Source organism: Leucobacter tenebrionis (assembly GCF_019884725.1).
Taxonomy (GTDB): Bacteria; Actinomycetota; Actinomycetes; order Actinomycetales; family Microbacteriaceae; genus Leucobacter; species Leucobacter tenebrionis.
This window is the reverse complement of record NZ_CP082322.1, coordinates 2,744,213-2,856,501: the sequence shown is the minus strand read 5'-3', so window position 1 is coordinate 2,856,501 and position 112,289 is coordinate 2,744,213. Positions and strand designations below refer to the sequence as shown.

The 112,289-nt window shown below is 69.2% G+C and carries 113 protein-coding genes and 3 tRNA genes (2 of these 116 running past the window's edge); 48 read left to right on the top strand and 68 right to left on the bottom strand.

Annotated elements, in window-relative coordinates; translation table 11 throughout:
- Window positions 1-1,464: the 5' portion of a urocanate hydratase gene (gene hutU, locus KVY00_RS13155; RefSeq protein WP_223043325.1), read on the bottom strand. Its footprint begins 264 nt before the window's first position; only the first 1,464 of its 1,728 coding nucleotides appear in the window; the start codon lies at window positions 1,462-1,464; its stop codon lies beyond the left edge, outside the window.
- 138 nt (window positions 1,465-1,602) lie between these two features.
- On the opposite strand from hutU, the gene KVY00_RS13150 reads away from it, so the two are divergent.
- Complete coding sequence (locus KVY00_RS13150; protein WP_223043324.1) at window positions 1,603-2,793, top strand: multidrug effflux MFS transporter; 1,191 nt, start codon at window positions 1,603-1,605, stop codon at window positions 2,791-2,793.
- A gap of 125 nt (window positions 2,794-2,918) precedes the next feature.
- Here KVY00_RS13150 and KVY00_RS13145 read toward each other — a convergent pair whose 3' ends face one another.
- From KVY00_RS13145 to KVY00_RS13130, 4 genes are all read right to left on the bottom strand, one after another.
- On the bottom strand, window positions 2,919-4,640 hold the full coding sequence (locus KVY00_RS13145; protein WP_223043323.1) for a dipeptide ABC transporter ATP-binding protein: 1,722 nt from the start codon (window positions 4,638-4,640) through the stop codon (window positions 2,919-2,921).
- Window positions 4,637-5,620 (bottom strand): ABC transporter permease, encoded by a 984-nt coding sequence (locus KVY00_RS13140; protein ID WP_223043322.1) that lies wholly within the window; start codon window positions 5,618-5,620, stop codon window positions 4,637-4,639. Before KVY00_RS13140 ends, KVY00_RS13145 begins: the two co-directional genes overlap by 4 nt.
- Window positions 5,613-6,539, bottom strand: a complete 927-nt coding sequence (locus KVY00_RS13135) for an ABC transporter permease (protein ID WP_223043321.1) — start codon at window positions 6,537-6,539, stop codon at window positions 5,613-5,615. The genes KVY00_RS13140 and KVY00_RS13135 overlap by 8 nt, the downstream gene beginning before the upstream one ends.
- Window positions 6,540-6,741: 202 nt before the next feature.
- On the bottom strand, window positions 6,742-8,361 hold the full coding sequence (locus tag KVY00_RS13130; RefSeq protein ID WP_223043320.1) for a peptide ABC transporter substrate-binding protein: 1,620 nt from the start codon (window positions 8,359-8,361) through the stop codon (window positions 6,742-6,744).
- 242 nt (window positions 8,362-8,603) lie between these two features.
- Here KVY00_RS13130 and KVY00_RS13125 point away from each other — a divergent pair, with 242 nt between their 5' ends.
- Window positions 8,604-9,389 (top strand): CPBP family intramembrane glutamic endopeptidase, encoded by a 786-nt coding sequence (locus KVY00_RS13125; RefSeq protein ID WP_223043319.1) that lies wholly within the window; start codon window positions 8,604-8,606, stop codon window positions 9,387-9,389.
- Here KVY00_RS13125 and KVY00_RS13120 read toward each other — a convergent pair.
- From KVY00_RS13120 to KVY00_RS13105, 4 genes are all read right to left on the bottom strand, one after another.
- Window positions 9,386-10,108 (bottom strand): hypothetical protein, encoded by a 723-nt coding sequence (locus KVY00_RS13120; RefSeq protein WP_255572649.1) that lies wholly within the window; start codon window positions 10,106-10,108, stop codon window positions 9,386-9,388. The genes KVY00_RS13125 and KVY00_RS13120 overlap by 4 nt on opposite strands.
- Window positions 10,109-10,167: 59 nt before the next feature.
- Entirely contained in the window at window positions 10,168-11,091 is a 924-nt protein-coding gene (locus KVY00_RS13115) for a homocysteine S-methyltransferase family protein (protein ID WP_223043318.1), read from the bottom strand.
- 92 nt (window positions 11,092-11,183) lie between these two features.
- Window positions 11,184-11,939, bottom strand: coding sequence for a phosphotransferase (locus tag KVY00_RS13110; RefSeq protein ID WP_223043317.1), 756 nt, complete (start codon window positions 11,937-11,939; stop codon window positions 11,184-11,186).
- A 62-nt stretch (window positions 11,940-12,001) separates the two neighbouring features.
- A complete protein-coding gene (locus KVY00_RS13105) occupies window positions 12,002-12,757 on the bottom strand; it encodes a GTP pyrophosphokinase (RefSeq protein ID WP_223043316.1) in 756 nt (251 codons plus the stop codon).
- Between the two features lie 196 nt (window positions 12,758-12,953).
- Between KVY00_RS13105 and KVY00_RS13100 the strand changes: the two genes are divergently transcribed.
- The gene (locus KVY00_RS13100) at window positions 12,954-13,346 is read left to right on the top strand and encodes a VOC family protein (protein WP_223043315.1); all 393 of its coding nucleotides are present in this window, start codon (window positions 12,954-12,956) and stop codon (window positions 13,344-13,346) included.
- A 49-nt stretch (window positions 13,347-13,395) separates the two neighbouring features.
- On the opposite strand, the gene KVY00_RS13095 is transcribed toward KVY00_RS13100, so the two are convergent.
- The 9 genes from KVY00_RS13095 to KVY00_RS13055 all read right to left on the bottom strand — a co-directional run bounded on the left by KVY00_RS13095 (window position 13,396) and on the right by KVY00_RS13055 (window position 19,080).
- Window positions 13,396-13,878 carry a GNAT family N-acetyltransferase gene (locus tag KVY00_RS13095; RefSeq protein WP_223043314.1) on the bottom strand — a complete coding sequence of 161 codons (483 nt, stop codon included), beginning with the start codon at window positions 13,876-13,878 and terminating at the stop codon, window positions 13,396-13,398.
- A gap of 67 nt (window positions 13,879-13,945) precedes the next feature.
- Entirely contained in the window at window positions 13,946-14,755 is an 810-nt protein-coding gene (locus tag KVY00_RS13090; RefSeq protein WP_255572648.1) for an alpha/beta fold hydrolase, read from the bottom strand.
- Window positions 14,756-14,790: 35 nt separating this feature from the next.
- Entirely contained in the window at window positions 14,791-15,222 is a 432-nt protein-coding gene (locus KVY00_RS13085) for a VOC family protein (RefSeq protein ID WP_223043313.1), read from the bottom strand.
- Window positions 15,223-15,348: 126 nt separating this feature from the next.
- Complete coding sequence (locus KVY00_RS13080; RefSeq protein ID WP_223043312.1) at window positions 15,349-15,705, bottom strand: hypothetical protein; 357 nt, start codon at window positions 15,703-15,705, stop codon at window positions 15,349-15,351.
- 192 nt (window positions 15,706-15,897) lie between these two features.
- Entirely contained in the window at window positions 15,898-16,107 is a 210-nt protein-coding gene (locus KVY00_RS13075) for a DUF4287 domain-containing protein (RefSeq protein ID WP_223043311.1), read from the bottom strand.
- A gap of 87 nt (window positions 16,108-16,194) precedes the next feature.
- A complete protein-coding gene (locus KVY00_RS13070) occupies window positions 16,195-17,130 on the bottom strand; it encodes an NAD-dependent epimerase/dehydratase family protein (protein WP_223043310.1) in 936 nt (311 codons plus the stop codon).
- A 174-nt stretch (window positions 17,131-17,304) separates the two neighbouring features.
- Window positions 17,305-17,526 (bottom strand): hypothetical protein, encoded by a 222-nt coding sequence (locus tag KVY00_RS13065; RefSeq protein ID WP_255572647.1) that lies wholly within the window; start codon window positions 17,524-17,526, stop codon window positions 17,305-17,307.
- An 89-nt stretch (window positions 17,527-17,615) separates the two neighbouring features.
- Window positions 17,616-18,689, bottom strand: a complete 1,074-nt coding sequence (ychF, locus tag KVY00_RS13060) for a redox-regulated ATPase YchF (protein ID WP_223043309.1) — start codon at window positions 18,687-18,689, stop codon at window positions 17,616-17,618.
- A gap of 70 nt (window positions 18,690-18,759) precedes the next feature.
- Window positions 18,760-19,080: an antibiotic biosynthesis monooxygenase family protein gene (locus tag KVY00_RS13055; RefSeq protein ID WP_223043308.1), complete on the bottom strand. Its 321-nt coding sequence runs from the start codon at window positions 19,078-19,080 to the stop codon at window positions 18,760-18,762.
- Window positions 19,081-19,597: 517 nt separating this feature from the next.
- On the opposite strand from KVY00_RS13055, the gene erm reads away from it, so the two are divergent.
- The 5 genes from erm (at window position 19,598) to KVY00_RS13030 (ending at window position 24,196) form a co-directional block, all read left to right on the top strand.
- Entirely contained in the window at window positions 19,598-20,419 is an 822-nt protein-coding gene (gene erm / locus KVY00_RS13050; protein WP_223043307.1) for a 23S ribosomal RNA methyltransferase Erm, read from the top strand.
- A 67-nt stretch (window positions 20,420-20,486) separates the two neighbouring features.
- The gene (locus tag KVY00_RS13045; protein ID WP_223043306.1) at window positions 20,487-21,071 is read left to right on the top strand and encodes a 3'-5' exonuclease; all 585 of its coding nucleotides are present in this window, start codon (window positions 20,487-20,489) and stop codon (window positions 21,069-21,071) included.
- A 66-nt stretch (window positions 21,072-21,137) separates the two neighbouring features.
- Window positions 21,138-22,463 carry a DNA recombination protein RmuC gene (locus KVY00_RS13040; RefSeq protein ID WP_223043305.1) on the top strand — a complete coding sequence of 442 codons (1,326 nt, stop codon included), beginning with the start codon at window positions 21,138-21,140 and terminating at the stop codon, window positions 22,461-22,463.
- An 81-nt stretch (window positions 22,464-22,544) separates the two neighbouring features.
- Window positions 22,545-22,892, top strand: a complete 348-nt coding sequence (locus tag KVY00_RS13035; protein ID WP_223043304.1) for a YciI family protein — start codon at window positions 22,545-22,547, stop codon at window positions 22,890-22,892.
- A 14-nt stretch (window positions 22,893-22,906) separates the two neighbouring features.
- Window positions 22,907-24,196 carry an RNA polymerase sigma factor gene (locus KVY00_RS13030; RefSeq protein ID WP_223043303.1) on the top strand — a complete coding sequence of 430 codons (1,290 nt, stop codon included), beginning with the start codon at window positions 22,907-22,909 and terminating at the stop codon, window positions 24,194-24,196.
- Window positions 24,197-24,245: 49 nt separating this feature from the next.
- On the opposite strand, the gene glpX is transcribed toward KVY00_RS13030, so the two are convergent.
- Window positions 24,246-25,229, bottom strand: a complete 984-nt coding sequence (gene glpX / locus KVY00_RS13025; RefSeq protein ID WP_223043302.1) for a class II fructose-bisphosphatase — start codon at window positions 25,227-25,229, stop codon at window positions 24,246-24,248.
- Window positions 25,230-25,298: 69 nt separating this feature from the next.
- Between glpX and fbaA the strand changes: the two genes are divergently transcribed.
- Both fbaA and KVY00_RS13015 read left to right on the top strand, forming a co-directional pair.
- Window positions 25,299-26,327: a class II fructose-bisphosphate aldolase gene (gene fbaA, locus KVY00_RS13020; RefSeq protein WP_223043301.1), complete on the top strand. Its 1,029-nt coding sequence runs from the start codon at window positions 25,299-25,301 to the stop codon at window positions 26,325-26,327.
- Window positions 26,327-27,043, top strand: a complete 717-nt coding sequence (locus KVY00_RS13015; RefSeq protein ID WP_223043300.1) for a DUF6264 family protein — start codon at window positions 26,327-26,329, stop codon at window positions 27,041-27,043. The genes fbaA and KVY00_RS13015 overlap by 1 nt, the downstream gene beginning before the upstream one ends.
- 268 nt (window positions 27,044-27,311) lie before the next feature.
- On the opposite strand, the gene KVY00_RS13010 is transcribed toward KVY00_RS13015, so the two are convergent.
- Entirely contained in the window at window positions 27,312-28,343 is a 1,032-nt protein-coding gene (locus KVY00_RS13010; RefSeq protein ID WP_223045322.1) for a 4-hydroxy-3-methylbut-2-enyl diphosphate reductase, read from the bottom strand.
- A gap of 234 nt (window positions 28,344-28,577) precedes the next feature.
- Between KVY00_RS13010 and xseA the strand changes: the two genes are divergently transcribed.
- The 13 genes from xseA (at window position 28,578) to KVY00_RS12945 (ending at window position 40,525) form a co-directional block, all read left to right on the top strand.
- Window positions 28,578-29,819 carry an exodeoxyribonuclease VII large subunit gene (gene xseA / locus KVY00_RS13005; RefSeq protein ID WP_223043299.1) on the top strand — a complete coding sequence of 414 codons (1,242 nt, stop codon included), beginning with the start codon at window positions 28,578-28,580 and terminating at the stop codon, window positions 29,817-29,819.
- Between the two features lie 141 nt (window positions 29,820-29,960).
- Window positions 29,961-30,197: a DUF4160 domain-containing protein gene (locus KVY00_RS13000; protein ID WP_255572646.1), complete on the top strand. Its 237-nt coding sequence runs from the start codon at window positions 29,961-29,963 to the stop codon at window positions 30,195-30,197.
- Window positions 30,178-30,414 carry a DUF2442 domain-containing protein gene (locus KVY00_RS12995; RefSeq protein WP_223043298.1) on the top strand — a complete coding sequence of 79 codons (237 nt, stop codon included), beginning with the start codon at window positions 30,178-30,180 and terminating at the stop codon, window positions 30,412-30,414. The genes KVY00_RS13000 and KVY00_RS12995 overlap by 20 nt, the downstream gene beginning before the upstream one ends.
- Before the next feature lie 98 nt (window positions 30,415-30,512).
- Window positions 30,513-30,758, top strand: a complete 246-nt coding sequence (locus tag KVY00_RS12990) for an exodeoxyribonuclease VII small subunit (protein WP_223043297.1) — start codon at window positions 30,513-30,515, stop codon at window positions 30,756-30,758.
- A gap of 2 nt (window positions 30,759-30,760) precedes the next feature.
- Window positions 30,761-31,450, top strand: a complete 690-nt coding sequence (locus KVY00_RS12985) for a DUF4245 family protein (RefSeq protein WP_223043296.1) — start codon at window positions 30,761-30,763, stop codon at window positions 31,448-31,450.
- Window positions 31,450-32,124 carry a carbonic anhydrase gene (locus KVY00_RS12980; RefSeq protein ID WP_223043295.1) on the top strand — a complete coding sequence of 225 codons (675 nt, stop codon included), beginning with the start codon at window positions 31,450-31,452 and terminating at the stop codon, window positions 32,122-32,124. Before KVY00_RS12985 ends, KVY00_RS12980 begins: the two co-directional genes overlap by 1 nt.
- Window positions 32,125-32,247: 123 nt before the next feature.
- Window positions 32,248-33,654: a class II fumarate hydratase gene (locus KVY00_RS12975; protein ID WP_223043294.1), complete on the top strand. Its 1,407-nt coding sequence runs from the start codon at window positions 32,248-32,250 to the stop codon at window positions 33,652-33,654.
- Window positions 33,655-33,830: 176 nt separating this feature from the next.
- Window positions 33,831-35,639, top strand: coding sequence for a glutaminase A (gene glsA / locus KVY00_RS12970; protein ID WP_223043293.1), 1,809 nt, complete (start codon window positions 33,831-33,833; stop codon window positions 35,637-35,639).
- A gap of 147 nt (window positions 35,640-35,786) precedes the next feature.
- Window positions 35,787-36,392, top strand: a complete 606-nt coding sequence (locus KVY00_RS12965) for an ABC transporter permease (protein WP_255572645.1) — start codon at window positions 35,787-35,789, stop codon at window positions 36,390-36,392.
- Window positions 36,389-37,654: a betaine/proline/choline family ABC transporter ATP-binding protein gene (locus KVY00_RS12960; protein ID WP_223043292.1), complete on the top strand. Its 1,266-nt coding sequence runs from the start codon at window positions 36,389-36,391 to the stop codon at window positions 37,652-37,654. The genes KVY00_RS12965 and KVY00_RS12960 overlap by 4 nt, the downstream gene beginning before the upstream one ends.
- A complete protein-coding gene (locus KVY00_RS12955) occupies window positions 37,651-38,436 on the top strand; it encodes an ABC transporter permease (protein WP_223043291.1) in 786 nt (261 codons plus the stop codon). The genes KVY00_RS12960 and KVY00_RS12955 overlap by 4 nt, the downstream gene beginning before the upstream one ends.
- A gap of 97 nt (window positions 38,437-38,533) precedes the next feature.
- On the top strand, window positions 38,534-39,466 hold the full coding sequence (locus tag KVY00_RS12950; protein WP_255572644.1) for a glycine betaine ABC transporter substrate-binding protein: 933 nt from the start codon (window positions 38,534-38,536) through the stop codon (window positions 39,464-39,466).
- A 126-nt stretch (window positions 39,467-39,592) separates the two neighbouring features.
- Window positions 39,593-40,525: an ABC transporter substrate-binding protein gene (locus tag KVY00_RS12945; protein WP_255572643.1), complete on the top strand. Its 933-nt coding sequence runs from the start codon at window positions 39,593-39,595 to the stop codon at window positions 40,523-40,525.
- 44 nt (window positions 40,526-40,569) lie between these two features.
- On the opposite strand, the gene KVY00_RS12940 is transcribed toward KVY00_RS12945, so the two are convergent.
- Entirely contained in the window at window positions 40,570-42,171 is a 1,602-nt protein-coding gene (locus KVY00_RS12940; RefSeq protein ID WP_223043289.1) for an asparagine synthase-related protein, read from the bottom strand.
- A 166-nt stretch (window positions 42,172-42,337) separates the two neighbouring features.
- On the opposite strand from KVY00_RS12940, the gene KVY00_RS12935 reads away from it, so the two are divergent.
- Window positions 42,338-43,105 carry an SGNH/GDSL hydrolase family protein gene (locus KVY00_RS12935; RefSeq protein WP_255572642.1) on the top strand — a complete coding sequence of 256 codons (768 nt, stop codon included), beginning with the start codon at window positions 42,338-42,340 and terminating at the stop codon, window positions 43,103-43,105.
- 1 nt (window position 43,106) lies between these two features.
- On the opposite strand, the gene KVY00_RS12930 is transcribed toward KVY00_RS12935, so the two are convergent.
- Window positions 43,107-44,462, bottom strand: coding sequence for a PhoH family protein (locus KVY00_RS12930; RefSeq protein WP_223045317.1), 1,356 nt, complete (start codon window positions 44,460-44,462; stop codon window positions 43,107-43,109).
- A 278-nt stretch (window positions 44,463-44,740) separates the two neighbouring features.
- On the opposite strand from KVY00_RS12930, the gene mtnA reads away from it, so the two are divergent.
- The 7 genes from mtnA (at window position 44,741) to KVY00_RS12895 (ending at window position 51,931) form a co-directional block, all read left to right on the top strand.
- Entirely contained in the window at window positions 44,741-45,784 is a 1,044-nt protein-coding gene (gene mtnA / locus KVY00_RS12925; RefSeq protein ID WP_223043288.1) for an S-methyl-5-thioribose-1-phosphate isomerase, read from the top strand.
- Between the two features lie 65 nt (window positions 45,785-45,849).
- Window positions 45,850-46,911, top strand: a complete 1,062-nt coding sequence (locus tag KVY00_RS12920) for a BMP family ABC transporter substrate-binding protein (RefSeq protein WP_223043287.1) — start codon at window positions 45,850-45,852, stop codon at window positions 46,909-46,911.
- Between the two features lie 187 nt (window positions 46,912-47,098).
- Window positions 47,099-48,694, top strand: a complete 1,596-nt coding sequence (locus tag KVY00_RS12915) for an ABC transporter ATP-binding protein (protein ID WP_255572640.1) — start codon at window positions 47,099-47,101, stop codon at window positions 48,692-48,694.
- Complete coding sequence (locus tag KVY00_RS12910) at window positions 48,691-49,932, top strand: ABC transporter permease (RefSeq protein ID WP_223043286.1); 1,242 nt, start codon at window positions 48,691-48,693, stop codon at window positions 49,930-49,932. The genes KVY00_RS12915 and KVY00_RS12910 overlap by 4 nt, the downstream gene beginning before the upstream one ends.
- Window positions 49,929-50,843, top strand: coding sequence for an ABC transporter permease (locus tag KVY00_RS12905; RefSeq protein WP_223043285.1), 915 nt, complete (start codon window positions 49,929-49,931; stop codon window positions 50,841-50,843). Before KVY00_RS12910 ends, KVY00_RS12905 begins: the two co-directional genes overlap by 4 nt.
- Window positions 50,840-51,340, top strand: coding sequence for a cupin domain-containing protein (locus tag KVY00_RS12900; RefSeq protein WP_223043284.1), 501 nt, complete (start codon window positions 50,840-50,842; stop codon window positions 51,338-51,340). Before KVY00_RS12905 ends, KVY00_RS12900 begins: the two co-directional genes overlap by 4 nt.
- A gap of 9 nt (window positions 51,341-51,349) precedes the next feature.
- Window positions 51,350-51,931 (top strand): TetR/AcrR family transcriptional regulator, encoded by a 582-nt coding sequence (locus KVY00_RS12895; RefSeq protein ID WP_223043283.1) that lies wholly within the window; start codon window positions 51,350-51,352, stop codon window positions 51,929-51,931.
- A gap of 227 nt (window positions 51,932-52,158) precedes the next feature.
- Here KVY00_RS12895 and KVY00_RS12890 read toward each other — a convergent pair whose 3' ends face one another.
- From KVY00_RS12890 to KVY00_RS12870, 5 genes are all read right to left on the bottom strand, one after another.
- Window positions 52,159-53,292, bottom strand: a complete 1,134-nt coding sequence (locus tag KVY00_RS12890; RefSeq protein WP_223043282.1) for a CPBP family intramembrane glutamic endopeptidase — start codon at window positions 53,290-53,292, stop codon at window positions 52,159-52,161.
- On the bottom strand, window positions 53,289-54,422 hold the full coding sequence (locus tag KVY00_RS12885) for a DUF1648 domain-containing protein (RefSeq protein ID WP_223043281.1): 1,134 nt from the start codon (window positions 54,420-54,422) through the stop codon (window positions 53,289-53,291). The genes KVY00_RS12890 and KVY00_RS12885 overlap by 4 nt, the downstream gene beginning before the upstream one ends.
- Complete coding sequence (locus KVY00_RS12880) at window positions 54,419-54,814, bottom strand: GntR family transcriptional regulator (RefSeq protein WP_223043280.1); 396 nt, start codon at window positions 54,812-54,814, stop codon at window positions 54,419-54,421. Before KVY00_RS12880 ends, KVY00_RS12885 begins: the two co-directional genes overlap by 4 nt.
- Before the next feature lie 150 nt (window positions 54,815-54,964).
- Entirely contained in the window at window positions 54,965-56,128 is a 1,164-nt protein-coding gene (locus tag KVY00_RS12875; RefSeq protein WP_223043279.1) for an acyl-CoA dehydrogenase family protein, read from the bottom strand.
- 110 nt (window positions 56,129-56,238) lie between these two features.
- Window positions 56,239-57,501, bottom strand: coding sequence for a CaiB/BaiF CoA transferase family protein (locus tag KVY00_RS12870; RefSeq protein WP_223043278.1), 1,263 nt, complete (start codon window positions 57,499-57,501; stop codon window positions 56,239-56,241).
- Window positions 57,502-57,584: 83 nt separating this feature from the next.
- Between KVY00_RS12870 and KVY00_RS12865 the strand changes: the two genes are divergently transcribed.
- Window positions 57,585-59,141, top strand: a complete 1,557-nt coding sequence (locus KVY00_RS12865; RefSeq protein ID WP_223043277.1) for a PucR family transcriptional regulator — start codon at window positions 57,585-57,587, stop codon at window positions 59,139-59,141.
- 8 nt (window positions 59,142-59,149) lie between these two features.
- Here the strand turns inward: KVY00_RS12865 and KVY00_RS12860 are convergent, their stop codons facing one another.
- The 4 genes from KVY00_RS12860 to KVY00_RS12845 all read right to left on the bottom strand — a co-directional run bounded on the left by KVY00_RS12860 (window position 59,150) and on the right by KVY00_RS12845 (window position 63,316).
- The gene (locus KVY00_RS12860) at window positions 59,150-59,338 is read right to left on the bottom strand and encodes a hypothetical protein (RefSeq protein ID WP_223043276.1); all 189 of its coding nucleotides are present in this window, start codon (window positions 59,336-59,338) and stop codon (window positions 59,150-59,152) included.
- Between the two features lie 71 nt (window positions 59,339-59,409).
- A complete protein-coding gene (locus tag KVY00_RS12855; protein WP_223043275.1) occupies window positions 59,410-60,030 on the bottom strand; it encodes a hypothetical protein in 621 nt (206 codons plus the stop codon).
- Window positions 60,031-60,057: 27 nt separating this feature from the next.
- On the bottom strand, window positions 60,058-60,570 hold the full coding sequence (locus tag KVY00_RS12850) for an amino-acid N-acetyltransferase (RefSeq protein WP_223043274.1): 513 nt from the start codon (window positions 60,568-60,570) through the stop codon (window positions 60,058-60,060).
- Window positions 60,571-60,790: 220 nt separating this feature from the next.
- Window positions 60,791-63,316, bottom strand: a complete 2,526-nt coding sequence (locus KVY00_RS12845; RefSeq protein ID WP_223043273.1) for an ATP-dependent Clp protease ATP-binding subunit — start codon at window positions 63,314-63,316, stop codon at window positions 60,791-60,793.
- A 180-nt stretch (window positions 63,317-63,496) separates the two neighbouring features.
- On the opposite strand from KVY00_RS12845, the gene KVY00_RS12840 reads away from it, so the two are divergent.
- Both KVY00_RS12840 and KVY00_RS12835 read left to right on the top strand, forming a co-directional pair.
- A complete protein-coding gene (locus KVY00_RS12840) occupies window positions 63,497-64,189 on the top strand; it encodes a hypothetical protein (protein WP_223043272.1) in 693 nt (230 codons plus the stop codon).
- Window positions 64,186-64,428 carry a helix-turn-helix domain-containing protein gene (locus KVY00_RS12835; RefSeq protein ID WP_223043271.1) on the top strand — a complete coding sequence of 81 codons (243 nt, stop codon included), beginning with the start codon at window positions 64,186-64,188 and terminating at the stop codon, window positions 64,426-64,428. The genes KVY00_RS12840 and KVY00_RS12835 overlap by 4 nt, the downstream gene beginning before the upstream one ends.
- A 29-nt stretch (window positions 64,429-64,457) precedes the next feature.
- Here KVY00_RS12835 and KVY00_RS12830 read toward each other — a convergent pair whose 3' ends face one another.
- Window positions 64,458-64,787: a hypothetical protein gene (locus KVY00_RS12830; protein WP_223043270.1), complete on the bottom strand. Its 330-nt coding sequence runs from the start codon at window positions 64,785-64,787 to the stop codon at window positions 64,458-64,460.
- Between the two features lie 162 nt (window positions 64,788-64,949).
- Here KVY00_RS12830 and KVY00_RS12825 point away from each other — a divergent pair, with 162 nt between their 5' ends.
- Entirely contained in the window at window positions 64,950-65,561 is a 612-nt protein-coding gene (locus KVY00_RS12825; protein ID WP_223043269.1) for a histidine phosphatase family protein, read from the top strand.
- Here KVY00_RS12825 and KVY00_RS12820 read toward each other — a convergent pair.
- The 15 genes from KVY00_RS12820 to tilS all read right to left on the bottom strand — a co-directional run bounded on the left by KVY00_RS12820 (window position 65,542) and on the right by tilS (window position 82,414).
- Window positions 65,542-66,762 carry a serine hydrolase domain-containing protein gene (locus tag KVY00_RS12820; RefSeq protein ID WP_223043268.1) on the bottom strand — a complete coding sequence of 407 codons (1,221 nt, stop codon included), beginning with the start codon at window positions 66,760-66,762 and terminating at the stop codon, window positions 65,542-65,544. The two genes, KVY00_RS12825 and KVY00_RS12820, sit on opposite strands and share 20 nt — an antisense overlap.
- Before the next feature lie 21 nt (window positions 66,763-66,783).
- Complete coding sequence (locus KVY00_RS12815) at window positions 66,784-68,592, bottom strand: biotin carboxylase (RefSeq protein ID WP_305069211.1); 1,809 nt, start codon at window positions 68,590-68,592, stop codon at window positions 66,784-66,786.
- 152 nt (window positions 68,593-68,744) lie between these two features.
- Window positions 68,745-70,226: a cardiolipin synthase gene (gene cls / locus KVY00_RS12810; protein WP_223043266.1), complete on the bottom strand. Its 1,482-nt coding sequence runs from the start codon at window positions 70,224-70,226 to the stop codon at window positions 68,745-68,747.
- 122 nt (window positions 70,227-70,348) lie between these two features.
- The gene (locus KVY00_RS12805) at window positions 70,349-70,528 is read right to left on the bottom strand and encodes a hypothetical protein (RefSeq protein WP_223043265.1); all 180 of its coding nucleotides are present in this window, start codon (window positions 70,526-70,528) and stop codon (window positions 70,349-70,351) included.
- 53 nt (window positions 70,529-70,581) lie between these two features.
- The gene (gene lysS, locus KVY00_RS12800; RefSeq protein WP_223043264.1) at window positions 70,582-72,120 is read right to left on the bottom strand and encodes a lysine--tRNA ligase; all 1,539 of its coding nucleotides are present in this window, start codon (window positions 72,118-72,120) and stop codon (window positions 70,582-70,584) included.
- Window positions 72,121-72,203: 83 nt separating this feature from the next.
- The gene (locus KVY00_RS12795) at window positions 72,204-72,920 is read right to left on the bottom strand and encodes a DUF2520 domain-containing protein (protein WP_223043263.1); all 717 of its coding nucleotides are present in this window, start codon (window positions 72,918-72,920) and stop codon (window positions 72,204-72,206) included.
- Window positions 72,917-74,686 (bottom strand): PH domain-containing protein, encoded by a 1,770-nt coding sequence (locus KVY00_RS12790; RefSeq protein ID WP_223043262.1) that lies wholly within the window; start codon window positions 74,684-74,686, stop codon window positions 72,917-72,919. Before KVY00_RS12790 ends, KVY00_RS12795 begins: the two co-directional genes overlap by 4 nt.
- The gene (locus tag KVY00_RS12785; RefSeq protein ID WP_223043261.1) at window positions 74,683-75,201 is read right to left on the bottom strand and encodes a PH domain-containing protein; all 519 of its coding nucleotides are present in this window, start codon (window positions 75,199-75,201) and stop codon (window positions 74,683-74,685) included. The genes KVY00_RS12790 and KVY00_RS12785 overlap by 4 nt, the downstream gene beginning before the upstream one ends.
- A gap of 53 nt (window positions 75,202-75,254) precedes the next feature.
- Window positions 75,255-75,776, bottom strand: coding sequence for a DUF3180 family protein (locus KVY00_RS12780; RefSeq protein ID WP_223043260.1), 522 nt, complete (start codon window positions 75,774-75,776; stop codon window positions 75,255-75,257).
- Window positions 75,763-76,293: a 2-amino-4-hydroxy-6-hydroxymethyldihydropteridine diphosphokinase gene (gene folK, locus KVY00_RS12775; protein WP_223043259.1), complete on the bottom strand. Its 531-nt coding sequence runs from the start codon at window positions 76,291-76,293 to the stop codon at window positions 75,763-75,765. Before folK ends, KVY00_RS12780 begins: the two co-directional genes overlap by 14 nt.
- Complete coding sequence (gene folP / locus KVY00_RS12770) at window positions 76,290-77,585, bottom strand: dihydropteroate synthase (protein ID WP_223043258.1); 1,296 nt, start codon at window positions 77,583-77,585, stop codon at window positions 76,290-76,292. Before folP ends, folK begins: the two co-directional genes overlap by 4 nt.
- Complete coding sequence (gene folE, locus KVY00_RS12765; protein WP_223043257.1) at window positions 77,582-78,184, bottom strand: GTP cyclohydrolase I FolE; 603 nt, start codon at window positions 78,182-78,184, stop codon at window positions 77,582-77,584. The genes folP and folE overlap by 4 nt, the downstream gene beginning before the upstream one ends.
- Before the next feature lie 5 nt (window positions 78,185-78,189).
- Entirely contained in the window at window positions 78,190-80,430 is a 2,241-nt protein-coding gene (gene ftsH / locus KVY00_RS12760) for an ATP-dependent zinc metalloprotease FtsH (protein WP_223043256.1), read from the bottom strand.
- A gap of 148 nt (window positions 80,431-80,578) precedes the next feature.
- Window positions 80,579-81,172 carry a hypoxanthine phosphoribosyltransferase gene (gene hpt, locus KVY00_RS12755; protein ID WP_223043255.1) on the bottom strand — a complete coding sequence of 198 codons (594 nt, stop codon included), beginning with the start codon at window positions 81,170-81,172 and terminating at the stop codon, window positions 80,579-80,581.
- Between the two features lie 195 nt (window positions 81,173-81,367).
- A complete protein-coding gene (gene tilS / locus KVY00_RS12750) occupies window positions 81,368-82,414 on the bottom strand; it encodes a tRNA lysidine(34) synthetase TilS (protein WP_223043254.1) in 1,047 nt (348 codons plus the stop codon).
- A gap of 315 nt (window positions 82,415-82,729) precedes the next feature.
- On the opposite strand from tilS, the gene ppa reads away from it, so the two are divergent.
- Window positions 82,730-83,224, top strand: coding sequence for an inorganic diphosphatase (gene ppa / locus KVY00_RS12745; RefSeq protein WP_223043253.1), 495 nt, complete (start codon window positions 82,730-82,732; stop codon window positions 83,222-83,224).
- Window positions 83,225-83,308: 84 nt separating this feature from the next.
- Here the strand turns inward: ppa and KVY00_RS12740 are convergent, their stop codons facing one another.
- The 4 genes from KVY00_RS12740 to KVY00_RS12725 form a co-directional block, all read right to left on the bottom strand.
- Window positions 83,309-84,643, bottom strand: coding sequence for a M23 family metallopeptidase (locus KVY00_RS12740; RefSeq protein ID WP_223043252.1), 1,335 nt, complete (start codon window positions 84,641-84,643; stop codon window positions 83,309-83,311).
- Window positions 84,644-84,753: 110 nt separating this feature from the next.
- Entirely contained in the window at window positions 84,754-85,968 is a 1,215-nt protein-coding gene (locus KVY00_RS12735) for an acyl-CoA dehydrogenase family protein (protein ID WP_394358249.1), read from the bottom strand.
- A 34-nt stretch (window positions 85,969-86,002) separates the two neighbouring features.
- Window positions 86,003-86,947 carry a DUF808 domain-containing protein gene (locus KVY00_RS12730; RefSeq protein ID WP_223043251.1) on the bottom strand — a complete coding sequence of 315 codons (945 nt, stop codon included), beginning with the start codon at window positions 86,945-86,947 and terminating at the stop codon, window positions 86,003-86,005.
- Window positions 86,948-87,036: 89 nt separating this feature from the next.
- Window positions 87,037-87,279, bottom strand: a complete 243-nt coding sequence (locus KVY00_RS12725) for a hypothetical protein (RefSeq protein WP_223043250.1) — start codon at window positions 87,277-87,279, stop codon at window positions 87,037-87,039.
- Between the two features lie 174 nt (window positions 87,280-87,453).
- Here KVY00_RS12725 and KVY00_RS12720 point away from each other — a divergent pair, with 174 nt between their 5' ends.
- From KVY00_RS12720 to KVY00_RS12680, 9 genes are all read left to right on the top strand, one after another.
- Complete coding sequence (locus KVY00_RS12720; protein ID WP_223043249.1) at window positions 87,454-88,977, top strand: sensor histidine kinase; 1,524 nt, start codon at window positions 87,454-87,456, stop codon at window positions 88,975-88,977.
- Window positions 88,974-89,636, top strand: a complete 663-nt coding sequence (locus tag KVY00_RS12715; RefSeq protein ID WP_223043248.1) for a response regulator transcription factor — start codon at window positions 88,974-88,976, stop codon at window positions 89,634-89,636. Before KVY00_RS12720 ends, KVY00_RS12715 begins: the two co-directional genes overlap by 4 nt.
- A 191-nt stretch (window positions 89,637-89,827) precedes the next feature.
- The gene (locus KVY00_RS12710; RefSeq protein ID WP_223043247.1) at window positions 89,828-91,006 is read left to right on the top strand and encodes a glycosyltransferase family protein; all 1,179 of its coding nucleotides are present in this window, start codon (window positions 89,828-89,830) and stop codon (window positions 91,004-91,006) included.
- Window positions 90,996-92,240 (top strand): glycosyltransferase, encoded by a 1,245-nt coding sequence (locus tag KVY00_RS12705; protein ID WP_223043246.1) that lies wholly within the window; start codon window positions 90,996-90,998, stop codon window positions 92,238-92,240. Before KVY00_RS12710 ends, KVY00_RS12705 begins: the two co-directional genes overlap by 11 nt.
- The gene (locus KVY00_RS12700) at window positions 92,240-93,406 is read left to right on the top strand and encodes a glycosyltransferase family 4 protein (protein WP_223043245.1); all 1,167 of its coding nucleotides are present in this window, start codon (window positions 92,240-92,242) and stop codon (window positions 93,404-93,406) included. Before KVY00_RS12705 ends, KVY00_RS12700 begins: the two co-directional genes overlap by 1 nt.
- Complete coding sequence (locus KVY00_RS12695) at window positions 93,403-95,226, top strand: ABC transporter ATP-binding protein (RefSeq protein WP_223043244.1); 1,824 nt, start codon at window positions 93,403-93,405, stop codon at window positions 95,224-95,226. The genes KVY00_RS12700 and KVY00_RS12695 overlap by 4 nt, the downstream gene beginning before the upstream one ends.
- Entirely contained in the window at window positions 95,223-96,335 is a 1,113-nt protein-coding gene (locus KVY00_RS12690) for a phosphotransferase family protein (protein WP_223043243.1), read from the top strand. Before KVY00_RS12695 ends, KVY00_RS12690 begins: the two co-directional genes overlap by 4 nt.
- A complete protein-coding gene (locus KVY00_RS12685; protein WP_223043242.1) occupies window positions 96,332-97,459 on the top strand; it encodes a phosphotransferase in 1,128 nt (375 codons plus the stop codon). The genes KVY00_RS12690 and KVY00_RS12685 overlap by 4 nt, the downstream gene beginning before the upstream one ends.
- 43 nt (window positions 97,460-97,502) lie before the next feature.
- The gene (locus KVY00_RS12680; RefSeq protein ID WP_223043241.1) at window positions 97,503-97,865 is read left to right on the top strand and encodes a hypothetical protein; all 363 of its coding nucleotides are present in this window, start codon (window positions 97,503-97,505) and stop codon (window positions 97,863-97,865) included.
- Window positions 97,866-97,900: 35 nt separating this feature from the next.
- On the opposite strand, the gene KVY00_RS12675 is transcribed toward KVY00_RS12680, so the two are convergent.
- The 6 genes from KVY00_RS12675 to KVY00_RS12650 form a co-directional block, all read right to left on the bottom strand.
- Entirely contained in the window at window positions 97,901-99,244 is a 1,344-nt protein-coding gene (locus KVY00_RS12675) for a UDP-glucose dehydrogenase family protein (protein ID WP_223043240.1), read from the bottom strand.
- Between the two features lie 132 nt (window positions 99,245-99,376).
- A complete protein-coding gene (locus KVY00_RS12670; protein ID WP_223043239.1) occupies window positions 99,377-100,495 on the bottom strand; it encodes a fatty acid desaturase family protein in 1,119 nt (372 codons plus the stop codon).
- Window positions 100,496-100,692: 197 nt separating this feature from the next.
- Window positions 100,693-101,235, bottom strand: a complete 543-nt coding sequence (locus KVY00_RS12665; protein WP_223043238.1) for a YaeQ family protein — start codon at window positions 101,233-101,235, stop codon at window positions 100,693-100,695.
- A gap of 91 nt (window positions 101,236-101,326) precedes the next feature.
- Window positions 101,327-101,785, bottom strand: coding sequence for a hypothetical protein (locus KVY00_RS12660; protein ID WP_223043237.1), 459 nt, complete (start codon window positions 101,783-101,785; stop codon window positions 101,327-101,329).
- A 196-nt stretch (window positions 101,786-101,981) separates the two neighbouring features.
- Window positions 101,982-102,347 (bottom strand): hypothetical protein, encoded by a 366-nt coding sequence (locus KVY00_RS12655; RefSeq protein ID WP_223043236.1) that lies wholly within the window; start codon window positions 102,345-102,347, stop codon window positions 101,982-101,984.
- Window positions 102,348-102,441: 94 nt separating this feature from the next.
- Window positions 102,442-102,801, bottom strand: coding sequence for a hypothetical protein (locus KVY00_RS12650; RefSeq protein WP_223043235.1), 360 nt, complete (start codon window positions 102,799-102,801; stop codon window positions 102,442-102,444).
- A 226-nt stretch (window positions 102,802-103,027) separates the two neighbouring features.
- On the opposite strand from KVY00_RS12650, the gene KVY00_RS12645 reads away from it, so the two are divergent.
- The 3 genes from KVY00_RS12645 to KVY00_RS12635 all read left to right on the top strand — a co-directional run bounded on the left by KVY00_RS12645 (window position 103,028) and on the right by KVY00_RS12635 (window position 104,602).
- Entirely contained in the window at window positions 103,028-103,168 is a 141-nt protein-coding gene (locus tag KVY00_RS12645) for a hypothetical protein (RefSeq protein ID WP_223043234.1), read from the top strand.
- Window positions 103,165-104,160, top strand: a complete 996-nt coding sequence (locus tag KVY00_RS12640; protein WP_223043233.1) for a pirin family protein — start codon at window positions 103,165-103,167, stop codon at window positions 104,158-104,160. The genes KVY00_RS12645 and KVY00_RS12640 overlap by 4 nt, the downstream gene beginning before the upstream one ends.
- Before the next feature lie 64 nt (window positions 104,161-104,224).
- A complete protein-coding gene (locus KVY00_RS12635) occupies window positions 104,225-104,602 on the top strand; it encodes a GNAT family N-acetyltransferase (protein ID WP_255572639.1) in 378 nt (125 codons plus the stop codon).
- 216 nt (window positions 104,603-104,818) lie between these two features.
- Here KVY00_RS12635 and KVY00_RS12630 read toward each other — a convergent pair whose 3' ends face one another.
- The 11 genes from KVY00_RS12630 to KVY00_RS12580 all read right to left on the bottom strand — a co-directional run.
- Window positions 104,819-105,421 (bottom strand): Fic/DOC family protein, encoded by a 603-nt coding sequence (locus KVY00_RS12630; protein ID WP_223043232.1) that lies wholly within the window; start codon window positions 105,419-105,421, stop codon window positions 104,819-104,821.
- Window positions 105,405-105,587 carry an antitoxin VbhA family protein gene (locus KVY00_RS12625; protein ID WP_223043231.1) on the bottom strand — a complete coding sequence of 61 codons (183 nt, stop codon included), beginning with the start codon at window positions 105,585-105,587 and terminating at the stop codon, window positions 105,405-105,407. The genes KVY00_RS12630 and KVY00_RS12625 overlap by 17 nt, the downstream gene beginning before the upstream one ends.
- Window positions 105,588-105,732: 145 nt before the next feature.
- Window positions 105,733-105,805 (bottom strand) — tRNA-Phe (locus KVY00_RS12620).
- A gap of 65 nt (window positions 105,806-105,870) precedes the next feature.
- Window positions 105,871-105,947 (bottom strand) — tRNA-Asp (locus KVY00_RS12615).
- Window positions 105,948-105,977: 30 nt separating this feature from the next.
- Window positions 105,978-106,050 (bottom strand) — tRNA-Glu (locus KVY00_RS12610).
- Window positions 106,051-106,326: 276 nt separating this feature from the next.
- Window positions 106,327-106,611: a hypothetical protein gene (locus KVY00_RS12605; RefSeq protein ID WP_223043230.1), complete on the bottom strand. Its 285-nt coding sequence runs from the start codon at window positions 106,609-106,611 to the stop codon at window positions 106,327-106,329.
- Window positions 106,612-106,639: 28 nt separating this feature from the next.
- Window positions 106,640-108,010: a M18 family aminopeptidase gene (locus KVY00_RS12600; protein ID WP_223043229.1), complete on the bottom strand. Its 1,371-nt coding sequence runs from the start codon at window positions 108,008-108,010 to the stop codon at window positions 106,640-106,642.
- On the bottom strand, window positions 108,003-109,580 hold the full coding sequence (locus tag KVY00_RS12595; RefSeq protein WP_223043228.1) for a leucyl aminopeptidase family protein: 1,578 nt from the start codon (window positions 109,578-109,580) through the stop codon (window positions 108,003-108,005). The genes KVY00_RS12600 and KVY00_RS12595 overlap by 8 nt, the downstream gene beginning before the upstream one ends.
- Window positions 109,581-109,662: 82 nt before the next feature.
- The gene (locus tag KVY00_RS12590) at window positions 109,663-111,051 is read right to left on the bottom strand and encodes an ABC transporter permease (protein WP_223043227.1); all 1,389 of its coding nucleotides are present in this window, start codon (window positions 111,049-111,051) and stop codon (window positions 109,663-109,665) included.
- A complete protein-coding gene (locus KVY00_RS12585) occupies window positions 111,048-111,824 on the bottom strand; it encodes an ABC transporter ATP-binding protein (RefSeq protein ID WP_223043226.1) in 777 nt (258 codons plus the stop codon). Before KVY00_RS12585 ends, KVY00_RS12590 begins: the two co-directional genes overlap by 4 nt.
- A 165-nt stretch (window positions 111,825-111,989) precedes the next feature.
- On the bottom strand, window positions 111,990-112,289 hold the 3' end of the coding sequence (locus tag KVY00_RS12580) for a CPBP family intramembrane glutamic endopeptidase (protein ID WP_223043225.1). The gene runs 423 nt beyond the window's last position; 300 of the gene's 723 nt are visible here — the last part of the coding sequence; its start codon lies off the right edge, out of view; it ends in the stop codon at window positions 111,990-111,992.

Genomic DNA, 112,289 nt, shown 5'->3' with positions numbered 1-112,289 from the left:
GGCCGTCAGCGCGTTGAGCAGCGGCCAGTCGGCGATCGCGTCGGATCCGTCGGCCATCGCCTCGGTCTCACGGTACGGCGAGGCGACCGATCCCGAATCCAGATGGTCGCGGCCGATGACGATCGGGGCCGAGACCCGGCCCTCGGCGACCAGCCGGTTGAAGAGCAGACCGGCCCTGTGGCGCTCGCCGTAGCCGAGCCAGCAGATGCGGGCGGGCAGTCCCTCGAACTCGACGCGCTCCTCCGCGGCGTCGAGCCAGTGGTGCAGATGCGCGTTATCGGGGAACAGCTCCTTGAGCGCCTGGTCGGTGACCCGGATGTCCTCGGGATCGCCCGAGAGCGCCGCCCAGCGGAACGGTCCGAGGCCCTCGCAGAACAGCGGCCGGATGTAGGCGGGCACGAAGCCGGGGAACTCGAAGGCGCGATCATAGCCGCCCTTGCGCGCCTCGTCGCGGATCGAGTTGCCGTAGTCGAACACCTCGGCGCCCGCGTCCTGGAACTCGACCATCGCCCGGACGTGCGCGGCCATCGACGCCTGCGCGTCGCGGGTGAACTGCTCGGGATCGGCCTCAGCCCGTTCGAGGCGATCCTCGACGCGGTATCCGATCGGCAGATACGAGAGCGGGTCGTGCGCGCTGGTCTGGTCGGTGACGAGGTCGATCGTGATCTCGCCGGCGCGGTGACGGCGCAGGATCTCGGGGAACACCTCCGCCGCGTTGCCGACGAGGCCGACCGACCAGCCGCGCTGCTCGCGCTTCGCCCGCTGCACCGTGGCGAGCGCCTCATCGAGATCACCCGCGATCTCGTCGAGGTAGCGCTTGCCCGCCCGTCGTTCGAGCCGGGTCCTGTCGACGTCGACGATGAGGCAGGCGCCGTCGTTGAGCGTGACCGCGAGCGGCTGGGCGCCGCCCATGCCGCCGCAGCCGGCCGTCAGCGTGATGGTGCCCGCGAGGGAGCCCTTGCCCTCGACCGCCTCGATGCGGTTCTGCCCCTGCAGCTTGCGGCCGGCGGCGGCGAAGGTCTCGTAGGTGCCCTGCAGGATCCCCTGGGTGCCGATGTAGATCCACGATCCCGCAGTCATCTGCCCGTACATCATGAGGCCCTCGGCCTCGAGCTTGCGGAACTCGGGCCACGTCGCCCAGTCGCCCACGAGGTTCGAGTTCGCGATGAGCACGCGCGGCGCCCACCTGCTGGTGCGGAACACGCCGACCGGCTTGCCCGACTGCACGAGCAGGGTCTCGTCCTCCTCGAGGTCGCGGAGGGTGTCGACGATCGCGTCGTAGGCCTCCCAGCTGCGGGCGGCCCTGCCGGTGCCGCCGTAGACGACGAGGTCGTCGGGGCGCTCGGCGACCTCGGGGTCGAGGTTGTTCATGAGCATGCGCAGCGGGGCCTCCGTCTGCCAGCTCTTGGCCGTGATCTCGGTACCGCGCGGGGCGCGGACGGGGCGGGCGCCGGGGAGAGCCATGGGTGATCCTTTCGTCGGGTCCGCGGGAACGCGGGATCATGTCCCCATTCCAGCGCGCCGGACGGCCGACGACAATGCGGTTCACCGGGGAGGCGTCCGGGATCACGGACACTCCGCGGATCGTATACCATCGGAAGGATGATGGCACGCGACCGACTCACGCCCGGATTGCTCGCGGTGCTCTCCTTCCTCGCGGCCGTCGGTCCCTTCGCGACCGACATGTACCTCGCATCGTTCACGTCGATCGCGGTCGACCTGGGGGCGGTGCCCTCCTCGGTGCAGCTCACCCTCACCGCCTTCCTCGTCGGCATGGGCACCGGACAGCTGCTGCTCGGCCCGCTCTCCGATCAGTGCGGCCGGCGCCCAGTACTCGTGATCGCCCTCGGCGTCTTTGCCGCCTCGAGCATCGCGATGGTGTTCTCGCCGAACATCGGCATCTTCATCGCGCTCCGCGCCGTGCAGGGAATGTCGGGGGCGGCGGGCGTCGTCGTCTCCCGGGCCATCGCCGTCGACCTCACGAAGGGCGCCGACTCGATCCGCGCGATCAGCCTCATCGCGATGTTCGTCGGGCTCGGCCCGCTCCTCGCGCCCCCGATCGGCGGCGCGATCCTCACCCTCGGCGACTGGCGCGCGGTGCTCGCAACCCTCGCCGCCATCGCCACGGCGATGTTCGCACTCGCGCTGATCCTCGTCCCCGAATCACTGCCCCGCGACCGCCGCGCGTCGTCCGGCGTGCGCACCGCGGTGCGCAACTTCGGCAGGCTGCTCGGCGACCCCCGTTTCCTGCTGCTCACCTGCGTATTCGGGCTCGGGTTCGGCAGTATGATGGCCTATATCTCGGCTTCGCCCTTCGTCGGGCAGACCATGCTCGGCATGCCGCCGCTGCTCTACTCGCTCGCCTTCGCGGCGGGCGCGTGCGCGATGATCCTCGCGAACATGGTGAACGCCCGTCTGGCCGGCAAGGTGCCCGCCTCCCGCATGCTGCTCATGGGCAGCGTGCTCTCGCTCGCCTCGGGCGCGACTCTCACCGCCTCCTCGCTCAGCGATACCCTCTCGCCGCCGCTCTTCATCGTCTGCGCCTTCGTACTCACCGGAGGCACCGGGCTCATCATGTCGAACGCCAGCGCGCTCGCGCTGAGCCTGGCCGAGGCGTCTCGGGGAGCAGGATCGGCGCTGCTCGGTGCCGCCCAGTTCGCCGTGGGCGGCCTCGCGTCTCCCCTCGTCGGTGCCTGGGGCGAGCACACGGCCCTACCGATGGCGGCGTTCGTGCTCGCGGCCTCGGTACTGGCGTGCGCGGGCGCGGTCGTCTACGTGCGCGGCCGGGCCTGAGCGACCCGTTCCAGCACCGATCGACGTTCGCGCACCTGTTTCCACGAGATCGAGGTGCGTGAACGTCGATCGGTGCATTCGGCTGCGCGCGAGCCCGGACCGGAGTCCCGGCCGGGCCCGCGTGCTCAGCCCACCCCGAGCTCGATCTGGGCGCCGGGGATCGCCGCGAGCAGGTTCTTCGTGTACTCCTGCTGCGGGTTCTCGAACACCTCCTCGGTGGTCGCCTGCTCGACGATGCGCCCCTGCTGCATCACGCACACGCGGTCGGCGATGAGCCGCACCACCGCGAGATCGTGCGTGATGAACAGGTAGGTGAGCCCCAGCTCCTGCTGCAGCTCGGCGAGCAGATCGAGGATCTGCGCCTGTACCAGCACGTCGAGCGCCGACACGGCCTCGTCGAGCACGAGGATGTCGGGCTTGAGCGCGAGCCCGCGCGCCACCGCGACGCGCTGCCGCTGCCCGCCCGAGAGCTCGTTCGGGTAGCGGGTCGCGAGCTCGCGCGGCAGGGCGACCTGGTCGAGCAGCTCGAGCATGCGAGCCCGACGGCTCGCCGCGTCGCCGACACCGTGGATCTTCAGCGGCTCCATGATGGTGTTGCCGATGTTGTGCAGCGGATCGAGCGATCCGTAGGGATCCTGGAAGACGGGCTGCAGCGTCCGCCGCAGATCGAACAGGTTGCGCCCCGAGATGCCCGCGGTGTTCTGGCCCGCGATCCGCACCTCTCCCGAGGTCGGCTTCTCGAGCTGCAGCACCATCTTCGCGATGGTCGACTTGCCCGAGCCCGACTCCCCGACGAGCGCCATGGTCTCGCCGCGGTTCACCGTGAACGACGCATCCGCTACGGCGTGGAAGTCCTCGAAACCGAAGTTGCCCTTGCGGATCTTGTAGACCTTGCCGAGCCCCTTGACCTCGATCATCGGCTCGCCGTGCTTCACGGTCGGCTTCTCCTCATCGGCGAGCGCCGCGAGATCGAACGACTCGGTGGGCGCCGGCGGCAGCTCGGAGTCGGAGCCGATGCGCCGAGAGGCGAGGCTCGGCGCGGCGGATACGAGGCGCTTCGTGTACGGGTGCTGCGGGTGCTGCAGGATCTCGCGGCTCGGCCCCGACTCCACGATGTTGCCCTTGTACATGACGATCAGCTTCTCGGCGCGCTCGGCCGCGAGGCCGAGGTCGTGCGTGATGAACACGACAGCCGTGCCGAGCTCGCTCGTGAGCGACTCGAGGTGGTCGAGCACCACCCGCTGCACCGTCACGTCGAGCGCCGAGGTCGGCTCGTCGGCGATCAGCAGCTGCGGGCTCGCCGCGAGGCCGATACCGATGAGCGCGCGCTGCTTCATACCGCCCGAGAACTGGTGGGGGTACTGCTTCATGCGCTGCTCGGCGTTCTGCAGGCCGGCCTGCTCGAGCACCTCGACGGCGCGCTGCTTGACCTCCTTGCGCCCCTTCGCGAGCCCGTTGGCGCGGATCGCTTCCTCGACCTGGAACCCGACCGACCAGACCGGGTTGAGGTTCGACATGGGATCCTGGGGAACGAGGCCGATCTCGCGGCCGCGGATGCGCTCCATGTCGCGGCGTCCGATGCCGACGAGCTCCCGCCCGTTCCAGGTCACCGAGCCGTCGGTCGTGCGGCCGGTGCCGGGCAGCAGGTTGATCACGGCGTGCATGGTGGTCGACTTGCCGGATCCCGACTCGCCGACGATGGCCACGGTCTCACCGGGGTACACGTCGAACGAGACGCCGTGCAGCACCTCGTTCGGCTCCTTCTTCGAGCCGAAGGCGACCCTCAGGTCGCGCACGCTCAGCAGCGGCTGCGCGCCCTGCTCGTTCTGGTGGGTGCCTGCGTTCATCGACGGGCCCTCGCCTTCGGGTCAAGCGCGTCGCGCACGACCTCGCCGAGCAGGATGAACCCCAGCACGGTGACGGTGAGCGCGAGCGACGGGTAGATGAGGGGCATCGGATCGGTCCGCAGCGAGAGCTGCGCGGCGCTGATGTCGTTGCCCCAGCTGATGAACTCGCCCGGGGGCAGGCCGACGCCGAGGAAGGACAGCGTCGCCTCGGCCACGATCGCCGACGACAGCGAGAGCGTCGTGACGACGATCGCGGGCGCCAGGGCGTTCGGCAGCACGTGCCGCACGAGCGTTGCGAAGCGGGAAAGGCCGAGAGATGCCGCTGCCATCACGAAGTCGGCGTTCTTGACCCGGAGGATCTCGCTTCGCACGATGCGCGCCGTGATGGGCCACTGGAAGCCGCCGATCGCGAAGGCGATCACGAGCGGGTTGCGGTAGTCCTGCATCACGCTCATCACGACGACGGCCGCGAGGATGTAGGGGATCGAGAAGAAGATGTCGCCGAGGCGCGAGAGCACCGTATCGGCCATCCCGCCGAAGAAGCCGGCGAGCGCCCCCGTGATCGTGCCCACCACGAAGGTGATGAGGATCACGATGAGACCGACGGAGACCGACGTCGAGGCGCCGTAGATGATGCGCGCGTAGACGTCGTAGCCCTGCTTGGTGAAGCCGAGCGGGTGGCCCGCGGTGGGTTCGCCGTTGGAGTTCGCGAGCGAACTCGCGCGCGGATCCACCTGCGTGAACATGCCGGGGAACAGCGCGACGAGCGCGACCACCAGGATGATCACGAGCGAGATCCAGAACATGGGGCGGCGGCGCATGTCGCGCCACGCGTCGAGCCACAGGTTCGACTTCTTCTCCTTGATGCGCACGGCATCGACGGGGGCTACCGGCACCTCTTCGACGGGAGCGACGAAGTGCTCGATGGGCGGGCGCTGCGCGCGCCCGCGCTGGGGTGACTGATTCTGCGACTCAGGCATAGCGGATCCTCGGATCGAGCACGGCGTAGAGGAGGTCGACGACCAGGTTCACGCCGAGGTAGATGAGCACCATCACGGTGACGAAGGAGACGACGGTCGAGTTCTCGCCCTTCAGGATGGCCTGGAAGAGCACGTTGCCGACACCGGGCACGTTGAAGATGCCCTCCGTGACGGTCGCGCCGACCATGAGCACGCCGAAGTCCGTGGCGGTGTTGGTGATCGTCGGGATGAGCGAGTTGCGCAGCACGTGGACCGGCACGACCCGGTTGCGGCTGAGCCCCTTCGCGTATGCGGTGCGCACGAAATCCTGGTTGAGCGTATCGATGACCGAGGCGCGGGTGAGGCGCATGCTCGTCGCGTAGAGGCTCACGCCGAGCACGATGGCCGGCAGCAGCAGATCCTGCACCGGAGCGCCCGAGCTCACCGTGGGTTTGAACCAGCCGAGTTTGAGGCCGAGGCCGAACTGGGCGATGAACGCGATCACGAAGATCGGGATGCTCAGGAAGAGCAGGCCGATGATCAGGTTGATGTTGTCGAAGAGCTTGCCCTTGCGCAGTCCCGAGAAGAGGCCGATGATCACGGCGAGCACGAGCGAGATGGCGATCGCCATCGCGGCGAGCTTGATGGTCACCGGGAAGGTGCGGGCGAGGATCTGCGCCACCGGCTCCCCCGAGAAGCTGATGCCGAGATCGCCGACGAAGATGCCCTTGAGGTAGAGCAGGTACTGGATGAAGAAGGGCTGATCGAGATGGTACTGCTCGCGCACCCGCTCGAGCACCGCGGCGCTCGGCTGCTTGTCGCCGAACATCGCGGCGACCGGGTCGCCCGGCATGGCGAAGACCATGAAGTAGATGAGGAAGGTGGTTCCCAGCAGCACCGGGATCACCTGCAGCAGACGGAAGAGGATGTATCTCAGCATGCGCCGATACCTCCCCGTTCAGATTGGCTTGACATGTTGCGTATTCTCTCGCAATTGTTTCGGGATACGAAGTCGGGGACGACGGTGTCTCCGGCTCGAAGTGCTGTGACCGTCTCAAGGCCGAGCGCCCCGCTGAGCGGGGCTCTCGGCCTTGAGACGGGGCGAGGGCCCCGAGCCTGCGGCCCGGGACCCTCGTGAGGGGTCAGTTCTTGGTGATCTCGTTGAAGATCGGCACCGAGTTCCAACCGAATTCCACGTTGTCGACGCTCTCGCTGTAGCCGCCGGTCGTGCCCTGGTACCACAGCGGGATCGAGGGCATGTCCTCGAGCAGGATCTCCTGGGCCTCGTTCAGCTTCTGGTTGCGAGCATCGTGGTCGCTCTCCTGCACGGCCTCGTCGAGCAGGGCGTCGAACTCGGGGTTCGAGTAGAAGCCGTGGTTCGAGCTGGCGCCCGTGTAGTAGAGCGGCTGCATGTAGTTGTACGCACCCGGGTAGTCGCCCTGCCAGCCGGCGCGGAACGGACCGCCCACCTTGTCGGCCTCGCGGTCATCGAGGAATGCCGCGAAGGTCGGGTAGAGCTTCGGCGCCGCGGAGACGCCCAGGTTCGTGGCCCACTGGTTCGCGACGGCCTCGACCCACACCTGGTGCGGGCCGTCGGAGTTCGTCGCGACCTCGATCGTGCCCTCGAAGGGGCTGATCGCGTCGGCCTCGGCCCACAGCTTCTTCGCCTCGTCGAGGTTGAAGTCCAGCTTCTCCGAGCCCTTGAGGTCCTCGGCGTAGCCGTCGACGACGGGCGAGGTGAAGTCCTCGGCCGGCACGTTGGTGCCCTCGAAGATCACGTCGATGATCTCCTCGCGATCCACCGCCATCGAGAGTGCGGCGCGGCGCAGCTTGCCCTCCTCGTCCATGCCGAAGTGCGGCAGGCTGGTCGAGATGGTGAGCGTGGTGGTCAGCGCGCCCGCCTGGTTGATGGCGCGGTCGCCGAGCTCGTCCTGGAACACCGCGAACGAGGTGTCGGGGATCTGGTCGAGCACGTCGAGGTTGCCGGCCTGCAGATCGGTGTAGGCCGCGTCGAGCGAGGCGTAGACCTTGAACTCGATGCCGTCGTTCTTGACCTCGCGCGGGCCGACGTAGGTGTCGTTCTTCACGAGGCTGATCGACTCGTCGTGCTTCCAGGCGCCCTCGCCGTCGAGCTTGTACAGGCCGTTGCCGATCGGGTTCTGGCCGAAGGCCTCCATGTCCTCGAACGCGACATCGGGCAGCGGGTAGTAGGCTGAGTAGCCCAGGCGGTCGGGGAAGTCGGGGCTCGCCTCGATCGTGAAGGTGTGATCGTCGATGATCTTCAGGCCTTCCATGGCCTCGACCGGCTCCGTCTCGCTGAAGCCCTTGATCGCGCTGAAGAAGTACTGGTTGCCGAGAGCGTTGTCGACGTTCGCGGCGTAGTTCCACGCATCGACGAAGTTCTTCGCCAGCACCGGGGTGCCGTCGGAGAAGACCGCATCGTCGCGGAGCTTGACCTCCCACAGCGTGTTGGTGTCGTTCTTGGGCTCGATCGACTCGGCGACGCCCATCTGGGTCGTGCCGTCCGCGTCGTAGTAGACCAGGCCCTCCCAGAGCGCGTCGACGACCTTGCCGCCGCCGACCTCGGTGGTGTCGGCCGGGATCAGGCCCTTCTGCGGCTCGGTGTTGTTGACGGTGATGACGCCGCCGGTGGCCTCGCCGCCCTCGTTCGAACCTCCGCTGTTCGACGCGCAACCCGACAGCGCGAGTGCACCCGCTGCGGCCAGCGCGATGAACCCGAAGCCAATCCTTGATCGCTTCACTAGGTTTCCTCCTTGAAAGTTCCACCCCGGCGCGGGCACGCCTCGGCGAGATCCGCCCCCGGGAGTGAATTCGATTAACTCCCCCAGCCTAACCAGCGCCGAAGGCCCGTCCTGACAAAAACGGGCTCGTAACGGCATCGTGATCGAGGTCTGTAGGTCTCCGAAAAAGTTTGCCCGCCAGTGGCGACCGCGACTGTGCGAAATCACCATGTTTTGCAGCTGAGCGGGGATACGCTGGTGCCGTGGCCGCTCACTCTTCACCCGCGAAACTGCGCTGGGAACTCGTCATCGTGCTCGCGCTCTCCTTCGGCGCATCCGGCGTCTACGCGGTCGTGTCGATCATCGAGCGCCTGACGCGGGAGACGGCACTGGCCTCCCAGACCGCGACGATCAACCGCCCCCTGGCGGAGCGTCCGCTCTTCGACCTGATCTACCAGTTGCTGGGCTTCGCCTTCGGCCTCGCACCCGTGGCGCTCGTCGTCTTCCTGCTGTGGCGGGAGCGCCGCCCGCATCTGGCCGCGCTCGGGCTGGGGCGCGCGGGAGACGGCACTCGCCGTCGCTGGTGGCCGCGCGAGGTCGCGGGCGGATTCGCCCTCGCCGCGCTCATCGGGATCCCCGGGCTCGGGTTCTATCTGTTCGCGAAGTGGATCGGGATCAACACCACCGTCGTGCCGACGGCGCTCGACGCCTTCTGGTGGACCGTTCCCGTGCTCGTGCTGCAGGCGCTCAAGGCTGCGCTGGGGGAAGAGTTGATCGTCGTGGCCTACTTCTTCGACCGCATGCGCCGACTGGGGGTGGGGCCGGTGGCCACCATCGTCTCGAGCGCGCTGCTGCGCGGCAGCTACCACCTCTATCAGGGCTTCGGCGGCTTCATCGGCAACGTGGTGATGGGCCTCGTCTTCGGCTGGGTCTATCAGCGCTGGGGCCGATCCCTCCCGCTCATCGTGGCCCACTGGATACTCGACATCGTCAGCTTCGCGGGGTACCCGCTGGCTCTCGCGCTCTGGCCGGCGCTCTTCGCGGCCTAGCGGATCGTCTTCACCCAGGCGTCGACGAGGCCCCACACCTCGTCATACAGTTCAGGGGCCTCAGCGCACCGCTCGGCGGGCTTGAGCACCTCGTAGCCGCTCTCGGTCTTCGTGGCGCCCCAGCCCTGCCGCATCGCCGCGCAGGAGTCGGGGAAGGAGTTCAGCAGATCCGAGTTGAGCACGAGATTGGTGTTGTCGGGAATGGTGAAACTGATCGAACCGAAGCGTTGCGAGATCTGCGACGTCGCATTCCACGGCCCGATGTTCATGTCGTAGGTCGCTCCGACTTCAACCTGGGGTGGACCGTCGGGCTCCGCATCCTCCCCATCCGCGTCCGCGTCCGCGTCGGCTTCGGTCTCCGCCTCCGATGTCGTCGGCTCAGACGGGGTAGTGGGTGTCTGCGTCGTGGTGGGCTCGGTCACCGGCGGCGGTTCCTCCTGCGCACCGCGTGCGAGATTCACCACCACGATCGAAGCGATGAGCGCGATGAGCGCGATGATGCCCACCACGATCCACGGCTTCGCCTGCGCCGCGCGGTCGCCGGCCTGGGTGCTCGCGCCCGCGGGGGCCGTGCGTTTGCCAGTCGGCAGCTGGGAAGTGCGCACGCGCTCCGCCTGCTCGTGCGCGAGGCGTTCGCGCGCGGGCACGGGGGCCGGTGTCGACTCCGGGGCATCGTCGCTCGACGCCCCGAACAGCTCCTCGAATGGGTCTCTACTCACGACACCAGCCTAACCACAACAGCTGGTCGCTCCGTAAACGCGCGGCATGAAGCCGCGGACTAGGCCAGCCTCGCCGCGAGAGCGGCGACGTGCGGGGTGTCGGTGCCGCAGCACCCTCCGAAGATACTCGCGTTGGGCGCCAGCTCGCGCAGCCCCGCTTCGAGCGCCGCGAAGGCTTCAGGGGCTTCGCCCGGTCCGTCGTCGCCGTCGTGGGCCGCGTTCAGCCGGAAGCCGATCAGCCGGTCCAGCTCCGCACGGCCCGCGCAGGCCGCGAGCCCCTCTGCGACAGCGGAGGGGTGGGCGCAGTTCACCAGGAAACCGAGCGCGGCGTTCTCAGTCTCGGCGTCGACGGCGGCGATGGCCTCCGCGAGGGTGCTGCCGTCAGCCATCAGCCCGTCCTCACCCACGACGAAGGAGACCGCGGCGGGAATCCGGGAGGCCTGCGCGGCTCGCACCACTCCGATCCCCTCGGCCGCATCGAGCGTCGTAACGGCCGTCACACGATCCGCGCCGGCTTCGGCCAGCGCGCGAACCTGGGGCGCGTGATATTCCTCGGCCTCCGCCGGCGTCATGCGGCGCCCCTCGATGTAGTGGTCGTCGAAGCGCGGGCCGACGCAGCCGTTGACCACGGCCTCGATCGAGCCGTCTCCCTCGTTCTCCACGAGCTCTCGCAGCAGGGCCACCGCGTCGGCGTTCAGCCCGTCGAGCGCCTCCTGGTCGTAGCCGAGGCGCTCGCCCCAATCGGTGTTCGCACGCCACGTGGCGGTGTCGAGCACGATGGGCAGCCGGTGCTCGACCGCCAGGCGCAGGAACGGGCGGTAGTATTCGCGAAGCGCCTCGCGCCCCTCGGCGGAGTCGAGCAGTATGAACGCCGCGAACTCGGGCAATCGCTGCCCCAGCCGTTCCGTCAACGCGGTCTCGATCCCGCCGTCGGCGAGACCGACCCCGGTCGCAGTGGCATCCGTCACGCCGGTCGTCGTCATGCTTGCGCTCCTCACGAGGCCGCGCCGCGCGGCACTCCCCGATCCCAGTGTTGCACATGCTCCGAGCCGCGATGCCTCGCAGCGTAACGTCTTTACAACGCGCGCCGGATCGATTCCCTGCGACCGGAGAACCCCCGCACCCGCTCCAGATGACGATCCATCACACCGGCATCGCGCAGCGCGATGGTGCCTGGATCGCCCCGCTCGATCCCCGTTCTCCACCGCTGGGCGATGAGCTCCATGCGCGCATCGACCGCGTCGAGCAGTTGGCCGGGATCGACGTCGCCGTACGAATCCGCGGCGAGTGCGATCCTGCGCGCCGCATCGGCGACGGGGATCTCGCGCAGCAGCGGCACCCCCGACCAGCAGAGGAACGCGAGGTCGTCGATCGGTCGGCCGGGACCCGCCCGGTCCCAGTCGATCATGCCGGCGAAACCGCCATCGACCACGACCCAGTTGTACAGGCCGGGATCGTTGTGGCAGATCAGTTCGTCGTCGCCGAGATCCCGCACCCCCTGCCGCCACTCCACGGCCCCGGGGCGGAAGTCGCGCACCGCCTCGTGGAAGCGCCTCAACCAGGCTGAGGCCTCCCCGAGCGCGCGGTCACTCGCCTGCTCGGATTCGGGATCGAGCGTCTCGCCCGGCAGATAGTCGAGCACCTCGAGGCCGTCGGCGTCGAAACCGTGCACGCGCGGCACCCCGTCGAGCCCTCGCTCGTGCAGATGCGCGAGCAGCGCGTGCACCGCCGGCGTCCAGGGCCCGGTCGGTCGGTGCACGCGGATCTCACCTTCCGGCGCGCGTCTGCGCCACACGCCACCCGATCCGCCCGGCAGATGCTCGTTCTCCACGCATCGACCCTACCGCCGCGCACGGGGATCCACGGCAGCGAGGGCGCCCGGCCGACGGACGCCTACGCGCGGTGCACGCGCTCCGAGACGCTGCGCAGATCGATCGGCGAGGTCGGCGGCAGCTGCTGCTCGCCGTGCACCTGCACGTGCAGCCGCTCCATGCGCGTGTCGAGTTCCGCGGCGGCCTCGGCCGCGCGACGGAGTTCGTCGGTCAGGGCGTCCGGCACCTGACGGGCGTACTTGTAGTAGATCTTGTGCTCGAGGCTCGCCCAGAAGTCCATGGCGATGGTGCGGAACTGCACCTCGACGGGCACGTCCACCCGCCCGCTCGACAGGTAGACGGGCACCGAGATGATCGTGTGCAGGCTCTTGTACCCGTTGGGCTTGGGCTGCTCGATGTAGTCCTCGACCTCGAGCACCGTGATGTCGTCCTGCTGCGTGAGCAGGTCGAAGAGGCGGTACACGTCGCGGATGAAGGCGCAGGTGACCCGCACACCCGCGATGTCGTGGATCTCCCGGCGGATCTCGTCGAAGTCGGTGCCGAGCCCGCGGCGCTGCAGCTTGTCGACGAGGCTGTCGACGGACTTCACCCTGCTCGAGACGTGCTCGATCGGGTTGTACTCGTGCATGTGCAGGAATTCCTCGCGCAGGATCGCGAGTTTCGTCTCGACCTCCTGCATCGCGAAGCGGTACTCGAGCAGAAACCGCTGCATCTGGTCGCCGAGGGTGCGAAGCGCGCTGGCCGAGATGGTGATCTCGTCGTCGTTCTCCTCCTCGTCCGAGCTCGGATCAAAGCTGTCGACTGCGGCATTGCTCATGTGGCACAGGCTAGCGGGCCGACGTCGGAAGGGGCTGAGACTCCCGGGGTCCGGGCTCGGCGTCCCCCTGCGGTTCCTCGGACGCGGGCGGGGACGGGTCCTCAGGCGGGTCCTCAGACGGGTCCGAGGAGCGGGGCCCGAGCACGAAAAGGCAAGGCCCTTCCGCCGTCACGCGATCCGCCTTACACTGCCCGGCATGAGCACATCCATCCGAGCCACCCGCCATGTATACGCCATCGACTGCCCCGATGCCGCGGCTCTCGCGCAGTTCTACGCGCGCCTGCTGGGGTGGCGAGCGGATTCGTCAGAGGAGGATCCCGACTGGGTGGACGTGGTTCCCCCGCAGGGCGAGAGCCCCGGCTTCTCGATCGCGTGCCAGGAAGTGCCCGATTACCGCGCCCCCGACTGGCCGACGGGCCCGATCCCGCAGCAGGCGCACCTCGATCTCTACGTCGATTCGATCGCCGAAGCCGCGCCCCTCGCAGAGGCCGCGGGCGCGGTACGGCACGAGGTCCAGCCGAGCGAGGAGGGCACGTTCATGGTCTTCCTCGATCCCGCCGGCCATCCGTTCTGCCTCTGCGAGAACTGATCCCGCGTCTCCGCTCCGTCGGCGCCCGCGGCGCTCCGTCGGCCGCCCGTCACACCCACGGGTTGGTCCAGAGCAGCACGCCGTAGGTCTCGCCGCCCGGAACCGGCACGAAGCCGAGATCCATGTAGAGCATCTTCGCCCGCACGTTGCGCCAGTCGACCGACAGGCTCACCCGCGGCACCTCGCGCACGCGCGCTGCGGTGAGCAGTCGACCGGTGAGCATGCGCCCGATCCCGCGCCCTCTCCACGCCTCGTGCACCCAGACGCAGAACTCCGGCGTCACCGCGTCGATCCACCCGTACCCGGGCTCCTCCGCCGGCAGGTACAGCGCCCACGCCACACCCACCGGGCCCTCGCGCGCCTGAGCGACCACACCGAAATCACCGCGCTCGGGTACGAACCTCGTGTACCGGTCGAGATCGGGTCGTTCGCGCACCTGCTGGGGCGTGAAGAGCGGCGTCTTCCAGTTGAAATTGCCGAGCGCCGCTTCGAGCAGCAGTTCGCCCTCGTCCTCGCCGAGCGGGCGAGTCATGACCGGAGGAGGGATGCCCATGACCCATTATCACCCCGCCCCTGCCCGGGCCTCGCACCGCCCTCGGTCAGTCGTTCAGCAGGAACGCTCGCAGCGCCGAGATGACCTCGTCGGGTTTCTCCGAGTGCACCCAGTGGCCGGCGCCCTTCACGGTCACCCGACGCGTGCGGGGGAAGAGGGCGCGCATCGCCGGGGCGTCCTCATCGGCGATGTAGTCGGACCGCTCTCCGCCGATCCACAGCACCGGCCCCGTGAACTGCTGGCCCGTCAGATCGGGGAACCCCATCACCTCCGATAGCTGCGCCCGCAGCAGCGCCAGATTCGGCTCCCACTCGAACCCCCGCTCGCCGCGGCGCAGGTTCTGCAGCAGGAACCCCCGCACGCCGTCGTTCGGGATCGCGGCGCGCAGCGCGAGGTCCGCGTCAGAGCGACGCTCGACGGCTCCGAGGTCGAGACCGGCGAGCGAATCGAGCAGGTGGCGGAACTCGCCGCGCGAGGATCCCGAGGCGACCGGGGAGATATCGAGGATCGCGAGCCTGCGCACCAGGTCCGGGTGGCGCAGCGCGAGCACCATGGCCGCCTTGCCGCCCATCGAGTGGCCGACCACATCGACCGGGGCGCCCGGGAAGGCCGCACGGGCGTGCTCCGCGACGAGATCGGCGATCTCGAGATAGTCGAAACCGTCGGTCCAGTCCGACCTGCCGTGATTGGGCAGGTCGACGAGCAGGCTCGCGGCCTCGGGTTCGAGACCCGCGGCGATCCTCGTGAGATTCTTGCCCCGGCCGAAGAGGCCGTGCAGGAACACGACGCGATGCCCGGCATTCGCCGCGTCGCCCACCACGGTCGAGTGGATACGGGGCTGAGAGTGGCCAGTCACGCTTCCACGCTACTCCGCCCCGGCTCCGCCCGGAATCAGGCGCTCGCGCAGGAGAACGCCCACATCACCCCGAAGCGGTCGAAGACCTGGCCGTACCAGTCGCCCCATGGCGCCCTCTCGAACGGCATGCCGATCTCTCCGCCCCCGTCGACGAGCTTCTGGATCAGCCCCTGCGCCTCCTCCGGCGTGTCCGTGGTGTAGAGCAGCGAGTAGGCGGTGCCGCGCACGGGGTAGTCGTTCTCCGAATCCATGGCGTCACCGCCGGCGATGACTCCCGCGCCTCCGGGCAGCACGAGCGTGGAGTGCGCGACGGCCTTCGGATCGGGAGTGAACGGCATCCCCTCCATCGGCGGCGCGTCGCCGTAGCGCATGATGTTCAGCTCACCGCCGAATATCTCGTGCCAGTGCTCCATCGCCTCGCCCGTCGTTCCCGGCAGTGCGATGTAGGTTGCGAGTGACTGAGGCATGACGCGCTCCTTCGGTGTCCAGTGTCGGTACTCCCCAGTATGCTCGCGCGGGGCCGATTGCAGAACCCCCATCGTGCCGAGCGTTTCCGCTGCCGGCCGCAGCTCCGGGAGTCCCGGAGGATCCGCTCACTCGACGGGGAACCCGGCCTCGTCGAATCGCACCCCGTCCCGCTCGAGCCGGGCACGGGCGGCGTGGTAGACGACGCCCCGCGCGCTCGGAGCGCCGGCGACGAGGCGGAGCAGCGTCTTCCGAGCCGTGTTGGGGTGTTCGGCGACGGCGACTCTGACGCTCCAGAAGCGATCGTCGGCGAAACGATCGAGCACCGCGACGCTCGCGTCGGGATTCAGAGCCGCCGCGTTGCGGATCGCTTGGTTCGGATCAGCGAAGAAGGATTCGAACTCCTCATCCGTCGCCGCAGCGGCGGCGAGCATGTAGCGGCGCTCCTCGTCGGCCTTCTCCTCGGGCGTCTTCCGCTTTCCCATGCCGGATTCCTTTCTCTGTTTTGCTTGCTCCGAGAGCCAGAGACTCGCTTCGAGGATGAAGACGGTACCCGCCGGCTCCGAGCAGATCCATCCCGATGCCCCTCGCGCACTGCGCATCGAGCGTTTCGTCATCGAAGCCGAAACCGATGCCGGTCGCCGACGACATCATCGCGTTGCGCCCGACGGCTCCGCTCAGGCGCCGTCGTGCTCGGCGCGGAAGACGTGCACGAGAGCGTTCGCGTGTCCGTGCCCCATCCCCTGTTCCTTCAGGAACGCGACCTGCTCCATGTGCTTCTCGCCCGCATGCGGGCGGAGCAGCTCGATCCACTCGTCGATCGACCTGCCGTACTTCGCCTCGATCGACGGGAAGTACGATTTCGGTCCCTGCAGCGCGTCTGCCATCTGGCACCCCTTCCGTTCCAGGTCCACACTAGGAGGATGCGGATCGACACGCCAGGCGCGCCTCTGCGGAGCAGCCCGTGATCCTCGTCAGCTCCGCGCGCGAGCCTCGTCGGCGATGATGCCGAGACCCTCGCGGTAGGTGGTCACCTCGAACCCCGGGAAGCGCGATTTGAACTTCGACGAGTCGAAGAGGTTGTCGCTTGCGTACCGAGGCAGCAGTTCGCGGATCTCCTTCGCCTGCGCGTTGACCGCTCCAGCCGCGGTCAGAACCCACTTCGGGATGACGCGGTAGCTCGGCTCACGGTCGAACGCCTCCGCCGCCATCTCCACGAACTCGCGGTAGGTCGGCCGCTCGTCGTCGGCAGGCAGATGCCAGGTCTGCCCGTAGGCGTCGGGGGCGTTGCCCAGGGCCGCGAGGCCGCGGCTCGCATCGGGGGTCCAGATGAGCGTGCGCAGCCGATCATCGCGCACCGGCACGAGCGGCTTCTTGCCTGCCTGCAACCGGTCGATGACGAGAGCGTTCGTGAAGCCCTGAGTGCGGCCCGGGCCGTAGAACTCGGGGGCCCGTGCGACCAGCACCGGGATGTCGCCCCGCGCCATCTCCTCGAGCACCATCGTCGCCATCCGCGCACGGACGACGCCCTTGCGTCCGACCGGCTCGAACGGCGTCCGCTCGTCTTGAAGACGGTCATCCTGCGGGTACATGTAGGTGTTGTCGAAGTAAGCGAACTTCGCACCGGCTGCGCGGGCCGCATCGAGCGCGTTGCGGAGCATGCTCGGGAACTGCCGTTCCCACAGCTCGGTGTTCGCGGGCAGGCCGGCGGTGAAATACACGATGTCGCTCCCCTCGACCGCAATTCGGGTCTGCTCTGCGTCGAGCAGGTCGGCGCGGGCGAGCGCGTCCGTCTCGTTGACCTTGCGGGGATTCCGACTCACCAGCCTCAGTTCGGTGTCGGATGTGCGGCGGAGCTCTCGCGCCAGCTCGACGGCGATCTGCCCGTTGGCCCCCAGAATCGTCTGCATTGCGGTCCTCGACTCCCCGTGCGAGCGGGCAGTCGAGAGCGTTCGACACCCGGATCACACCTATGTTTACAGCGAACACATTAAGTGTAGGCCGCGCATGTGAGCGGTGTCAACATTCGAGGGTGATACGTGCCCGACGAAAGAGGGGCCCGGTTTCGCCGGCAGGGCTCGAGCTCAGCGGCGCTCGTTGCCCCGACGGTAATTGCCGGTGGCCCGGGCCAGCGCCTGCTGATCCCGCAGGGCTCCGTACCCGAGTCGAGAGGCGAGCTTCGCGGCCGCCGCTCCCCGCACCACGGTCACCACCCGACCGGCGCGACTGATGCGGACCTCGCCGCTCTTCACGATCTCGTAGGAGAAGGGATCCTCCGCGAGCCCGTCCGGCATCGTTTCAGGCATCGCGGTCCTTTCGCCACCGAACAACCTGATCGCGGAGCCAAGGGACCCTCGGGACCCGAGCGTCGATAACACTCGGCTCGAAGACCTCGCTAGACGTTGAACCGCCACTCGCAGACATCGCCGTCCTGCATGATGTAGTCCTTGCCCTCCATACGGGCCTTGCCCTTGGCGCGCGCCTCGGCGACCGAGCCGCACTCGACGAGGTCGTCGAACGAGATGATCTCGCCCTTGATGAAGCCCTTCTCGAAGTCGGTGTGGATCGCGCCGGCAGCCTGGGGCGCGGTGGCGCCCTTCTTGATGGTCCAGGCCCGGGCCTCCTTCGGCCCCGCGGTGAGGTAGGTCTGCAGGCCGAGAGTGTCGAAGCCGACGCGGGCCAGCTGGTCCAGCCCGCTCTCCTCCTGCCCGATCGAGGCCAGCAGCTCCGCGGCATCCTCGGGGTCGAGCTCGATGAGCTCGCTCTCGATCTTCGCGTCGAGGAAGATCGCCTTCGCGGGAGCGACCAGGGCCGAGAGCTCGTCGAGCTTCGCCTGATCCTGCAGCACCGTCTCGTCCACGTTGAACACGTAGAGGAATGGCTTCGCGGTGAGCAACCCGAGCTCCTTGATCGGCTCGAGGTCGATACCCGCGTGCGAGAGCACCTTGCCCTCGTCGAGCGCAGCGCGGGCCGCCTTCGCGGTCTCGACCACCGAGGCGTCGATCTTGCGGTTCTTCAGTTCCTTCTCGAAGCGCACGAGCGCCTTGTCGAGGGTCTGCATGTCGGCGATGATCAGCTCGGTGTTGATCGTCTCCATGTCGCTCGCGGGATCGACCGCGCCGTCGACGTGCACCACGTCGGGGTCGCTGAAACCGCGCACGACCTGGGCGATCGCGTCGGCCTCGCGGATGTTCGCGAGGAACTGGTTGCCGAGCCCTTCGCCCTCGCTTGCGCCGCGCACGATGCCGGCGATATCCACGAAGCTGACGGGGGCGGGCAGGATCCGCTCGCTGCCGAAGATCTCGGCGAGCTTGTCGAGTCGGGGATCGGGCAGGTTCACCACACCGATGTTCGGCTCGATCGTCGCGAACGGGTAGTTCGCCGCGAGAGCGTCGTTCTGGGTGAGCGCGTTGAAGAGGGTCGACTTGCCCACGTTGGGGAGACCTACGATGCCGATAGTAAGAGCCACGAGGGATCAGTCTACCCGCCGTCGGGGCGCCGCACTCCGAGCGGCGGGATCGGCCCCCTCGGGCCGGGCCTCAGCTCAGGCTGTCGAGGTCGACGACCTCGAACTCGAGCAGCTCGGCCCCGGTCGCGACGGGCTTGCGCGGCTGCTCCCCCTCGGGGCGCGCGTGGGCGTCGGCGTTTCCGCGCGAATCGCGCCACGCCTCGAAGTGCTGCTCGGTCTCCCACTGCGTGACCACGAAGTATCGGTCATCGCCCTGCACCGGGCGCAGCAGCTGGAAGCCCTCGAAGCCGGGCGAGGAGTCCACCGCGTGCTTGCGGGCGGCGAATCGCGCCTCCAGTTCGGGTCCCTTGCCCTCGGGGACGGAGATGGCGTTGATCTTGACGACGGACATGGGCCACCGGCCTTTCATTCTGCGGCTCGAATCGCGTGTTGGATCGAGGGATCGCACCCACGGTATCGCGGATCGGCCCATCCAAGCCCTCACTCTTCTTCGCGAGAGGTCGAAAAGTGCTCTGAACTCCGTGGACCGCAGCCGTTATCGACCTCTCGAGAGGCGGATCTCGCACGCGGATCCGCGATCCTCCATGCGGAATCCGTATCTCGGCGCCGGGAAGCTCCGTGCACCGGCCCCGCCCGGCCCGGGCTGACACCGCGGCCGCTCCCTGCTACGGTGGAGCGCATGGGAACTCTGTGCAGCGCGCTCGGTCAGCGCGCTTTCTTCCGGGATCGCCGCGCCTGACGGCGCGATCCCGAACCTCTGCCCCGCTGTGAGCCGCGGGCGTGCCCACTGAGGGCGCCCCTCGCACGCCGGGCAGTTCGTCGCGCCGACCTCCGAGCCCATCGCGCTCGGAAGGCCGCTGCTCCGACACGCCTCCGGGCGCTTCACCCCCTCTCGGATGGAGCGCATCATGCATGCCCACGCCCACTCAGACCATCGTCCCTCCCACCAGCCCCGTCGCTCCAGCGATGACCGATCCCGCTACGGCGGCCGCCACGAACTCGGTCAGAATTTCCTGCACCACCGACCCACGATCGAGCGGATCGTAGATCTCGCTCGCGACACGGAGGGGCCTCTCCTCGAGATCGGCCCCGGCGACGGCGCGCTCACCGCCGGCCTCGCACGACTCGGACGCCCTCTCACGCTCGTGGAACTCGACGAGCACCGCGTTCGCCGGCTCCGACAGCGCTTCCCGCGCGCGACGGTCGTGCACGCCGACGCCCTGCACACCGCTCTCGACGCGCGGGTCGTCGTCGGCAACCTCCCGTTCCACCTCACGACGCCCCTGCTGCGCAAGCTGCTGCGCTCCCCCGAGTGGGAGCGGGCGATCCTCGTCACTCAGTGGGAGGTGGCGCGGAAGCGCGCCGGCGTGGGCGGCGGGACGCTCCTCACCGGCCAGTCGGCGCCCTGGTTCGACTTCCAGCTGCGATGCCGCGTGCCGGCCCGGGCGTTCCGGCCGGTCCCCGGAGTCGACGGCGGACTGCTCGACGTCTCTCGTCGCCGCGCACCCCTGGTCCCGCTCTCGGAGCGGGCGGCGTACGAGCGGTTCGTGCGGCGGGTCTTCACCGCTCGCGGGCGCGGGATCGGCCAGATCCTGCAGAGGGGTCTCGGGATGAGCCGCTCAGCGGGTGCCGCCGCTCTGAGCCGCGCCTCGGTGTCCCCTGCGGCGCTCCCCCGGGATCTCACTCCGTCCCAGTGGGCGAGCCTCTGGCGGAGTTTCTCGGGGCGCTGAGCCCGGGGTCGGCCGGCTTCGGAGCACCGGCGGCGTGAATGTCAGACGCGTGTGCCACCCTAGATGCGTGTCCGTCGACTTCACCGCCATCGATTTCGAGACCGCCAACAGCCACCCATCTTCGGCCTGCGCGGTCGGCATGGTGCGCGTGCGCGACGGGCGGGTGGTGGATCGCGTCGAGTGGCTGATCCGCCCGCCCCGAGCGCACGCGGCGTTCCTCCCCTTCAACATCAAGATCCACGGCATCACGGCCGAGATGGTGGTGGATGCTCGAGACTGGGCCGAGCAGCTCGAGGATCTACGCGGTTTCATCGGCGACGACGTGACCGTGGCGCACAACGCGAGCTTCGACATGGGGGTGATCCGCGCGGCCTGTGCCGAGACCATCACTCCGACGCCCAGGCTGCGCTACCTCTGCAGCGTTCAGGTCTCGCGCAAGACCTACGAGCTGCCCTCCCACAGGCTCCCGCTCGCGGCCGAGGCGGCCGGGTTCGGAGATTTCGCGCACCACGACGCGCTCGCCGATGCCGAGGCGTGCGCCGCGATCATCTCCGACGCGGCGCGCCGCCACGAGGTCGGCGACCTGGCCGCCCTCGCGAAGAAGACGGGCCTGCGCATCCAGCAGCTCAAGGCGATCCCGCTCAAGCTGTAACCGGCGCGCGGACTGTCATTCGAGTCGTGTCCCAAGAATGTCAGTGGTCCCTGAGACCATAGCCGCATGACAGTTCTCACGCTCCTCCTGGTCGTCATCACGGCCCTGGTCTTCGGCATCGCGGGCGCCGCAGCCGGCCACCGGATCGCCGGCGCTGCGGCAGCGCAGCGCATGGCCGAGGCTGCTTCGCGCGCCGAACACGAGCGCACCCTCGCGGTGCAGCAGGCCCGGCTCGATGCAGAGGACGGGGCACGACTGCTGCGCGAGGAGCTCGCGGCAGCCGAGACGCGGGTGCAGGGGCTCGAGGATCGCCTGCGCGATGCCCAGGTCAATGCGCAGCAGCGCTCGCAGGCCGACCGCGAAGAGCAGCGCGTGCTGCAGCAGCTCGCGCCGCTCCGCGACTCGCTGGGCAAGCTCGAACGGACCGTGGCCACAATCGAGCAGCAGCGGGCTTCGCAGCACGGCGAACTGGCCGAGCAGCTCCGGGAGGCCGCCCGAGCGGAAGAGAAGCTGCGGGGCACTGCCGAGAACCTGGCGGCAGCCCTGCGCTCGAACAACACTCGCGGGCTCTGGGGCGAGACCCAGCTACGCCGCATCATCGAGGCGGCCGGCATGCTCGAGCACGTCGATTTCGAGGTGCAGCAGCAGCTCGCCACCGAGCGCGGTGCTGCCCGTCCTGACATGGTCGTGCACCTGCCGGGCGGCAAGGCGATCGCGATCGACGCGAAGGTGCCGTTCGACGCCTATCTCGAGGCCCAGCACGTCGATGACGGGGAGCGTCGCACGACGCTGCTCAACCGGCACGCGAAAGCGCTGCGCGATCACATCCTCGCGCTGAGCAACCGCGAGTACGCCGCGGCGCTGCCCGACTCCCCCGAGTTCGTCATCGCGTTCGTACCGAGCGAGTCCCTGCTGTCGAGCGCGCTCGACACCGATCCGCTGCTGCTCGAGTACGCGTTCGAACGGCGCGTGGCCCTGGCCTCGCCGGTGAGCCTCTGGGCCATTCTCAAGTCCGTCGCCCACAGCTGGCGTCAGGAGTCCCTCACGGCTGAGGCGCGCACGCTCTTCGATCTCAGCCGACAGCTCCACACGCGCCTCGGGCGCACCGCGGCGCACCTCGACAAGCTCGGCCGCACCCTCTCCCGCGGTGTGCAGGATTACAACGCCTACATCGGATCGCTTGAGCGGCAGGTGCTCCCCACCGCCCGCAAGATCAGCGCCCTCAACGGCGAGAAGATCGGCACCGAGCCCGCGCAGCTCGAGGACGCGGTCCGTCCGCTCGTCGCCCCCGAGCTGCGACCGGACGACGGAGCGGCGAACGAACCGGCAGCGACACCCGCAGAAACTTTTTCCGAAGGAGGTGTCGATCCAGAGCTTCCCCATCCGTCATGATGGTGTCGGGCCACCCGGTTCGGCACTTCGCATCCGCCGACCGCACCGAGCGTTCAGAGCGGAACGAGCTCAGGAGAGATCATGAAATATGCACTACTGCTCATGGGCCACACGGCCGACCCCGCTTGCGGGGAGGACGGCGGCGCGAGCCCCGAGGAGTTCTTCGCCTTCGACCGGGAGATCACCGAAGCCGGCGTGGTCGTCAGCTCGTTCGCCCTCGAGGACCCCGAGCAGGGAGCCATCGTCAGCAGCGATCCGGAGGGTGAGCGAGTCGTGTCGTCGGGCCCCTTCGCCGAGGTGCGGGAGTTCGTCGGCGGCGCCTACATCATCGACGTCGCCGACATCGACGAGGCGATCGAGTGGGCGCGCAGAAGCCCCGCCTCCGCACCGGGCGGCCACGTCGAGATCCGCCCCCTCGCCCCCTATTGAGCCGCGGGCCGACCGTGAACCCTGAGAAGGGCCATCCGCAGGACGAGGTTCGCCGAGCCCTCGCCGCGATCGATCGTGATGCCAGATCCCGCATCACGGCTACGATCGCGCGATGGTTCGGCGACCTCGACCTCGCCGAGGATGTCACACAGGACGCCCTCGCCCAGGCTCTGCGCAGCTGGTCGCATACGGGTGTACCGGCATCGCCGGAGGCGTGGCTCAAGACGACGGCCAAGCGGAAGGCACTCGATACGGTACGGCGCGAATCAGTGCTCGCGCAGAAGCTCGCACGGCTGCGCATCGAGGAGGATCGCTCGCCCGCACGAGAGGGGTTCGCCGACCCCGCTGAGGCGGCTTCCGAACAATCTCCGTCGCCGATACCCGACGATCGCCTCGAGCTCTTCTTCGCGTGCGCCCATCCGGTGCTCGGCCCCGCCGATCGCATCGCCCTCACTCTCCGATTCCTCGCGGGGCTCACCACCGCCGAGGTCGCGCACGCGCTGCTCCTGCCGGTCACCACCGTGCAGCAGCGCATCGTTCGCGCGAAGAAGCGCATCCGCACCCTCGGAGTGCCGTTCAAAGTCCCGGCCAGATCAGAACTCCCCGCACGGCTCGCCGAAGTCGAACGCGTGATCTACCTGCTCTACGCCGAGGGCTTCGCCCGTTCGAACGGTTCGGATCACGTGCGCGACGACCTCACCGCCGAGGCGATCAGGCTCGCGCGCGTGCTGCACGGTCTCATGCCGGGAGAGCCCGAGGTGACGGGGCTCCTCAGCCTGCTGCTCCTCACGGAGGCCAGACGGCCGGCCCGACTCGACGACGGAGGTCGCCCCGTCCCTCTCGCGCAGCAGGACCGCGGCCGGTGGGACCGCTCACGGGTCGAGGAGGGCATCGACCTCGCCGAGACCGCGGCACGCGCGGGACGAGCCGGCCCCTACGCGATCCAAGCGGCCATCGCCGCGGTGCACGCCGAAGCCGCCGACTTCGCAGCCACCGATTGGGCGCAGATCGCGGTGCTCTACGAGATGCTCGAGCGCTGCCAGCCCGGCCCGATCGTGCGACTCGGCCGAGCCGTCGCACTGGGACGGGCGCGCGGGTTCGCCACCGGGCTCGCCGCGTTGGAGTCCCTCGCAGAGGATCCAGTGCTGGCGTCCTTCCGTCCCTTCCACATCGCCCGCGCCGTCACGCTCGAGGAGGCCGGCGACCGCGTCGGCGCTGCGGCTGCCTACCGTCGCGCGCTCGAACTCCCCGGCAACGACGCGGAGCGGGACTACCTCGACTCGGCGCTCGCCGGACTCGAGTGAGTTGCGCGCCGGCGCGTCCGAGCGCGGGGCAACGCCCCGGAGACGGAGGTCAGCTCCAGCGGTCGGGATCCATGTCGCTGATGACGTGGCGGATCGTGCGCGAGTGCGAGCGCATCACGATGCTCTCGGCGCGCACGAACGGGCCGCGGCGTTGCACGCCGTCGACGAAGTCCGCGGAGGTGATGCCGGTCGCGACGAAGTAGCAGTTGTCGCTCGATACGAGATCGTTGGCCTCGAGCACGCGGTCGAGATCGTGACCGGCGTCGATCGCCTTCTGGCGCTCCTCGTCGTCCTTCGGCCACAGGCGGCCCTGGATCACGCCGCCCAGCGCCTTCACGGCGCAGGCGGTGATGATGCCCTCGGGGGTGCCGCCGATGCCGACGCAGAGGTCGATCCGCGAATCCCAGCGAGCGGCGTTCACACCGCCGGCGACATCGCCGTCCATGATCAGACGGGTGCCGGCACCGGCCTCGCGGATGTCGGAGATGAGCTGCTCGTGACGCGGGCGGTCGAGCACTGCCACGCGGATATCGGAGACGTCGACGCCCTTGGCACGGGCGAGCGCGCGGATGTTCTCGCCGATCGGACGGCGGATGTCGACCACGCCGACACCATCGGGGCCGCACACCAGCTTGTCCATGTAGAACACGGCCGAGGGATCGTACATGCTGCCGCGATCTGCCACCGCGATCACCGAGAGCGCGCCGGGGCGCCCCTCGGCGGTGAGCCTGGTGCCGTCGATCGGGTCGACGGCCACGTCGCACTCAGCGCCCTCGCCGTTGCCGACCTGCTCGCCGTTGTAGAGCCAGGGCGCATCGTCCTTCTCGCCCTCGCCGATCACCACGACGCCGTTCATGTTCACCGTCGACAGGAACCGTCGCATCGCATCGACCGCGGCGCCGTCGGCGGCGTTCTTATCGCCGCGCCCGATCCACGGAGTGGCGCGCATCGCAGCGGCCTCGGTAGCGCGCACGAGTTCCATGGCGAGGTTGCGATCGGGCTGCCATTCGCCCAGCGAAACAGGTTCAGTCATGCCCCCAGCCTACCGCGTAGACTGGTACAGCGGCATCGAGCCGACCCGTTACGACGCTAAGGAGCACACATGCCCGTTGCAACTCCGGAACAGTACGCAGCCATGCTCGACGCAGCCAAGACGGGCGGCTTCGCCTTCCCCGCGGTCAACGTATCGAGCTCGCAGACCCTCAACGCGGCTCTGCAGGGCTTCGCCGAAGCCGGGTCCGACGGCATTCTCCAGGTCAGCTTCGGCGGCGCCGACTACTTCGCCGGGCACACCGTCAAGAACCGCGCGGGCGGCGCCATCGCCTTCGCCAAGTACGCGGAAGAGGTCGCCAAGGCCTACGACGTGACCGTGGCGCTGCACACCGACCACTGCCCGCAGCAGCACCTCGAGAGCTTCGTGCTCCCGCTCGTCGCTGCGAGCGAGGAGCGGGTGGCGCAGGGCGGCCTCCCCTACTTCCAGTCGCACATGTGGGACGGATCGGCGATCCCGCTGAACGAGAACCTCGACATCGCCAAGGAGCTGCTGCCCCGGCTCGCGGCGATCGGCGTGATCCTCGAGGTCGAGATCGGCGTCGTCGGGGGCGAAGAAGACGGCATCAGCCACGAGATCAACGACCAGCTCTACACCACCATCGACGACGCGGTGGCGACGGTCGAGGCGCTCGGCCTCGGCGAGCAGGGCCGGTACCTCACCGCGCTCACCTTCGGCAACGTGCACGGCGTCTACAAGCCGGGCGGCGTCAAGCTGCGCCCCGAGCTGCTCGCCGAGATCCAGAGCGGCCTGCAGGCCAAGTACGGCACCGGCGAGAAGCCGCTCGACCTCGTCTTCCACGGCGGCTCGGGATCGTCGGCGGAGGAGATCGCCGAGGCGGTGCGCAACGGTGTCATCAAGATGAACATCGACACCGACACCCAGTACGCGTTCACCCGCCCCGTCGTCGACTACATGCTCAAGAACTACGACGGCGTGCTCAAGATCGACGGCGAGGTCGGCAACAAGAAGCAGTACGACCCGCGCGCCTGGGGCAAGGCGGCCGAGGCCGGCATGGCATCCCGCGTCGTGCTCGCCTCCGAACAGCTCGGCTCGGCCGGCAAGTCGGTGAGCGCGTAGTGGCGGATCCGCGCGACGAACGGCCCGCTCCCGCATTCGGCGAGTACGCCCCCGAGGGGTGGGAGTGGAAGCCCGAGGGATCAGAACCGACGGCCGCGGCTCCCGATGAGGCGGCCCGCCCCGGGGTTCCGCACAACCTCGGCGTCGCCCCCGCACCCGACGCGCAGCAGCAGGCCGCGCCCGCTCGGAAAGCGCCCTCTCGGAACGAGGCCGGCGATCCCGCGCCCTATCGCGCCGACCAACCCGCACCGAGCCGTAACCAGCCCCAGCAGCCTCGCTTCGCGGGCCCGCAGGATGCGCAGCGGCCGCGACGCACGGGCGATCTCGTGATCACCATCGCGCTGCTCGCGATCGGGGCCTTCGGCGCGCTCTACACCGCGCTCGTGCTGTTCTCGCTGCCGTCCACGCTCTCGCTCGTCGGCGACGCCCTCGGCCTCGCCGACTTCAGCGTGCCCGCGTGGATCAACACGTTCAGCACCGTCAGCGCGCTCGCCATGTTCGCGCTCTACGCCGTCGTGCTCATCTTCTCGATCCAGCGCATGCGCGCGGGGAAACTGGCCTTCTGGGTGCCGCTCTCGGCGGGTGCCCTGGCGCTGATCCTCACGTTCGTGCTCACCGCCGTCGCGATGATGAACGTACCCGACCTCACCCAGGCGGCGAACGATCCCGATGCCATGCAGAAACTGCTCGACTACATGAACTCGATGCAGCCGTAAGTTCGTTCCTCGGCGGCCGCGGGCCGAGCGCCCGGACGCGCAACTGAACCCAGTGCGCCCCGCCGCGGGCGCGTCAGCGCACGTGCACCTCGCGAAATGTGCGACGCGCAGCGTTGCACCGCGAGGTGAAAGCGCCGCACACGGCGGCGAATCGGCCCGCCGCGGGCGCGTCAGCGCACGTGCACCTCGCGAAATGTGCGACGCGCAGCGTTGCACCGCGAGGTGAAAGCGCCGCACACGGCGGCGAATCGGCTCCGCCGCGGGCGCGTCAGCGCACGCGGCCTCCCAGGGCCCGTTCGTCGCGGTTGCCCGAGGCGTCCTGCCGCAGCTCCTTGGGCAGCGAGAACACCAGGTCCTCCTCGGCGGTGACCGTCGCCTCGACGTCGGAGTAGCCGGCGTCGGCGAGGTCGTCGAGCAGTTCCTGCACGAGCACCTCGGGGACCGACGCACCGCTCGTCACGCCGATGGTGCGCACGCCGTCGAGCCACTCCTGCTTGACCTCGCTCGCGAAGTCGACGCGGTAGGCCGCCTTGGCGCCGTACTCGAGCGCGACCTCCTTGAGCCGCACGGAGTTCGAGGAGTTCGAGGAGCCGACCACGATCACGAGGTCGGCCTGCGGGGCGATCTGCTTGATGGCGACCTGCCGGTTCTGCGTGGCGTAGCAGATGTCATCGCTCGGCGGATCCTGCAGGTTCGGGAACTTCTCGCGCAGTCGGCGCACGGTCTCCATCGTCTCGTCGACCGAGAGCGTGGTCTGCGAGAGCCAGACGAGCTGATCGGGATCCTTCACCTCGAGGGTGTCGACGTCGTCGGGCGAATTGACGATCGTGATGTGATCGGGGGCCTCGCCGCTCGTGCCCTCGACCTCCTCGTGCCCGGTGTGGCCGATGAGCAGGATCTCCTTGTCCTGCTTCGCGAAGCGCACGGCCTCGCGGTGCACCTTGGTGACGAGCGGGCAGGTGGCGTCGATGGCGTGCAGGCCGCGATCCTCGGCCGCCTGCACGACCGCGGGAGACACACCGTGCGCGGAGAACACCACGTTCGCCCCCTCGGGCACCTCGTCGACCTCCTCCACGAAGATCGCCCCCATCTTCTCGAGCGTCTTCACCACGTGCACGTTGTGCACGATCTGCTTGCGCACGTAGACGGGAGCCCCGTAGCGGTCGAGCGCCTTCTCGACGGCGACGACGGCGCGATCCACGCCGGCGCAGTAACCGCGGGGAGCCGCGAGCAGCACCTTCTTCTCGCCGTCGACCGGCAGGTCTTTGAGGCGGCCGACCTCGCGCCTGAGACGCGGCATCGCGAGGCTCACGACCGGCGCGCCGATGGTGCGCGGATCCCGAGCCTGCGGGGCGGGGGCGGTCTGCTGGGCGGTGTCACTCATGGGGCCGATTCTACCGTTCGTTCCTGGGCCGGTCCCGGGGCGGTCTCGGACCGGTCTCGGACCGGAACCGGCCGGTCTCCGCGGCCGGAGGTCTCGAGGCCGCGACACCGGGCGCGGTCGGCGTCAGGGGCTCCGGCTAGGCTTGACCGCATGGCCGAAGCAGGATCCACCGCCCCCGCCACCCGCGACGCCCCCTGGCCCGTGGGGCTGATGAGCGAGAAGATCGCGGCGTGGATCGACCGTCTCGGGCAGGTCTGGGTCGAGGGCGAGATCACGCAGTGGCAGGTGCGGGGCGGGCACGTCTACGGCAAGCTGCGCGACCTCTCGCAGGATGCCACGGTGAGCTTCACGGTGTGGCGCTCGGTCGCGCAGCGCCTCACGAGCGAATTCGCGCAGGGCGACCGCGTGATCGCGCTCGTCAAGCCCAACTTCTGGGTGAAGGGCGGCTCGCTCACCGTGCAGGTGTTCGAGCTCTCGCACGTGGGGCTCGGCGAACTGCTCGAGCGGCTCGAGCGGCTGAGGCGTCAGCTGCAGCAGGAGGGCCTGTTCGACGTCGGCCGCAAGAGAGCTCTGCCGTTCCTCCCCGGCCTGATCGGGCTGGTCACGGGGCGCGACTCCGATGCCGAGAAAGACGTGATCCGCAACGCGACGCTGCGCTGGCCGGGGGTGCGCTTCAAGATCCATTACGCGGCGGTGCAGGGGGATCGCGCCGCGGCCGAGGTGGCCGCGGGCATCGAAGCGCTGGATCGCGATCCCGAGGTCGAGGTGATCGTCGTCGCGCGCGGCGGAGGCGACTTCCAGAACCTGCTGCCGTTCAGCGATGAGCGTGTGGTGCGTGCTGCGGCGAGCGCGAGCACCCCGCTCGTGAGCGCCATCGGGCACGAGGCGGATCGCCCGCTGCTCGACGAGGTCGCGGATCTGCGCGCCTCGACCCCCACCGATGCGGCGAAGCGGGTGGTGCCCGACGTCGGCGAGGAGCTCGCGGGGCTGGACCAGGCACGGGCCCGCATGAGCTCCCGGCTGGGGCAGATGCTCGCGCACGAGACCGACCGGGTGGCGCAGCTGCGGGATCGCCGGGTGCTCGCCCAGCCCGAGCGCATCGTCGACGAGCGCGCCGAGGAGCTGGTGCGCTGGGTGGCGCGCGGCACAGAGCTCGCGGAGCGGGCGGTGGAGGATCGCGCGCGTTCCCTCGTCGAGACCCGGGCCCGCCTGTCCGCGCTCTCCCCGCAGGCGACGCTGGAGCGGGGCTATGCGATCGCCCAGCTCGTCGGTCCGGACGGTGCCGCCGGTGACGTGCTGCGCGATCCCGCCGATGCGCCCGAGGGCACCGCGATCCGGCTCTCCCTCGCGGGCGGCCGTCTGGCCGCCACCTCGCGGGGTTCCGCCGCCTGACCGGCTGCCATTCGAGAAGAGGCGGAACTCCGCTCACATCCCGCGAATGCCATGCACGGCGTGCACATTGTCCACAGATCCGCTCTTGCCATCTTTTCGCCCGTTTCCTCCTCGTACGGTTCTTCACAGGAGGTGCCGCCGATGCCGACTGTGCTGAGATTCCTGGCTTACCGATTCTTCTTCTACAGCAACGAGGGAAGCGAACCCGTGCACGTGCATGTCGAACGCCAGAACTGCACCGCGAAGTTCTGGCTCCGGCCGGTAGAATTGGCGCACCGGCGCGGATTCAGCGCCGTCGAATTGAACCGCCTGAGCGACATCGTCAAACTGCATGAAGCCCAGATCGAGGAGGCCTGGCATGAGCACTTCAACACTTGACGCCGCCGCGGTCGATGTCGACGTCGATGAGAAGGAGTTGCGGGTGACGCTCCGCGACGGGCGAGCGATCATCGTGCCGATCTCCTGGTTCCCAAGGCTGAAGGCCGCGGATCCTGATGCGAGAGCCAAGTGGCGACTCATCGGAGACGGAGAAGGTATCCACTGGGTCGATCTCGATGAGGATCTCTCCGTGGCCGCGCTGCTGCGCGTCTCCTGACAGGCTCTCCCTCGCGGGCGGCCGTCTGGCCGCCACCTCGCGGGGTTCCTGATATCCCCGGGTTCGGCGTCCCCGCAGCGGAAGGTAAGCTTGGCACCATGGCAGAAACGGCAAGCCAGGATCCCGCTTCGCTCAGCTATGAGCAGGCGCGCGACGAACTCATCCAGGTGGTGTCAAGGCTCGAGCAGGGCGGCATCACCCTCGAAGAATCGCTGCAGCTCTGGGAGCGCGGCGAGGCGCTGGCCGCTCGCTGCGAGGAGTGGCTCCTCGGTGCCAGGCAGCGGCTCGAGGCCGCCCGCCAGGGCGCCGGCGCCGAGCCGACCGAGCCCGGAGCGGGCGAGTAAGCGTGGCGAGGAAGCAGAAGGCCCCGGCCGTCGTCGCCGAACTCGGTCGGCCCGAGACGCCCGCCGAAACCGCAGCCCGCAAGGCCAACGACAGTCGCCTGTACCGGCAGCGCAAGACCGTCAACAACCTCGTCTTCTCGCTCATCGTGAGCCTCGGCCTGATGCTGGTCATCGTGCTCATGGCCCCCGGGCTCATCGGCGGCAAGAGCACCTTCGAGGATCACTCGGTCGACGTCGCCGCGCTCGCAGCGGAGGCGGCTCCCAGCGCGGGCCGCACGCTGGTCGCCCCGGCGGCGCCCGACGCGTGGAAGGCGAAGAGCGCCGGCCTGCGCCAGCGCGACGGCGTCGTCTCCTGGCAGATCGATTACACCACCGTCGACGAGACCACCGGACACGAGGCCTACGCCGCCGTCGTGCAGGCGTTCACTCCCGACGGGGCGCCGGTCGACGAGAAGTGGATCTCGCAGGCTCTCGAGCAGCAGTCGCCCACGGGCGCCGAGCAGATCGGCGGCATCGACTGGGTCGTCTACGATCACCCCGACCGGGACCCCGATTCGAGCAACATGGTGTTCGGGCTGCAGGGCGAGTGGCAGGGCGACACCATCCTCGTCTACGGCACCGATACTCCCGCCACCCTCCGCGTGCTGGCGGCTGACGTCGCCGCATCGCTCACCACCCCGAAGGAGCAATGATGACAGCACCTCGCGTCACCCCGCAGCAGGCCTGGGACGAACTGATCGCGGGCAATGAGAGATTCGTGTCGGGCCGGTCGGCGCACCCCAATCAGGATGTCGAGCGGCGCACCGAGCTCGCCAATTCCCAGACCCCGGACGTCGCCCTCTTCGGCTGCGCCGACTCCCGCATGGCCGCCGAGATCATCTTCGACCGAGGCCTCGGCGATCTCTTCATCGCGCGCAACATGGGCCACGTGGTCGCCGAATCGATCACGGCGTCGATGGAGTACGCGGTCACAGCCCTCGGTTCGGCGCTCATCGTGGTGCTCGCTCACGACTCCTGCGGGGCGGTCGCCGCGGCGATCGATCAGACGAGCCGGCAGCCCTCTCAGGTCACCGAGTCCGTGCGCAACACGCTGGCGCCGATCCAGCCCTCCGTGCAGCAGCTGTGGTTGCGCGAGCAGACCGACACCCCCTATGCCGACGCGAGCAGGCTCGACGCGAACGCCGTGGGCCGTCTCCACCTGACCGCCACCGTCAACGAGCTGCTGCGCTCCTCGCGCGCCATCAGCGACGCGGTCGATGCCGGGCGGCTCGCGATCGTCGGGTGCCAGTACCGCCTCACAGAGGGACGCGCCGTGCCCTACACGGTGGTCGGCCCGGTCGACCTCGAACTCGCCCCGATCAACTGACGCCTTCACCCGTCAGACACTCCCAGTCCGCCATCCTGCGGCCGCGAAGCGGATCGCAGGATCCACCTCCAGCCATCTAGATCCTGCGGCTCCGCGCAGGATGACGAAGAGAAAAGGAATGCAGTGACCGAAGAAATCGAGTACCGCGTCGAGCACGACACCATGGGCGAGGTGCGCGTCCCCAAGAACGCGCTCTATGCAGCGCAGACGCAGCGCGCCGTGGAGAACTTCCCGATCTCGGGCAAGGGCCTCGAGCCGGCCCAGATCGTCGCGCTCGCGCGCATCAAGCGCGCCGCGGCGATCGCGAACAAGGAGCTCGGCATCCTCGAGGCCGGTATCGCAGACGCGATCGTCGCCGCTGCCGACGAGATCATCGGCGGCGCCCACCACGACCAGTTCCCGGTCGACACCTACCAGACCGGTTCGGGCACCTCCTCGAACATGAACATGAACGAGGTGCTCGCGACCCTCGCGACGAAGCACCTGGGCGCTCCCGTGCATCCGAACGATCACGTCAATGCCTCGCAGTCGTCGAACGACGTCTTCCCCACCTCGGTGCACATCGCCGTCACGGGCGCCCTCATCGAGCAGCTGAAGCCCGCCCTCGAGCACCTCGCGGAGGCGTTCGAGGAGAAGGCCGAGCAGTGGAAGACGGCCGTGAAGTCGGGCCGCACCCACCTCATGGACGCCACCCCCGTCACCCTCGGCCAGGAGTTCGGCGGCTTCGCCGCGCAGATCCGCTACGGTATCGAACGCGTCGAGGCGGCCCTCCCCCGCGTCGCCGAGGTGCCCCAGGGCGGCACCGCCGTCGGCACCGGCATCAACACGCCGCTCGGCTTCCCCGAGAAGGTCATCGCCGAGATCGCTGCCTCGAGCGGCCTGCCGATCACCGAGGCCCGCAACCACTTCGAGGCGCAGGCCAACCGCGACGGCCTGGTGGAGGCCTCGGGCGCACTGCGCACCATCGCCGTATCGCTCACGAAGATCAACAACGACATCCGCTGGATGGGTTCGGGCCCCAACACCGGTCTCGCCGAGCTGCACATCCCCGACCTGCAGCCGGGCTCCTCGATCATGCCCGGCAAGGTGAATCCCGTCGTGCCCGAGGCCGTGCTCATGGTGTGCGCGCGCGTGATCGGCAACGACGCGACCATCGCGTGGGCCGGCGCCTCGGGCGCCTTCGAGCTCAACGTGCAGATCCCGGTCATGGGCACCGCGCTGCTCGAGTCGATCCGCCTGCTCTCGAACGCCTCGCGCGTGCTCGCCGATAAGACCGTCAAGGGTCTCGAGGCAAACCTCGACCGCGCAGCCGCGCTCGCCGGCATGAGCCCGTCGACCGTCACCCCGCTCAACCGCCTCATCGGCTACGAGGCCGCCGCGAAGATCGCGAAGCACTCGGTCGCCAAGGGCATCACGGTGCGCGAGGCCGTCATCGACCTCGGTTACGTGGAGCGCGGCGAGGTCTCGGAGGCCGACCTCGACAAGGCCCTCGACCTGCTGTCGATGACCCACCCCGGCGTCGCCAAGTGACGACCGCGGCGTAGCCGCAGCCGTCGCTTTCCGCACCATCGGATCGAGACGGCCCATTCCTACCGAGCCGGCCTGTGATTCGCGCGAATCGCAGGCCGGCTCGGTACTTCGAGGCCGACTCGCGCGCTCGCGCGGGATGACGGAGCAGCTCGCGCACAACCTCTAAACTCGCGCGTATGGAATCACCGATCCTGAGCTACCTTCGCGGCGTGCACACCGACCTGAGCCGGCTGCGCGACGGGATCCCGTACCTCATCGGCCCCTCCGACACCGCGATCGATCCCGACGACTTCGGCATCGCCCTCGCCACGGTCGACGGCTACGTCTACGAGGTCGGCACCACCTCGAAGCAGTTCTCGCTGCAGTCGCTCTCGAAGCCGCTGAGCTACGGTCTCGCCCTCACCGAGCTGGGCAGCGAGGCCGTCGACGCGAAGGTGGACGTCGAGCCGTCGGGCGATCCGTTCCACGAGTTCTCGCTCAGCGAGTCGACGGGTCGGCCCGCCAACGCGATGATCAACGCGGGCGCGCTCGCGGTCTCGTCGCTCATCAAGGGCTCCGGCGGCAGATCCGCCATCAAGCGCATCGAGGATCACTACTCGCTGTACGCGGGGCGCCAGCTGCGCAGCAACGGCCGCGTCTACCGCGCCGAGCGAGCGCACAGCGACCGCAACCACGGCCTCTCTTATCTGCTGAGCTCGGCCGGCGTCATCGACGGCGATCCTACGCGGGCGCTCGAGACCTACCTTCGCCAGTGCTCGGTGCAGGTGACGTGCCGCGATCTCGCAGTCATGGCGGCGACCCTCGCCAACGGCGGCACGAACCCGGTCACGGGCGTGGAGGCGCTGAGCCTCGACGCCGTGGAGCGAGTGCTGTCGGTCATGCTCACCTCGGGGATGTACGACGACGCGGGCGACTGGGTGGTGCGCGTCGGCATGCCAGCGAAGTCTGGTGTGGGCGGCGGGATCATCGCGGTGCTGCCCGGCCAGGCCGGCCTCGCGGTCTTCTCCCCGCCGCTCGACCAGCACGGCAACAGCGTGCGAGGCGTCGCGGCGTGCCGGCGGATCTCGCACGACATGGAGATGCACTTCGTGCGATCGGCCCGCGTGGGCCAGTCGGCGATCCGCTCGAACGAGTCCGTCGACCGCGAGCCTTCGAGCGTCAGGCGCACCGAGGAGGCGGTCGGCACGCTGGCCGAGCACGGGCACCGCGCGCGGGTCGTGAGCCTCGCCGGTGACCTCTACTTCGCCGGCACCGAGTCGGTGATGCGCGAGCTCAGCGGACTCGACGATGAGGTCGAGAGCGTCGTGATCGACGTCAGCGGCGTCGACGAGGCGAGTCACCTTGCGACCGAGATGTTCACCCGCGTGCGCGAGCGCTTCGAGACCGAGGGCAGGCGCATCCTGCTCGTCGACCCCGACCACGTGCTCGAAGCGGTGTTCCCGGCGGACGACGCCGCGCGATTCGAGTCGACGGACGAGGCGATCGCCCGCTGCGAGGAAGCGTTGCTCGATCGTTACGGAGCGCCCGGGTCCTCGCCTGAGGAGGTGCCCGTCATCGCGTCTCCCGCGCTCTCGATGCTCGATCCCGCCGACATCCGCGCCATCGCCTCGCTCATGGATCGCCGCACCTTCACCGACGGTGAGATCGTGCGTCGCGTCGGCCAGCGGTTCGGCGGCGTGTTCTTCATCCTCTCGGGATCCATCGACATCATCGGATCGGACCTCGACGGCAACAGGGTCAAGGTGAGCACGCTGAGCGCGGGCATGACCTTCGGCGATCTCGCGCTCGGCGACGACGATCGCCAGGAGACCACGGCGAAGGCCGACGGGCCGGTCGAGCTCATGGTGCTCGGGGCGGACGCGATCGAGGCTCTCGAGACCTCCGATCCGCGTCTGGCGGTGCAGCTCTGGCGCGCGCTCGCGAGAGATGCGTACTTCAGGATGGACGTCTCGGGAAGCGCGCAAACACCCCGTTCTCGCGACTGACCCGGGTCCCTCGATGTGACTACTCCGGCTGTTTCTCCTATTCTGGGAAGCGGCTGCCGGAACGCAGCCGCATGCGAACCACGTCCGATATAGCCATAGGAGTATGCGATCGATTTCGTCGAATTCCTCGTCAAGCGCAGTGACGACATGCTCGAGATGGGCATCGGGCATGCCGCTGTCGTCGGGGTGTCGGTAATCCTCGCTTCCGTCATCGGGATCGCCCTCGGCTTCGCCACCTACCGCAACGAGCGGGCTCGGAACTTCGTGCTCTCGCTCACCGGTGCCATGCTGACGATCCCGTCGTTCGCGCTGTTCATCCTGCTGCTCGGACCGCTCGGGCTCGGTCCGCGCCCGGTGGTCGTGGCGCTCACGATGTACGGCCTCATGCCGATCATCCGCAACACGGTCGCGGGTCTCCAGAGCGTTCCCGCCGCCGTCATCGAGTCGGCTCGCGGCGTCGGCCTGAACCGCTGGCAGCGCCTGTTCCGCATCGAACTGCCGCTCGCGTGGCCGGTCATCATCACGGGCATCCGCGTGACCACGCTCACGCTGCTGAGCATCGCCGCGATCGGCGCCATCGTCAACGGCCCCGGCTACGGCGAGTTCATCTTCACCGGTCTGGCCCGCGTGGGCACCCCCGTCGCGGTCAACCTCGTACTGGCGGGAACGCTCGGGGTCGTCGTACTCGCGATCCTGTTCGACGTGCTCTTCTACGTCGTGCGCCGCCTCACAACGTCAAAAGGAATCCGATGAGCGAGAACACCGAGAACAACACTCAGAGCGGCGGCGACGATGTGATGATCCGTCTCGAGGGCATCACCAAGCGCTACCCGGGTCAGCAGCGAGACGCCGTCCAGCGACTGGATCTCGACATCCGCCGCGGCGAGATCGTCGTCTTCGTCGGCCCCTCGGGCTGCGGCAAGACGACCACGATGAAGATGATCAACCGCATCATCGAACCGACCGAGGGCAGGATCCTGCTCGACGGCGAGGACGTCACGAAGAGCGATCCGGATCAGCTGCGCCGCCGCATCGGCTATGTGATCCAGCAGATCGGCCTCTTCCCGCACATGACGATCGGCGACAACATCGCGACCGTACCGCGGCTGCTGGGCTGGAAGAAGGATCGGATCCGCGCCCGCGTGGACGAACTACTCACCATGGTGGGCATGCCGCCGGAGGAGTACCGGGATCGCTACCCCAAGCAGCTCTCGGGCGGTCAGCAGCAGCGCATCGGCGTCGCCCGCGCGCTCGGCGCCGATCCCGATGTGCTGCTCATGGACGAGCCCTTCGGCGCGATCGACCCGATCACCCGCGACCGCCTGCAGAACGAGCTGCTGCGGCTCCAGGCCGAGATGCACAAGACGATCGTGTTCGTCACCCACGACATCGACGAGGCGATCAAGCTCGGCGACCGGATCGCGATCCTGCAAGAGGGGTCGCGCATCGCCCAGTACGACACCCCCGAGCAGATCCTCACCTCCCCGGCGAACGACTTCGTGGTCGACTTCGTGGGCCGCGGCGCATCGCTCAAGCGTCTGAACCTCACCAGGGTCTCGGAGATCTCACTGCGCGAGTGGCCCACCATCGGGCAGGACACGCCCGTCGAGCGGGCGCTCGAGACGCTGCGCGCGGTGCCTGAGAGCGCACTGCTCGTGCTCGACGATGCCGGCCACCCGCACCGCTGGGTCACGGGCCGCGATCTGCGGCGCGCGACAGCTGCCTCCGTCGCGGGGCTCGGGGTCTCGGCCGAGCAGACCGTCTCGCCGCGCGCCACGCTCGCCGATGTGCTCAATGAGCTCATCACGGCGCGCTACAGCGCGATCGCGGTGACCGATAACGAGGGACGCTACCAGGGCGTCGCCGACTTCGAGCAGATCCACGATGCGATCCGCGAGATGCGCAACGCCGCGGTCGAGGATCTCCGCTCGGATCTGCAGAGCGGTTCCCTGGAGGCCGTGCGCCCGGGCGAGCCCGCGCAGCCCTCCGATCCCGAACCGCGGAGCGCGCGATGAGCACCGCGATCGCGACACCCGATCTCGCCCCGGCGACGGCCGCGCCGCGCCCGGAGCGCCGCAGCTGGACGCGGTATCTCACGATGCCGCTCGTGCTCGCGGCGGTGTGCCTCGCACTCTTCCTCTACGTGTCGAGTCAGGATCTCGACACGATCGAGGCCCGCGCACTCGCCCCCTCGCGGCTGTCCTCCGCGCTCTGGCAGCACATCCTGCTCGCCGCGGTATCGACGTTCTTCACGCTCCTCATCGCGGTGCCGCTCGGCGTGCTGCTCAGCCGTCGTTTCACGCGTTCGTTCAGGCCCTACCTGATCACGCTGCTCACGCTGGGTCAGGCCGTGCCGACCATCGCGATCCTCGTGCTGCTCGCGGTCGCGTTCCTGTTCATCGGGTTCGAGGCGGCGATCGTCGGCCTCGTGCTGTACGCGATCGTGCCCGTGCTGCTCAACACCATCGTCGGCCTCGAGCAGGTCGACCGCTCGGTGCTCGAGGCGGGTCGCGGCATGGGCATGTCGCGGCTCACGGTACTGCGCCGGATCGAGCTCCCGCTCGCGGTGCCCGTGATCCTCGCCGGTGTGCGCACGGCCCTCGTCATCAACGTCGGCACCGCGACGCTCGCGACCTACATCAACGCGGGCGGTCTCGGCGACATCATCGTCGCGGGGCTCTCGACCAACCGCGTGATCGTGCAGATCACGGGTGCCGTGATCACCGCGGTGCTCGCGCTCGCGGTCGACTACATCTCGGGCATCATCGAAGACCTGCTCACGCCGCGCGGCCTCTGAGTCCGAGCAGACGCGCTCCGGTGCGGCGCGCATCGCCCGATCACCTCGAGCACCACCGAGTCCAAGAAACAACTAAAAGGGGAACACCATGAAGAGAATGCGCAAGGCAACCGCGCTCGCGGCCGCAGGCCTCGGAGTCGCGCTCGCACTCACCGGCTGCTCCGGTGGCAGCGGCGGCTCGGGCGGCGGCTCCGCGAGCGACGAGCTCGACGGCGCCTCGCTCACCGTCGGCTCGAAGGAGTTCACCGAGTCGCACATCCTCGGCCAGATCACCATCCTCGCGCTCGAGAACGCGGGCGCCGATGTGACCGACCAGACCGGCATCTCGGGCAGCGCGACCGTGCGCGAGGCCCTCGAGAGCGGTGAGATCGACCTCTACTGGGATTACACCGGAACCGCGTGGATCAACATCCTCGGCAACACCTCCGAGAATCTTCCGGAGGATCTCTACGCCGCCGTGGCCGAGGCCGACGCGGCGAACGGCATCGCCTGGCTCGAGCCCGCTCCCTTCGAGAACTCCTACCGCATCGCGGTGAAGAGCGACTTCGCGGAGAAGAACGATCTCGCCTCGATGACCGACCTCTCGGAGTACCTCGCGGAGAACCCGAAGGACGCCACGATCTGCGCCGCGAGCGAGTTCATCAACCGCGACGACGGGCTCCCCGGTATCGAGGAGGCGTACGGCATCGACTTCGGATCGCCCGTGGAGCTCGACCTCAACCTCATCTACACGCAGGTCGGCGAGTCGTGCACCGTCGGCGAGGTCTTCTCGACCGACGCCCGCATCATCTCGAACGATCTCACCGTGCTCGAGGACGACCAGAAGTTCTTCGTGGAGTACGCGGGCCTCGTCTCGCTCCGCCAGGAGACGCTCGACGAGTACCCCGCCATCGCCGAGATCATGGCTCCGATCAGCGAGGCGCTCACGAACGAGGTCATGACCGAGCTCAACGGCCAGGTCGACAACGACGGCGAGGATCCTCGCGACGTGGCCGAGGAGTGGCTGCAGGAGCAGGGCTTCATCGGCTGAAAACCATGAGATCGCGCTGAGGGCGTCGATCGGGTGCACCGCACTCGATCGACGCCCTTCTGCATGAAAGGAGGACGTCACGCACCTGTCATCATCCGACCGCAATCACCTGAAGGGGAGAAGAAGATGAACACTCGGAAGACCGCACGAAATCTACTCATCGCGGGCGGCATGACCCTCGCACTCGGCCTCTCGGCCTGCTCCGGCGATACCGGCGGATCCGGGGAGGGCGAGCTGTCGGGCGCATCCATCACGGTCGGTTCGAAGGAGTTCACCGAATCGATCGTCCTCGGCTACATCGCCGCCGAGGTCCTCGAGAACGCCGGTGCCGACGTGACGGACCAGACGGGCATCTCCGGCAGCGCCACCGTGCGCGAGGCCCTGGTGTCGGGCGAGATCGACCTCTACTGGGAGTACACCGGCACCGCCTGGGTGAACTACTTCGGTCACACGGCGGAAGACGTGCCGGACGACCTGTTCGCCGCCGTCGCGGAGGAGGACGCCGCGAACGGCGTCGCCTGGCTCGACCAGGCGAACTTCGAGAACAGCTACGCCATCGCGACAGGTCGAGACTTCGCCGAGGAGAACGGCATCGCGACGCTCTCGGACATGGCCGAATACATGCAGCAGAACCCGGATGATGCGGGCATCTGCGCCGCAAGCGAGTTCATCAACCGCGACGACGGGCTCCCCGGCCTCGAAGAGGCTTACGGCGTGAAGTTCGATCCGCTCGTCGAGGTCGACCTCAACCTCGTCTACACACAGATCAACGAGGGGTGCGCTTTCGGAGAGGTCACGACGACGGATGCGCGCAACATCACCAACGACCTCGTGGTCCTCGAAGACGACCGCGGGTTCTTCGTGGAATACGCCGGAGCCGTGACGCTTCGCCAGGACGTCCTCGACGAGTACCCCGCGATCGCCGAATTGCTCGCCCCGGTGAGCGAGGAACTCACCAACGAGGTGATGGCGACGCTCAACGGGCGAGTCGACAACGACGGCGAGGATCCCCGCGACGTGGCCGAGGAGTGGCTGCAGGAGCAGGGCTTCATCGACTGATCGGCGGTGGGGGCCGGGCGCATCCGCTCCCGGCCCTCGCCCCGTCAGGCCTCTACGAAGCGGCCGACGTTGCGCTCGGCGTCGATCCCTGTGAGCGCCGCCACGAACATCCGGTAGTAGGCGAGTTCCTCCCTGGTGCGCAACGGCGGGTCGACCAGGGATCCCTCGCGCGCCAGATCCTCCTCGGAGCAGCTCGCCCCGTAGTGCTCGCGCAGCACCACGTTCATGCCGGTGCCCTGCCCGAACTGCTCCTTGCGGCGCCACAGCACCTCGTCGGGCAGCCAGCCGTCGAAGGCGCGGCGCAGCAGCCACTTGGCCGGGCGCTCGTCTCGCAGCAGCTTCCACTCCGGCGGCAGCGCCATCGCGAGCTCCACGAAGTCGAGGTCGAGGAAGGGCATGCGCGGTTCGATCCCGTGCGCCGCCGCGACGCGATCGACGCGCTGCAGGCCACCGATGTGCATACCGGCGATGGTCTCGAGCAGTTCCTCGTGCAGTCGGTCGCCGCTCTCGTGCCTCCCGAAGTGGCTGTAACCGGCGAACAGTTCGTCGGCTCCTTCCCCCGCGAGCACCACTTTCACCCGCTCGGCGGCGAGCGCCGCGACGAGGTGGTGGGGCACCGCGCTGTGCACGAGCGTCGGATCGAAGGACTCGAGTTCGGAGACCACCTGCGGCACGAGGGCGATGGCCTCCTCCGCCGTGTAGACGAGCTCGTGGTGCTCGGTGCCGGTGTGCTCGGCGACGAGTCGCGCGGCGGCGAGATCGCGGCTCCCCTCCATGCCCACCGCGAAGCTCGGCAGTGTCTTGCCTCGCTCGCGCATGAGCTTCGCGGCGATCGCCGTGACGATGCTCGAGTCGACGCCGCCTGAGAGCAGCACGCCGACGGGCGCGCTCGCGTCGAGGCTCTGCTCGACGGCGCGCACGAGGGTCTCGCGCAGCGCGGCGAAGACCCACGCGGGCGGCTCCTCGCGAGGATCCCGGCTCTTCAGCAGCACCGGGCCCATGCTGGGCTGCTCGGGCCCCGCGACGAGGCCGGTCTGCGGCGTCCAGACGTGGCCCGGCGGGAACGGCTCGACGAGTCCGCGCCAGTCATCGTCGAAGGCCTTGAGTTCTGAGGCGAAGAGCACGGTGCCGTCGCGCTGCGCCCAGTACAGCGGCGCGATCCCGAAGACATCCCGCGTCACGGCGAAGAAGCCGCCCGTGTCCGCGCTCTCGCCGACGCTCGCCCCGTCCCCTCTGCCCGTGCGCTCGTCGCGCTCGTCGGCGCCGGCGATGCCGTCGCCCGCGACGACGAGCGCGAAGGCGCCCCAGAGCGACTCGAAGGCCGCAGCGCCGCGCCGGCGCACGAGCTGCAGCACCGCCTCGAAGTCGGATCCGCGGGCCGAGGTTCCCAGCCGTTCCCGGATGCGACGGTGGTTGTAGATCTCACCGTCGCCGGCGAGCCAGAGCTCACCGGTGCCGTCGGAGATCCCGGTCAGCGGCTCCGCGTCGGGCCCGGGATCCATGATGGCCAGCCGCTGCGTGCCGAGCCACCAGCCCTCGCCGCTGCGGTGCCCGAGCCCGTCGCTCCCCCGGTGCCGCATGCGCTGCAGCATGCGCAGCCCCAATTGCCCGTCGAATGGTCCATGTGCAGCGACGATCGCCGACATGATCGATCAACCCCTCTCGGTTGCTTCAATCTCTGTGGTGTTCACGGTCTCGCCTCCCACCCTAGGGAGAGATCCTGCGCGTGCTCGGAGGCTCGCTCGATACGGGGGCGTACTATCGCGCGGGCAGGATCCGCGTGCGCACGGGAGCTCCCGCTACTCTGGAGGGATGATGCCAGGCGTTCCCCCGCTGCAGGGCCTGCAGGCGATCTCGTTGTCGACGCAGGCCTGGCTCGCCCGTCGCCTCGGCCGCAAGGCGTGGCTGGAGCGGGCCGAACGGCCCATGTGGGCGCTCTCCGACATGCAGCCCGTCACGGCTGCCTGGTGGCGGGAGCGCCGCAGGGTGCCCGGGCGGTTCTTCTACCTCGCCATCGGCGATTCGACGGCTCAGGGGATCGGCGCGAGCAGTCCGGGCCGCAGCTATGTCGGGCAGATCACCGACCGCATCGAGGCCAGGATCGGCGAACCCGTGCACGTCACCAACCTCGGAGTGTCGGGTGCGACGAGCTTCCTATGCGCCCGGGATCAGCTGCCGCGCACCGTGAACCCCCTGAAAAAGCATCCCGACCTCGTGACGCTGGCCATCGGCGCGAACGACATCGCCGCGTGGGATCCAGTGGCCTTCCACCGCAATCTGAGCCGGATCCTCGACGGGCTGCCGAAGCGCACCATCGTCGGGGAGATCCCCTCGTTCCATCTCCCCTGGAGGGAGGGTGCGGTGCGGGAGGCGAACCTGATCCTGCACGCCGTGGCCGAGCCGCGCGGGCACGAGATCGCCCCCGTCTACCGGGCGACCCGGGAGCGGGGCATCAGGGGGATCCTGACCGAGTTCGCCGAGGACGCATTCCACCCGAACGATCGCGGCTACGAGGTCTGGGCCGACGCGTTCTGGCCGCTCGTCGAGCCGCGCGTCGAGCAGTGGATGCGTCGGCACTGACTCAGGGCGTGTCGAGCAGCTCTGTGACGAGCGCCGCGATCTCGCTCCGCTCGGAGCGGGTGAGCGTCACGTGGCCGAAGAGCGGGTGCCCCTTGAGCTTCTCGATCACCGCGGCGATGCCGTCGTAGCGCCCCACCCTCAGGTTGTCGCGCTGCGCGACATCGTGCGTGAGCACCACCCGCGAGTTCTGGCCGATCCTCGACAGCATCGTGAGCAGCACGCCCCGCTCGAGCGATTGCGCCTCGTCGACGATCACGAAGGCGTCGTGCAGCGAGCGTCCGCGGATGTGGGTGAGGGGCAGCACCTCGATCAGGTCACGGGCGATCACCTCGTCGAGCACGTTCTCGGAGACGATCGATCCGAGCGTGTCGAAGACGGCCTGCGCCCACGGCCCCATCTTCTCCTCGCGGTCCCCCGGCAGATAGCCCAGCTCCTGCCCGCCGACCGCGTACAGGGGCCTGAACACCATGATCTTGCGGTGCTGCCGCCGCTCGAGCACCGCTTCGAGCCCCGCGGCGAGCGCGAGCGCCGACTTGCCCGTACCAGCGTTGCCGCCGAGCGAGACGATGCCGAAGCCGGGGTCGAGCAGCAGGTCGATCGCGAGTCGCTGCTCGGCGCTGCGACCGGTGATCCCGAACACCTCCCGGTCGCCGCGCACGAGCCGCAGCGAGCCCGGCCCGTCGATGCGTCCGAGCGCCGAGCCGCGGGGCGAGGTGAGCACCAGACCGGTACCGCGCGGAATCCCCTCGACCTCGCCGACCCCGTCGAGGCGTCCCTCGTCCCACAGCTCGCGCATCCGCTCCTCGTCGAGGTCGACGGCTGCGGTGCCCGTGTAGGCGTCGTCGTGCGCCTGCTCGGCGCGGTACTCCTCCGAGCCGAGCCCGAGGGCTGCGGCCTTGAGGCGCATCGGCAGATCCTTCGAGACGACCGTGACCTCGAGCCCCTCGCTCGCGAGGTTCTGAGCGACCGCGAGGATGCGGGTGTCGTTGTCGCCCAGGCGCATGCCGCTCGGCAGACCGTCGACGCTGGAGTGGTTGAGCTCGACGCGCAGCGTGCCGCCGGCCTCGCCGACGGGCACCGGGAAGTCGAGGCGCAGGTGCTTCTCCCGCAGTTCATCGAGGATGCGCAGCGCGCGGCGTGCGAAGTAGCCGAGCTCGGGATCGTGGCGCTTCTTCTCGAGTTCGATGACGACCACCACGGGTAGCACGACGGAGTGCTCGGCGAAGCGGAAGAGCGCCGACGGATCGCTCAGCAGCACCGAGGTGTCGAGCACGTAGCTGCGCTGCGCTTGCCTCGCGGCCGCGAGATCGTCGTGCGCGCCGGATGGCTGCGCCTGCTCGTCCCCCGTCTGAGTCAGCCGGGCGGTTGCGGGGTGCTGGAATTCGGCCACGATGGCTCCTCTGCTCCGGGGCGGCTGCCCCGTTTCAGCGAGGTCGACACTCCGAGCGGTGCCGGCGGGCCTCCCTCGGTCGGGCACCCTGCCCGACGCTTCACACGCTACGCCGACCACCCGGGGAACCGCCAGTGACACGCGCGTTCATCCGTGAACACCTCGTGACCGACTCGTGAACCCATCCGCGGAGCTGTGACGGTATCCTGGAGTGCAGCCATTCATACGCACATAGGGGGCACCGCTTGCGAACGATCGACTGGGTCGACGGAGCCATCGAACTGATCGACCAGACCCTGCTGCCGCACCGCATCGAGGTGCTGCGGGTCACCGAGCTCCCCGAGCTCATCGACGATATCCAGCGGCTCGCGGTTCGCGGCGCCCCGGCGCTCGGCGTCGCCGGAGCGATGGGAACCGCGCTCATCGCCGCGAGCGTCGCCGCTGCGTGCGGGGACGCGGAACTGGATCGCGACGAGGTGCGTCGCCAGGCGAAGCTGCTGCGCGAGGCGAGGCCGACCGCGGTGAACCTCTCGTGGGGTGTGGATCGCGCGCTCACTCGTCTCGAAGACGGCGCGGAGGCGATCCTCGAGGAGGCGCTCGCGATTCGCGACGAGGACATCGCCGCCTGCGTCTCGATGGGTCTGCGGGGCGCGGATCTGACCCGCGAACTCACCGGCAAGGATCGCGTGCGGGTGATGACCATCTGCAACACCGGCAGCCTCGCCACGGTCGAGCGCGGCACCGCGCTCGGGGTGATCCAGACCCTCCTCGAGCAGGGTTCGCTCGAAGAGGCGTTCCCGCTCGAGACGCGCCCGCTGCTGCAGGGAGCCCGCCTCACCGCGTGGGAGCTGCAGCGCATGGAGGCGCCGTTCCGCCTGCTCATCGACTCGGCGGGGCCCTTCCTGCTGTCCCGTGGCATCGCCGACGCCGTATTCATCGGGGCGGATCGGATCGCCGCGAACGGCGACACCGCCAACAAGATCGGCTCGTTCTCGCTCGCGCTCGCGGCGCAGCACGCCGGTGTGCCGTTCATCGTCGTCGCGCCCGAATCGACGATCGACATGTCGACTGCGAGCGGCGCCGACATCGAGATCGAGGATCGCGGCGTCGCAGAGGTCGCGGGATTCGGCGGCACCCGCACCGCCCCCGAGGGCATCGGCGCGGTCAATCCCGCCTTCGACGTCACGCCCCGCGAACTCATCACCGCCATCGTGACCGAGCGTCGCGTGATCCTGCCGGGGAGGGGCGACACCCTCACCGGTGTCCCGCTCGAGGATCTGCGCGCCTAAGCTGTATCGCTGTGAGAGGCTCACCCACCGGCGCGGCCTCATCCACCCATTCGAAAGGATCATCAATGTTCTTCACCAAGCGTCGCGCTCGCGCGGCCCTGATCGCGGGAGCCGCATCGGCCGCGCTTCTGCTCACCTCCTGCTCCGGCGGCGGTAACGCCGACGGCGGCAGCGCCGACGCCGGCGCCGAGGGCCCCTCGTTCATCTACATCACGAGCGACCCGATCGGTCAGAATGAGTTCCTCAAGTCGGGCAAGGTCGGCATCGACAACGTGGCCGAGGAGTTCGAGGGCAGCGCCAAGACCTTCGAGTCGAAGGACGACGCGACGCGACGCTCGAACCTCGAGGCCGCGATCGCCGAGGCCCCCGAGGTCATCGTGATGCTCGGGTTCCAGTTCGGCGACGTCGCCGTGGAGCTCGCCGAGCAGAACCCGCAGCAGAAGTTCGTGCTCATCGACACCTTCGTCGAGGGCGCCCCCGAGAACCTCTACCAGGCCACCTTCCGCGAGCAGGAGCCCTCCTACCTGCTCGGCGTCGAGGCCGGTCTCCTGACCCAGGCGAACAAGGTCGGCTCGGTCATCTCCCTCGACATCCCGCTGCTCGCGAAGTACTCCGACGGCTTCGCGGAGGGCGCGAAGAGCGTCAACCCCGATGTCGACACGGTCGCACCGCAGGTCATCGGCGGCGACAACCCGTTCGCCGACACCGCCCGCGCCAAGGAGCAGGCGATCGCCTTCGCCGGCACCGGCGTCGATCAGGTCTTCGCGGTCGGCGCTGCGGCGAACGGCGGCATCATGGAGGCCGCGGCCGAGAAGGGCTTCTCTGCCTACGGCGTCGACGCCAACCAGTGCCCCATGGCGCCGGGCTTCGTGGTCGACGGCACCATCAAGGCGGTCGACAAGGTCGTCGAGACCGTCGTCGGCGAGATCATGGACGGCAAGGGCTCGGCCGAGGCGACCACCTCGTTCGGCCTGAAGGAAGAGGGCATGACCATCGTCAGCCTCACCGAGGATGCCGCCGACTCGCAGTGCACCGTCATGGAGAACCCCGACGTTCTCGAGAAGGTCGAGCAGGCTCGCGATGACATCGTGAGCGGCAAGGTCGAGGTCAAGGACCCGACCGCGTAGTCCCGAAGGATCCGGCGCTCGCGCAGGATGACGGTCTGAGCCGTCATCCTGCGCGACGCGCCCCCTCCGGGGTTCTGCTCGGCCCGCCCCCTGCCGTCCTGGCCGACGCACCCCCCTCCGTGATCCTGCGCGAGCGAAGCGAGTCGCAGGATCCCCACCCCTCACCCAGCAGCAACCCGAAGGAGCGATGATGGTCGCCGAGGTCTCGATGCGCGGCATCACCAAGCGCTTTCCCGGCGTGCTCGCCGATGACAACGTCGACTTCGAGGTCGAGACCGGCGAGATCCATGCGCTGATGGGTGAGAACGGCGCCGGCAAGTCGATCCTGATGTCGATGCTCGCCGGCGTCTACCAGCCCGACGAGGGCGAGATCTTCATCCGCGGCGAGCGCCGCTCCCTCTCCTCCCCGCTCGACGCGATCGACGCGGGGATCGGCATGGTCTTCCAGTCGTTCAAGCTCTTCCCCTCGCTCACCATCGCCGAGAACGTCGTGTTCCGCGCGGAGCCCACGAAGCGCGGCCTCATCGATCGCCAGGAGGCCGGCAGGCAGGTCGCCGAGATCGCCGAGCGCTACGGCCTCTCGATCGATCCGAACGCCCGCGTCGACTCCGTGCCCGTCGGTGTGCTGCAGCGCGTCGAGATCGTGAAGGCGCTGTACCGCGAGGCGCGCGTGCTGATCCTCGATGAGCCCACCGCCGTGCTCACCCCGCAGGAGACCGAGCGCCTCTTCGACGTGCTGCGCGCCCTCAAAGCCGATGGCCGCACGATCATCATCATCACGCACAAGCTGAACGAGGTCATGGCGATCTCCGACCGGGTCACGGTGCTGCGCGACGGCCGAAACGTCGCCCAGCTGGTCACGGCGGAGAGCTCGCCGGCTGAGATCACCCGGCACATGACGGGCCGCGATGTCGATCTCACCACACCGCCTCCCGCGCAGGATCCGGGAGAGGTGGTGCTCGACGTGCGCGGCCTCACCGTTCCCGGCGCCGGCGAACGGGACGCCGTCTCTGAGGCCGAGCTGTTCGTGCGCTCGGGCGAGATCGTCGGCATCGCCGGCGTCGCGGGCAACGGTCAGGTCGAGCTCGCGGAGGCGATCATCGGCATGCGGCAGGCGACCTCGGGCACGGTCTCGGTCGCGGGCGAGGATCTGAGCCGCGCGACGATCGCCCAGCGGCGCGACGGCGGCATCGCCTACATCCCCGAGGATCGTCACGCGGTCGGCAGCGCGGGCACCGCCGACGCCATCGACAATCTCGCCCTGGGCCACCATCGCAAAGCGCCCCTGCTGCAGCGCGGTCTGCTCTCCCGCGGCGCGATGCTCGAGCACGCCAAGCGGCTCATCGCTCGATTCGGCGTGAAGATCGCCGGGCCGTCCACGCCCGTGGGCACGCTCTCCGGCGGCAACCTGCAGAAGGTCGTCGTCGCACGAGAGCTCGACTACGGCTCGCCGCTGCTCATCGCCGAGCAGCCCACACGCGGCGTCGACATCGGCGCCATCGAGGCGATCCACCGCGAGCTCTGCGAGTATCGCGACCGCGGCGGCGCGCTGCTGCTCATCTCCGCCGAGCTCAGCGAGATCATGTCGCTCTCGTCGCGCATCCTGGTGATGTTCGAGGGCAGGATCGTGGCGGAGGTGCCGAAGGCGGAGGCCGACGACGCGCTGCTCGGCCTCTACATGGCGGGCCACGAACCCGAGCAACGGCACCGACCGGGCTCGTTCGCCGCCGCATTCGCCGCCGCGGCCGGTTCCGCGACCGATGGGAAGGGAGCCGCACTGTGAGCGCTCTGCAGAGATTCGGCCGCTGGCTGGCCGGCCCGATCCCGATCTCGATCGTGCTGGCCTTCCTCATCGGAGCCTGCTTCATGCTCATCGCGGGCGTCGATCCGCTCAGCGGCTACACCGCGATGCTGCAGGGGTCGTTCGGCACCGGGGCGGGGCTCGCGAACACGCTGCAGCGCGCCGTCCCCATCGTCGGCATCGGCATCGCCATCGCCATCGCCTTCCGCGCCGGCGTGCTGAACCTCGGCACCGAGGGCCAGGCCGGCCTCGGCGCTCTCGCCGGCGGCATCGTCGCGATCTACGTGCCCGGCCCGGGGCCGCTCGTGCTGCTGCTCGCGGTGGTCGCGGCGGTGGCGGTCGGCGCCGCATGGGGCCTCATCGCGGGAGTGCTGCAGAATCTGCTCGGCGTGCCGATCCTGCTCTCCACGCTGCTGCTCAACTACCCCGCCCGCTACTTCTCGTCGTGGCTCATCCGGTTCCGGCTCGATGAATCGAGCTCCGACCTGGTCGCCAGCGAGCAGGTGCGGCCCGAGGTGCAGCTCTCGATGATCGTGCCGCGCGATTCCGGCTTCGCCGAGACCCTGCGCAACAGCCTCGGCGCGACGAATCCCGTCACCGCCGTGCTGACGGGCGTCAACTGGTCGCTGATCGTGCTGATCCTCGTGGTCATCGCGACGATCTTCATGAACCGCCGCACCCGCTACGGCTTCGAGTCGGGCCTGAGCGGCCAGAACGCCGAGTTCGTGCGCTACGGCGGCGTCAACCCCGGCCCCCTCGTGCTGCGCACCATGACGCTCTCCGGCGGCCTCGCCGGCCTCTTCGGGCTGATGCTCGTGATCGGCGCCCCCAACACCCGCCTCATCGAGGGCTACTTCGTGCAGACCAACTACGCCTGGACTGCCCTGCTCGTCACGCTGCTCGCCCTCTACCGCCCCGTGGGGATCCTGATCGCCGGCACCTTCTTCGCGGCGATCATGGTGGGCAGCGATGCGATGGGCCGAGAACTCGGCCTCTCGCCGCAGATCGCGGCCGTCATCCAGGCGCTCGTCATCATCCTGCTCGCGTTCCGCGTGGCGCTCCCGCGCTTCCGCCGCCGCGGGCGCGCCCCGGAGTCCGAAGCCGCGACCGGCGCTCCCCCGCCCCTCCCGCAACCGGGCGAACCGCAGCCGGCACTCACCGGCACCGCCGACTCGGCAGACGCCGGCACCCCCGCAGACGAGAAGGAGTCGGCGCGATGAATTTCCTCGACCTGTTTGATCAGGATCTCGTCTCCTCGGTGCTCCGATCCCTGATCCCGATCCTGCTCGCGGCCCTCGGCGGGATGCTCGCCGAGCGCGTCGGCATCTTCAACATCGGCCTCGAGGGCATGATCCTCGTCGGCGCGTTCTGCGGCGTCGCGGCCTCGTTCTTCGCCCACAACTGGATCGTGGGCGTGATCGTCGCGATGCTCGCCGGCGCACTGTTCTCGCTCATCCTGGGCTACGGATCGGTCTACCGCAAGGGCGATCCCATCGTGCTGGCGATCGCCATGAACATCCTCGCCGTGGGCATGACGAGCTTCCTGCTCGTCGCCATCTTCGACGTGCAGGGCGTGTTCCAGGATCCCGGGATCGACGGCATCCCGACCTGGCGCATCCCGATCCTGGCCGACATCCCCGTGATCGGCTCGCTGTTCTCCCTCACCCCGCTCGGATATCTGGCTCTGCTGCTCGTACCCGCGCTGTGGGTCATGCTGTTCCGCACGCCCCTCGGGCTGCGACTGCGCGGTGTGGGCGAGCGCCCGCTCGCGGCCGCGACCATGGGCGTCAACCCGCAGCGGTACCAACTGGGAGCGGTGATCGCCTCGGGCGCGCTCGCCGGCCTCGGCGGGGCGCAGCTCGCGCTCGGCAACGTGGTGCAGTTCACCGAGAACATGTCGGCCGGGCGCGGCTGGATCGCCGTCGTCGCGGTGATGCTCGCCCGTGCGCACCCCGTCGGCGTGCTCGGTGCGGCGCTGCTGTTCGGCTTCGCCGACGCGATCGGGTTCCGCCTGCAGTCGTTCGGGCTGCCCCAGCAGCTCACCGACGCCGGGCCCTACGTGGTCACGCTGCTCGTGCTCGTGCTCATGAGCAAGCGGTTCCGCAAGACCCGGGAAGCGGCGCTCGCGTGAGCGGAGGGCCTTCGCTGCCGCCCGAGGCCGCGCGCTGGGTCGAGCGGCTCGGCCTCGAGCCGCTCGAGCACGAGGGCGGGCTCTTCCGCCGCATGCACCTCGACGAGCACTCCAGCGCGATCTACTATCTGCTCGCCGACCCCGATTTCTCGGCGCTCCACTCCCTCGATTCTGTCGAGGTCTATCACTGGTACGCGGGATCCCCGCTGCGCTTGCTGCTGCTACACCCCGACGGTCGATCCGAGGAGCGCCTGCTCGGCCCCGACCCCGATGCCGGCCAGCTGCCACAGGTGGTCGTGCCACCCGGCGTGATGCAGGGATCCTCGTCTCTCGGCGCGTGGTCGCTCGTCGGCACCACCATGGCGCCCCCGTTCTCCTGGGAGGGTTTCGAGCTCGGCGAACGCCGTGAACTGCAGCAGCGCTACCCCGAGGCGGCCGAACGCATTTCACAATTGACACGGGTCGTTTCAGACACTTCTTCGGGGTCGGCGGGCTAAGGTAGTCGTATGACCGACGCGAGAATCGTCCGCACCAGGGCCGCGCTGAATCGCGCCATCATCGATCTCGCGACGGAGAAGGCCGTTCCCAGCATCACCGTCTCCGAACTCGCGGCAGAGGCCGGCATCAACCGCGTCACCTTCTACAAGCACTTCACCACCCCCGCGGAGGCCCTCGGCGCCGCGCTCACCCTCGACCTCGATGAGACGCGCAAGCGCTTCATCGACGGGCACGGCTCTCACGAGGGGGATCCGATCGAGTTCTTCCGCGACAGCGTGAACGAGGTGCTCGACCATATCGACCGGCATCGCAGCCTGTACGAGTTGTCGGTCCACTCCCCGCAGGACGGCACTGTGCCGAACCTGCTCGCCGATCACTTCACCGAGACCATTACGCAGTACCTCGAGACCCGCGCCCGGCTCGACCCGCCGCTGCCCGACGTGGATCGCTCGATCGTCTCCCGGTTCTTCGCCCACGGCCTCGTCGGTGCGATCAAGGCGTGGCTGCTGAGCGGCTCCTCGGATCGTGACGAGGTGCTGCGGTCGGTCATGGTGATCGGCCCCGACTGGTGGCTTCCCGAGCGCCCCTAGCGCTGAGTCTGCGGGTGCGCCGGTGCTCGGTCGGCGATGTTCGCCCGGCGATGCCCTCTGTGTGCACCCGCCGCTGTAGACCTCCCGCACCGTTGCAGACCTCCCGCACCGCGCGAGAGATATACAACGGTGCGGGAGGTCTACAACGGCGACTGTCGGGCGGTATCGGCCACGGGGCGGCACCGGCTACCGGGCGAAACCGGTTGCCGGGCGAAACCGAGCTCTCGCTATCGTCGCGGAGCCAGCTCCGGTTCGCGCCTCAGCTGGCCGGTGAGGGCGAGCACCGCGATGATGACGGCGAACACGATCCACCCGGCGACACCGGCGACGCTCGCGAGAGCCATGTTCAACGTCTCGAGCTCCCCCGCAGCGATGACCCACAGGATCATGCCGCCCGTGCCGTTGAATGCGCCGTGCCCGATGGCGGCCGGCCACACCGACCCCGAGCGCAGGCGCAGCCATCCGAACACCACACCCCAGATCATGCAGTTGACGGTCATAAGGGCGACGCCGCGCCAGTCGAACAGTCCGTAGTTGTGGCCGAGCAGAGTCAGCGGAGCGTGCCACACGCCCCAGATCGCGCCGCTCAGCAGCAGGGACGGCCAGATCCCGAGCGGCCGCAGCGCAGGCAGCAGCCAACCGCGCCAGCCGAGTTCCTCGCCGAAACCGAGGATGGAGTTCGGGATCACGGCGAGGATCGGGAACAGCGCGAGTTGGATCGCGATGAGCACGCCGGGCGGGAGCAGGATGCCCGGGTCGACGCCGGGCGGCAGCGCGGCCTCCTGCGCCTCGACGAACCCCGAGAAGTGCACGAGGTCGAGGCGCACCCAGCCGAACAGCGCGGCGACCGCAGTCGCGAGCGCGAAGACGAGCAGCGGCGCGAAGAGCGCCGCCACCGTCATCCAGACGACCCGCTTCGCGGGGCGCAGCGGCCACATGCCGAGAAAGCGCAGGCGCTCACGCCGCGGCGTGCGGGTGACGAACATCGTCACCACTGCGGCGATCGCGGGGGTGACCATCACACCCCAGGGAGTGAGGGAGGCCACGAGCTGCGCCGCCGCGCTCTCCCGGTCGATGAGCCAGAGCGGTAGCGCGGCGAGCCATGCGAGACCCATGGCGAGCACGACGAAGAGCGCCACAGCGCCCCACGGCACGCGGTCGAGCCTGTCGGCGCGGCCGACGGGTGCCGCGGGACCGACGGGTGCGGCGGGATCAGCGGGTGCCGCGGGATCGGCTGCGGCCTGGCCACCGAGGCCCGGAGTAGCAGCCTGGCCGCCGAGGACCGGAGCGGCAGCCTCGCCGCCGGGGCCACCCGGAACGGCGGGTTCAGCCGCGCCGCCGGGGTTCTGCAGATCGCTCATACGTTCTCTCCCTCGTCTCCGTGAGGCTGCGCGGACCCTTCTGCAGCCCGCGCCCGGGTCACCGCCGCCAGCACGGCGGCCCCGCTCTCGGCATCGTCGACCGTCACCCCGAAGATCCGGCCGCTGCGTCGCGTGACGACGATGCCCTCGCCGCGACGCATCACCACTCCGGTGCGGTCGGGCGTGATCCGCCATCCCCACCCGCCGTACTCTGCGAACGGCTCGATCTGCGCCACCGTCACGCTCCGCACGTCGTCGGCGGCCACCCGGAACACGGGCCAGCCCAGCACCGAGCGCACCTCGAGGCCGGCGGAGTCGATGCGCACGCGGAACCGCAGGCAGGTCGCAAGCGCGACCAGCACGAGCAGCGTGCACGCGAGGGTGATCCACCCGGCCACCGAATCGACGGTGAAGGTCCACGCGGTGAGCGCCGCGAGCGGCACCAGCGTCGCGATCGTCACCCAGCCGATCGGGTTCTTGCGCCCCAGCCCCACCTCGCGGATCCAGACGGCGCGCTCGGTCTCGCCGAGCTCGAGCGCGGGCTGCGGCTCGCCGGAGGGCGCGTCGATCCGCAGCTTCGGCTGCGCGAAGAACGCCAGCACCGCGACCGCGATGCCCGCGACGAAGCTGCCGATGAGCACCCCCAGGATCGGCCCCGTCTCGCGGGCGTCGACCGCGTCGAGCTGCGAAGCGCTCGTGCCGACGGCCATCACCTGGTTGAGCGTCACCGTGCCCAGCACGATCGCGGGCAGCAGCCGGTTCATCGACGACCACCGCGGGGCGGCTTCCTGCTTCATCCTCGCCTGCAGCGACTGCACCCCCTGCATGAAGTACAGAGCGGTCAGCACCAGGCTCACCGCGGTGAGTACCACGAGATTCACCCAGGGCGAGTCGAAGCCGTCGGGCTCCCCCGCCCCGTTCCAGTGGATGGCAGCGGGATCGGGCATCCGCGGCAACCACACCAGCATGATGATCGCGCCCACGACGGTGAGGAACAGCGGCAGGATCAGACCGATGAACCGCGCCAGGCGCTTCGCCCGCCGCAGCGCCCGTGTCTGCTGGGCGGAGAGCGCTCCGCCCGATCCCGAATCCTGGTCCGCGGCTTCGACGGCGCGCAGGTGCCGGTTCACGCGGCTGCCCCGTCAGACACGATCTCGAGCGGCGGGGGCGGCTCGGTCGGCGTCTCGGCGACCACCGCCGCGAGCAGAGCGGGGCTGATCCCCAGCTCCGCCGCGCGGGAGACCAGCGCGCGAACATCGTCGCGCAACTCGGCGAGCCCCGCCGAAGCGGCAGTGACAACGGCTCCGCGTCGGCGCCTCAGGTCGATCAGCCCCTCGTCGCGCAGCTGCTGGTAGGCGCGCAGCACCGTGTGCACGTTGATTCCGAGTCCGGTCGCGACCTCCCTCGCCGGAGGCAGGGCCGCGCCGGGCCCGATCTTCCCGCTCGCCACGTCCGATCTCACAGAGTCGGCTATCTGCGCGTAGATGGGCCGCTCGCTGGCCTCGTCGATCCGGATCAGCATGCCGATAACTCTACCCGAAGTAGAACTATTAGCGCGACACCCGTCGTTTCTCCTACCCTCCTCGAAACACGGAGTCCCGATGTGCCGCTTCACCGGAGGCGGAAGCAACACATCGGGACTCCGCGTTCACCCCGTCGGGCGAGGCGCCCCTCAGAACGCGGCGATACCCGTCAGCTCGCGGCCGATCACCAGCTGGTGCACCTCGTCGGTGCCCTCGTAGGTGCGCACCGACTCGAGGTTGGCCATGTGACGCATGACGGGGAAGTCACTGGTGATGCCGTCGCCGCCGAGGATCGCGCGCGCCGTGCCCGCGATCTTGATGGCCTCGCGCACGTTGTTGAGCTTGCCCACCGAGATCTGACCGTACGACAGGTTGCCCGCGTCCTTCAGGCGGCCGAGGTGCAGCGCGAGCAGCAGCCCCTTCTCGTACTCGACGAACATGTCGGCCAGCTTGGCCTGGATGATCTGCTTGCCGCCGATCGGCGAGCCGAACACCTCGCGCTCCTGCGAACGGGACACGGCCACCTCGAGGCAGGACCGGGCTGCACCCATCACGCCCCAGACGATGCCGTAGCGGGCCTCATTGAGGCACTTGAATGGCGAGGAGAGCCCCTTCGAGCCGGGCAGGATCGCATCCGCGGGCAGGCGCACGTCGGTCAACTCGATCTCGGTCTGCAGCGACGCCCGCATCGAGAGCTTGTTCTCGATCGCGGTGGCCTTGAAGCCGGGGGTGTCGGTCGGCACGACGAAGCCGCGTACGATCCCCTCCTCGTCCTTCGCCCAGATCACGCCGACCTGCGCGATGGTGGCGAGGCCGATCCAGCGCTTCTTGCCGTTGAGCACCCACTCGTCGCCCTCGCGGCGCGCCGTGGTGATCATGGTGTTAGGATCCGATCCGCCCTGCGGCTCGGTGAGCCCGAAGAAGCCGATCGCCTCGCCGCGCCCCATCGCGGGGAGCCACTGCTGCTTCTGCTCCTCCGAGCCGAACTTGTAGATGGCGCCCATGGCGAGCGAACCCTGAACCGAGAGCGCGGTGCGGAAGCCGGAGTCGACGGCCTCGAACTCCATCGCGACGAGACCGTAGGCGACCGACGAGGCGCCCTTCAGCCCGTAGCCGTTCATGTACATGCCGAAGGCACCGAACTCGCCCACCTCGGGCAGCAGCTCGACGGGCAGGCGGCGATCCTCGAACGCCTGATCGATGATCGGCCGGATCCTCGTCTGCGCGAACTCGCGCGCGCGGAGCTGCCAGTCGCGCTCCTCCTCGGTGACGAAGTCGGAGACGTCGAACAGCTGGTCGATGGTGGTGGTCATGGGTGTTCCTTTCGGCGCGTCATCCCGCGTGAGCGAATCGCAGGATGTCTCTGGTGAACTGGTCTCTGCGGCTCGGCAGAATGACGGACTCGGATCGGGCAGGATCGCCGCTAGCGCGGCAGCCAGGCGGCGTCCTGGTGCTCGCCCACGCCGGGCGGCGGCGCCTCGTAGCGGGCGGGCGTCTCCGAGAGGCTGATGGGTGTGGCGACGGATCGCAGCACGTGCCGGGCACCGTCGGGGCCCGTGGCGGGGGTCTCGGCTACCGGGTCGAGCCCGAGCGACTGCGCGAGCTCGAACGCCTGGGCGATGCTGTTCACGCGACCGGCGGGGATGTTCGCCGCGGTGAAGGCGTCGATCCACTCGGCCGCGGGTCGCGTGCGCAGCGGCCCCTCGAGCGCTGCGCGGAGTTCGGCGCGATGGGCCACACGGTCGGGGTTGCTTGCGAAACGGGGATCGGCAGCGAGTTCCGGAACACCGAGCACCTCGCAGAGGCGCTTGAACTGACCGTCGGTGCCGACCGCGAGGGCGATGGCCTGATCGGAGGCCTCCAGCGTCTCGTACGGCGAGATCGAGGGGTGGGCGTTGCCCATGCGCCCGGGCGACACCCCGGTCTCGAGCGTCGACGACGCCTGATTGGCGAGCGCCGATAGCAGCGACCCGAGCAGCGTCACCTTGACGTGCTGTCCGCGGCCGCTGCCGGGCCGGCCCGCCCCGCCGTCACGCGCGCGCAGCGCCGCCTGGATGCCGATGACCGAGTTGAGCCCAGTGAGGATGTCGACGAGGGCGACGCCCACCTTCGTGGGCTCTCCGCCTGCCTCGTCGCTCTGGCCGGTGATGCTCATGAGACCGCCGACGGCCTGCACCAGCAGGTCGTACCCGGGCAGATCCCGCCCCGCGGTGTCGCCGAAGCCGGAGATCGAGCAGTAGATGACACCGGGGTTGTCGGCGGCGATGGCCTCGTAGCCGAGCCCGAATTTCTCCATGGTGCCCGGCTTGAAGTTCTCGATGACCACGTCGGCGGTTCGCGCGAGCTCGGCGGCGCGGGCGAGCCCATCGGCGTCGCGCAGGTCGCACACGACCGAGCGCTTGCCCCGGTTGACACCGGCGAAGTAGGTGCTCTGCCCGACGGCATTGACCGGCGGACGCCACTCGCGGGTGCCGTCGCCCTCGGGGCTCTCGATCTTGATGACGTCGGCACCGAGATCGGCGAGGATCATCGTGGCGTGCGGGCCGGCGAGCACGCGGGAGAAGTCGGCGACGCGGATCCCGGAGAGTGCGCCCAGAGGGGACGCGGATCCGGCCCTCTCCTGCCCCTCATCACCGCTCGAGGCGGTCTCGCTGCGATTCGGCTCCCTGCGCGCGTCGTCATTCACACCTTCAGTCTATGGATGCGATGCCCGCACTCGAATGCAACCTTGCATAGGCGGGCAGCCTTCTCTTGTGCAAGAATCACCCCATGGCTCAGCTCTCAGACCTGCTCGCGCTCCCGGACCTCGGGCTGCGGCTCATCCAAGCGGGAGCCGGCGACCCCGAGATCAGCTGGAGCTCGATCACCGAGCTGCTCGACCTCAGCAGCTACATCGACGGCGGCGAGATCATCATGACCACCGGGCTCGCCCTCGCCTCCGACGATGCACGATGGCGAGACTTCGTGGCGAGCCTCAGCCGAGCCCGCGTCGCAGCGATCGGCTTCGGCATCGGCGTCAACCACGATCGCGTGCCGCAACCGCTCATCGCCGCGGCGAGCGCCTACCGCGTCGCGCTCTTCGAGATCCCGCTGCCCGTGCCGTTCATCGCGGTGAGCAAGGCCATCGCGGCGCTCATCCGCGCCGACGAGCTGCGGGCCGCGCGCGGGGCGCTCCAGGCGCAGCAGCGGCTGCTCGACGGGGCGAGAGGCGGGCAGGATCCGGCGGAAGTGCTCGCCAGCGTGGCCCAGGCGACGGGACGCCACCTCGCGCTCGTCGCCTCGGACGGCGCGGTACTCGCAGGCACCGCGGGCTTCGCGGCGGCGCACGAGGCGGGCGGCGCCGAACGCATCGCCCTCGACCAGGAGTCCGCGCTGCACCTCGCCGTCGCCGGTGACGCACCGCTCAGCCCCGAGGGGCACGCCGTGATCACTGCCGGGTCGATGGTGCTCGCCCTGAGCCTGCGCGGCGACCGCGCCGAGGAGACGCGCGAGCGGGAGCGCTGGGAGCGCCTCACGGCGGCGCTGCTCGACGGGCGGGGCTCATCCGAGGCCGTGGCGATCCTCGCCCCCTCGCTCGAGCTGCCCCGGCGGGTTCGCGCGATCGCGGTGCAGGGCCGCGCCGAGGACGTCGCCGCGTGGCGCAGGCGCAGGCGCAGCGGTCTCGACCGGCTCATCGCTCCCGCCCCGGAACGCGCCGCCGTGCCGGGGCTCGCCCTCGCATGGCAGCTGTGCACCGATTCCGAGGGTGCACTCGAGCAATCCCTCGAGGTGGCCGCGGCCCACGACCTCGACGCCGTCGTGGGTCGCCCCGCCGAGATCGGGGAGATCCCGCTCAGTCGGCGATCCGCAGAGGCCCGCCTGCGCTCGCTCTCAACGACCGCGCCGCTCTACGCGGCGCCGCGCGTGCCTCAGGCCGTGTGGGCGGATCGCGACACCCCGCTGATCGAGGCACTGCTGTCGCTGGGGGCGGCGGATCCCGCACCGCCCACCGCACCGTCCGCCGGCTCCGGCGAGAACGCTCGGTCCGATGCCGCTCGCCGCGTCCGTCCCATGCTCAGCGCGCGCGTGCTCGGGCCGCTCTCGCTGCACTCGGAGGCCCTCGGCGACCCCGACCGCGCCCTGCTGCGCGACACACTGCGGGCGGTCTTCGAGGCCGACGGGCAGCGGGGACCGGCCGCCGCGGCGCTCGGCATCCACCGCAACACGCTGCGCGACCGGGTGACGCGCATCGAAAGGCTCACCGGCCGCTCCCTCACGGACGCCGACGACCGTGCGGAGCTCTGGATCGCGCTCCGCTTGGAGGGGCTCGAGGCGCTCAGCGGCTGACGCTCGCGCTAGACGCTCGGTTCGACCGCGGGGCCGCCGGCCTTCGATTCGCCGTGCGGTTCGTGCAAAGCGTGCAGCGCACCCTGGATGTCGCCGTGAAGCAGGTCATCGATGAGCTCGTCGACCGCGACGGCTTCGTCGGTGCCCTGCACGATCTCCACGCGAATGCCGGACTCTGATGCCTTTTTCTTGTCCATGCCTCACTGTACCTCCGATTCGGGGAGTCCGGGAACTCCTTTCACCGAATCGTGAGAAGCGCGGGCAGTGCTCAGTACAGCAGGAACTGCGCGGTACCCGAACCGTCGACGCCCGCCGCCGTGACGCGCAGGTGGTACGAGGCTCCCCCGGCGGCCACGGGATCGCGGGTGATGTCGCAGGTCTCCGGGCTGGATCGGGTGCGATCCCACTCGAGGGCCTCGGTCTCGAGCGGCTTACCGGGGTCGAGGATCACTGCCCGGTGGTCGCCGTCCTCCTGGCAATCGACCGAGCGCCAGACCTGGTCGTCTCCGCTCGACACGGTGAACTCCATCGTCGCGGTGCCGAGGTCGGCCGAGCAGGCTTCCTGGCCCGTGTTCTCGACGGAGAGCGAGAGCTGGGGCAGCTCACCCTCGGCGTAGTCGCCCTTATCCGTCATCGGAGTGACCTGCAGCTGCCCCGGGTTGCAAGCGGCCGGCTCCCCGTCCTCGCCGGCCGAATCGGCCTCCTCCTCGGCCAGATCGCTCGGCACCTCGACCTCGCGAGCGTTCTGGATATCGCTGTTCGAGCCCGGCTTCACGAACACGAGCACCACGACGGCGACCACCGCGAGCAGAGCGGCGAGCACGAGGATCCGGCGGCGGATGTAGACCTTCCGGTCCTTCGGCCCCACAGGATCACGCAGCGTCGACATAGCGACAGCGTAACCGCGAACGCGCCGCTACAGCCGCTTCAGCATGCGCGTGTTGCCGAGCGTGTTCGGCTTCACGCGGGCGAGATCGAGGAACTCGGCCACGCCCTCGTCGTTCGAGCGCAGCAGCTCGGCGTAGACGTCGGCCGCGACCAGCTCGGCGTTCTCGCTCACCTCTTCGAACCCGTGACGCCCGAAGAAGTCGGTCTCGAAGGTCAGGCAGAACAACTGGGCCAGGCCCAGGTCGCGCGCGCGCACCTCGAGCGCCTCGAGCAGACGGTGACCGACCCCGCGTCCCAGCCAGTCCTGGGAGACACCGAGCGTGCGCACCTCACCCAGCCGCTCCCACATGACGTGCACCGCCCCGTAGCCGATCACCCGGTCTTCGGCATCGGTCGCCACCAGGAACTCCGGAACCGCGGCGTACAGATCGACCAGATCCTTTCCCAGCAGGATTCGTCGCGCGACGAGCGGCTCCATCAGCTCGGCCATGCGGGGCACGTCGTCGGTGCGTGCGCTGCGGATGAGGATCTCTGCGGTCATCCCTCCAGCTTAGTGCGGGCCCGACTGGGCAGCCGCGACACCGCTCTTCGCACCGGAGATCGCGGCCCATTCGGGTGTTCTCGCCGAATACACCCGCCTGAAACACGATCTCCTGCCTGAGCGAAGGGCCCGTCGGCTGCCCGGCCGCCCGGCTGCTCGGAGCCGAGGGCAGAAACGAAGAAGGGGCCCGCTGCCGAAGCAGCGGGCCCCCTCGCTCGGGTTACTCCGCGGTGCCGGGGGTCGCGGCCGTCGAGGCGACGGCGGCGGCCGACGAGGCCGAGGCGTCTCCGTGGGCCTTATCGGAGTTGCGATCGGTCTCGAACGTGAACTCGCCGTTCTCGAAGCCGACCTTCACGAGGTCGCCCGCCAGCAGTTCGGCGCCGAGGATGCGCTCGGACAGGCGATCCTCGATCTCCCGCTGCATCGCGCGGCGCAGCGGCCGCGCGCCCAGCGCGGGATCGTAGCCGAGCTCGGCCAGACGCTCGCGCGCCGCCTGCGAGACCTCGATGTGCATGTCGCGGTCGAGCAGGCGATCCTTCAGCTGCTTCACGAAGAGGTCGACGATCTGCAGCAGCTCGGGCTTGGTGAGCTGCGGGAACACGATCGTGTCGTCGACGCGGTTCAAGAACTCGGGCTTGAAGTGCTTCTTCAGCTCCTCGTTGACCTTGCCCTTCATCGACTCGTAGCCCACCGAGCTGTCGCCCTCGATCTGGAAGCCCACCGGGCCGCCCGCGATCGCGCTCGACCCCAGGTTGGTCGTCATGATGATGACCGTGTTCTTGAAGTCGATCACGCGACCCTGACCGTCGGTGAGACGCCCCTCCTCGAGGATCTGCAGCAGCGAGTTGAAGATATCGGGGTGGGCCTTCTCGATCTCGTCGAAGAGCACCACCGAGAACGGCTTGCGGCGCACCTTCTCGGTGAGCTGGCCGCCCTCCTCGAAGCCCACGAATCCGGGGGGCGCACCGAACAGGCGGGAGACGGTGTGCTTCTCGCCGTACTCCGACATATCGAGCGAGATCAGTGCGTCCTCGTCATCGAACAGGAACTCCGCGAGGGCCTTCGCGAGCTCGGTCTTGCCGACGCCGGTGGGGCCGGCGAAGATGAACGAGCCCGAGGGGCGCTTCGGGTCCTTGAGGCCGGCGCGCTGACGACGGATCGTCTTGGCGAGCGCCGCGATGGCCTCGTTCTGACCGATGACACGCTGGTGGAGAGCCTCCTCCATGAAGCGCAGACGCGAGGTCTCCTCCTCGGTGAGCTTGAACACCGGGATGCCGGTCGCCTGTGCGAGCACCTCGGCGATCAGGCCCTCGTCGACCTCCGCCTGGGTGGCGACGTCGCCCGAGCGCCACTGCTTCTCGAGCCGCAGCCGCTCGGCGATGAGCTTCTTCTCCTCATCGCGCTTGTTCGCGGCGGCCTCGAAGTCCTGCGCCTCGATCGCCTGCTCCTTGTCGGCGCGCACGACCGCGATCTTCTCGTCGAACTCGCGCAGCTCGGGCGGGCTCGACAGGATCGAGAGGCGCAACCGGGCACCGGCCTCGTCGATCAGGTCGATCGCCTTGTCGGGCAGGTAGCGATCCTGCACGTAGCGATCCGCGAGATTCACGGCGGCCACGATCGCGCCGTCGGTGATCGACACCTTGTGGTGCGCCTCGTAGCGGTCGCGCAGGCCCTTGAGGATGTTGATCGAGTGCGGCAGCGAGGGCTCGTTCACCATGATCGACTGGAAGCGGCGCTCGAGCGCAGCGTCCTTCTCGAAGTGCTTGCGGAACTCGTCGAGCGTGGTCGCGCCGATGGTCTGAAGCTCGCCGCGCGCGAGCATCGGCTTGAGGATGTTCGCAGCGTCGATCGCTCCCTCGGCCGCGCCGGCGCCCACGAGGGTGTGGATCTCGTCGATGAATATGATGATGTCGCCGCGGTTGCGGATCTCCTTCGTGACCTTCTTCAGGCGCTCCTCGAAGTCGCCGCGGTAACGGCTGCCCGCGATCATGGAGCCCAGGTCGAGCACGTAGACCTGTTTGTCCTTCAGCGTCTCGGGCACCTCGCCCTTGACGATCGCCTGGGCGAGGCCCTCGACGACGGCCGTCTTGCCGACGCCGGGCTCGCCGATCAGCACCGGGTTGTTCTTCGAGCGGCGCGAGAGGATCTGCATGACCCGCTCGACCTCCTTCTCGCGGCCGATCACCGGATCGAGCTTGCCCTCGCGGGCGGCCTGGGTGAGGTTGCGACCGAACTGGTCGAGCACCTGCGAGCCCTTGGCGTCGCTCTGCTGCTCGGGCGCGCCCACCGTGGCGCTCTCCTTGCCAGCCTGGTAGCCGGAGAGCAGCTGGATCACGGTCTGGCGGACGCGGTTGAGGTCGGCGCCCAGCTTCACGAGCACCTGGGCTGCGACGCCCTCGCCCTCGCGGATCAGGCCGAGCAGGATGTGCTCGGTGCCGATGTAATTGTGGCCGAGCTGCAGCGCCTCGCGCAGGCTGAGCTCGAGCACCTTCTTCGCGCGCGGCGTAAAGGGGATGTGCCCCTGCGGGGGCTGCTGGCCGGTGCCGATGATGTCGGTCACCTGCGCGCGCACGGCGTCGAGCGAGATATCGAGCTGCTCCAGCGCCTTGGCCGCGACGCCCTCGCCCTCGTGAATGAGGCCGAGCAGGATGTGCTCGGTGCCGATGTAGTTGTGGTTGAGCATCTTCGCCTCTTCCTGGGCGAGCACAACCACCCGGCGGGCGCGATCGGTGAATCTCTCGAACATCAATAACCTCCTTGCGGTTCCCAGAACGGTCGGGGACCGCTGATGCATCCAGGCTACGGGGTGATGCGGGATCGTGGGGGCCTGTTCGATCTGGGCGTAATGGGCGATTGACAGTTTCAGCGACGCTCGATACTTTATCGAAAAGCGTTAATATCGATATTCGATAAACGGGAGGAAGTCATGGCCGCCAGCTTGGACCGCGTCGCGCCTCGCATGGGCAAGGCGGGACTCTGGATCCTGACCGCCATCACGACAGCGATCGGTCTGATCACCGCCTTCTACTGCCTGCTCATCACCTCCTGGACAGTGAGCGGCCCGATGGATGGAGGCGTCTCCTTCGATGTGGCCGTAGTGCTGCCGGAGGGAGCCGGAGCGCCCCACGAACTGATCGACACCCAGTTCACCACCGATCGGATCACCGTGACGCCCGGTGAAGCGGGGCTGCGCATCCTGCACCCGGTCACGGCCTCCCGCGTACTCCTCGGTATCGCGACGGCGCTGCCGTTCACCGTCGTGATGGCCGGGTGCCTCGGGGTCCTCGTGCTGACCGCGAAGCTCGCGAAGCAACGTCCGTTCACCGGTCCGCTGCAATGGACACTCGGCGGCCTCAGCCTGCTCACGATGGTCAGCGCCGTGGTAGTGCCCTGGTTCCGCATGCTGGCCGGCGAGCTGGCGGTCACCGAGCTAGGACTGCCGACCAACGGCGATGCTGTCTCGGACATCGACTCGCAGGCCTGGGTGGTTCCGACCAGCTTCGACTTCCTCCAGGATCTCGACTGGCCGTTGTTCCTCATCGGTATCGTGCTCGGCCTGATCACCGCGCTGCTCGGCCGGGCCATTCGGCTGCAGCGCGACACCGAGGGGCTCGTATGAGCCCGGCAGAGCCCGAGGACGGGCACGCGATCCACTGCCGCCTCGACGAACTGCTCGCCGAGCGGGGCATGACCCTCACCCAGCTCAGCGAGCGCGTGGGGGTGAGCCTCGTCAACCTCTCAGTGCTCAAGAACGACCGTGCCCGGGCGATCCGGTTCTCCACGCTCACCGCGATCTGCCGAGCGCTCGACTGCGAGGTGGGCGAGCTGCTCACCGTCTCCGACCACCCCGCGTCCTGAGCGAGCGCGACCCAGCCTGAACGGCTCGCCTACTCGGGGAACACGCGCTTGGAGATGGCCTGCACGTCGCGATCGATATCGTCCACCCGCTTCTCGATCCGCTCTGCCCGGGTCTCGAGACGATCCATGCGGGTCTCCAGGCGATCCATGCGGGTCTCGAGCCGGTCCATACGGCCCTCGACCGAGTCGAAGCGCAGCACCATCTCGGTACGCAATCCGTCGATCCGCTCATTCACGGTGTCGAACTTCGCCGACAGCGTGCGCATCATGAGCTGGGTCATCACTGTGATCATGCCGACCATGGACGCCGCGAAGACCCCGATCAGGGTCCAGACCTGCGGCTCATTCACCTCGATCACCTCTCTATTGTCTCCGATGAGCCTCCAGGTTGCCAGGCACGGATAGCGTTCGTGCGGCGAATCACATGAATGTGGATAAGTTGTGCCGAACTGACTAATAGTCTTAATTGTGAGCGAAGTACCTCCCTCTCGGAGGCGGCGGGCATCTCATAGGCTGGTGGCATGCCCGTCGATCCCACCGCCAAGATCGCGCTCGTGCGCCACGGCGAAACCGATTGGAACCTGGCCGGCCGCATCCAGGGCCGCACCGACATCGCGCTCAACGACACCGGCAGAGCGCAGGCCGCCGAGACCGGGCGACTGCTCGCCTCGCACGGCAGCTGGACGGGGCTCGTCAGCTCACCCCTCGGCAGAGCGGTCGAGACTGCGGAGATCATCGGATCCACGATCGATCGCACCGCGCCCGCGATCGACGAGGGCATCTGGGAGCGCAACTTCGGTCTCGCCGAGGGCATGCACTTCGCGGACGCCGACGCGCGCTGGCCGGGCCTCCGCGGCATCCCGGAGTCGGAACCGCTCGAAGACATGAGCGAGCGCGGGGCCGCCGCGCTGCTGCGCCTGCTCGAGACCGCCCCCGGCAGCGTCGTCGTGTCGCACGGAGCACTCATCCGCTGGAGCCTCTCGCGCATCGCGGGATCGCCGCTCCCCCGGGTGCTCAACGGGGAGATCTGGATGCTCAGCCTGGATCACGAGTCGGGGGCCGCGCCCCGCGTCAAGCGGTTCGCGGCCCCCGGCCCAGTGCGGGATCGTCGGCCTACACCTCTCCGCGATTGAGCGCCCAGGAGGCGACCTCGAAGGCTCGCACCGTCCAGAACAGCTTCTCGGCATCCTGCGGCGTCGGCCAGCTCGACATCTTCACCCCGACCACTCCCGTGACGCGGTTCATGTAGATCATCTGGCCGTGGATGCCGAGCGCGAGCATCACGTCGCCGCTCTCGCCCGGGAACCAGAAGCCGTTGCGGTACATGCCTCCGCTCATGTAGGCGGAGTCCTCGGAGTTCGCGAAGGCCTCGCGAGAGTCGGGGCCGCCCGCGTACGTGTCCTCGACCCACCACTCGGGGAGCACGGCGACGCCGTCGAGCGCGTAGCCCCTGTTGACGTAGAGGTTGCCGAAGCGCGCGAGATCCCGCATAGCCGCCGAGACGCCGCCGTCGAACATGCCGCCGCCCACGCTGTCGATCCCCACGTGGGCGTCGAACTCCGCCCCCATCGGCTGCCACAGCCGCTCCGACATCACGTCGGCGGCGTGACGGCCCGCGGCGCCCTGGATCACGAATCCCAGCGCGTCCGTCTCGCACGACTTGTAGTCGAAGGGGCCGCCGTGCGGCCCGTCCTGCCCGAGCGTGCTGAGGAATCCCAGCAGCGAGTCGGGCACCTCGGGGTGCTTCTTCGGCGCCCAGCCGATGGCCTCCTCGAGCAATCGCACCTCGGCGTCCTCGTTGAGGTACTCCTCCGAGAAGTGCACGCCCGTGCGCATGTCGACGAGGTGCCGCACCAGGGCGCCCTCATAGCCGGACCCCGCGAGCTGCGGTACGTAGTCGGTGACGGGAGCGTCGAGATTCAGCTCGCCGCTTGCCGACAGCAGGCCCGCGGTGGTCGCGGTGAGCGATTTCGACACCGACATCAGCAGGTGCATGCCAGCCGGGGCGAGCGTGCCGAGGTACTGCTCGCCCACGATCGCACCGCGGTGGGTCACCATCCAACCATCGGTATGGGTCGCCCCCATGACCTCGGTGAAGGTGGCGCTGCGATCGTCCCAGGGGTGCGGCACGCTGAGCGCGCCGAGATCCGACGGCCGGAGAGCGAACTCCGTGGCCCGCCCTCCGCGGCGAATCCCGTGTACCGGCAGGAAGGACTGAATGTTCTGCATCGACCACTGCAGGTAGGGCGCGAATTGCCACTGGTCGAGTGGCGGAACGACCTCGATGTACCCCGGCGCAGGGCCGTTCAAACCGTATCCAGTCTCAGCGCTCATCCTTTCAGTATCCCACGCCGATCACTTCCCCTTGGCGGGGGCCGGCTTCGGAGCGGGCTCGTCGCCCTCGACCACGGTCGTGCGGTACATGCCGCGGATCGCATCGATCAGATACTTCGCGTGCAGGGTGAGACCGCCGTGGCTCGCCTCGAGGTGGGCCTTCGTCACGAGGATCCCGAGATCCGCGCCCTTCCAGCGGTAGTCGCCCTCCTGGTAGATGCGCAGGTAGAACGCGTCGGACTCGTTGCCGAGCAGGTGCCAGTCGTAGTCGTGGTGCGTGTAGACGAGATTGCCGTAGTGGTCGAGCGAGTACCGGCCGGTGCGCGGCGCCGCGTCGATGCGCTCCACGGTGTTGCTCGTGTGCTTGATCACCATGTGGCTCCACTCGTCCTCGGAGGCCAGCTCCTCCCAGCGGAGGTTGATCTCCTCGACATCGATCTCGAAGTCGATGCCCGAGTACTCGAGCAGGTGGAAGGCGAAGAGCGGCACGTCGGCGTAGGCGCCGGCGGTGACGTTCGTGATCGCCGAGGCCCCGCTGATCCGGGGGTTCAGCTCCCCGAGATACACGTCGCCGGTGTCGGTGTCGAGCAGCACGTCGACCTCGAAGAAGCCTCGGTACCCCTCCTTGCCCAACCTGTCGCCGAGCTTGCGCACGAGTTCGATCGCCGCGTGCCGGCTCTCGTCGTCGAGCACCGTCGGGAACATCTCGTTGCCTGCCCAGCCCCCTCGGTACGGCGTCAGGTCTGCGTGCCCCGTGATCTCGGTCATGCAGGGGCCGACCACGGTTCCCTGCCGGGTGAGCACGGCCTCGATCGCGATGGGACGGTTGTTGATCCGCTTCATCACTTTGATCTCGACGTCGGTGACCTCATCCGCGATCGCGGCGAACTCCGCCTCGCTGGTCACGAAGTAGGTGGTCTTGCCGGAGTCGCCGTAGGCGGTCTGAATCACCAGATCCTGCCCCAGCCCCGCCTTCTCGGTGACCTTAACCAGCTCGTCCCAGTCCTTGACCGTGGTGAGCACGTTCGGCACACTCGGCACGCCCACGGAGTCGGCGATCTGAGTGGTGACGATCTTCGAGTCGAGCCGCTCGCGCAGCTCGTGGCTCGGCAGGATCAGCTCGTAGTCGAGCTCCTCGCAGATCCGCTCGGTCTCCTCGTCGAAGAACACCATGACGATCTGCGGGCGCGCACCGGGAGGCGTACGGCGTTCGATGTGAGCGCGCACCTCGTGGTTGCGCAGCAGCCAGTTGTTGATCTCCTCGCCGCTCTCGAACTCGATGTACGGCTTCTCGGTCGGCGTGAACACGCGCGGATGGTTGCCGTCCCAGCTGTCGTAGTAGGTGATGAACGAGAAGCCGCGTACCCAACGGTCGAGGCCGAGCAGGTTGAACGCCGTCGCACCCACGAAGAACACCGGAGTGTCGCTCGTGCGCAGGTAGTGGCGGATCTCGGAGATGTTCTTGAGCTTGGTGAACCCGCTGCGGCCGATCGCGACCGGACCCGTCACGGGGGCCTTGCGCGGGCGCTTGCGGCGCACGAGCGACTTCTTGGCGGCCGGTGCCGGGTTCGCGGCGGGGGCGTTCTCAGCCGGGGTCTGGGCGGCGCGGGGCTTCGCGGCCGCCTTGGCCTTGCCCGCGGCCTTCGCCGGCGCAGTCTTCGCCGACGTCGTCTTCGACGCGGCCTTCGCGGTGCTCGGCTTGGCTGCCGCTTTGGCAGTCGCGGCCTTCGCAGCGCTCGTCTTCGCGGTAGCGGTCTTCGTCGGCGCCTTCGCGGCAGCCGGCGTCTCCGCCACAGCTTGTTCACCCGGTGCCGTGGTGTTGTCTGCCACCGCGGCGGGGGTGTTTTCGGGTAGGGGGGAAGTAGCTTTACGCGCCATTGCGTTTCCTTCCGTCGAATACGGTAGTGGCATGCTTGCACACCCGAGACGGAATTCCAAAACGAGCCCCGCCCGAGCGCGCCATCGACGCGCGGAAGCCCGGACTACTGCAGTGCCGAAGTGAGTCGCGCGAGCCCGTCGAGCAGCTGCGAGGGCAGCGGCTGCTGCTCCCACTCCTCGAGGGTCAGCTCGCGCGCATTCGCGCGGTAGTAGTCGTTGACATCGTCGAGATCCTTCACGAAATCAGCGCCGTGCACCACCATCGAGATCTCCATGTTGAGGCCGAAGGATCGCTGGTCCATGTTCGAGGAGCCGACGACGGCGACGTCGCTGTCGATGGTGAAGTGCTTCGAGTGCAGGATGTAGGGCGGCCGGAACATCCAGATCCGCACACCGGCGCGCAACAGCTCCTCGTAGTAGGAGCGCTGCGCGTGGTACACCACGGCCTGATCCCCGATCTCGGACACGAAGAGCTCGACCGCGACTCCGCGCGCCGTCGCCGCGCGCAGCGCGTTCATGATCGAGCCGTCGGGCACGAAGTAGGGGCTCGTGATGCTGATGCGCCGGTGCGCGGCGTAGAGCAGCGACACGAACACCTGCAGGTTGTTCTCGGCCCCGTAGCCGGGGCCGCTCGGCACGATCTGGCAGTCGAGCCCCCCGGGGCGCTCCACCTCGAGCGGCCCCTCGGCGATGTTGGTGAGGTACTGCCCCGTCTCGAGGTACCAGTCCCCCTGGAACACGGCCTCGAGCCCGAGCACGATCGGCCCCTCGACCCGCACCATCAGGTCTTTCCAGTGCAGTCCCCTGCGCCGGTTCGACGGCTTGTTGTAGCTCGAGTCGACGAGGTTCTGGGAGCCCATGAACCCGACGCGGCCGTCGACCACGATGAGCTTGCGGTGGTTCCGCAGATCCGGCCTCTGGTACTCGCCGCGCCACGGACGCACCGGCAGCATGTAGGCCCACTCCGCCCCCATCTCGGTGAGGCTCCGCCTGGTCCGCGCCGCGCCGGGGTTGCGCACGGCCGAGATGTGATCGAGCAGCACGCGCACCTTGACCCCCCGCTCGATGGCTTCGCGCAGCGCGGTGAAGACGCAGTCCGTCGTGGGGTCGTGCACGAGGATGTAGAACTCCACGTGCACGTAGTCGCGCGCCTCGCGGATCGCCTCGGCCATGCGCTCGAGCGACTCCTCGTAGTCGATGCAGATCGAGGCCGTGTTGCCGAGCAGCATGGGCTGGGCGCCGAGCGAGCGGCCGAGCTTGACCGCGTTGTCCACGCCGGGCGGCAGCTCCGTCTCGGGCGTCACGAGGCCGTTGTCCTCGCGACTCGAGACCTCGGCGACGAACTGGTTGACCGCCTCCTGTTTGCGCTCGCGCTTCTTGGGGAGCCGTTTGCTGCCGATGATGAGGAAGAGCAGCAAGCCCGGTATCGGCAGCAGGAAGATCGCGAGCAGCCAGGCCATCCCCGCTGTCGGGCGCCGATTGCGCGGGACGACGAACAGGGCCACGATCCTGATGATGATGTCGACGATCAGCGCAGTGAGGGTCCACAGGTAGGGCCAGTTGAACCCGGACCAACTCAGATCCATGCACTCCGCCTTCCCTGCGCATCACAGGGATGTATGTTCTCACCCCAGTGAGAACACTCTATCGAGTGAGAGGGCCGCCCGGAGTCCGGGTCGAGTTCGCTCCCGGCCCTGATCAGGCGGATTCAGGATTCGTCGCGCAGCGGCAGGCCGGCCTTCGCGCGCTCCTCATTCTCGATCTGCTGGTAGACGCGACGCTCGGTGCGGTCGGCGCGCAGGATCAGACGCATGACCAGCCAGAAGAAGAGCCCGATGAGCACGGTCGGGATCAGCGACCAGATCGCGTTCATCCACCAGTTGTCCATGTGCACCAGAATACCGGCCCTCCCCCGGTTCTTCCTGAGTCCCGCTGTGAAGGCTACTTCACGAGCGGGAAGAGGATCGTCTCGCGGATCCCGAGCCCCGTCAAAGCCATGAGCAGACGGTCCATGCCCATGCCCATGCCGCCCGACGGGGGCATGCCGTGCTCGAGAGCGCGCAGGAACTCCTCGTCGATGGGCATCGCCTCGTCATCGCCGCGGGCTCCCTCCGCGGCCTGCTGTACGAAGCGCTCGCGCTGCACGACCGGATCGACGAGCTCCGAGTAGCCGGTCGCCAGCTCGAAGCCGCGCACGTAGAGGTCCCACTTCTCGACGACCCCGGGGATCGAGCGGTGATGCCGCGTGAGCGGGCTCGTCTCGACAGGGAAGTCCATGACGAAGGTGGGGCGCGTGAGACCGTCCTTCACGAAGTGCTCCCACAGCTCTTCGACGAGCTTGCCGTGGTTCGGCAGCTTCACCTCGACGCCCTCGGCGTCCGCGATGGCCTGCAGCTCTTCGACGGAGGTCTCGGGGGTGATCTCCCGGCCCGCGGCCTCCGAGAGCGTTCCGTACATCGAGATGCGGTCCCAGTCTCCGCCCAGATCGAAGAGCGTGCCGTCGGCCCAGCGCACCACGTGGGTGCCCTCGCGATCGGTGCCCTCGTTCACAGCCAGGGCCGCGTTCTGGATGAGCAGCTGGGTGAGGTCGGCGATCCCGTTGTAGTCGGTGTAGGCCTGGTAGGACTCGAGCATCGCGAACTCGGGGCTGTGCGTCGAATCGGCGCCCTCGTTGCGGAAGTTGCGGTTGATCTCGAACACCCGCTCCAAGCCGCCGACGACGGCGCGCTTCAGGTACAGCTCGGGCGCGATGCGCAGGTAGAGCTCGGTATCGAACGCGTTCGAGTGCGTGACGAACGGGCGCGCCGAGGCGCCACCGTGCATCGTTTGCAGCATCGGGGTCTCGACCTCGATGAAGCCGTTCTCGGCGAAGGTGCGCCGCAGGCTCGCCATGGTGCGCGCGCGGGTCACGACGTTCGTGCGAGCCTGCTCGCGCTGGATCAGATCGAGGTAGCGCTGCCGAACCCGCGATTCCTCGCTGAGCTCCGCATACATGTTCGGCAGCGGGGCGAGCGCCTTCGCCGCGATCCGCCACTCCCGCACCATGATCGACAGCTCGCCGCGTCGGCTCGAGACGACCTCGCCGCTCACGAAGAGGTGGTCGCCGAGATCGACGAGCTCCTTGTAAGAGGCCAGAGACTCCTCGCCCACCTCGGCGAGGCTCACCATCGCCTGGATGCGGGTGCCGTCACCCGCCTGCAGCGACGCGAAGCAGAGCTTGCCCGTGTTGCGCTGGAAGACCACGCGCCCCGCCACACCCGCGATCTCGCCCGAGAGGCTGTCGGGGGTCTCCTCCAGGTGGGCCCACCGGGCGCGCACCTCGGGGATCGTCGCCGTGACGGGCACCTCCACGGGGTACGCCCCGCCGCCGAGCTCGGCGCCGGTGTTCAGCCGGTCCCGCTTCTCCAGGCGCACGCGCTTCTGCTCGAAGAGCTCCTCTTCGGTCTCGAGGGGCGCGTTGGCTGCGGGCTGGTCGCTCATGGGGCGGTTCCTCCGTGGTATCGGCTCGAAGCACGCCGAACACGGGTGTTTCCGGCGCACCGATCCATCCTACCCGGCATCCGTCAGGGGACGGGGTCGGAACCGGGATCGGCGCCGGCGACGCGCAGCTCCTCCTCGATCGCGGCGCGCACGATCCCCCCGATGAGGCGATCGGGCCCTTCGACGCCGATCTCGCGGAGCGCGCCCGCGGCCTGGCGCACCACTGCTCGCGAGAACTCGGCGGCCGCGCCGACGGCCTCCGCGTACGCCGGACGATCCCGCTCCTCCACGATCACCGGCTCGGCGCCCATCTCGACCGCGAGCGCCTGCCCGATCGGCAGCACGGGAGCGGGAGCCGTCACCGCGATCGTCGCACCGACGAGCCGTGTGAGGTCGAGGCTCGTGCCGGTGAAGACGACGGCCGGGTGCAGCGCGAGCGGGATCGCGCCCGCGGCGAGTGCCGGACCGAACACGCCGTACCCGTGCTCGGGCGCCGTGTGGACGACGAGCTGGCCCGGTTGCCAGGCACCCGTCGCTGCGAGGCCGCTGACGAGGTCGGGGAGTTCCGACCCCGGGATCGCGAACAGCACCAGTTCGGATCGGCGCACCACCTCGCCGACCTCCAGGATCGGAACGCCGGGCAGCATCGTCTCGGCCCGCTCGCGGCTCTCATCGCTGATCGCCGAGATCCCGGTGATCGCGTGGCCCGCTCCGGCCAGGGCACGAGCGAGCACCGGGCCGACGCGGCCGGCTCCGACCACGCCGACGCCGAGTCGCGACGCCTGCTGCCCCGCGCTCACGGCCGCGGATCCCGATCCGACTCGACCGGAGCCGCGGCCTGCTCGAGCGACTCCCCGTGCCGGGGCCGGGTCGAGCCCTCAGGGGCTCCCTCCGGGACCCCGCGACGAGCCGACTCCGCCCCCTGCACCCGGAGCACCGTCGCCGCGAGCAGATCGAAGGTGCGCTGCGCGGCGCGCAGCTCGATGCCGCGCATCTCCACGCGCACGGGCCCCAGCACGGTGTGCGCCTGAATGGAGGCCAGGCCGAGGAACCGGTGGAGCAGCGGCCTGCGGAACTGCACCGACTGCGCGCGCACCACCGGCATCACGGCGAACGAACGGGTGAGCGCGCCGCGGCGGATGCGCAGCGTCGCCTCGGCGTCTCCGGCGTCGGCGATCCGCATTCCGGCCCGCGCTCGGCCCCAGAGCAGCACGGCGGCTCCGCGCGGCCCGGCCCCGAGGTAGCCTTCGGCCCGACCCGACAGGCCGTTGCGCAGCTCGGCTATCTCGTGCTCATCGTCGCCGACCCCAGGCAGCAGCGTGTCGATCACCCGCAGCACGTCCTCCTCGCGCCCCACCGGCAGCACCACGTTCTGCATCGTGTTCTGCCCGCCCTGGGACACGGAGTGGCCGGCGGTGGTGATGCGCACCTTCCACCAGCCGAAGGGGCGCCACATGAGCGGCTGTCTCGCCTCGACGGCGTGGATGCGCCCGAACGGGATCGTCTCGGTGACGGTCGCGGTGAGCCCCGCGCCGGTGCGGACGGCGTCGGCCGAGCGCGAGAGCGTGAAGTTGAATCCCTTGTTGAACTGCCCGAAGATGATGCCGGCCATGACGATGATCAGCGGGATGACACCGAGGATGACGGCGGGTTCGAACACGGCCGCACCGACCACGACGCCCACGATGATGACCAGCGTGATCACCGCTTCCCAGCTGAGCGCGATGCTGCCGACGAGGCGCCCGACCGGCACCTTCACGAGTGTCTGGGCGGCGAGGGCCTCGGGATCGACGTCGGCGTCGACGAAATCCTGAGCGCGCGCCGTCAGCCCGCTGCTCGACCCGTCGAAGACGTACCCGTCGGGACCCATCGGGGCCGGGGCGACGATGGCCTCCGGAGCGGCGGGGGCCTCTCCCGGCAGCCGCAACGTCGCACCGGAGCGCTTCGCCGTCGCAAGGCGCAGAATCTGCTCGCGCACCGTCTTCGCGTCGCGGTGGCTGAGGTACGACAGCTCGACCTTGCCGCCCTGGCCGCCCGTGAGCACCTCGATCTTGGTGAGTCCGAGGGCGCGCGCGAGCAGGGGGCGCTGCAGATTGACGCTCTGGATCCGTTCGAGCGGAGCCCTGCGATGCTTGCGGAAGAGCACACCGCTCTGCTCCTCGACGGCCTCGGCGCCGATGCGGTAGGTGTGGAAGCGCCACGCGATCCACGAGAACAGCACGATGAGCAGGATGACGCCGAGCACACCGCCCAGCACGAGCAGCAGCAGACCCTGCTCCACGAGGTACTCGAAGAGGTCGACGATATCGCCGCCCTCCTGCGACAGGTCGACCTCGACGCCGTCTCGGCTCCACACGCGGTCGGCGAAGAACAGCTCGACGAAGCGATCCCGGAAGTTCGCGATCACGATACCCGCGATCACCAGCAGCACCAGGCCTCCCCGCAGCAGCGGGGAGAGCGGATGCAGACGGCGCCACCCCTCGGCGTCGGCGGTGCCCGGCAGCACCGAATCGCCGGGCACCGTGACCTGGGCCGGCGCTCCGTCTTCGGGGTGCGCGTCGGTCACAGCCCCGACCTCCGCGTCTCGGCGAGCTCGACCAGGCGATCGCGCAGCGCCTCGGCATCCTCGAAGCGCAGCCCGGGCAGGTTGACGCCGGTGGCTGCGGAGGCCGTGACGAACTTGAGCGTGGCCAGTCCGAGCGAGCGCAGCAACGGGCCGCGCGTCACATCGACCATCTGCAGGCGCCCGTAGGGCACCGCGATCACACGCTCGAACATGATGCCCCTGCGGAACAGCAGATCGTCTTCGCGGAGGATGTACCCGATGGCCTTCACGCGGCGGAACGCGAGCAGTGAATTGACGAGCAGCAGCACGAAGAGCACGCTCAGGCCGACGGTGACGAACACCGGTGGCTGCTCGTTCACGACCACGAGGAGCACCACGAGCACGACCAGCACCACCGCGTCGAGCAGCAGATTCAGCACGAGGTCGGCCACGGCATACTTCGGCGAGACCCGCTGCCACTCGAACTCGCCGTTCGGCCACTGGGGATCACTGCTGATGCGCTGTTCGTCGTTCACGCCCTCAAGTGTAGAGGCCGCCTCCGACACGCAGGGGGCGTGCGGTCGACCGCTCAGCGCTCGCGGAACGCCGCCTGGTCGGCCGCGCCCTGACCGGGTGCGGGATCCGCCCCGCCCGACTCCGGGTCATCGTCGCCCGGGGGCAGCCGGCAGCAGTGCTCGGCGTACAGAGCACAGCCCGTCAGCACCGCGCCGGCGACGAGGGTGAGCAGCATCGGCAGCCACGTCGCTGTCGGGGCGGGCACGCTGCGGCCGAGCAGGGAGAGCGCCAGACCTCCGCCGAACCCGCCGAGCAGACCGCCGACCAGCTGCCCGGCTCGCGACGCGGCGAGCAGCCGCACCGCTTGGAAGGGATTGACCGCGCCAGATCCCTTCTTCAGCGCACGCCGCAGCCTGAGCGCGAACACGATCAGCACCGCCGCCACGAGCACGAGCGTCAGCGGAAGCGACAGCGGGGGCACCAGCGGCGCCTGACCGCGGTTCGAGAGCGCGAACTGCACCAACAGGCCGGCAGCGGCACCCATGACCGCCGCAGCGGCGAGGGCGCCCAGGCCGGGGCGCTCACCCCTCGGCATGATCGCCCTCTCCCGCCTCGTCGAAGGGGCGCGTGGTGTCGCCCACGCGCTGCAGCAGATCCGAGACGCGGCCGTGCCCCATCAGCACCGCCCCCGGTTCGAGAGCGAGCCAGGGGGCGAGCACGAAGTCCCGCTCGTGGGCGCGCGGGTGGGGCACCGTGAGGCGCTCATCCGAGATCACACGCCCGCCGTAGAGGATCAGGTCGATGTCGAGCGTGCGATCCCCCCACCGCTCGTCGCGCACACGACCGTGCCGCGCCTCGATGCTCTGCATGAGGTCGAGCAGCGCGTGGGGCTGCAGGGCGGTCTCGGCGATCGCGACGCCGTTCAGGTAACGGGGGGCGTCGGGATCGGGCCCGTGCTCGGTGAGCGCGATCGTCTCGCGCAGCGGGGAAGCGCGCAGGTTGCCGATCCCCTCGCCTTCGGCGAGTTCGCACTGGGCGGCACGGATCGTCTCGCCGCGATCGCCGAGGTTGGCGCCGAAGGCGAACAGCACCGGAACGATCTGCGCGATCACGGCCGCACCACCGTCACGGACACGTCGGAGAAGGTCGCGGCGATCGGAGCGTCCGGCTTGTGCACCGTCACCCGCGCACCGCGCACGCCCGCGAAGCCGAGAGCGACCTCGGCGACGCGCTCAGCCACGGTCTCGATGAGGTCGACCGGGTCGCGTTCGACCGCCGCGATGATCGCCTCCGCGAGTTCGCCGTAGTGCACGGTCCGCTCGAGCGCGTCGCCCGCGGCGGCGGCGCGAAGGTCGACCGAGACCTCGGCGTCGACGACGAAGCGCTGCCCCTGCTCGCGCTCGAAATCGAACACCCCGTGATGGGCGTAGACCTCGAGCCCGGTGAGCACGATACGGTCGGCCGACCCGTCGGCGGCTCCGGGCTCGGCGTCGGGGCGGGCTGCGTCACTGGGAGCGGCGTCGCGAAGACCGGTGTGGTGGCGAGAGCCGTCGCGCCGAGCGACTCCGCTCTCCTCACGGCTCCAGGCGCGCGTCACGGCGAGCGCCTCGACGCTGCCGGCCACGTCGTGCACCCGCACGCCCCACGCTCCCGCGCGAGCGGCGAGTGCGGTGACCACCGAGGTCGCGAGGTCGCGCTGCTCGGGGGTCGTGGATCGGTTGGCGCCCATCGGCGAAGCCAGCGCCTCGGCGAGCATGCGCTTGCGTGAGGCCCCGATCAGTACCGGATAGCCGAGGGAGGTCAGCGCATCGAGGTGCGCGAGCAGGCGCCAGCACTGCTCGCCGGTCTTGTCGAACCCGAGACCGGGATCGAGCACGATGTGAGAGCGGTCGACGCCGGCGCTCAGGGCCGCCTCCGCTTGATCCGCGAGAGCCGCGCGCACTTCGGCGACGACATCCGTGTAGTCGGATCGCTGGTGCCCGGGATCCGGCACTCCCCTCCAGTGCCCGATGACGAACCGCGCCCCGTGCTCGGCGCTCGCCCAGGCCGCGGCCTCGAGCATCGCGGGGTCGTGGGTGCCGCCCGAGACGTCATTGATGAAGCGCGCGCCCGCGGCGACGGCGAGCTGCGCGGTCTCGGCGTGGAGCGTGTCGACCGAGGTCTGGATACCGTCGGCCGAGAGCGCGCGGATCACCGGAAGCGCGCGCCGCTGCTCCTCTTCGAGCGCCACGGGCGTCGCGCCGGGGCGCGTCGACTCGCCGCCGACATCCACGATGTCTGCGCCGTGAGCGACGAGCTCGCGACCCCTCGCGATCCCGGCGTCGCCGACTGAGAAGCGGCCGCCGTCGCTGAAGGAATCGGGGGTGACGTTGAGCACCCCCATCACCAGCGGGGAACCGGTCATCGGTTCGCTCCCGAGGAGTGTCTCCCGGCAGCGCCCCCGATCAGCGCCATGACCTCGCTCCGGGCGGCGGGCTGCGCGAGCGCTCCACTCGACGCCACGGTCACGGTCACGGCCTCGGTCTGACGCACGCCGCGATCGGCCACACAGCCGTGGCTCGCCTCGAGCACGACGAGCACACCCTCGGGCGCGAGCCCCGACTCAAGGGCATCTACGATCTGCTGCCCGAGCCGCTCCTGCACCTGCGGACGCGCCGCGAGCGTCTCGACGACCTTCGGCAGGGCGCTGAGCCCGACGATGCGGTCGCCCGGCCGGTAGGCGATATGCGCCCGGCCCCGGAACGGCAGGAGGTGGTGCTCGCACACCGAGCGCAGCTCGATGTCGCGCAGCATGACGAGTTCGCCGGTCTCGTCGCCGACCGGAACCGAGTCGACGAGGTGCTGCATCGGATCCTGCCCGACCCCCGAGAAGAACTCCGAGTAGGCGTCGGCGACCCGGAACGGCGTGCTCGCGAGCTCCGCGCTGTCGGGGTCGGATCCGATCGCGCGCAGCAGTTCGCGCACCGCCGCGGCGATGCGCTCACGATCGACGGTCTCGGCCATGCGCTTTACCGCTCGTCGCGGTCGTCGTCGGACGGGCCGCGCACTCCGAGATTGCGCGGCGGACGGCTCGTCTCCCCCGGAGCGAGGGGGCCCTGCTCAGGAACGGATCGAGGCGGGGTGACGCGCGGCGGGGTGCCCTGGCCCGAAGCCTGCGGCTCGCCAGTCTCACGGCCGCCGGCGCGCTCCGATGAGTCGCCGGCCGAGCCCTGCGCGCCGGCGTCAGGCGAAGCACCGGAGGCTCCCTCGGAGGACACGGCAGTGTCCGAAGCGGGATCGCCCGCGACGGCATCGCCCGGGTGCCGGTCGTCGGTGCGCACCTCTGCGGGGACCTCGATGGGCGGCCGATCCGAGACGGGGCGCTGGTCGTTCGACAACCAGGTCGGCCGCTCGGGCAGCTTCTGGACGTCGCGGAAGATCTCGGCGATCTGCAGGTGGTCGAGCGTCTCCTTCTCGAGCAGTTCGCGGGCGAGGGCGTCGAGGATATCCCGATTCTTCACCAGGATCTCATACGCCTCATTGTGCGCCTGCTCGAGCAGGGCGCGCACCTCGGTGTCGATCGACACCGCGACGCCCTCGGAGTAATCGCGGCTCTGACCGAAGTCGCCGAGGAAGGCCCCCTGCTGGGCCTGCCCCAGCTTCACGGGGCCGACCGAGGCCGACATGCCGTAGTCGGTGACCATCTTGCGCGCCGTGCCGGTGGCCTTCTCGATGTCGTTGCCCGCGCCGGTGGTGGGGTCGTGGAACACGAGCTCCTCGGCCACGCGCCCGCCGAGCGCGTAGGCGAGCTGATCCTGCAGCTCGTTGCGGGTCACCGAGTACTTGTCCTCGAGCGGGATCACCATCGTGTAGCCGAGGGCGCGGCCGCGCGGCAGGATCGTGATCTTGGTCACCGGATCGGTGTGGTTAAGACCGGCTGCCACGAGGGCGTGGCCGCCCTCGTGGTAGGCCGTGATGAGCTTCTCGCGATCCTTCATCACCCGCGTGCGCCGCTGCGGACCGGCGATGACACGATCGATCGCCTCGTCGAGCGCCCGGTTGTCGATGAGCTGCGCGTTCGAGCGCGCCGTGAGCAGCGCGGCCTCGTTGAGCACGTTCGCGAGATCGGCGCCCGAGAAACCGGGAGTCTTGCGAGCCACGATCTCGAGGTCGACATTCTGCGAGAGCGGCTTGCCCTTCGCGTGCACCTGCAGGATCTTGAGCCTGCCCGGCATATCGGGAGCGTCGACACCGATCTGCCGGTCGAAGCGCCCGGGGCGCAGGAGCGCGGGATCGAGCATGTCGGGGCGGTTCGTCGCCGCGATCATGATGACGTTGGTCTTCGGATCGAAGCCGTCCATCTCGACGAGCAGCTGGTTCAGCGTCTGCTCGCGCTCGTCATGGCCACCGCCCATGCCCTGACCGCGCCGCTGCCCCACCGCGTCGATCTCGTCGACGAAGATGATGGCGGGCGCGTTGGCCTTCGCCTCCTTGAACAGGTCGCGCACGCGGCTCGCGCCCACGCCCACGAACATCTCGACGAAGTCGGATCCCGAGATCGAGTAGAACGGCACCCCCGCCTCGCCCGCCACCGCGCGGGCGAGCAGCGTCTTACCGGTGCCGGGAGGGCCGTAGAGCAGCACGCCCTTCGGAATACGTGCCCCCACCGCCTGGAATCGCGACGCGTCTTGCAGGAAGTCCTTGATCTCGTGCAGCTCCTCGACCGCCTCGTCGGCACCAGCGACATCGGCGAAAGTGACCTGCGGCATGTCCTTCGAGACGAGCTTCGCCTTGTTCTTGCCGAACTGCATCACGCCGCGGCCACCGCCCTGCATGGACGACAGCATCCACCAGATCAGCAGGCCGATGAGCAGCAGCGGCAGCAGGAATCCGAGCAGCGACCAGAGGGGATTGGGCTGCGGCACCTTATCGGTGAAGCCGTCCTTCAGATCGGCCTTGTTCACCGCGTCGACCACGGCCTCACCGCGCTGCGACACGTAGTAGAAGAACACCTCATCGGTGCCGGCCTTCTTATCGACCTTCTCGAGCGAGAGGTTGACACGCTGGTCGCCGTCGATGATCTCGGCCTGCTTCACCTGGCCGTCCGAGATCATCTCGAGACCGCGCTCGGTCGTGACCTCGCGGGTGTCGCCGCCCGACAGCAGCGACCAGCCGAGCAGCACAATGAGCGGCGCGACGATCAGATAGAGCAGCGGGCCGCGGAAGAGCTTACGGCTCTTCGACGTGCTCTTCGTTGGTTTCTCTGCCAAGTCAAGGCCTTTCGAGACGGGCGGTGCGGGTCGCTGCTGCAAGCGTAACCAATACCTCTGACATCGACCTGCGTCGGGCGCGTTTGTACGCTCACGGCGCAGAGCGCCGCACGGGACCTCGCAGCACGGCGACCCGCGCGAACCCGGCTCAGGGCCGGCGGTTCACCTCGCTGTCGAGCGCCTCGGTCTCCCCGCCGTAGACGTGAGGAGCGAGAACGGCCACATCGCGCAGGTTGCGGTAGTCCTCCGCGTAGTCGAGGCCGTAGCCGACCACGAACTCGACCGGGATGTCGAAGCCCACGTAGGCGACGTCGACCTGCACCTTGAGGGCCTCGGGCTTGCGCAGCATCGTGCAGATCCGCACCGACTTCGCGCCGCGGCTCTCGAGATTCTCCTTGAGCCACGCGAGCGTGAGCCCGGAGTCGATGATGTCCTCGACGATCAGCACGTCGCGCCCGGTGATGTCGCTATCGAGATCCTTCAGGATCTTCACCACGCCGCTCGACTTCGTGCTCGCACCGTACGACGAGACCGCCATCCAGTCCATCTGCGCGTGGAACCGCAGTTCGCGCGCCAGGTCCGCCATCACCATGACCGCGCCCTTCAGCACGCCCACCAGCAGCGGCGGAGTGTCCGCGTAGTCGGCCTCGATCTCGCGCGCCATCTCGGCGAGGCGGTCGTGCAGTTCGGCTTCGGTGTGCAGTACGACAGAGAGGTCGTCACCCAGGTGTTTCGCGTCCATGCGCTCCATTCTCCCACCACCGCCGCGCAGTGTCGGCACCCTCGCGTCGCGGAGTCCCGTTTTGCTGTTTCAGCACGGGCCGAAGCAGCAAAACGGAACTCCGCGTCAGGGAGGTGTACAGCGGAAACAGGGAGGTGTACAGCGGAAACAGGGAGGTGTACAGCGGAAACAGGGCAAGAGGCCGCGGGTTCGGGATCACCGCGCTCGGAACACGAGGCGTCCGGCCTCGCGCCGCACCGAGGCGCCGGGCACGTCGACGGGGCCCTGCCCGCGCCAGTCGGTCACCAGTCGCGCGACCGCGCGGGTGTGCTCCCGGCTGAGCTGGGCGCCGAACTCGGCGCGCGCGACGAGCCTGATGATGCGGTGCCTGAGCGCCGGCAGGTTCGCGGCGAGCGCCGAGATCGACACCGAGATGCCGGCCTCGGCGTGCTCCACGATCTCCTCGAGGGTCTCCTCGGCGAGGGCGTCGAGCGCGTCGGCGTCCTCGCGCGCGAGGTCGGCCGTGCGGGCGAGGGCTCCCGCGATCCCGGGTCCCAGCTCTCGCTCGAGTGCGGGGAGCACGCTCCGCCGCACCCGCACCCGGGTGTACGCGTCGTCGTCGTTGTGCGGGTCTCGCCACGGCTCGATCCCGAGCTCGGCGCACGCCTCCTCGGTGACGGCGCGGGTCACGGCCGGCTGCTCCCCCAGGAAGGGACGCAGGATCACGGCTCCCTCCGAGCCGCCGGCATCGAGCGCGCGCCTGGCCGGGATCCCCGAGAGGCTGCGCGACCCGGACCCCCGGACCAGTGCGAGCAGCACCTGCTCCGCCTGATCATCACGAGTGTGGGCGGTCAGGATCGCGGCGGCCCCCGTCCGCTCGGCCGACCGGGCGAAAACCGCGTACCGAGCGGATCGCGCGGCCGCCTCGGGTCCGTCGCCGCCCTCGCCGCTCACGGCCACCCGCTCGACCAGCACTGGATCGAGCCCCAGGCCCGCCGCCTGCTCGGCCGCGCGCGCCGCGACCGTCTCGGAGCCGGACTGCAGGCCGTGATCCACCACCACTGCCCCCGCGCGCAGACCCGAGCGCGGCGCCTCGTAAGCGGTCGCGGCCGCGAGCGCCAAAGAGTCGGCCCCGCCCGAGAGCGCGACGAGCACGAGCGGAGACGCGGGCGCCTCGCGCCGCGCGGCTCCGGGATCCGCGAGCCACTGCTCGAGCGCTCGCCGCACCGCCGCCCTGGTCTCGAGGATCGCGCGCTGCACCATGCCCCAACGCTACCGCGCTGCGCGGTGAGGCCATGCCCCGCGAACCCAGCCCCGCAAACCCAGCCCGCGGGCCCTGCCCAGCCCGTCCCCCTCATCGAGATGACGCTTGTCGCCCCAGCAGCACCCGCGAAAGGCATCATGCGTCACCTCGATCGCGGGAAGACGTTGAGAGGGGCCCGCGCTGCGTGGTGAGGCCATGCCCCGCGAACCCAGCACCGCCGGCCCTGCCTCACCCCGTCGGGTACCCTTAGACCGGCAATACACACCGAGGCCGGGATGCCCCGCCTCATGCGACAGAAAGCAACGGAGGAGCGCATGGCCGCAGCATTCGACGCCGTGATCGAAATCCCGAAGGGGAGCCGCAACAAGTACGAGGTCGACCACGAGACCGGTCGCGTCTACCTCGACCGCGTGCTCTACACGGGCTTCGTCTACCCCACCGACTACGGCTTCTTCGAGGAGACCCTGGGCGAGGACGGCGATCCGCTCGACGTGCTCGTACTGCTCGACTACCCGGTGTTCCCCGGGGTCGGCGTGAAGGTGCGCCCGGTCGGCGTGCTCAAGATGAGCGACGAGGCCGGCGGCGACGACAAGGTCATCGCGGTGCAGCACAAGGATCCGCGCTGGCAGCACATCCAGGACGTCGCCGACATCCCCGAGTACACCCGCAAGGAGATCGAGCACTTCTTCGAGCACTACAAGGATCTCGAGCCCGGCAAGTGGGTGAAGGTCGACGCCTGGGGTTCGGCCGCGGACGCCGAGCAGCTGATCGTGGAAGCTCAGCAGCGCCTGCAGGCCGAGGGGCACTGATCTTCGCGGCGGCTTCCACCGCCGGCAGTACGAGAGAGGGGCTCGGGATCGCGTGATCCCGAGCCCCTCTCTCGTACCCGCGCCCTAGAAGTTGATGTAGTACGCGGGGTTGACGAAGTCGTACCAGCCGCTGTCCTGGTTGGGCCGCATCTCGAAGTGGAGGTGGCAGCCGGTGCTCGCGCCGGTGCTGCCGACGTAGCCGATGGTCTGGCCGGCCTCGACCCACTGACCGGCGCCCACGCTGGCCCACTGGATCATGTGGGCGTACCGGGTCTGCCAGCCGTTCGGGTGGTTGATGTTGACCATGTTGCCGCCGCCACCGCCGTCCCAGTACGACATCTGCACCGTGCCCGGCGCCGCCGCGACGATCGGAGTCCAGCAGGCGGTCGCGAGGTCGATACCCGTGTGATCCGGGCGCCCGGGCGGGCGGAACCCCTCGGAGACGTAGTAGCCCGAGGTCGGCAGCACCCAGCCGTTGCTGGTCGTGGGGGGCGGGGGCGCGACGACGCCGCCGCCTCCGCCGCCACCGCCGGTGCCTCCACCGCCGCCGCCCTCGTTGGCCCTGCGTCGCGCCTCTTCCTCGGCGCGCTTGCGCGCCTCCTCCTCGGCGCGCCGGCGCTCCTCCTCGGCTTTCCGCCGCTGCTCCTCCTCGATGCGGAGGCGCTCCTGGTAACCCTCGACGGTCTTGGTGGTCTCGTCCTTCAACGCTTCGAGCTTCACCTCGAGGTCGCGCTGCTGCGCCTCCTGAGCCCGCACCAGTTCCTCCTGCGAGCTCGCCGCGGCCGCCGCCGCCTGCTCCTTCTCGGCGTGCTGCTGACGCAGCACCTCGCGCTCGGCTCGGGCGGTCTCAGCCTGCTTGCTCAGCGCGTCGGCGGTGTTGGCGGCCTGCTCGGCCTCCTCGGAGAGCTGGGTGTTGCGCTCGGTGGCCTTCGACATCGAGGCCATGCGCTCGAGCAGCGCGTCGGCCGTGCTGCCATCGGAGTCGAGGAAGAGCTCCATGCTGCGATCCACTCCGCCGGAGCGGTACATCTGAGCGACGATCACGCCGGCCCGATCCGCCGCCTCCTCCGCCGCTTTGCGGCTCTCCTCTGCCTGCCGCTCGAGGTTCTGCAGCTTCTCAGTGGCGCGGGCGAGCTCCTCCTCGGCCACCCGCAACTCCTCGAACGCTGTCGCGTGCAGGTTGCGCAGGCGATCGAGCTCCTTCTCGCCCTCGGCGATGAGCCCCTCGATCTCGGCGACCTTCGCGGCCGCTGCCGCCTCGTTGTTCTTCGCCTGCTGCACCTCTTCCCAGGTGGGAAGGTCGAGCGCGTAAGCCGGGGTCGCTATGGCCTGCCCCCCGACGAGCAGTCCGGCAGCGATCACGCAGCTGCCGAGGATGCCGAAAACGCGTCGCGTCGCCCCCGCGTTCTTCTTCGCCATATCCCCCAACTTCCGTTTCCGGACAGAATGATCCTCGCCCACGGTAACACTCCCGCTCTCCGATCGCACGGGGCGGGGCTCTCTGCCCCGCGATCCGCCCCACATGCGCATCAGGTGTCGAGCAGTGCGGCCGCGAACATCGGCCTCGCGGCATCGGCGCCCGGCGGGTGGAACAGGCTCGCCGCCGCGTCGCGATAGAGCCGGGCTGCCTCGTGGTCGGCGTCGAACCCCGCACCGCCGCAGCAGACGAGCGCGGTCTCGGCGCACCGCCGAGCCGCGTCGCCCGCGTTGAGCCTGCTGCTGACGAAGCGGAGCGGCCAGCTCTCGCCGTGGTCGACGAGCTCATCGAGGTCGCGGGTCGTCGCGTCGAGCTGCGCCGGCACCGTCATGAAGTCGCGGTAGGCGTCGGCGAGGCGGGTTCGGTGCTCGGGGATCTCGGCGAGGCTCGTGTCGCGGCGGGCGGATCGGCGCTGCTCGAGCCCCTGCGCGGCCACGTCGAGCGCGCGCCTCGCCACCCCCGCGTAGACGGAGGCGACCAGCAGCTGGAAGTTGCCGGCGATCGCGAAGGTCAGCAGGTCGGGGTAATCCCCCGCCGGAATGCGCCGCACCACGCGGTCGGCGGGCATCGGCGCGCTCTCGAGCACGGTCGCCCGGCTGTGCGACGCCCGCATGCCGAGCACGTTCCAGCGGTCCGACACCGCGACGCCGCCGCCCTCGCGCTCGAGGAAGCCGAAGACGAGCGCGGGTTGCTCGGCGTCGCTCTCGTCGAGTCCGTGCACGATGAGCCGGGTCCAGGCCGGTGAGAGCGAGGTGAAGATCTTGACCCCGGTGAAGAGGTAACCGCCTTCGCCATCGGGTTCGGCCCTCGTGCCCGATCCCTGCAGCACCCAGTCGTTCCCCGGCTCGCTGATGCCGAACGCGAAGATCTCGCCCCCCTTCGCCTCCTCGAACACGCGAGCGAGCGATCGGTCGCCGCGAGCGAACATGGCGTACGCCACGCCCGTGCACATGAGGTGCATGTTGATCGCGAGCGCGGTGCCCGGGGCTGCGGTGGCGAGCCTCTGCTGCAACCGCGACACCTCGTGCAGGCTGAGGCCCGGGCCGCCGTACTCCTCGGGCACGAACAGCTCGAGGTAGCCTCGCTCGCGCAGCTCGGCGAGATCGTCGGCGCAGAAGCCGTTCTCCCGGTCGAGCACCGCGGCGCGCTCGCGGAAGCGAGTCAGCATTTCCTCGGGAAGATAGCGCTCGGCCAGCAGGGCGTGCCGCGCCTCTCGGTCGAGGGTCGGCTCGGGATCCGGGATCCGGTTCGTCGCGTTCTCACTCACCCGGTCATGCTATCGAGCCGGCGTTCAGAAGGGCCTACCGCGCGACGGGCTTCTTGAACCGCAGCCGTGCGATCACCGCGAGCACGGCGACGACCACCGCTCCCCAGATCAGGCCGAACACCGCCGAGAGGCCGCTGTCGATCAGCCAGGTGACGATGCCGGGGCCGTGCACCGCGTGCGTGATCGAGTGCAGCACCCCGTAGGGCCAGGGCACCCCGACCTCGGCGAGGTTGGCGAGCAGGATGTGACCGCCCACCCACAGCATGGCCACGACGCCGACGATGCTCAGCAGCCGGAAGACCACCGGCATCGCCTTCACGAGCCAGGTGCCGAGCACCTTCACCCAGCGCGGCCGACGCCGACGCATCCAGAACCCCGCGTCGTCCATCTTCACGAGCAGCGCGACCGTGCCGTAGACGGCCACCGTCATGAGCACGCCGACGACCACGAGGATCGCGAGCCGCATCAGCCAGGAATCCTCATCGATGTTGGCGAGCGAGATCAGCATGATCTCGATCGAGAGCACGAGATCGGTGCGCACCGCGCTCGACACGATCTGCTTCTCGTCCGTCTCGGTGCGCTCGACGACCTCCTCGACGGTGGGCTCGTGCCCGTGTCCGCGCAGGGTACCGATCCAGTGCCACACCTTCTCCGCGCCCTCGTACGCGAGATAGGTGCCGCCCACCAGCAGCAGCCAGGGGAACACCCACGGCGCCCACAGGCTGAGCAGCATGATGCCGACGATGATGCCGGCCTTGTTGATCAGCGACCCGCGAGTGATCTTCCACACCACGGGCAGCTCGCGCTTCGGGCTGATGCCCTGCACGTACTGCGGAGAGACCGCGGCGTCGTCGATCACCACACCCGCGGACTTCGCCGAAGCTTTGGCGGCTCCGGCTACGACGTCGTCGACGGACGCTGCAGCCGCCCGCGCGAGCACGGCGATGTCGTCGAGGAGGGCGAAGAAGCTACCGGCCACGGGGTTCCTTGCTGGTCGAATGAAATGGAGGGGCGGATCGCGATCCGCGACCCGCCCCTCAACTCTAGAGCTACAGCTCGCCGATTCCCTCAGTCTTCCTCGTCGGGCGTAGGAGTCTTCTCGCCCGTCTCCGGGTGTCGGACCAGTCCGGGATCCTCCATTCCGTGACGGGGGTTATCGATCTTGCCCTCGCGCCCGTAATCGACGGTGGCGCCATCGAGGATCGGACGATCCTGCGTACCCCCCTTCGGCGGAGATGTCGCGGTGCCCTTCCCATTGCTGGCCTCCGTCGCGGTTTCCTCGTGAATCTCGTTCTTGTCTGACTCCGTCATCTCAATCTCAACCTCCTCTGTCTTGGCGGCCCACGCTACGCGTGCGCGAGGGCCGATAAACACCCATTGACTCTGCGCGGAGCACGGGTTAGAGACAGTGCCGCCTGATGCGATCCTGCTTCAGAGGTCGCGTCAGCAGGCACACCTATTGGTGCGACCTCTTAGGCTGGGCCCATGACTTCGGGGCGAGGAGAGGGGCGTGCCCGGGCGAGACGCGCCTACCCGGTACGCGTGCGCATCCTCGCTGCGATCCTCGCCGTGACCGCCCTGGGACTCCTCGCCGCAGGCGGCATCGCCTTCGCACTGCAGCAGAATCGCATCGCGTCCTCGATCGACGATGAACTGCGGCAGGAGTTCGCGACGGTGCGAGCGCTGGTCGAGGGCCGGAGCCCGAATGACCCTCAGGACGGCGCGGCAGCGCCCGAGGCGGCCCAGGTCGACACCTCCTTCCCCACGACCGACGACCTCGTCTACGAGACCGTCCGCGTGGTCACGCCCCCGCTCGGAGGCGGAACACTCGGCGTCGTCGACGGCGAAGCTCGCTTCATCCCCGGCTTCACGACCCCGCTTCGTCTCGACTCGCCCGCCTTCATCGACGAGATCTCTGCGGCGACGAAGACGGGGACGACCGTGCTCGACACCGTCACGCTCGACGGCGTGGAGCTGCGCTACCTCGCGATCCCTCTGCGTGTGGAGGGGTCCGCTTCCGAGGGGGTCTTCGTCGCCGCGATCGATGTCGACGCCCGGCTGGACGATCTGAGATCGACGATGCTGGTCTACGCCTGGGTCGCGGCCGCCGTCGTGCTGCTCGTCGGCGTCGTCGGCTGGTTCGTAGCGGGGCGTCTCCTGCACCCGCTGCGCAGTCTGCAGCGCACCGCCGCCCGGATCTCGGCGGGCGCCCTCGACGAGCGCATCCCAGTGCGGGGCAACGACGATCTCTCCGAGCTCACTGAGACCATCAACGCGATGATCGCCCGACTCGAGGAGGCGTTCATCGGCCAGCGTCGCATTGTCAACGACGTGCGGCACGAGCTCGCCACCCCGGTGACGATCATCCGCGGCCACGTGGAGCTCATCGATCCGCTCGACCCCGACGACGTCAGGCAGAGTCTCGAGATCGTCACCGACGAGCTGAACCGCATGTCCGCGCTCATCGCGCAGATCGCTCACCTCGCCGACGCGGAACGCACCACCGCGCACAGGCCCCGGTGGGTCGATATCGGCGACCTCACCCGTGCCGTCTTCGAGAAGGCCCGGGTCATCGGCGATCACGAGTGGCGACTCGACTCCGTCGCCGAGGGACTGGTCTTCATCGACCCCTCGCAGATCACCCAGGCGTGGCTGCAGCTCGCCGACAACTCCGCGAAGTACTCACCCTCGGGCACTCCGATCGAGGTCGGCAGCGCTCTGGCAGGAGACGAGCTTCGCTGCTGGGTCGCCGACAACGGACCCGGGATCCCGGAGTCGGCGCGCTCCAGGATCTTCGAGCGATTCGGCCGGGCGGAGTCCAGCCGCGGCACCGCCGGATCGGGTCTCGGGCTGTCGATCGCCGGGGCGATCGTGAAAGCCCACGGGGGTAGGATCGGGCTCGACACCGAAGTGGGGCGGGGGTCGGTCTTCGCACTGGTGCTTCCTCGGAATGCAGGCGCGTCGCAGGAGGAGCCGGAGGGACAGGAAGACGAGAGGGGCGGCGGATGAGCAGGATCCTCATCATCGAGGATGAGCAGCGCATCGCGAGCTTCATCGGGAAGGCGCTGCGCGCAGCCGGCCACGCGGCCGAGATCGCGGCCAGCGGCGAAGAGGGGCTCGCCCTCGTCGAATCCTCCGAGTTCGCACTCGTGATCCTCGATGTCGGCCTGCCGGGCATCGACGGGTTCGAGGTGCTGAACCGCCTGCGCGCGACCGGTAACAACCTTCCGGTCGTCATGCTCACGGCCCGGGGCGCGCTGGAAGACACCGTGCGGGGACTCGACGACGGGGCCGACGACTACATCGTCAAGCCCTTCCGCGTCGACGAGCTGCTCGCGCGCGTGCGGGTTCGCCTGCGCGACGCCTCGCGCCCGGCGGAGAGCACGACGCCCTCCGTCAATGGAATCGACCTCGACCTGCGCACGCGGCGCGCGACGGTGGAGGGCCGGGAGGTCGAGCTGTCGGCCCGCGAGTTCGCACTCGCAGAGGAGTTCATGCGGCACCCTGACCAGGTGCTCAGCCGGGAGCAGCTCCTCAGCCGCGTCTGGGGCTACGACTACGATCCCGGTTCGAACGTCGTCGACGTCTACGTGCGATACCTGCGTACCAAGCTCGGCGAGCAGCGCATCGAGACCGTGCGCGGCGTCGGGTACCGTCTGGTCGGCTGAGGAACGGCGCGGGCCGCTGAATCCTGCGACTCCGCGTTGCAGTATCGCCGCGGAGCGGTGGGGCCGCAGGATACGGGAACGCGGCGACGATGAGAAAGCTCTCATCCGCCGCTCATGCCCGCCTCCCTCCCGCCCTGGATCGTAGAGACTGAGCATCGTGCTCCTCAGTCGCGGTGCGGGAGGGGCCCGACATGTCGATCCGAATCGTCCTGTACTCGCACGATTCAGCGGGACTCGGCCATATCCGCCGCAACCTCGCGCTCGCGGGTGCGCTGACCGCGGGAGTCGGCGGCGAGCCGGCGACCGGGCTGCTCGTCGCGGGGCGCCCCGAGGCGACGCGCTTCCCGCTCCCCGACGGCTGGGACTGGCTCGTGCTGCCGGGCGTACGACACGCACCGGAGGGTTACGCGTCCCGCGCGCTCGACGTGGACATCGAGACCGCTGCGGCGCTGCGCGGATCCGTGTTCCGAGCCGCGGTGCGCGCCTTCCGCCCCGACCTGCTCGTCATCGATCGTCATCCGCTCGGCGTGGCGCGCGAGCTCGAGCCCGCCCTCCGCATGCTGCGGACCGAGCAGCCGGACTGCCGCATCGTTCTGGGGCTGCGGGAGGTGCTCGACTCGCCCGCCGCCGCTGCCGCCGAATGGAGCGCGCTCGGCGGCAGCGCTGCCCTGCGACCGCTGCTCGACGCCGTGTGGGTGTACGGGGATCCGCGGATCCACGACCTCACGGCCAACGGCGAGCTGCCCGCCGGGCTGCGCGACCTCGTGACCCACACCGGGTACCTCGCCACCGGCAGAGTCGCCGGTCATCTCCATCGGATCGACGAGCCGTTCGTGCTCACGACCGTCGGCGGCGGATCCGACGGCCTGGAACTGGCGCTCGCCGCGGCCGCGGCCCCCGTGCCTGCCGGTCATAGGCACCTCGTCGTCACCGGCCCCCAGATGTCGACGGCCGACCGTAGCCGCGTCGCGGCCGCTGCTCGGCCCGAGGCCTCGGTCGTGCGCCGGGTGCCCGACGCGCTGCCGCTCATGCGGAGCGCCTCCGCAGTGATCTGCATGGGCGGGTACAACACGATCTGCGAGGTGATGAGCACCAGCACCCCGGCGCTCGTCGCTCCGCGTACCCGGAGACGGGCCGAGCAGAGGATACGGGCGGCCGCACTCGCCGCCGCGGGTGCGATCCAGACGATCGATGCGAGCCGGATCGACCCCGGCAGCATCGGTGACTGGCTCGCCGCCAACGTCGGCCGTTCCGCGACCCGGGAGAACATCGCCCTCGACGGGCTGTCGCGCATCCCGCACCTCGCGACCGCCCTACTCGAGGGGAGCCGGGAGCGCGTGCGCAGGGGAGGCGAACGAGTTGCCGTCTGAATTCGCGCCGAACCGCGCACGCGTCGGATACGTGGTGAAGGTCTACCCCCGCTTCTCGGAGACCTTCATCGTCTCCGAGCTCATCGCGCGCGAAGCCGCCGGGGAGACGTTCGAGGTGTTCGCGCTGCGCCCGTCCGACGACCCACGGTTCCACCCCGAGCTCGCGAGGGTCGCCGCCCCCGTCACGTACCTGCCGCGGCCGACCCGGCCGTCGGCGTTCTGGGAGACGATCCGCACAGCCGCCGCCGACCCTCATCTCGCGGCAGCCATCGGCAAGGCGCTGCCCGAACTGCTCGACGCCGACGCCGACGAGGCCGTGCAGGCCATCGCCCTTGCCGCGCACGCCCGCCGCGCGGGTCTCGAGCACCTGCACGCGCACTTCGCGAGCGGCGCGACGACCGTAGCGCGTCTCGCGAGCCTCCTCACCGGCATCCCGTACTCCTTCACCGCGCACGCGAAAGACATCTTCCACGACGACGTCGACCTCGAGCTGCTGCGCCGCAAGATCGCAGGCGCCCGCTATGTGGCGACCGTGAGCCGCTTCAACGCGCGCTTCCTGGGCAGGCTCGCGCCCGAGTACGCGGAGCGCATCCACCTCGTACCGAACGCGGTCGAACTCGATCGATTCCGGTATCGCGCGCCGATGCCCCACGAGGGCCCGCTGCGCATCGCAGCGGTCGGGCGCCTCGTCGAGAAGAAGGGCTTCGATGTGCTCATCGAGGCCGTGGCCGAGTTGCACGCCCGAGGTGTGCCGATGCTTGTCACCCTCGCGGGCGGCGGAGAACTGGCCGATCCGCTCTCCGAGCGCATCCGCTACCTCGGCCTCGAAGCGATCGTGCGCATGACCGGCCCGCTGCCACAAGACGGGGTCGCGGCCCTGCTGCGCGAGGCCGATGTGTTCGTCGCCCCGTGCGTCGTCGGCTCCGATGGCAACGCCGACGGTCTACCGACCGTGCTGCTCGAGGCGATGGCCTCGGGCGTGCCCTGCGTCTCGACCCGGGTGACCGGCATCCCCGAGGTGGTCATCGACGGCGAGACCGGACTGCTGTGCGAGCCCGGCGACCGAGACGGGCTCGTCGCGGCGCTCGAGCGCATCGCCACCGGGAGAACCGATGTGACGGCGCTCGCCCGCGGCGCGCGGGAACTGGTCGAGTTGCACCACGACGTGCGGCTCACGGCCGCACGGCACGCCGATCTGACCGCGGGCACCGTCACCCGGGCGGCGGTGTCGTGATGCGCGTCGCCTATCTGTGCGCCGACCCCGGCATCCCCGTTCTCGGATCGAAGGGGGCCTCCGTGCACGTGCAGCAGATCGTGCGCGCCTTCCTGAGGCGCGGGGACACCGTGACCGTATACTGCACTCGCCGCGGCGACGGAGACCCGGAAGCCCTGGGCGGGGCTCGGATCATCGAGCACGGCATCCCCCGCGGTGACGTGGCGGAGCGCGAGCGAGCCGTCGCGAAGGCCGCTGCCGCGCTCGCCGCACGGGCCGCCGATGACGGATGCGATCTCGTCTACGAGCGGTACTCCCTGTTCTCCGACGCCGCCGCGCAGGTCGGCGACCGGATCGGCGTCCCCTCCGTGGTGGAGGTGAACGCGCCGCTCATCGAGGAGCAGCGCACCCACCGCTCTCTCGTGGACGGCGCCGAGGCGGAGGCGTCCACGCAGCGCCTGTTCTCGCGCGCCTCCGTGGTCGCGTGCGTCTCGGGCGCCGTGGCCCGCTGGGCGTCCTCGCGGGGAGCCCCTGCCCCGCTCATCGCTCCGAACGGGGTCGACACCCGGAGCTTCTCATCCGCTCGGTTCCCCGATGGTCCGCTGCGGGTCGTGTTTCTCGGCTCTCTCAAACCCTGGCACGGCGTGGGCACCGCGATCGACGCGCTCGCGGGTCTCGACGGCGTCGAGTTCACGGTGCTCGGAGACGGGCCGGAACGCGAGGCCCTGGAGCAGCGCGCAGCCGAGACGGGTGCGTCTGTGCGCTGGCTCGGCGCCGTGCCGCACGCTCGCGTGGCCGAGGTGCTCGCGGGAATGCACGTGGGCCTCGCCCCGTATCCGGCCGAGGCCGACGACTATTTCTCACCCCTCAAGGTCTACGAGTACCTCGCCGCGGGGCTCGCGATCGTGGCGTCCGATTGCGGTCAGCTGCCTGCGATCCTCACCCACGGGCGCAACGGCCTGCTCGTGCCTCCCGGTGACCCCCGAGAGCTTCGCCGGGCAGTGCGCATGCTGCGCGATGACCGTGATCTGGCTCGCACCCTGGGAACCGCTGCTCGCGAGCAGGCCGTGGAGCGACACGACTGGGACCGGGTGCTCGCCGGCATTCTCGGCTCGCTCACGGCCGAGGGGCATACTCGCAGCCGATCCGCGCCCTCGCGATCCGCGCGAACGGAGAACAGCCGATGAGGCGGGCCGCCCCCACGCAGCCGGGCGCCCTGCGGCGCACGCTGTCTCTCGCGCGCCCGCACCTGCGCGGCAACCGCCTCCTGCTCACGGGCGGGGTGCTCGCACTGCTGGGCGAGGTCGCGCTGCGCGTGCTCGAACCGTGGCCGATCAAATTCGTCATCGATGCCGTGAGCGTCAGCCTCGGAGCCACAGGCGGTGCGAACGCCGGCACGGCGGGAGCCGGACTGCAGCTTCTGCTCTCCTGCGGACTGCTGCTGCTCGGCATCGTCGGACTCCGCGCCGTCGCCCAGTACTGCTCCACGGTCGCCTTCGCCCTCGCGGGCTCGCGGATCGCAACGCAGCTCCGCTCCCGGGTGTTCCAGCACCTGCAGTCGCTCGGACTGCGGTATCACTCGCGCGCTCCCCACGGCGACAACGTGCAGCGCCTCGTCGGCGATGTCGGGCGGCTGCAAGACGCCACTGTCACTGCCGGGCTGCCGCTGATCGGCAACGCGATCACCCTCGTCGTGCTGGCCGTGGTGATGGCCTTCATGGACCCGTTGCTCGCCGGCGTCGTCGCCGTCGCCGTGCTCGCCTATCTGCTGCTCTCGCGGCGAGGCGCACCGCGGATCGCCGCGGCGGCGAAGCGCACTCGACGCAGCGAGGGCGACCTGGCGAACACCGCAGCAGAGACGTTCGGGGCGATCCGCGTGGTGCAGGCGTACGGCCTCGAACCGCACCGCGGCCGGGCATTCGAGCAGGGCAACCGCCGAGCCCTCGGGCAGGGAGTCGCATCGAAGCGCCTCGCCGCCGCACTGGAGCGCGGCACCGATGTGATCGTCGGCGCCGGCCTCGCGCTCGTGCTCGTCATCGGTGGGCTCAGAGTGATCGAGGGAGCGCTCACCCCCGGCGACCTGGTGATCTTCACCACCTACCTCAAGCTCGCGCTCCGACCGCTGAAGGACCTCGCGAAGCACACCGGACGCATCGCCCGCGCCGTCGCCTCGGGCGAGCGCGTGGCGGATCTGCTCGACGAACCCGTCGACATCGCCGACAGGCCGGGCGCGCGCCCGCTTCGCGAGGTGCGCGGTTCGATCTCATTCACGGATGTGGACGTCGACGACGGGCGCGGACGGCCGCTCTTCCGCGGGCTCTCGCTCGAGATCCCGGCCGGGAGCTCGGTCTGCCTGCTGGGCCCGTCCGGAGCGGGCAAGTCGACCCTGGTCGGGCTCATCACCCGCGCGTCCGACCCGTTGCGGGGTGCTGTCGCCATCGACGGCGTGGATCTGCGCGAGGCCACGCTCGCCAGCATCCGCGGCAGCGCCTCGGTAGTGCTGCAGGAGTCGGTGCTGTTCGCCACGACGGTGCGTGAGAACATCCGCCTCGGCAGGCTCGAAGCGACCGATGAAGAGGTCGTCGCGGCCGCGCGCCGAGCGCTCGCCGACGACTTCATCAGGGCGCTGCCCGACGGGTACGATACCGAGCTCGGCGACCGCGGCGGCACGCTCTCGGGAGGCCAGCGTCAGCGGATCGCGATCGCCCGAGCGCTGCTGCGCGATGCGCCCATCGTCATCCTCGATGAGGCCACGACGGGGCTCGACCCGGCGTCCAAGGAGCAGGTATCGGCGTCGATCGCCGAGCTCACGGCCGGGAGGACCACGATCTCCGTGACCCACGATCCCGCGGCGATCCGCGGCGCGGATCGTATTCTCTGGATCGAGGACGGTCGCATCGTCGAAGACGGCGGGCCGCTCTCGCTGCTCGCCGACAGACAGTCGCGTCTCTCGCGCTGGATGCGCGCGACCGGCTCGGCAGCGCCCTCCGATCGGAGGCCGGCATGAGCGGGTCGTTCGCTATCCCGTCGGCGGCGGAGTCCCTGCGCGCTCTGGCGGCGCGGGACCCCGCGCTGCCCGACCTTCCTCTCGTGATCGACGGAAGGCTCCGCGACGAGGCGCTCGGCTTCGAGACGGTCGTCGAGCGGCTGCGCTACAAGCCCGGAGCGTCGGTCGTGGCGGCGGTACGCGCTCGCGAGGGCGGACGGTTCTGGGTCGTCTCGTACTCCGATCCGGTGAAGCTCGAGAAGAGCAGATCCCGGGCCAGGCTCGCGGGTGCCGAGGCGATCGTGCTCTCCCCGCGCGCTCTGGCGGGCCCGGCGCACGCCGACCGCCTGCTCGTCAGGCCGCTCGCGCGCGCGTTCGACGCCGCCGCACCGGCGTTCGGCGGGGCGACGGTGATCCGCTACAATCCCCTGCGCCGCCTCGTGCTGCGCGACGGGCGGCAGGCGCTCAAGATCACGGCCGATGCGGGATCGGCCTCGCCCGTCATCGCGAGGGTCCTCGCGGAGCGCGGCCTCCCCGTGCTCGTTCCCGAGCAACTCGCCGAGGGCGTTACGAGCTGCCCGTGGTGGGGCGTCGGCGACCTCTCCCACAGCAACGCGGCGGGGCTCGCTCGGCAGGCGGGCGAGGCGCTCGCCGGCGTGCACGCCCTCGCCCCCGACGGGTTGCCGCTGTCTGCGCTCGACCCCGCGAGGCTCACCCGCACCGCGATCACGGCGGTCACGGCGCTGCTGCCGCAGCTCTCCGGCCAGTTGGAACGTCTGGGGGCGACGCTCTCGGAACTGCGCGGGGGCGGCTCGGGCGTGCTCTCCCACGGGGATTGGTCGGCGGATCAGGTGCTCACCGACGGGCGAGAGGTGCGCATCATCGATCTCGATCGGGCGGTGGCCGCGCCGCCCGAATACGACCTCGGTACATACCTGGCCTGCGGCGGCGACCCGGCCCTGCTCGACGGCTATCGCGAGGCGGGCGGCAGGATCGATCGGCGCTCCCTCCCCGTCTGGCGATCGCTCGCCGTCCTGCTGCGGGCGACAGAGCCCTTCCGCAGCGGCGAGGCCGACTGGCCCTCGGGGATCGAGCGGGCGGTCGCCCGGGCCGAGGAGGCGCTGCTATGACTCCCTCGGCCGTCATCCCTGATCCCGGACCCCGCTCGGATCCCGCGCCCACGGCGGCGCCCACGCCGAATCCCGCCCTCGTTCCGGTTCCCGCGCCCGCCGCGGTCGTCGTAGCCGGGCGCGCGTGGACGATCGAGCGGGTGTGGCCCCCACGAGGCCTCGATCCCAGGCGCCCCCTCGAGGCGAGCCATCGCGGAACAGTGCGCGGCGGCTACATCGATGCCGCGGGCACCGTCGAGCTGCTCGCACCCGACGAGGATCCGGGGCTCCCCGCGCTCGGAGAGACCGTCGCGCATGGGCGCCTGATCTCCCATCGCCCGGGCAGACGGGCGGTGGTGCGCCTCGACTCGGGCGACGGTTACGCCAAGGTCGTGCCGCGCAAGCGGGCCCAGCGGATCACGGAGGCCCACGGGCGGGGCCGGGCGTTCTCGGCGGGCCTCCGTGTGCCGACGGTGGTGCCGACGGAGCTCGACAGCGCCTCGGTGGTCTGCTTCAGCCCGCTGCGAGGCAGATCCTTCTCGGAGATGGGGGCGGATCCCGAACTGAGCGACTCGGAGTGGCGTGCCGCGTGGCACTCCTGGTCCGAGGGCTGGCTGGCTGCGGCGGCCTGCGAACCGCCGTCGGAGCTGCCCGTCCACGACGTCGCCGAGGAGACCGCTGTGCTTCGTGAATGGGCGCTGCACGGTGCGGACGTGCTCGGCGCCTCCGTCGTGCGCACGGCCGAGCGCGTCGCCGCAGGACTCGAAGCCGCGAGTGCACCGTCGGCGCTGTCGCACCGGGACCTGCACGACGGACAGCTGCTGTGGCACCCCGACGAGGGCGTCGGCCTGATCGACCTCGACACCTGCGCCCGCGCCGATCCCGCCCTCGATCTCGGCAACCTCGCGGCGCACGTCGAGTTCGCCGTGCGCCGGGGGAACTGGCCGCGGGAGCGGGCCGAGACGGCGCTCATCACTCTGGCGGAAGTCGCCGCAGCGATCGGGATCGACGCGACGCGCCTCACGGCGTGGCGCACCGCGTCGCTTCTGCGCGTCGCCTGCGTCAACGCACTGCGGCCATCCCGGCGATCAGCCGCGCAGCTGGTCTGGGAGCACATCGAGGCTGAGATGAGCGAGCGAACATGAGAGTCTGGAAGCGGATGCAACCGCAGCGAAGGAGCCGAGCACAATGGGCATGAAGCGGAACGGGATGCTGCTCGCCGGAGCGACAGCACTCAGCGCCGGAGCGATCCTCATCGGCGCCGTCAGCGTCGCCGCCGCGATGAACCCCGGCCCCCAGCGCACGGTCCTCGAGAAGGAGCCGTTCATCGCACCGTCGGCTCCGGCGACACCATCGCCGGAGCCCCCGGCCGATCCCGTCTCCGATCCCGTCTCGGAGGAGCCCCCGGCCGAGACGCCCGCGCCGCCGCAGACCGATCCGCAGCCCCAGGAGCCGGTGGCTCCCCCACCCGTCGACGTCTCCGATGACGATGACGACGACTGGGACGATGACGACACGGACGATGACCTCGACGACTTCGACGACGATTGAGAAGTCGCATCGATAGAGGCTTTCGTCGTCAGGCTTCAGGGACGCCCCATGCCGTAGTACTTCCAGCCTGCGGCCCTCCAGGCGGCCGCGTCGAGGCAGTTGCGTCCGTCGACGACCGCGCGGGCTGAGACGAGCGACGCCGCGTGCTCCGGAGAGAGTCCACGGCGGTACTCGTCCCACTCCGTGACCACGACGACGACGTCCGCATCGTTGAGCGTCGAGTCGAGGTCCGTCTCGTAGTCGAGCTGCGGATGGGTGCGGCGGGCGTTGTCGATCGCGGCCGGATCGGTCACTGTGACCCGGGCACCCAGTCCGCGCAGCCGAGAGGCGACGTCGAGGGCCGGTGAATCGCGCACATCATCGGAGTGCGGCTTGAAGGCCGCTCCGAGCACCGCGACGCGGCGCTCGTAGACGGAGCCGCCGCAGGCGCGGACGGCGAGCGATACGGCTCGCTCGCGACGGCGCAGGTTGATCGCGTCCACCTCGCGCAGGAACGAGAGTGCGCTGCCCCGGCCCAGCTCTTCGGCGCGCGCGACGAAGGCGCGGATGTCCTTGGGCAGGCATCCGCCGCCGAAGCCGATGCCCGCGCCGAGAAAGCGGCGGCCGATTCGCTCATCGTGGCCGAGAGCATCGGCTAGGCGAGTGACATCGGCGCCCGTGATCTCGGCGATCTCTGCCATCGCGTTGATGAACGAGACCTTGGTCGCGAGGAAGGCGTTGGCCGCGACCTTCACGAGCTCGGCCGTCGCGTAGTCGGTGACGAGGAACGGCGTCCCTCCCTCGATGGCGGGGGCGTAGACCTCGCGCAGCACGTCCGCGGCGCGGAGTCCGTCGGCGGTGGGCGCGCCTCGCGAGATCTCCTCGCCGCTCGAGACCGGCACTCCGACCACGATGCGATCCGGCGACACCGTGTCTTTCACCGCCCAACCCTCGCGTAGGAACTCCGGATTCCACACCACGGTGACGCCGAGAGGCGCCAGCCGATCGGCGAGATCCGCCGCGGTGCCGACCGGCACCGTGGACTTCCCGACGACGAGATCTCCCGGCTTCACGACCCCGCAGAGCTGTTCGACCGCGCGATCCAGGTGCTCCAGGTCGGCCCCCTGGCCGTCGCGCTGCTGCGGTGTGCCCACCGCGATGAAGTGCACGGCTGCATCGGCGGCATCGCGCATATCGGTCGAGAACCGCAGACGGCCGGACGCGAGACCCGCCTGCAGCAGGTCTTCGAGGCCCGGCTCGAAGAATGGGGCTTCCCCGCCCGAAAGCAGGCGGATCCGCCCCTCATCGACATCGATGCCGATCGCCTCGTGGCCGATGGACGTCATGGCCGCCGCATGCACCGCCCCGAGGTAGCCGCACCCGATCACGGAGATTCGCATCAGACCCCTTTCCCTGCATGGTGCCCGACGCTCGGTCGGCCTGGTGCCAGGATGGTGCGGGGCTCTTAAGGGCGCATGAGGCGTTTCTGAGGCCGTTCTCATGAACGGCGCGGATCGGGCCCCCTCGGCCGACTACGCGCGGCGGTACTGCGCGGTGATGGGGCAGTCGAACGGATCTCGGGCTGCGAGACCCACCCTGTTGAGGTAGTCGATCACGATCGCGTACGAGCGCCACAGCGAGGTCTCGGTGTAGGGGACGTCGAGGGTGCGGCAGTGCTCGCGCACGATCTCGCGAGCCTTCGCCAGGTTCGGGCGGGCCATGCTCGGGAACAGGTGGTGCTCGACCTGGTAGTTGAGGCCGCCCATGAGCCACGTCGCCCACCAGCCGCCGCGAATGTTGCGCGAGGTGCGCACCTGCTTGGTGAAGAAGTCGAGCTTCGCGTCGTGGGCGATCACGGGCATGCCCTTGTGGTTCGGGGCGAACGAGGCCCCCATGTAGACGCCGAACACCGCGAGTTGCACGCCCATGAACGCGAAGGCCATCCCCAGCGGGAGCAGCAGGAAGACGGGCAGCAGCACGACCGCGAACCGCGCCGCGATGATCCCGATCTCCGTCCAGCGCCCCTTCACCGGCCCGCGCCCGAAGAGGTACTTGAAGCTGTGGAGGTGGAGGTTGAGCCCCTCGAGCGTGAGCAGCGGGAAGAAGAACCAGCCCTGGCGCTTCGTGATCGCCCGCCGCAGGCCGCGCGCCTCGACCGCGTCCTCCTCGATGAACGAGATGGTGTCGACCTCGATATCGGGATCCTTGCCGACCCGGTTCGGGTTGGAGTGGTGGCGGGTGTGCTTCGAGTCCCACCACGAATAGCTCATGCCGATGGCCCCCGCGAGCACTCGCGCCAGGCGGTCATTGGCCGGGCCGAGGGAGAGGATCTGCCGGTGCGCGGCCTCGTGTGCGAGGAACGCGATCTGCGTGAAGATGATGCCGAGGGCTGCGGCGATGAGCAGTTGGAACCAGCTGTCCCCCAGCAGGATGAAGCCCGTGACGGCGCCCCCGAAGGCGAGCGCGATCGCTCCGCCGACCATCGCGTAGAACCACGGAGCTCGGCGCAGCAGCCCCGACTCGCGCACCACCTCGGAGAGGCGGCTGTACGCCTTCGCCACCGGCGGGAAGTCTTCGCGACGCGATCTCGTGGGCTGCAACGGGCCGAGGCCGTCGAGCCGACCCGTCTCGCGAGTGTGGGTGGACGTCATGCGCGGCACCTTGTTTCTGTGGGAACCGCACGGCATGCGACTCGGTGAAGCCAAGGGCGGGTGCCGATCGCTACTCTCACGCTATCGGCTGCACCATGCAGGGCCCTGCATGCGGCCTGATGCCCAGGGGATGCTCAGGCGATCCTCGGTTCGACGCCGGGATCTCCGTCGTTCCCGGCGGATCCGCCGGCGAGCACTCACGCGAGTCGATGCTCGTGGATCCGGGTATCGTTCGAAGCCCCGTTCAGTTCGAGATAGAGCTGCTGCTCGGTCACCGAAACCGTCATCGTGTTCCGTCTCGAGAGTTCGTTCACCGCGGTGTCGATGTACCCCGCGTCGAACGAGCGGAGCGGGATGCTCTCCGCTCGGTGAATCGTCTTCCCCTCCCACGACGCGAGAAGCTTCGCGGGATCGCGGTGCGTGTACACGGCCGCCCGGTCGGCGAGTTTGCTGCCGAAGTGGAGCCGCTGCGCGTCAGGAGCACCGATCTCGATCCATGCGGTGATGCGGCCGGTGAGATCCCGCACGAGCACCGCCGGCTCCTCCGTCGAGGAGACCCCGCCTGCGCCGAAGACGATGCCCTCCTCGTGCTCGAGGCAGTACGCGAGCACGCGCGTCATCATGAAGGAATCCGTCTCCGAGGGATGCCGGGCGACGCGCAACGAGAGCTCTTCATACACTCCGCGATCCACGTCCGCCAGCTGCACTTCGAAGGTGTGAATCGTCGCGCCGATAGCCATAACCCAGGAGCCTATCGGTGGTGGGGTACGGGTGTACCCCCGCGACTGCGCTCGGGACCCGCCCCGGTGTTGCCTCTCCTCGGTACTGCGGTTACTCGGCGCGGCGCAGCTGGGTGCCGACAACCGCGAGGAACACGCCGATCCCCGCCGCGAACGCGCTCACACCGTAGGCGAGCACCGACGTCATGAGCGAAGTGCGCAGCGCTGCCGCCGTCGAGAGCGAGGCGCTCTGGCCTCGCAGCTTGCGCTCCTCGTCGCTTCCCGATTCGACCTTGCGCAGGGCCTCGCTGATGTCGGCGAAGGTGCGCCCCTCCGCCCCGCGCTCGGCGTTGTTCTTGATGACGAGCGCCTCGACGTAGGCCGTCGCCGGATCCTGCACCGGCTTGCCGGCCAGCACGGGTGCGTTGCCCGGCACGACGATCTTCTCCTCGCGCAGCTGTTTGGTGACGGTGATCCAGGCACCGACGCCGGCTGCCGTGAACAGCGAACCCGCGGCGACCGCGAGCCCTCCTACGCGACGCAGGACGGAGGCAGAGGATGAGGAGGTCATCATTGATCCTTTCGTAGTCGAGATCGCCGGCACCGGCGAAACCAAGTCGAGCGCCCGACGTCTTCGCGGGCTGCCGCGCTCCGGCGATGACCGCGGCTCCGCCCAGTCTGGCAGATGTTTTCGAACCCGAGCCTGTGATGCGAACCTACAAGCTCGGCGCTGGCGCCTCCAGAGTGCTGCGACCGCCGGTCGGCGATCAGCGGTCGAACCGGCGTTCCATCTGCTGCGCCACCGCGTAGTGGTCGGCGTACTCGCGCCGCAGCTCCGCGCGCCTTCTCGCGCGGCTCAGCACCGACGACAGCCCGAACGCCACCACCATGACGACACCCGCACCGATCGTGATCAGGAGGTTCTCGGTGAATGCTCCCTCGCTGGACTCCGCCCATCCCATCAGCAGAGCGATGCCGAGGAACAGGACCGCGAGCGCCATCAGCCCGATGAGGTTGCACACCAGGCTGCCCAGTTTCGCGATCGTCGCGACCGGGTGCATGATGAACCCGATGACGAGCCGGATGACGAAGACGACCAGCATCACCAGCAGGATCACCAGGATGATCGGCATCGGGTCCCCTCCCCGTTTGCGCCCGTTGCACGAGCTGCATGTGTACGAATTCGCGGCGCTGCGGTTCGGCACCGCCGCCGTTTATGTCTTGGCTTCACGGTATCAATGAATCCGAGATTCGGGATAACCGGATGAGCTTTGAAGTACTCGTAGATGCAGGTCCAGACCGATTGAAGCCTTCCTGTTCCGGCCGATGCTCTTCGGAGGGGTCGAGGATCGCGATGTCCGTACCCCGCCCTTCGCGCGGGCGAGTCGGATCCTCCTCGTCGCCCCAGACGAGCTTGTCGAGGCGATCCCATCGCACCCTCGCGGCGGCGAATTCGGCTTCGGCCTCGGCGTAGAACTCACGCAGTTCCACCGCCTCGTCCGCACCGGCTGACTCAGCACACTCCCCTGCCTCGAGCGCGAAGAACTCCCGCTGCCCGAGAATGTCATGCCTGCGCACCTTCCCCATCACCCTGCTCGGAGCCGCAGGATCCCGCTCAACGCCACTGTAGACCTCTCGCACCGGTGTATACCTTGCTCACGGTGCGAGAGGTATACACCGGTGCGAGAGGTCTACATCAGCGGATGGACGTCGCGGTCTACCCCTGTCGAGTGAACAGACTTATGGATTGCGAGGTGCACCTTTCACGGACAAGGCTGCCCCGGTGCATACGCAGCGCATGAGGCGATCCGGAGTGACGCAGCAGAAGCTTGACCTGCTGCTAGCGTGGAGAGAGACTGACCTGTATACCCAGCGGGAGGCAGCGCGCCTCGCCACAGCCGAGGTGGGCGCCTCCGCACTGATCGATGACGATGGGCGCGCCGACCTCGCATGAGCAACCTTGACAAGAATCCTGATCTGATGGTGCTCGAGCCGGGCGCTCCGTGCACAGCGGTCGAAGTCCTCGAACCGCGTCTCGTGCCCCTCGGCGGGCCGCGCGCGATGACGGTCTACCGCACACTTCCTCAACGGACTCGCTCACTGATCGGAGCCTGGTGCTTCCTCGACCACTACGGCCCCGATGACGTCGCGAAGACGGGCGGGATGGTCGTGCCGCGACATCCGCACACCGGTCTCGCCACCGTGTCCTGGCTCTTCACCGGCAGTATCGACCATTACGATTCGGCGGGCAACGGCGCCGAGGTGAAGCCCGGTGAGCTCAACCTCATGATCGCCGGGAAAGGGATCACGCATCAGGAGATAAGCACCGACCGGTCTTCGATCCTCCACGGCGTCCAGCTCTGGTACGCCCTGCCCGAATCGACTCGCTTCAGCGAGAATCACTTCGTCCATTGGGTTCCCGATCCGGTCCGGATTCCAGGGCTGACCGCGCGGACCTTCATCGGCGAGCTCCTCGGAGCCTCTTCGCCGGTGGACACGCGCACCCCTGACCTCCTCGGGTCCGAGCTCATCATCGAGCCGGGAGCGTCGGTACGGCTGCCCGTGCGTCGCTCCTTCGAGCACGGGCTCCTGGCTGAAACGGGGCAGATCCGGGTCAATGGAACCGAAATCGAGCACCGGTTCCTGGCCTACGTTCCGGTCGGATCCGACACGATCCTCATCGAGGCCGGGCCCGAAGGGGCTCGCATCGTCCTCTTCGGCGGAGTCCCGCTGGGCGAACAGATCGTCATGTGGTGGAACTTCGTGGGGCGCTCGCACGACGAGATCGTCGAATTCCGCCGCCGCTACCAGGCCGAACTCGGCTTCGAAGCACCAGATCCGCGCGATGCCGGGAAGCCGGCGCTCTTCGGCGATTTTCCGCCGGGTCAACGTGACCCCCTGCCCGCTCCCGTTCTTCCGCTCACCCGATTACGACCCCGCGGCTGAGGACTGAGACGAGTAAGCCCAAGATCGCAGAGGAACCGACAACCCGCGGCAGAAGGGAGCGACCGTGCCAGACAATCGCTTCACCATTGAGAAGCAGACGGAGAGGGGTCGCTATGTGCTCATCGACAAGCGCCCCGAGGCGAACGCAGCCGCAGACGCACCCGGCCCCGTGGAAATCGGCGAGGAAGCCTACGTAGACGTCACCGACGACGAGGGGCGGATCGAGCGCGTGTTCTACCACACCGGCGTCTCGAAAGACTACGCCGGGCAGGGCCTCGCCTCCACGCTTGTGCGGACAGCCGTCGACGACGCCATCGTCGACGGGGCGAGGATCGTGCCGGTCTGTCCATACGTGAAGTCCTGGCTGCGCAAGCATCCCGACTATGCTGAACACCTCGTCGAACCTCGCGAGGACCATATCCGCGCGATCACGAGTAGTTAAGAGGAACACCGCCGTGTCCGTACAGACGCGGCCTGAAACCGCTCTCCGGCCCGTCCGCGGTCAGAACCAGGACATCCTCCCGCAGACAAAAAAGAACCCCCGCGATGTAGAAGCTACGCGGGGGTTCGGAGCGGGCGTAATACTCCCGCAGTGGCTCCGACGGGCGTCGATCCCGTGACCTCACGATTTTCAGTCGTGCGTCGAAGGTCCTGGGACCTACTCCCGTGAGAGGGGAAAGAGGCACTGCTCGAGTGCTTCGCGCAACGGCAGCAGGTTTCTTTCTTCGCGTGCGAGCCGACTCACCTCGTCCAAGAGGCCACCATGAATCGGCCGCCAGTCCAGCACCCATCCCGCGTCGAACGCCACGCGAGACCAGAAGAGACGCTGTGTCCGACCGTTTCCCTCCCGAAATGGATGGACGTAGTTCAACTGATCGTAGAAGTCAGCAAGACGTACGAGAAACTGCTCCTTGCCCAGGCCTTTCAGACAGTTCTCCCTGCGCAACGAGGCAAATATATGATGCGCATTGAGTTCGATATCCCCGCACGGAGCGAAGAAGTGCCCTTCACCCCGGCGCATATCGATCGTACGGATCTCCCCCGCCCAAGCGTAGACATCTTGAAACAGCTGACGGTGGAGTGCGCAAACCTCGAGCAGATCCCTCGTATGCTCAATAAGATCGTGATCCAGCAGTTGGACGGTACGTGCCGTCGTCAGATCGCTTTCCGCAGCTGCGAGGTCTTTTCGAGTCTCAGCCTCGACCAGGTTCCACAGAACTCCGGTTTCGCCATCTATGTATGGGTCAGGTGCGAGAGACAAGCCCGAACCGCGCCCGAGTCATCTCCACAAGCTCATCGGAGCTGATGGCGCCGGCGATGTACTCTTCGCTTTCTTCTTGAAAAGTCTGGCTGACTCTCAGGCCCTCAAGGAATGCACTGTGCTTTGCCTGACTCACCCATTCACCTCGAGGGTTCGTGGTACTCATACGAATCTCCAGACGTAAACGGCAGGCATTGACTACCTATCAATTTTACCGCAGAGAAGCGCAGCAGGGCAGTGTCACGAAATAAAAGAACCCCCGCGATGTAGAAGCTACGCGGGGGTTCGGAGCGGGCGTAATACTCCCGCAGTGGCTCCGACGGGCGTCGATCCCGTGACCTCACGATTTTCAGTCGTGCGCTCTACCAACTGAGCTACAGAGCCAGACAATCACTTTCATGGCGATCGCCCGAGACGAAGAAACCCTTCCATTGGAAGGGTTCTTCGACTGGCGACCCTGACGGGACTTGAACCCGCGACCTCCGCCGTGACAGGGCGGCGCGCTAACCAACTGCGCCACAGGGCCATGGTGTATTCAATTGTATTCGGTATTTAGTGACCCCAACGGGATTCGAACCCGTGCTGCCGCCGTGAAAGGGCGGTGTCCTAGGCCGCTAAACGATGGGGCCGAAGCGTTTTCGCGCTTGCTACCGAGATATGATCTTATGCGGGGATGCGGGTTCAGTGCAAATCGGGGCCGATAAGCGCGCATCCCTGGCGTGTCGCGCCTATCGGCGCGGACTGCACTCCGATCGCGACCGGCAGAACGACCGGCCGTCAGGGCAGCCGGAGCGCCGGAGCGCGCCTCGAATCAGACCAGCGCGCCGCACACGCAGAACGGCTCCCAGACGGGCGAGAACGCCGCGCCGGGAGCCGTTCGATGCTGAGCAGCAGACGGGGGCCGCTCACCCGCCGAGCGCTCGCTGCACCCTGCTGAGCGAGATGTTCTCGTGCAGCATGACGCCCGAGCTGGTGCGCTGTTCGAAGTGGTACCCCATCTTGCCCCTCGACAGCATGCCGATGAGGTACGGCTCCGACGCGTTCCACATGATCCACGTCGGCTGCCCGGCCGCATTCGTGCCCAGGTAGGTGATCTCGATGTCGCGTTGCCCGATTCGCTGCACACTCGGCATCAGAGCATTGTGCGAGAGGGCGACGCCGCTGTGTCCCGACTGCTGCATCTCACTCATAGCACGATCCTAGCGAACGTGAGCCGGATTATGACAGGGCCGCGAAAAACGCGCCAGTCGCCCGGGCGAGTCCGTGCAGGTCGTCGACGTGCGCGAGCTCGCGCGCCGAGTGCATCGACAGCAGCGGCACTCCGACATCGACGGTGCGAATACCGAGGCGCGTCGCCGTGAGCGGCCCGATCGTGGATCCGCACGGAGACGTGTTGTTCGACACGAACTCCTGGGTCTGCACCCCGGCCGCCTCGCACACGCGCAACCACAGCGCAGCACCGTGAGCGTCGCTAGCGTAACGCTGGTTGGCATTCACCTTCAGCATCGGCCCTCGCCCCGCGAGCGGCTGCACTCGGGGGTCGTGCTTCTCGGGATAGTTCGGGTGCACCGAGTGCCCCGCATCCGCCGACAGGCACCACGATCGGGCAAGGGCCCGAGCCGAATCATCGACCGAGGCGTCAAGGCCCGCGCGGATCCTGCCCAGCACCTCCTCGAGGAACGGCCCGCAGGCTCCCGAGCGCGTCTCGGAGCCGAGCTCCTCGTGGTCGAACGCCGCGAGCACCGCGATGGTGCCCGCCGCCGGTTCCGTGGCGAGCAGGGCGACGAGGCCGGCGACCGTCGAACTGAGGTTGTCGAGCCGAGGCGAAGCGTAGAGCTCGCCGTGCACGCCGATGCGGGCCGGGGGCTGCGTGTCATGCAGGCGCACGTCGGCTGCGGCGATCTCATCGACCCGCACCCCCACTGCGTCCGCGAGGAGCGCGAGCACCGACGGGGCCCTCTCCTCCGCCCCGCCGACGGGGGTGAGCCCGATCACGGGCTGCGTGTGCCGCTGCCGGTCGAGAGTGAGACCCGAGTTGGCCTCGCGGTCGAGATGGATCGCGAGCTGTGGGATACGGGCCACCGCGCCCGTGCGCGCCAGGTGCTCGACGCCCTCGCGAGTGACCACCCGACCGGCGAACTCCAGGTCGCGGTCGAGCCAGGAGTTGAGCAGCGGGCCGCCGTAGACCTCGACGCCCACCTGGCTCCAGCCGTGGGCCGTGAAGTCGGGCTGCGGCTTCACCGAGAAACCCGGCGAATCGGTGTGACACCCGAGCACGCGCACCGGACTGTCAGCGGTGACCTTCTTGCCGGCCCGCCACGCGATCAGAGCGCCGTCGCGGAGCACGAAGCCACGCGATCCGTCGGTCACCGCCTCCCAGGCCTCGGCCTCGTCGTGCGCCACGAACTCCGCTCCTTCGAGCGCCTTCGCGAGGGCCGTCGCCGCGTGATACGACGACGGCGCCTCGGCGATGAACTCGGAGAGGTAGTCGATGTAGGCGTCGCGATCCTTGAGCAGGTTCTGAGGAGCGCGCGAGGAGCGACCGCCCCGTCGAGAGCGCCGAGAGGCGGAGGCCGCGGTGTCACTCATCGTCGGCAGCCGTTCCATCGGTGTCGGTGTCGGCCTCGGGCTTCTCGAAGCCGGCGGCGAACTCCGCGAGCAGACGCGCGCCGAAACCTGTCGAGCCGACCGAGCGCCACAGGTCGTCGCTCTCGGACTGCATGGTGCCGGCGATGTCGAGGTGGCCCCAGGGCAGGCCGTCGACGAACTCGTTGAGGAAGAGTGCGGCGAGGATCACCCCGGCGTACTGGCCGCCGATGTTCGAGAGGTCGGCGACGTTCGACTTGAGCTGGTCGCGGTAGCGGTGGTCGAGCGGGAAACGCCAGATGTTCTCGTCGGTCGCGTCAGCGGCGGCCTGCAGCTGCTCTGCGACCGAATCGTTGTTCGCGAGCATCGCGGCGGTGCGCGTGCCGAGCGCCATCATCGCGGCGCCGGTGAGCGTGGCGATGTCGACGATGGCGTCGGGCCTGCGCTGCTCTTCGGTCGCGAGCACGAGGCCGTCGGCCATCACGAGACGGCCCTCGGCATCGGTGTTCTTCACCTCGACGGTCTTGCCGCCGCGCATGGTGAGCACGTCGCCGAGCTTGGTGGCGCTGCCCGACGGCATGTTGTCGGTGCACATGAGCCAGCCGGTGACCGCGGTGCTCGCCCCGAGGTCGCGCAGGGCCGTCATGGACGCGAACACGGCCGCGGCGCCCATCATGTCGAACTTCATGGCCGCGTGCATGGCGTTGGACGGCTTCAGGCTGATGCCGCCCGAGTCGTACATGATGCCCTTGCCGATGAGCGCGAGGTGCGCCTCCGCGTCCGCGAGAGCGGTGCCTTCAGGGCGGTATGAGACCTTGATCATGCGCGGCTCTTCGACGCTGCCGGCGTTGACGCCGAGCAGGCCGCCCGTGCCGAGCCGCATGAGCGCCTCGCGATCGAAGACTTCGACCTCGAGTCCGAAGTCGGGCGCGAGGCGCTCGACCACCTCGGCGAACTTGACCGCGCTGAGGTGGCGCGGCGGGGTGTTGGCCAGGTCGCGGGAGATCGCTGCGGTGCGGGCGAGGATCAGGCCGCGCTCGACGCCCCGCTCGATATCGCCGGATGCGTCGTCGCCGTGCCCGTCGCCGATCTGCAGCATGAGCTCCTCGAGCGCCACCGTCTTGGGGTCGCTCTTCAGAGCGTCATAGCGGTAGCGGGCGAGCACAGCGCCCTCGATCGCGGCCTGCACGGCCACCTCGACGTCCCAGTCGCCCGACGCGAGCAACCCCGAGAGGTCGACCGCGATCCGCGCCTCCTCCCGAGCCGCGCGGGTGAACGCCGCGACGGCGTCGCGCAGACGGGCGTCGGAATCGATGCCCGCCTTTCCCGTGCCGACCAGCACCCGCAGCGGAGTGCCCGGCAGCAGCAGCGTCTGGTTCTCGCCGCCGGTGAAGCCGGCTGCGGCGAGCGCGTCCCTGCCGATCTCGGCGACGCCCTCGGGCAGCTCGCCCTCGGAGGGCACGAATACAGCCAGGGCGCCGGTATCGGCCGGCGCCTGGGGCGACACGCTCACGCTGGGCGCGTGGGAGAGAGAAGGGACGGGATCGAATGCAGGATCAATCACAACGGTCATGGCTTCAGCCTACTCGGGGCCTCTGACATTCTCGGGAGACGCCGCTCGCCGCTCTCCCGCGCTCTCCCGCGCGCAGCAGCGCTCACTGCGCGGCGAGCGCGGCGACGGGCGAGACGCGGATCGCGCGCCGCGCAGGTGCGGCCGCGGCGATCAGGGCAAGCGCGATCCCGAACACCGCGACGCCGCCGATGATCGGCCAGGGAATCGTCGGAGCCATCATGCCCGACTGGGAACCGAGCAGGGTCACAGCCGCGGTCCAGCCGTAGAAGACGCCGAGCACGAGCCCGAAGACGAGCGCAGTGAGCGTCATCTGCGCGCTCTCGGCGAGCACCATGCGGCGCACCTGCGCCCCGGTGAAGCCGAGCGCGCGCAGCAGCCCGAGTTCGCGGGTGCGCTGCAGCACGCTGAGCGAGAGCGTATTCACGAGCCCGACCGCGGCGATGACCGCCGAGAATCCGACGAGGCCGGTGAAGACCGCGGTGGTGACGGCGAGGGTGCCCGCGAGCTCCTCCCGCAGCGAGGGGTCGTTCTCGAACGCCTGCAGCGTCATCGTCTCGTAGCTCGCGAGTGCGACCGCGAACATCGTGACGAGCGTCACGCCGATCACGAGGCCGATGGTCGAGCGCGCGCTGCGCTCGGGGAAGCGCACCGCGTTCGCTGCGGCCAGGCGACCGGACGGGCCGGAGCCGAGCGCGCGGCCGGAGAGCCGCAGCAGCGGCGGCATGATGAGGTGCGCTCCGAGGGCGATGCCGGTGAACGAGAAGAGGCCGCCGAAGAACGCGATGAAGAGCGCGAGCGGCGTGACGAGGCCGAGAGCGATGCCGATCGCGAGCAGCGCGGCTCCGATGATGAGCAGGATCATGGCCCACACCGTGCGCGCCGGCCGGCGACGGGATCGCTCCGCGGGCAGTTCGACGGCCGCGCCGGTCGCCGCGATCGGCGAGACCCTGCCCACGCGCCGCGATCCCGACCACGCCGCGGCCCACGTGGTGAGCGCGACGATCGCGACCGCGATGAGGGTCAGCGGATCGAACAGGGGGTAGTCGCGCCCCGCGGGCAGCCAGCCGAGCTCCGGCCCCCAGGCCACGGCCGCCGCGCACAGCGCTTCGGCGATCCCGAACCCGAGAACAGCCCCGAGCAACCCCATCACGAGTCCCTCCCCCGCGACCCGCGCCCTCACGCGGGCCGAGGTCGCGCCAATGAGCCGCAGCAGCGCGATCGTGCGGGTGCGGCCGGCGATGATGGTCGAGAAGGTGTTCGCCGTGACGATCGCTCCGACGTAGAGCGCGATCAAGATGAAGATGGCGGCCACCATGATCAGCACGAGCCGGAACATGCCGCTCCCCTCGATCACGGCGGGGTCGATGGCGGCGGTGAGGATCCCGGTGAACAGGATCAGCGTCACCGCGAACAGCGACGACAGCGCCGAGACGACGATGGTGGAGGCGTGCTCCCGGATCCTGCCGCTCACGCCGCCGCCCCCGACACGACCGTCTCGAGGTTCAGCATCGTCTCCGAGATCTGCTCGGCGCTCATGGCGCCGCGGTCGGCGACGATGCGTCCGTCGGCGAGGAACAGGATGCGGTCGGCGTGGCTCGCCGCGACCGGGTCGTGCGTGACCATCGCGATGGACTGGCCGGCCGTGCGGGTGGCGGATCGCAGCAGCCCGAGCACCTCGCGCCCCGTGCGGGAGTCGAGTGCGCCGGTGGGCTCGTCGGCGAAGATCACGTCGGGCTGCGTGGCGAGCGCCCGCGCGATCGCGACCCGCTGCTGCTGACCGCCCGACAGTTCGTGCGGGCGGTGCTTGAGCCGGTCGGCGAGCCCCAGCGTCTCGACGAGCGCGCCGATGCGGTGCTGCTCCTCGGCGTTCGGGCGGCGCCCGTCGAGTTCGAACGGCAGCCGCAGGTTGCCCATCACGTCGAGCGTGGGCACGAGGTTGAACGACTGGAACACGAAGCCGATCCGGCGTCTCCGCAGCTTCGTCAGCGCCGCGTCGCCGAGGCCGCTGATCTCGTCGTCGCCGAGCCAGACCCGCCCCTCGCTGGGGGTGTCGAGGCCGGCCATCACGTGCATGAGAGTCGATTTGCCCGATCCCGACGGCCCCATGATCGCCGTGAACTGACCGCGTCTGATGCCGATCGACACGTCGTCGAGTGCGGTGACCCGCTGCGGCCCCTCGCCGTAGTGCTTGCCCAGGTGCGCGACGCGCGCCACCAGCCCGATATCGCTCGTTTGAATCTCCATGCTCACGAAGCTACGGGCGAGGTGCGGGATCGCGGATCGCCCTCGGGTACCGTCCGCATGGTCCCGGGGTACCGTTCGCGCTGGTGCGCCGGGCGGGGCCCGGGATGGGTCGGAGCCGGAATGGGTCGGACCCGGGATAGGCTCGGGCCCGGGCCCGGCTCGGCGTCAGGCCAGCGCGAGCATCAGCGTCGGGAGGCCCAGGAGCAGCAGGTCGAGCCCCCAGTGGGCGAGCACGAGCGGGGTGATCCGACGCATCCAGAGCATCAGCGCCCCGAGGATGAGACCCGCGAAGAGCGTCGTGAGCACCTTTGCCGCGACATCGGCCGGCGAGGAGAGCGCGAATCCGATGTGCTGGATCCCGAAGACGATCGCGACGACGATGAGCGCGAGGGCGGTGTCGATGCGACCCGCGAGCCGGGGCTGCGCGTAACCGCGGTAGACCGCCTCCTCGGCCAGGGCGATCGT

Coding starts and splice junctions, on each gene's coding strand:
- KVY00_RS13150 (WP_223043324.1), top strand. CDS start 1,603: ATGATGGCACGCGACCGACTCACGCCCGGATTGCTCGCGGTGCTCTCC.
- KVY00_RS13145 (WP_223043323.1), bottom strand. CDS start 4,640: ATGAACGCAGGCACCCACCAGAACGAGCAGGGCGCGCAGCCGCTGCTG.
- KVY00_RS13140 (WP_223043322.1), bottom strand. CDS start 5,620: ATGCCTGAGTCGCAGAATCAGTCACCCCAGCGCGGGCGCGCGCAGCGC.
- KVY00_RS13135 (WP_223043321.1), bottom strand. CDS start 6,539: ATGCTGAGATACATCCTCTTCCGTCTGCTGCAGGTGATCCCGGTGCTG.
- KVY00_RS13115 (WP_223043318.1), bottom strand. CDS start 11,091: ATGACGACGACCGGCGTGACGGATGCCACTGCGACCGGGGTCGGTCTC.
- KVY00_RS13105 (WP_223043316.1), bottom strand. CDS start 12,757: ATGAGCAATGCCGCAGTCGACAGCTTTGATCCGAGCTCGGACGAGGAG.
- KVY00_RS13100 (WP_223043315.1), top strand. CDS start 12,954: ATGAGCACATCCATCCGAGCCACCCGCCATGTATACGCCATCGACTGC.
- KVY00_RS13095 (WP_223043314.1), bottom strand. CDS start 13,878: ATGACTCGCCCGCTCGGCGAGGACGAGGGCGAACTGCTGCTCGAAGCG.
- KVY00_RS13085 (WP_223043313.1), bottom strand. CDS start 15,222: ATGCCTCAGTCACTCGCAACCTACATCGCACTGCCGGGAACGACGGGC.
- KVY00_RS13080 (WP_223043312.1), bottom strand. CDS start 15,705: ATGGGAAAGCGGAAGACGCCCGAGGAGAAGGCCGACGAGGAGCGCCGC.
- KVY00_RS13075 (WP_223043311.1), bottom strand. CDS start 16,107: ATGGCAGACGCGCTGCAGGGACCGAAATCGTACTTCCCGTCGATCGAG.
- KVY00_RS13070 (WP_223043310.1), bottom strand. CDS start 17,130: ATGCAGACGATTCTGGGGGCCAACGGGCAGATCGCCGTCGAGCTGGCG.
- KVY00_RS13065 (WP_255572647.1), bottom strand. CDS start 17,526: ATGCCTGAAACGATGCCGGACGGGCTCGCGGAGGATCCCTTCTCCTAC.
- KVY00_RS13055 (WP_223043308.1), bottom strand. CDS start 19,080: ATGTCCGTCGTCAAGATCAACGCCATCTCCGTCCCCGAGGGCAAGGGA.
- erm (WP_223043307.1), top strand. CDS start 19,598: ATGCATGCCCACGCCCACTCAGACCATCGTCCCTCCCACCAGCCCCGT.
- KVY00_RS13040 (WP_223043305.1), top strand. CDS start 21,138: ATGACAGTTCTCACGCTCCTCCTGGTCGTCATCACGGCCCTGGTCTTC.
- KVY00_RS13035 (WP_223043304.1), top strand. CDS start 22,545: ATGAAATATGCACTACTGCTCATGGGCCACACGGCCGACCCCGCTTGC.
- glpX (WP_223043302.1), bottom strand. CDS start 25,229: ATGACTGAACCTGTTTCGCTGGGCGAATGGCAGCCCGATCGCAACCTC.
- fbaA (WP_223043301.1), top strand. CDS start 25,299: ATGCCCGTTGCAACTCCGGAACAGTACGCAGCCATGCTCGACGCAGCC.
- KVY00_RS13010 (WP_223045322.1), bottom strand. CDS start 28,343: ATGCCGCGTCTCAGGCGCGAGGTCGGCCGCCTCAAAGACCTGCCGGTC.
- xseA (WP_223043299.1), top strand. CDS start 28,578: ATGGCCGAAGCAGGATCCACCGCCCCCGCCACCCGCGACGCCCCCTGG.
- KVY00_RS13000 (WP_255572646.1), top strand. CDS start 29,961: ATGCCGACTGTGCTGAGATTCCTGGCTTACCGATTCTTCTTCTACAGC.
- KVY00_RS12995 (WP_223043298.1), top strand. CDS start 30,178: ATGAGCACTTCAACACTTGACGCCGCCGCGGTCGATGTCGACGTCGAT.
- KVY00_RS12990 (WP_223043297.1), top strand. CDS start 30,513: ATGGCAGAAACGGCAAGCCAGGATCCCGCTTCGCTCAGCTATGAGCAG.
- KVY00_RS12980 (WP_223043295.1), top strand. CDS start 31,450: ATGACAGCACCTCGCGTCACCCCGCAGCAGGCCTGGGACGAACTGATC.
- glsA (WP_223043293.1), top strand. CDS start 33,831: ATGGAATCACCGATCCTGAGCTACCTTCGCGGCGTGCACACCGACCTG.
- KVY00_RS12965 (WP_255572645.1), top strand. CDS start 35,787: ATGCTCGAGATGGGCATCGGGCATGCCGCTGTCGTCGGGGTGTCGGTA.
- KVY00_RS12960 (WP_223043292.1), top strand. CDS start 36,389: ATGAGCGAGAACACCGAGAACAACACTCAGAGCGGCGGCGACGATGTG.
- KVY00_RS12955 (WP_223043291.1), top strand. CDS start 37,651: ATGAGCACCGCGATCGCGACACCCGATCTCGCCCCGGCGACGGCCGCG.
- KVY00_RS12950 (WP_255572644.1), top strand. CDS start 38,534: ATGCGCAAGGCAACCGCGCTCGCGGCCGCAGGCCTCGGAGTCGCGCTC.
- KVY00_RS12945 (WP_255572643.1), top strand. CDS start 39,593: ATGAACACTCGGAAGACCGCACGAAATCTACTCATCGCGGGCGGCATG.
- KVY00_RS12940 (WP_223043289.1), bottom strand. CDS start 42,171: ATGTCGGCGATCGTCGCTGCACATGGACCATTCGACGGGCAATTGGGG.
- KVY00_RS12935 (WP_255572642.1), top strand. CDS start 42,338: ATGATGCCAGGCGTTCCCCCGCTGCAGGGCCTGCAGGCGATCTCGTTG.
- KVY00_RS12920 (WP_223043287.1), top strand. CDS start 45,850: ATGTTCTTCACCAAGCGTCGCGCTCGCGCGGCCCTGATCGCGGGAGCC.
- KVY00_RS12915 (WP_255572640.1), top strand. CDS start 47,099: ATGATGGTCGCCGAGGTCTCGATGCGCGGCATCACCAAGCGCTTTCCC.
- KVY00_RS12905 (WP_223043285.1), top strand. CDS start 49,929: ATGAATTTCCTCGACCTGTTTGATCAGGATCTCGTCTCCTCGGTGCTC.
- KVY00_RS12895 (WP_223043283.1), top strand. CDS start 51,350: ATGACCGACGCGAGAATCGTCCGCACCAGGGCCGCGCTGAATCGCGCC.
- KVY00_RS12890 (WP_223043282.1), bottom strand. CDS start 53,292: ATGAGCGATCTGCAGAACCCCGGCGGCGCGGCTGAACCCGCCGTTCCG.
- KVY00_RS12880 (WP_223043280.1), bottom strand. CDS start 54,814: ATGCTGATCCGGATCGACGAGGCCAGCGAGCGGCCCATCTACGCGCAG.
- KVY00_RS12875 (WP_223043279.1), bottom strand. CDS start 56,128: ATGACCACCACCATCGACCAGCTGTTCGACGTCTCCGACTTCGTCACC.
- KVY00_RS12865 (WP_223043277.1), top strand. CDS start 57,585: ATGGCTCAGCTCTCAGACCTGCTCGCGCTCCCGGACCTCGGGCTGCGG.
- KVY00_RS12860 (WP_223043276.1), bottom strand. CDS start 59,338: ATGGACAAGAAAAAGGCATCAGAGTCCGGCATTCGCGTGGAGATCGTG.
- KVY00_RS12855 (WP_223043275.1), bottom strand. CDS start 60,030: ATGTCGACGCTGCGTGATCCTGTGGGGCCGAAGGACCGGAAGGTCTAC.
- KVY00_RS12850 (WP_223043274.1), bottom strand. CDS start 60,570: ATGACCGCAGAGATCCTCATCCGCAGCGCACGCACCGACGACGTGCCC.
- KVY00_RS12845 (WP_223043273.1), bottom strand. CDS start 63,316: ATGTTCGAGAGATTCACCGATCGCGCCCGCCGGGTGGTTGTGCTCGCC.
- KVY00_RS12840 (WP_223043272.1), top strand. CDS start 63,497: ATGGCCGCCAGCTTGGACCGCGTCGCGCCTCGCATGGGCAAGGCGGGA.
- KVY00_RS12835 (WP_223043271.1), top strand. CDS start 64,186: ATGAGCCCGGCAGAGCCCGAGGACGGGCACGCGATCCACTGCCGCCTC.
- KVY00_RS12825 (WP_223043269.1), top strand. CDS start 64,950: ATGCCCGTCGATCCCACCGCCAAGATCGCGCTCGTGCGCCACGGCGAA.
- KVY00_RS12820 (WP_223043268.1), bottom strand. CDS start 66,762: ATGAGCGCTGAGACTGGATACGGTTTGAACGGCCCTGCGCCGGGGTAC.
- cls (WP_223043266.1), bottom strand. CDS start 70,226: ATGGATCTGAGTTGGTCCGGGTTCAACTGGCCCTACCTGTGGACCCTC.
- KVY00_RS12805 (WP_223043265.1), bottom strand. CDS start 70,528: ATGGACAACTGGTGGATGAACGCGATCTGGTCGCTGATCCCGACCGTG.
- lysS (WP_223043264.1), bottom strand. CDS start 72,120: ATGAGCGACCAGCCCGCAGCCAACGCGCCCCTCGAGACCGAAGAGGAG.
- KVY00_RS12780 (WP_223043260.1), bottom strand. CDS start 75,776: ATGCCGAGGGGTGAGCGCCCCGGCCTGGGCGCCCTCGCCGCTGCGGCG.
- folP (WP_223043258.1), bottom strand. CDS start 77,585: ATGACCGGTTCCCCGCTGGTGATGGGGGTGCTCAACGTCACCCCCGAT.
- folE (WP_223043257.1), bottom strand. CDS start 78,184: ATGGCCGAGACCGTCGATCGTGAGCGCATCGCCGCGGCGGTGCGCGAA.
- hpt (WP_223043255.1), bottom strand. CDS start 81,172: ATGGACGCGAAACACCTGGGTGACGACCTCTCTGTCGTACTGCACACC.
- tilS (WP_223043254.1), bottom strand. CDS start 82,414: ATGGTGCAGCGCGCGATCCTCGAGACCAGGGCGGCGGTGCGGCGAGCG.
- ppa (WP_223043253.1), top strand. CDS start 82,730: ATGGCCGCAGCATTCGACGCCGTGATCGAAATCCCGAAGGGGAGCCGC.
- KVY00_RS12740 (WP_223043252.1), bottom strand. CDS start 84,643: ATGGCGAAGAAGAACGCGGGGGCGACGCGACGCGTTTTCGGCATCCTC.
- KVY00_RS12725 (WP_223043250.1), bottom strand. CDS start 87,279: ATGACGGAGTCAGACAAGAACGAGATTCACGAGGAAACCGCGACGGAG.
- KVY00_RS12720 (WP_223043249.1), top strand. CDS start 87,454: ATGACTTCGGGGCGAGGAGAGGGGCGTGCCCGGGCGAGACGCGCCTAC.
- KVY00_RS12715 (WP_223043248.1), top strand. CDS start 88,974: ATGAGCAGGATCCTCATCATCGAGGATGAGCAGCGCATCGCGAGCTTC.
- KVY00_RS12710 (WP_223043247.1), top strand. CDS start 89,828: ATGTCGATCCGAATCGTCCTGTACTCGCACGATTCAGCGGGACTCGGC.
- KVY00_RS12700 (WP_223043245.1), top strand. CDS start 92,240: ATGCGCGTCGCCTATCTGTGCGCCGACCCCGGCATCCCCGTTCTCGGA.
- KVY00_RS12695 (WP_223043244.1), top strand. CDS start 93,403: ATGAGGCGGGCCGCCCCCACGCAGCCGGGCGCCCTGCGGCGCACGCTG.
- KVY00_RS12690 (WP_223043243.1), top strand. CDS start 95,223: ATGAGCGGGTCGTTCGCTATCCCGTCGGCGGCGGAGTCCCTGCGCGCT.
- KVY00_RS12685 (WP_223043242.1), top strand. CDS start 96,332: ATGACTCCCTCGGCCGTCATCCCTGATCCCGGACCCCGCTCGGATCCC.
- KVY00_RS12680 (WP_223043241.1), top strand. CDS start 97,503: ATGGGCATGAAGCGGAACGGGATGCTGCTCGCCGGAGCGACAGCACTC.
- KVY00_RS12675 (WP_223043240.1), bottom strand. CDS start 99,244: ATGCGAATCTCCGTGATCGGGTGCGGCTACCTCGGGGCGGTGCATGCG.
- KVY00_RS12670 (WP_223043239.1), bottom strand. CDS start 100,495: ATGACGTCCACCCACACTCGCGAGACGGGTCGGCTCGACGGCCTCGGC.
- KVY00_RS12665 (WP_223043238.1), bottom strand. CDS start 101,235: ATGGCTATCGGCGCGACGATTCACACCTTCGAAGTGCAGCTGGCGGAC.
- KVY00_RS12660 (WP_223043237.1), bottom strand. CDS start 101,785: ATGACCTCCTCATCCTCTGCCTCCGTCCTGCGTCGCGTAGGAGGGCTC.
- KVY00_RS12655 (WP_223043236.1), bottom strand. CDS start 102,347: ATGCCGATCATCCTGGTGATCCTGCTGGTGATGCTGGTCGTCTTCGTC.
- KVY00_RS12650 (WP_223043235.1), bottom strand. CDS start 102,801: ATGGGGAAGGTGCGCAGGCATGACATTCTCGGGCAGCGGGAGTTCTTC.
- KVY00_RS12640 (WP_223043233.1), top strand. CDS start 103,165: ATGAGCAACCTTGACAAGAATCCTGATCTGATGGTGCTCGAGCCGGGC.
- KVY00_RS12625 (WP_223043231.1), bottom strand. CDS start 105,587: ATGAGTACCACGAACCCTCGAGGTGAATGGGTGAGTCAGGCAAAGCAC.
- KVY00_RS12605 (WP_223043230.1), bottom strand. CDS start 106,611: ATGAGTGAGATGCAGCAGTCGGGACACAGCGGCGTCGCCCTCTCGCAC.
- KVY00_RS12600 (WP_223043229.1), bottom strand. CDS start 108,010: ATGAGTGACACCGCGGCCTCCGCCTCTCGGCGCTCTCGACGGGGCGGT.
- KVY00_RS12595 (WP_223043228.1), bottom strand. CDS start 109,580: ATGACCGTTGTGATTGATCCTGCATTCGATCCCGTCCCTTCTCTCTCC.
- KVY00_RS12585 (WP_223043226.1), bottom strand. CDS start 111,824: ATGGAGATTCAAACGAGCGATATCGGGCTGGTGGCGCGCGTCGCGCAC.